Raw genomic sequence first — 115,343 nt, 5'->3', positions numbered from 1 at the left:
GGTGAAACCTAATCGCCTGTTTGTTAATAAACAGGTACAGGATCTTAATACTCTTACAGCATTACCGCTTAAAGATGGCGCTTCCATTAAAAAAACGAAGGATAATGGGCGTGATGTAATAAACATTACTAATAAAAACGGCGACTTAATAAAGGTAATCATTCAAGGTACTGATTATCTGGACTACTATTTGTATCTGACTGAAAACCGTAAAAGCAAAGTCATTGGCTTGTTGGGAAATTATGACGGTAATAAAAACAATGATATTCAGATTCGGAACGGAGAGAACATTCTGATCAATGGCAGTTTGGATTTCAACAAGCTTCATTCCAATTACGCCGATAGCTGGCGCATTGCACAATCAAATTCTCTTTTTTATTATGATGCCGGTAAAACCACCGATTCGTACACGGAGAAAGATTTTCCACGTAGTTTACAAACATTGACCGCAGAGCAAAAAATAAAAGCTGAAGCTACCTGCCGCGCTGCCGGCGTCAGTACAGAGCCTTTTCTGAGTAATTGTATCACGGATGTTGCCATTACCAATAATCCTGAGATGGCAAAATCGGCTGTTTTCGGACAACAAAATGACAGCAGAAATTCGAAACCCATCCCTATTGTGCAGGAAGGGGTTGATGTTAAAACAATTACCTCGGGCAGATACTTTTCTTATCTCTTAAAAACGGATGGTACATTGTGGGCTTGCGGAAGAAGCAGTGATGGGGTATTTGGAGTTGGAAATACCGCGGTAGATACAAAAGGGTATTTTATGAAAATCATGGACGGCGTAAAAGACATAGCGAAAGGTGACCAGAGTTCCCATATGCTCATTCTTAAAAATGACAATACTGTTTGGGCTTTCGGGAGAAATGAATGGGGACAGATCGGCAATGGAGTCTCCAATGCAACGCCTGTTTTTCCGGCCGTTCAGATCATGAAAGATGCTAAGCTATTGGCAGTCACCAGTGTCAGTAGCTATATTGTTAAGACTGACAATTCTTTGTGGGCATTCGGACAGACGTTTGACAATGGCAAATCCATCGCCGGTAACGTTCCTGTAAAGATCATGGATGGAGTGAAAGACATAGCTGCGAATTGGACAAATGTAGTGATTCTGAAAACGGACAATTCGTTATGGAGAGCATCAGGGTTTGTAAAAATCATGGATAATGTAAAATCAATGAATGTAGGTGATTTCTGTACTATGATAATAAAGAATGACAATTCTCTATGGGTGGAGGGCAGTAATGAGGCCGGGCAGATAGGCTTGGGAACTCTAACTAAATCCAATGGCTATACTAAGTTATTGGATGATGTTCAAAGTGTTGCCAACGGATATCAATTCATGTATATTCTGAAAAATGATAAAACGTTATGGTCTGTCGGTAATAACTCTCTGGGCTTGCTTGGTGTACAAACATCTCAAAGAGGCGTCTTGAATAAGGTGTTGGACGATGTCAAGTCCGTATATTGTGGTCCGCTCTCTGTTTTTGTCGCCAAAAGTGATAATATGTTGTGGGCACTGGGAAATTATAGCGATATAGGGTACGGCCTCGAGAATAACATTTACAGGTATAAGTTTGTCCCGATCAATGTGAAATAAAGTTGGCCGAAGAGAGGGGCTATAAGTAGCCTCTCTCTTCGATGTATGAGTGACGTATATAGAAGGAAGGTTACTTTAAAGACGTATCTGAAATCCTTATTTTGTATCAGAGCAGTATGTTTGAGTTAGGGATTGTTGTGTATTTTTGAAAAATATAGATTGATACACACAATTGGTTGGAAATATGAACGAAGAAAAACCCTTACCTGAACTTCAACAAATAACGATTGGGCGTGCGGAAGAGAATACGATTGTGCTGTCGCCTGGAAATATCGGTCGTCGTCATGCTATTTTGACGGTTTGCAGCCCCAATACCTATCTCTTGGAAGACTTGGACAGTAAGCACGGAACCTATGTAAACAAAGATAGAATAAAACGAAAATTTGTTTCGGCTGAAGATGAAATAGTGTTTGCTACTCATTCTTATCTTTTGAAACAACTTTTGGTAATGGTGGGGCTGATGGAGAAAGAAAAAGACAAAGATGACTTTACGGAAGAATTTGAGAAAATGAAAGAATTGTATGAGCAGTACTTAACCTTTAAGTCAAATGAAGTTCATATCCAGAGCGCAATCAAAAAAATGAATGATAAGCTAAGAATGGCAGGTGTCCTTACTGCGCCAACGTTAGCGGGCCTGACGTTCTTGCTTGGCGGGCCTGCCATTATAACGATTATCTCCGGTTGTGGTCTTATAAGTCTTATCCCGACGTTAGGGTCAAAATTTTTAAAGTTAGATGAAAAATTAGAACAACCCCGTCTCTATTTTGCTAACAACTGGAAATGCCCAAAATGTGATGATAAAATTCAGTTTCTCAATAAATCTTGGGACATGTTGGCGCGGCAAAAACGGTGCGGCAAGTGCAACGCCGTTTGGGTAAAATAATTTTTTTCAAAAAAAACGTAAAAGAGCACTTACCTTTTTGAGTTTCGTCGGATTAAGAGTTAAATGAAATCTTTAAAACAAAAATAAACACTAAAATGGCAACTGACGTAAACATCCCGCAAGAAGGAACTGATCTGAATGAAAGTGTACGCAAAGCAAAAGAAGAGACCAACGAAGCGCCCGTAAAAAAGGGCTTTCAACTCAATGATAAACAAAAAGCCGCCGCTATTGTTGGGACCGTGCTTCTGGGCGGAACCGCTTTTGTAGCGATAGATCAATTGGAAGGTACTCCTATTGAACCCAAAGTCCCCCAACTTCCCAACCCGGACAGCTCTGCCGTGTTGAACCAACTGTCGAGCAATAATATGTCAGGCAACGACAGTACGACGGTAAGTGCCCCGCCCCAGGTGGGACAACTACAGGCTGTGCAGGGGGGAACGATCTGTCCGGGTGAAGAGGTCCAAATCGCCCATACGATCAATGATGAAATGCCATTTAGCGAGGCATTTTCAACGGCTCGCGAGGAAGTAGGCCCGGGCGGAATTTTTAACTGGCATGGCAATACGTATAACACATTTATTAAAGATGAATGGACCAAACTTCCGTTGGAAACCAAACAGGAATTTCTCAGCGATATTGGCTTTAAACCGGAAGTGAAAACCGAGACCGAGAGCAAGGAACAAGAGCAAGAGCCGGAAGAACTTGACTATGACAATGTCAAAGTAACCTATATTGACGGAAAACTTACCTATGTGTTTGATACTGATCATGATGGCATGGCAGATGTGATCGTAACAACGGATGAGGAAGACGGACAGACAATAGTGATGCTCGACGAAAAGGGCGACAATGACATAGATACGGGTATTCTGTTTGACAATGCCACGATGGAGCCTATTAAAGTGACTCCTTTTAACGACAACTTCGAAGTTTCAATGGCTGACATTGACGAGATCAATCAGCAAATTGCCTTAGAGGAGGAGTCGACTATACAAGTCGATACAACAGCGATCACCGTTGATTCGATGGCGGTGGACAGCGTCGATGAAACCAATACCGAAGAAGAGATCGCTTTGCAGGAAGAAACGAAGGAATCGGACGATTACAGCCACGATGACAACGTAGACGATATGGTGCAATAATGATTCGGTTAAATCTTAGACCAATGCAAAAATTTAAAAATGAGAGCGTAGCCTGCGAAAAATGCTTAAAACCGGATTTTGTTAAAGCATCGCAATTCGAGTCAGGCTCCTTTAAATGCAAATTCTGCGGCCATGTGAATCAACTTACCATCGCCACGTACGATGAAAATATAATGGGTAGTTTGATCCATTACGGTGCATTGATCAACAGCAATGCACCGGCTGAAAAATACTTGCTACGACCGGGTACTAATGTGATCGGCGTGGGTCAAATGGCTGATATTCAAATCAAACGGGCCGTTCATAATGGTAAATGCTTTGTCAGCCGACGGCATTGCACCCTAACGGTAAGTTTCGACAAACGAAATGGCCAACTTCTGTATTTACTCAGGGATGGAGCCGCTGAACAGGACACAGGCCAATACAAAAACAGCCTTAATTTTACTTTTTATAAAGGCAAAAAGATTGAACCGGAGGAAGAGATCTATCTTCAGGATCAAGACACGATCAATCTGGGTGGAGAAGATTCCTTTCGGGTAGAGCAATACGTTATCCCTGAACAACTATTGGAAAACTACAAAATCATTGCAAAGAAAGAAGACGGAGAAACGACCGAATAATACTACGATGGCAATAACTATTTTTCAACCGCTTTTTTTCTCAGAAGTAGGCCAACGCCAAAACAATGAAGATTATTACCTACCGATAAAGCCCGATACCAAAACCAAGCTGTTCATTGTTTGTGATGGCATGGGTGGTTTGGACAAAGGCGAAGAAGCCAGTCGAATTACGGCCCAATCGGTAGAAACATATTTTGTTGAAAATCCGACGGATAAAATCACCGATGCCTACATTCAAAAAGCCGTAGAATCGGCCTTTATGAATTTGGCGGATTACATGGACGAAAATTCCCTGATCAGTCGCATGGGCAGTACACTTACATTGTTGCATCTGAGCGCCAACGAAGCCACGATTGCTCATATCGGAGATAGTCGTGTATATCATGTTCGTGGGGGTGAAATTCTCTACAGAACCAAAGACCATAAACAGGTATTGGACATGGTTGAAGATGGAATCATTACGGCTGAGCAAGCCATGACTCATCCGTGGCGAAATCGATTGAGTCATTCGATATCTGTGCGAACGATTGTAGCGGAAGAGGAAACCACTCAAAAAGTCGATAAAGCCGTTGTCCACCAAATAACCGATTTACAAAAAAACGATTATTTCTTTTTGTGTACTGATGGAGTTTTGGAGCAGATCACAGACGATATTTTGACAGGGATTTTAGCCAAAGAGCAAGCCAACGAAGTTAAAATCAATAGCTTGCTGGCCCACTGCAAAGACAAGACCAAAGATAATTATACGGCTATGTTGGTACAAGTTTCCGGAGAAGAAGACAAAACATATCAATCGTTGGTGAATGAACAGCCGGAAAATGCCGAAGTGCCTGTTACTGAAAAAAAGAGTTCGTTGTTCCGCCGATGGTTTATGTGGTAGATTTTAATGGCAGCCGGTGTGCATACCGGACATTAACTTATTCATAGACATCTCGAATCTTGTATTGTATAAAAGGGTAGTGAGAAAGTTAAAACAAGTTTTAAAGATTAGAGAAGTAAGGCTGATGAAAACAACTAAATTACTTTTATTCATGAAAAAGTATATTCTGAAAATATCTCTCATTGCTTTGAATTTATTATGGTTTATAAGTCAATCCTTTGCCCAACTCAATGCTGACTTTCTCCGCCACAAGAAATTGGCAGATGATTGTTTTGGTAAGAAAGATTATGAGTGCGCCATAAAACAATACACGATAGCCAATAAAGTAAAACGCGATGATTATTGCTTGCAGCAAATTGAAAAGTGCAAAGAAGAGAATGCTTTCGCGCAGGAAAAGAAGCTAGAAGTAGATAAAAATAAAAAAGACGTTGTCAGGAAAATTGCTGATGATGATTTAAGAGTAAAAGTACGAAATGGTAAATGGGGTATTATAGATAAAACAAACCGAGTCATTATCCCTTTTGTATATGATCATACGCACGGGTTCGAAGATGGCTTGGCAGCAGTGAAAAAAAATGGTAAATGGGGTTTTATTGATAAAATGAACCGGGTTATTATTGCTTTTGAATATGAGTCTGCATTCGGTTTCAATGAAGGATTATCAAAAGTAAAAAAAAATGGAAAATTCGGATTCATAGATAAAACAAATCGAGCCATTGTTCCTTTTGAATATGATGAGTGGATACCTGACTTTAGCGAAGGCTTGGTACGGGTCAGTAAAAATGGCAAGTTCGGATTCATAGATAAAACAAGCCGGGTCATTATTCCTTTTGAATATGAGGCTGCGGAAAGGTTTCAGGAAGGATTGGTAGCAGCGAAAAAAAATGGCAAGTTCGGATTCATAGATAAAACAAATCGAGTCATTATTCCTTTTGAATTTGATGCCGTAATACTATACGGAGGCTTCACAAATGGGAGTGTTCCGGTAAAAAAAAGCGGTCAAATTTTTTACATCAATAAACAGGGCCAATGTATAAAAGACTGCCCATAGAATTAATATGTTATCCCAAAACATCCAAAATTGAGGGTATTGTCATTATTTTTACTCCTTTTATTTAATGATAACCAATGCCGTACAAGTCAAAAATACTGACTGATTAATGACTGACTTATGGAAAACCTAAACATTACAATCATTACCTACGAAGCTTTTAAAGAACGTTATGATGTAAATTTTAAAGCAAAGACAAAAGAAGGGGGCTTGCTGGGAGTAGGTGGTTTTGGAAAAGTTTACAAAGGATATGATAAGCTTCAAAATCAGGAAGTAGCCATTAAACGAGCCCTTACGGATAAAGACCTCTTGCTCGAAGTGGAAATGGGTAAACCTATTCCGACCCGTAAGAATATTGCTCGTTATTTGGATGGATTTCGGGTAGATACCGAAGGCGACGACTATGATGTGGCTATTATGCAATATTATCCTGCCGGTAATCTGGATGAGCTTTTTTTCAGGCATAAAGACCGAGACGCTATTAAAGCACTGCATTTAGACAGTATTCTGAAAGGAGTCTTGGAAGGACTGGCGTTTCTGCATGAAGGATTCAAAAACGATAAAGGAAAAATTGTCTACTATGTGCATCGTGATTTGAAACCCGCTAACATTCTTATTGCCGAATACAATGCGAATTATACGCCGTTATTAACTGATTTTGGAATAGCGAAGACCCTGCTTAAGGGAGATCAGGGTGAGCAACACTCGCAGGGTATTTCGACCACCGTTGGAACGATCTATTACAAGGCTCCCGAGCAGTTTAAAGTAGGGGCTAAATACAACGCCTCGTTGGATTTATGGGCTTTTGGGGTTATGCTGTTTAAGATATTAACCAATGGAAAATTGCCTTTTTATTACCAAAATCAGGAAGAAGCCGATTCGTCTCGCCGGGAGGTGGAGAATCAAATTATGAACAAAGATTTAGAGGAGGTTTTTGCTCAGGTAGCTGACCAACCCGAAAAGTATCAACAGATGTTGCGACTTTGCTTGGTCAGAGACTATAAACAACGGGTTCAATCAGCAAGGGAGTTGATTGATATTGTGGACGAAATAGAATCCAAACTGAAAGCCATTGAAAAATGGTTAGTCCAAGGAGACCATAAAACGGCATTGGCTGCTGCCCGTGAACTCCTCAAGCTCCGTCCTCAGCTCAAAGAAGCCCAAAAGCTGAAAGAGAAGTGTGAGTTATTGATAGAACGCGAGAAAGAGGTTGCGCGAAATCTATCGGAAGCCCGCTCATTTTTGGAAAATGATGAATTGGATTCTGCCAAAAAAGCATTTGAAGCAGTCCTAACGCTTGATCCTGACAACACAGAAGCTAAACATGGGTTGGAAAAATGTGAGGCGTTGCTCAAAAAAGCGAAAGAGATACAGGCTTCGTTAGAGGTTGGTAATAAATTGCTAAAAGCTGAAAGTTTCTCAGATGCTAAGCGCCAATTTGAAAAAGTGGCTGCATTACAACCTGCTAATACCGCTGCTTTGGCCGGTATTAAAGCATGTGAAGAGGCAGAAGCTAAGGCAGAGCCGGAACCGGAATTGCCCACCGATGAAGTAGAGGCGGAAGAACCCACCGATGACGCAACGCCTCCGGTAGCAGTCGTTGCCCCGATTAGTGATCGGTTGCCGGTCTCTCAGAATTATAATAAAATTATTTTGATCGCCATTTTATTGGTTATGGCTACTTCGGGAGGATACTATATTTATTCGGAAAATGCACGAAAAGCCAAAGAGGACGATTTTAAGCGGCAAGAAGCAATAAGGCGCGAAGCAGAACAGAATTTCAGAAAAGCGGATTCGTTGTTTTTAGAAGGAAAGAAACAATTGGACTACCTATCGAAGGAAGAAGTAAATAGACGTTATTTCCGCCCTGCTTTTGAATTATGGCCAACCATTAATTTCAGCATAAGAAAAGCTTTACTTACTAAAGCAGACAGTATCAGAAAATATGAATTCGATAATGATCACCGCACCAGTGACAACTACGTAAAACTTGCCGATACCTACCGATGAAACTCAACCAATTTCTGTTCTTTTTTCTCGCCTTACTATTCTCGCCTTTTGCTCATGCTGATGATTTCGCCAATGTCATGCTACAAGCGGATTTGGCTCTATTCATGAAAGACTATGAACGGGCCAGGAAAGGGTATGAATTGGCCCTGAGTATACGAAAAGACGACGACTGTGAGAAAAAACTGGCGATGTTAAAGGAGAACGAAAAACGGAGAAAGGAGAATAGAAAAGAAAAAGCCCGGCTTCAAAAGGTAAAAAGCCCGGTACTAAACCGAAAACCTTATCAGGGAGCGCTGAAAGGACTCATTGATGATGAGGATGATAAGTTTGATTATACCGGCTGGATTTTGAACGGGCAACCGCACGGAGAAGGAACCGCAACCTATACTGTTTACGATAAAACGAAGGGGTGGGAAAAAGGGAAATGGCTGAATGGACAAAAATATGGCCTCTTTGAAGCAGAAAGTCCGGATGGATTGAAATTAACGGGTGCTTATATTAATGGTAAACCGGAAGGAATTGCGAAAGGCAGCAATGAAAAGGCAGGCATACGATTTGAATTATTTGCAAAATCCGGAAAACCGGATGGGATTCAAAAAGTGTATAGCCCTGAAAAGCAATTTGTTCTGTCTTACAAAGAAGGAAAAATGGCCGGAACTCAATTTTTATACTATACAACTTCAGAAGGACAGGTACGTTTTGAGATTCAATCAGAAGAGGGTGAGTTAAAAGGAAAAACAATCGTTGTTACAAAAAATGGAAAAATGGAAGGGTACACAATAAATATGGTGTTTCAAGGGGAGGTGAAAGTGATTAACCGACAACTAATGAATGGTTATATGATAGGCCGATTGAACGAAGATGGAAACCTGCAAGGGCCGATAAGATACCATTTTACCAATGGCAATAAGTTTGAGGGAGTCTTAGAAGAAGGAAAAGTAAAAGGTAAAGGTGTTTTCGAAGTGCTTAAAGGCCCCAGGATTGAAGCTGATTTTGATGGCAGTATATTTAAAATAACCGGCCCGGCGGTTGTTACATACCCTGACAAAACAGTATATAAGGGAGGATATGATATGGAAAACTTTGTAGCCAAAGGCCACGGCGTGTGGGAGTATCAGGATGGGAGAAAGTTTGAAGGTAATTTCAGGAATGGTTTTTATGATGGCGAAGGTACCCTTACCATTCCTACCGGTACGCATATTGTTAATTGTCCGGATTGTGTCACCTATACCGGCGAGTTCTACAGAGGTTTAAAGTCCGGCAAAGGAAAATGTTATGATGCTAAAGGCACACTACTTTATGCAGGTGAATTTATAAACGATAAACCGAAGGATATATATCCGATGAAACTTAAAAAATGAAACTGCTTCCTATTTTCTTACTTACCTTATTTGTCTCAAAACTTTCAGCGCAAACAACCTATGCCGTCGTCATAGGGATATCTGACTATAAAATCCTGGATTATCGGACGGGCGATCTGCGCTATGCCGATGAGGATGCGAGGCGTTTTGTCGCTTTTTTGAAATCAGACGCCGGAGGGCGTGTGCCTTCCCAAAATATAATATTGTTGACCAATCAGATGGCTTCTCAATCGGCTATTTTTACGGCCATGCGTATTTTTCAAAAAGCCTCTGCTACTGATCGTATCATTTTTTATTTTTCGGGACATGGTGCCGAAAATGCTTTCGTACCCTACGATGTAAAACAAAACAGTTACGCGAGTTTGCTTACGCATGCCGAGATCAAAGCGGCTTTTAAAGAATCAGTTGCGTCTACCAAACTCGTTATTGCAGATGCCTGTTTTTCAGGAAGCATGAAACCTAAGAAAGCAATTCAGCGCTACAAAAAGACCCGCGATAATTCCGAAGGACTAAACGTAGCAATGATCCTTTCTTCTCGCTCTACGCAGCAATCCATTGAAGCTTCACAGGTGAATGGCGGTGTTTTTACCTATTTTCTGCTTACGGGTCTGCGTGGTTATGCTGATTTTAACAAAGACCGGATGGTTACGATCAAAGAGTTGTATACTTACATGGCCCCAAGGTTAAAAAAGAGCACTTCCAATGGTCAGGCGCCCGTGTTTTCGGGTAAGTTTTCGGATAATTTGGTGCTTTCGCTTGTTCGGTAACTTACAATTTTTCAAGCATGGTTTTGGCTTTTTCCTGATAAGGATGCCCGTTGGTCGCTGCGATCTTGGTCAATATCTCCTTTGCCTGTTTTTTGTGCTTACTCTCTAACTTAGCCATTGCTACAAACCAAAGTACTTTTTGTTTATTTCTGATCATATCCGTTGGTGTAGGGTTGGGAGGAAGTTTAAGGGCAAAATCCTTGTAAGAAAGCTCCCGGTCGGTCATGGCTCGGGCATCGGAAGGGATATAATACTGAGCCCGATAAAACCATCCGAAACCAAGCACCAAAACCACCGAGGCCGCTGTCGCCCATTGGGTATAGCTGAAAGGCTTTTTTGGAGTTAGTGGAATAACTTTAACTTCTTTCTCCTCTTGCTCAAGGTAGCGTTGATGCGCAGCATTGATTTGCTCTTTTAGAGCAGATGATTCCGCTGTCAAGCGCTGTTGCTGTTCGAAGTCTGCTTTCAAGGCTTTAAATCCGGAGAATAGCTGTTTTTGAGTTTCAATTTCCTGTTTTAAGGCCGGGTTTTTTGCTATTTCAGCCTCGTATTCTTTCCGTTTATCCTCCGTAAGATACCCTTGCAGATATGCTTCCAAGCGTTCAAATTCTTCAATTGTTAAATCCATCTTTTACAGTTTTTTAGAAATACCGGCAAAAATATCTTTCAATTTTTGAGTACACTCGTATCGTTTTTGCTTAACGGCATTGACTGTCATAGTCAGTTTTTCAGCTATTTCCTGAAGAGATAATCCTTCTATGTAAAACATATGAAGTACCGTTCGGCATTTGCCATCCAACTTATCAAGTGCCTGTTGCAGCGTTTCTTTCGTTTCGTTTTCTTCAATATTTTTTTGTTGATTATTTATTGTATCAACAACCTCAAGATTTGTAGGTAAACTTGTCTTTTTTTGATAGTCTGCGGAGTTAATAAAATTGAGGTAATCTCCTTTGCAATTTCTAAAGATCTCGGTAGTTATTTTAATAGTATCCCGTAGTTGGGATTTCCCTGCTCGAAGATCAAGGACAAAACTGAGTAAACCGGTTTGAAAAGCGTCTTTGGCATCATCTTCTGAGCCTTTGTTTACTGTATAAACCCATTGCCGAAAAGAGCCGTAGATTTCATCATATATGTAGTCAAATCCGCGATTTTGTTGCCTTTGGTCGTTGCTTGTAAGTGCTTCAAACAGTTCGGATTGGCTGGAAAAGGTAATGCGTTTTGCCATTCTAACGTGAGAAATGATAGTTAGGCAAAGATACTTTTTTCCCTGTCAGATTGTTTCTGCCAACTATTCTTTCTTTTAGCTTTGCCCCAACCACATCAGAGTTAATATAAACGATGCTACATCATATCCATTCATGTCATTTATCAGCTTTCCGAGGTGTTGTTGAAATGCGGATTGATGTTGGTTAAAATTATCTTGGTTCATGGCAGCCTGTTTCAGGAGATATACACTTAAAAAGGGACTGCATAAATCGCAATTATTGTCTGTTGTGTCACTTCTTGTAAACGTCAGAAAACCATCTTTTTTCCGAATAGTTAGTTTGGTGTGATATCCGCCGTTGTAGTAGATTGTCAGGATAATTTGATTGTAGTCAATAGTATAGACACATTTTTGGTAAGTGTCAAACGGGTGGGCGGCTCCTGCCAGAAAGCCTATGCCATAATGAAGAAAAAAGTTGTCTATTTTCAATCGATTCGTGGAAGGCTCATTTAATGAAATGTAAGTCCAGTACCACGAAGTATATCCTTGAGTAGACGCCGGCTCTTTCAGGTTTATGTTGGACCAATGACCGGGTATGGGCGGGAATTCAAGCACAAAATCATATTGAGTTTTAGAGGGGATGGTGTACCATGTATCCAAACGGTTATTGTATACTGATCTTATATTCAGCTTGCGGTCGTATAGATTGTCATAATTTTCGATGTACATAGTTGGATGAAAGAAGAATTTTTCTTCCGTGTGAGAATAAACGCTGAGGTATACCAACGTACGATTATCATAGCGTTCTACTTTAGTAACCGTCCATCCGTGGGCGTTGGAGTAGCAGGAGGGGTTATAGGTTGTTTGTGCAAATGAGCAGGTTGTTACTGCAACAAGTAATGCTGAAGCAAAGAGTAGCGTAGTTAGTGTTCTCATCGTCTTAATTGCTTTTTTGATTGGATATTTCTTTATCCGATGAGAAAGCAAAAGGTAAGTGAGAAAGAAGACTTTTTTTGTAATATCCGCTAAAACACCTGTGTAAGCGTGCCGAAGGACATACAGCACAGATAAAGTCAACGCCGCCTTTTGTTGAAGATATTGAAGTATTTGTTAGATTATTTTATGAGATTGGCAACGTTCCCGGCAACGATTGCATAAAAAAAGACAATATTTTGTTTGTTAAGTTCAATAAATAGGGGGATTTTCGACATACAATGTAATGCTGTTCCAATTGCGGCTACTTTTCCGAGTGTTAACAATCTATCCTTTTCTGCTGTGAATTATAAATCTTTATCCGACGAAATGCTGCTCATCTACCTGCGAACCGGAGATGACAAGGCGTTTCGAGAGATTTATCAGCGTTACTGGAAGAGACTGTATAGTATTGCTGTCCGTAAGATTCAGTCGCCGGATGTGGTGGAAGAAATCATACAGGATATTTTTCTCCGATTATGGGAGCGCCGAAATTCCTTACAGGTTGATTGCCTGGAGGCTTATCTTTTGTCTTCGGTCAGGTACGCTGCCATCAACCATATTAAATCGGTAATGATTCGGGAACGCTATGCTGACTATGCCTATGTTCATTTCAGCGAGGCATCTTCCTCGACCGATGAGCAAATGGAGTTGGATGAACTGATGAACGCCGTAGAACAGCAATTAAACGATCTTCCCGAAAAAACACGTCGAATTTTCCGAATGAATCGGTTGGAATACCAATCGGTCAAAGAAATATCAACTACCTTGAAAGTTCCTGAAAGAACGGTTGAGTACCACCTTAGTCAAGCCATCAAATCCCTGCGTATCTACCTGCGCAATTATCTTCTGCCAAGCATTTTTATTGTTTTCTTCTCATAGGATTTTACAAAGAATTTTTAGATTTATTTGCCACGTTCGTTGTATTTTTTGTATAAAAAGTAAAAGCATTTGCGGTTGTTTGCCCCATTGCCTGACTTATACAATGTAAACCACGCAATAAAGCTATGAGCAGAAAGAGTTTCGGTCAACTCTTACAGAAATACCTTCGGGGAGAATGTACTCCGGAAGAAAAAACCTTTGTCGAGCATTGGTATGGGCTGCTGGAAGCTGAAACAGGCGAATCAGGACAAAACATTGATATGGATGAACTGGAGGCTCGCCTCTGGAATCATATTCAGTCTAATATGGAGACTGAAGAGCCGACCTCACCGCAACGAATCCGGCCGTTAAGGTCATTGATTTATCGTTGGGCAGGAATTGCCGCCGCGGTACTTTTGCTCGGAGGTTGGTTTTTTACGCAGCAATTGATGGAGGATACATGGTCTCTGAATTCGTTGGTTACCCCAACGGCTTCGGATTGGATCGAGCGTACAAATACGGATGCCAAGTCACAACTTATCCGTTTGGAAGATGGAAGTGAGGTGCGACTGGAACCTCATAGCTCAATAAAGTATCCCCAACGTTTTTCTTCTGACAAACGGGTTGTATACCTGAGTGGCGATGCCTTTTTCTCTGTTCAAAAGATGCCTTCCCGCCCTTTTTATGTGCATGTAGGAGAGGTCGTAACGAAAGTATTGGGCACCAGTTTTTTCATTCGCACAGAGGCTGCTACCCAGGAAGTTCGGGTGGAAGTAGTAACGGGGCGAGTGGCCGTTTATCAGCAATCCAAAGAAAAGCAGACCGCCACTAACGGTGTGATACTCAATCCGAATCAGGCAGTTACTTACTTTGATGAAGAGAAACACTTTGTAACGGGACTCGTTGAAAAACCGGTGATTCTTCAAACGCCCGAAGTCGATAAACAGGAACTGACTTTTCGGTTTGACGACGCTCCCTTATCAGAAGTGTTGGAACGACTCGAACAGGCGTATGGTATTGCCATCGAAGTTGAAAACGAGCAACAAAATAATTGCCCGTTGACCGCAGATCTGACCGGTCAACCCTTGTATACGCAGTTGGAGATCATCTGTGCGGCGCTGAAATCAAAGTATGAAGTACAGGGAATGACCATTTTGATCAGTGGGAAAGGCTGTAACGAATAAGTATCAATAGTAAACCGATAACCTTCACTAAACCTCAATTCTCATGAAAAGACACCAACCCATTTAATGCCACTTATTTACTGAAAAGACGCCGGTCATGCTACCAACACGAACCGGCGCCAATGAATTGCCAACCTGATCGGGCAGACCGCGAATCGTGTCCCGAGAGGAAGGATTATTTTGTCGATTTTCCATCTAACAAAACCATTAAAGGTATGAAAAAAACAAAACCTTTACTAATAAGCTGCCTGCATCGTCGGCACACAAAAACATTTTTGCGGCTTATGAATCTATCCATTATCCAACTTTTCCTAATGATCGCAGGAGCAGGCATCTCGTTTGCTTTCGACGGTCATTCTCAGGAAATAATGAGTCGGCCCGTTACCCTGAAAGTAGAAGGGCAACGGCTTCGCAATGTATTGACACAAATTGAAAAGCAAACAGCCGTTCGGATTGTTTATAGCTCAAAAGCGATAAAAGCGGATCGACTTGTGAGTGTCAATATCAGTGATAAACCATTAAATGAAGCGCTGATCGAATTGCTGAAACCCATCAAATTGACCTACCGAATGGTAGGCGGGCAGATCGTGCTCGAAAATGAAGAAGAGGAGCAAACCGGGGCACTTGAGCCTGCCGGTTCTTCGATAGATCGTACAATAACGGGTTTAGTGATTGACGAGAAAAATGCGCCTTTGCCGGGCGTGAATGTGGTTGTCAAAGGCTCAAATCGCGGCGCTACCACCGACGCAAAAGGAGCCTTTCAATTGGCCCTGCCGGACGGCAATAATGTTACATTGACGTTTTCCTTCGTGGGGTATCAGAGTCAGGATGTGGCGGTTGGACAGCGAACTTCGATCTCTGTTTCAATGGTTCCTGACGTGAACGCACTGGACGAAGTAGTGGTGATCGGCTATGGCGCGGTCCGTAAAAAAGACCTGACCGGTTCGGTAGTTCAGTTGAAGAGCGAACAATTGAAAGAAGTTCCTACGGCCAACGTGTTGGAAGCGGCGCAGGGTAAAATTGCCGGCGCGGATATTACCCGCAGCAGCGGTCAGGCCGGTGCCGGGGTAAATATCAGGATTCGGGGAAACCGTTCCATTGGTGGCAACAATTCTCCCCTCATTATTGTAGACGGTATTCAATACAGTAACCTCGAAGACATCAATGCCAACGACATCGAAACCATGGATGTGTTGAAAGATGCTTCTTCCATTGCGATCTATGGTTCACGCGGCGCTAACGGGGTAATTCTGATCACCACTAAAAAAGGAAAAACCGGAAAGCCTGATATTTCTTTCAATGCCTATTCGGGTGTTTCGCAAGTGACGATGTATCCTAAAGCAATGGATATCAATGGATTTCGTGACTTGAAACGCGAAGCCTGGCGCGCTGCCGGGATTTGGAAAAGCCCTGCTGATGATCCTTCCATTTTTACAAACGTGGCAGAATATGATGCGTTGCAGAAAGGAATTTGGACTGATTATCAGGACGAATTGATTCATAACGGTTTGCAACAAGACTATCAGGTGGGCGTACGTGCAGGTACGGATCGCCTCAAATCGTATATTTCAGTAGACTATTACAACGAAAAAGGAATTTTGAAACTGGATGAGATCAAACGTTATACCGGTCGTTTGAACGTGGATTATACCCTCAACGATTGGATGAAAGTAGGGTTGCAAAGCCAGATCACCTATTACGATCAAAGTGTTCGCAGAGATCCGCTCAATCAGGCCAATAAGATCAGTCCGCTTGGCTCGTTGTATGACGCCAACGGCAATTTTAACTTCCTCATGTTGGATGGCCAAACGGCTAATCCCTTGGCAGATGAGCAACCGAATGTGTTCACTAATTCTATCCGCACGACGCGGGTGTTGACCAACGGCTATTTGGAATTGACTCCCATCAAAGGATTAACCATCAGAAGTACAGTGGGTGTAAATTTAGGCTCGGCGCGGAACGGGGCTTATTCATCCCCTAAATCCATTGATCGCTCTTTAACGGGCAAATCTTTGGCTACCTATAACGCTTCCAACGGCCGCAGTGTGAACTGGGAAAACGTGTTTACGTACCAGAAAAACGTTGAACAACATGCGATTACACTTACGGGAATTGCCAGTTATGTAGGCAATGCTTCCGACAACGTATCGGCTTCAGGGGTAAATCAGTTATTGCCTTCACAACTGTTTTATTCACTGGGAAGTGCTACCGAAGAGATTAAGATTAATTCAGAATATTCCAAAAACAGTTTGGTTTCGTACGCAGGTCGGTTAAACTATACATTCAGAGATCGTTATTTGTTGACATTGACCGCGCGGAAAGACGGTTCGTCTAAATTGGCACCGGGCAACAAATGGACGTTCTTCCCCTCGGCAGCATTTGCGTGGCGGATCATTGAAGAGAAATTCATGCAAAATATCAAAGGCTTGAGTGACCTGAAATTGCGGGTAAGTTACGGTGTAGCCGGAAACGACCCCTCAGGCCCTTACGCCACCCAAACAACGCTGACCCGTTTGGCTTTTGGCTATGATGAAGTAGCGGCTCCTGCCTATACGTTTTCCCGTAACGTAGGAAATACGGAATTGGGGTGGGAATTGTCAAATACCAAAAACCTTGGACTGGATTTTGGGTTGCTCAACGGTCGTATCAATACCTCCATCGACTATTATGACACGCGCACTTCTGATCTATTGTTAGATAGAGGTTTGCCTCCAACGACCGGTGTAACTACCGTAAAGCAAAATATTGGTAAAACGCGTAACCGAGGCGTGGAGGTCTCATTGGGAAGTACCAATGTCCGTACTTCTGACTTTACGTGGACCAGCAACCTTACATTTTCTAAAAACAAAGAAGAGATCACGGAATTGGTGACCGGCGGCAATGACATCGGTAACGGTTGGTTCATCGGCTACCCTATCAGCGTGTATTACGATTACGAAAAACTGGGCATTTGGCAAACTTCCGAAGCTGACCAAGCTGCGAAACTTTCTCCAACCCAATTGCCGGGCGAGATCAAAGTAAAAGACCAAAACGGAGATGGAAAAATAGACGCGGTCAATGATCGGGTTATTTTGGGAAATCCGCGACCTAAATGGAGCGGTGGATTTGATAACACCATCAAATACAAGGGCTTTGATCTGAATTTCTTCCTGTATGCTCGCGTGGGGCAAATGATCAACTCAGATCGTTATGCTCGTTTTGATGCACAGGCCGTAGGTAACAGCACAGCCGGTTTGGATTATTGGACGCCTGAGAATCCGACCAATGCGTATCCGCGTCCGAACAAAAACGGAGGCTTGAAGTATCTCTCTACGCTGGGCTACCAAAACGGATCGTACGCCCGTATTCGGAACGTGACGTTGGCGTACAACATTCCTGCCAACGTATTGCGGTCAAAAGTGATTCGCAGCATTCGGGTATATGTGACGGGTAAAAACCTGGTAACGTTCACCAAGCTGAACTATGATCCGGAGCGGGGCGGTTCGGAAAACTTCCCGATGACCAAGCTTTACGTGTTCGGCTTGAATGCCAATTTCTAACTCAAAACTTTGACGTATCATGAACTTATATTTTGTTAAAAGAACGGGATTTTTTCTATTGTTCCTGCTCACTTTTGCTTCATGCGAGAATGTTCTGGAAGAATACAACCCCAGCGGCCTGACCGCCGAAACGGTCTATACAACCCCCGAAGGATTTGAAACATTGGTCAATGCCGCTTATACCTATCAACGTTGGTGGTACGGCAAAGAAGAAGGATACAACATTGCCGAAACGGGAACCGATATTTGGACAAGCGGTGCCGGGGAAGTATATCGTGACCTAACCCAATACCTGAACCTTCAGGGCAGCAACGGTGCCTTGACCAGCATTTGGCGCGAATTTTATGCAGCGGTCAATTTGTGCAACGGCGGCATCGCCCGCATTGACAAAGCAGGTTTGTCGGCTACGCTGCGCCCGATTCGGGAAGGAGAGTTGCGATTCCTGCGCGCCTTTTACTACTGGCACATTGTAGAAACGTGGGGAGGTGTACACTTTACGACCGAAGAAACCAACGGCATTGTGTCTACGGCCAATCGTACACCCGTTGAAACCATTTACAATCAGATTTTTGAGGACTTGAAATATGCGGCAACCAATTTGCCCGTGACGCAGCCGCAATACGGAAAGGTGACCAAAGGAGCAGCTCAGGCCTTTTTGGCGCGTATGTATTTGACCAGAGGAATGAACAAAGAAGCCTTGGAAATGGCGCAGGCGGTATTGGCAAGCAACACCTATAAGTTGGAAACCAATTATGCCGATCTCTGGAAAATGAGCAACCTGAAAACCAAAGAAGCGATTTATGTTGTGGATTACTCTGTGAACTTGGCGTTGAACGACTTGGTGAACTCAACCTTCAACCCTTACGGCCACAGCCGGGGCAGTAACAGCGGACATTTGTTGTTTTTGATGAAATACGACGACCGTCCCGGGATGATCCGTGATATTGTTAACGGACGCCCCTTCAACCGCTACATGCCTACGCGTTTCTTACTGGACTTATACAGCGACGACGACAACCGCTACGACGGATCGTTTATGCAGGCTTGGTTGGCCAATTCCACTTCTCGCCCGGCGGGGATGAGTTTGGGTGACACAGCCGTTGTTTGTACTCGAAAAGAAATTCCTGATGCGTTCGAAGCTACGCGCAAATACCAGACTTACGACCGCAGCAAAATATACAATGCCAATGGTACGGTAAAGGATAATCTTCGGTATCCTACGCTTTCAAAATTCATGGACGCTACCCGCGCCAGCCTGAACGAAGCTCAAAGCGCCCGTGATGTGTTTGTGATTCGTTTGGCCGAAGTTTATTTGATTGCTGCCGAAGCGCAGATGAAATTAGGCAACAATCAGGCTGCCGCCGATTACATCAATGTTTTGCGTACCCGCGCCGCCAAAGCCGGAAAGGCTGCCGCGATGCAGGTAAAGGCTGCTGACATGACACTTGATTTTATTTTGGACGAACGCGCCCGCGAATTGGCGGGAGAGCAGATCCGTTGGTTTGATCTGAAACGGACGGGTAAACTACTGGAACGCATTCGTGCGTATGCCCCTGATAATGCGGTGAATTTGCAGGATTACCATGTATTACGTCCTATTCCGCAAACGCAACTGGATGCGGTAACGAATAAGACGGAATTTAAGCAAAACGCCGGGTATCAATAGTCTGCCGAAAATTGAGACTTTCCAAGTTTTTAAAACTTGGAAAGTCTTTTCTAAAAAGTAATCGGTTCGGGAGAATCTCCGAATCGGTTACAATGTTAATTAATGTGCCGGAAAATAGACTAACTACTACCTCGGAGAGGTGCAACCTTTGTAGTAAATCAATACGAAAGACGTTCATGGACTTCGGAGAAGTCCAACTCTACATTAATGAATGTATATGAATAAAAAGCTTATAATCCTGCTGACAGCAGTTGTTATCGTAGCTCAGTTTCCACTTCTTGCGCAAAATACTTCGACGTACAGCTGGGACAACCTGCCTAAAATTGCTCAACCAATTTTTCGGAAAGATACATTTAACATCCTGACTTTCGGGGCAAAACCTGACGGAATTACGTTAAATACGCAAGCTATCAACAAAGCCATTGACGATTGCAGCCGGAAGGGCGGGGGAGTAGTACTTGTTCCAGGTGGATTGTGGCTGACCGGGCCGATTGAATTGAAAAACAACGTCAATCTGCACCTGAAAAAAGCGGCAACACTTTTGTTCACGACCGATAAAAGCCAATATGCGTTGGTAGAAGGTGTGTATGAGGGTAAAGCGGCAGCTCGGAATCAATCGCCGATCTCGGGGAAAAATCTGGAGAACGTGGCCATTACCGGACAGGGAATGGTAGATGGTAATGGCGATGTATGGCGGGCGGTTCATAAATCGCAGTTGACCGAGACGCAATGGAAAGAAAAAATAGCTTCGGGCGGCGTTTTGAAAGACGATGGAAAAACGTGGTATCCAAGTGAACAATTCAAAAAAGCAAGTACCGAAAACCGCAGTATGTTGTTGGTTCCCGGCAAATCGCCACAGGATTTTGCCGATATGAAAGACTTTCTGAGACCAAATTTGTTGGTGTTGACCAATTGTAAAAAAGTATTGTTGGAAGGCGTAACGTTTCAGAATTCACCGGCGTGGTGTCTGCATCCGTTGATGTGTCAGGATCTTACGCTGCGGAATCTGACCGTTAAAAATCCCGAATATGCCCACAATGGCGATGGAATGGACATCGAATCCTGCAAAAACTTCCTGATCGAAGGCTGTACACTTGATGTTGGTGACGACGCCATTTGTATCAAATCGGGCAAAGATGAAGAAGGACGCAAACGTGGAATGCCTACTGAAAATGGCGTTATCCGAAACAATACGGTCTACAACGGTCACGGCGGTTTTGTGGTAGGAAGTGAAATGAGCGGCGGTGCCCGTAATATCTTTGTCTATGACTGTACATTTATGGGTACCGACAAAGGGCTACGTTTTAAATCAGTACGCGGTCGGGGCGGTGTGGTGGAACATATTTATGCGAAAAATATATTCATGAAAGACATTGCGCAGGAAGCGATTTTCTTCGATATGTATTATTTCGTCAAATTCGCTACCGACGGTGAGCGCGATGAACGCCCCGTTGTGAATGAAGGTACTCCCATTTTTCGAAATATGAAGTTTGAGAATATTGTCTGTAGCGGCGCCAAAAAGGGTGTGTTTATTCGTGGTTTACCCGAAATGACGGTTCAAAATATTACCATGAAGAACTTGGTTTTGCAAACGGATAAAGGAATTGAACTGACCGACGCAAGCGGAATCCATCTGGAAAAAGTGCAACTGATCCCGAAAGAAACCAAGCCGGTGATTTTAATTGTGAACAGTCATCACCTGACGTTTGACGGTATTCAATACGGCACCATTGCCGAAGTTTTATTTTCCGTGAGCGGGCAACGCAGCGAGGATATCAACGTGAAAAATACAGACCTGACCAAAGCGCACACTAAGGCAGAATTTGGCCAAGGGGCGTTGGAAAAACAATTGATCCTGTCGGCGGCAAAATGATGGTTAAACCTGTATTTTAGAATTTCTCAATGTTTAAAATCCTTTTCTCTTTTTGTCTGCTGACGTGGGCAGTCGGTGCGTTTGCGCAGTCAAAATCTGCGGCACCGGTCACGTATCCCACTGAGTTTACAGTAGCTCAGGACGGAAGCGGTAATTTTAAAACCATTCAGGAAGCCGTTAACAGTTTTCGCGATCATTCGCAGGTGCGCGTAACGCTCCATGTTAAGAATGGTGTATATGCCGAAAAACTGGTCATTCCTTCGTGGAAACCCAATATTCACATCATCGGCGAAAGCAAAGAAGGGGTTATCATTACCAGCGATGACTTTTCGGGAAAACCTTATTCCAATGGAAAAGATGCGACCGGAAAAGACAAATTCAGTACTTATACGTCATACACCGTGTTGGTCGATGCGCCTGATATTGTTATGGAAAATCTCACGATTCGCAATACCGCCGGGCGTGTCGGGCAAGCCGTGGCATTGCATGTGGAAGGCGATCGTTTTGTGTGTAAAAACTGCGCTCTGTTGGGCAACCAAGACACTCTTTATGCCGCTAAGGAAGGCAGCCGTCAGTATTACGAAAACTGTTTTATTGAAGGAACAACGGATTTTATTTTCGGCAAATCTATCGCTGTTTTTCAATCCTGCACCATTAAAAGCTTATCCGATTCGTTCATCACGGCCGCTGCCACACCGGAGTATCAGTCGTACGGTTTTGTGTTTTTCGATTGTAAACTGGTTGCCGATCCTGCCGCCCGAAAGGTTTACTTGGGACGGCCGTGGCGACCCAACGCCAAGACCCTTTTTATTCGAACCGAAATGGGAAATCATATTTTACCGGCAGGCTGGGACAATTGGGGTAATACCAACAACGAAAAAACGACTTTGTATGCTGAATATAAATCAACGGGGGAAGGCGCTCTTGCCGACAAACGAGTCAGCTGGAGCAAACAACTCAGCGACAAAGAAGCCAGACAATACACAGTGGCAACTATTTTCTCAAACGGTTCGAAAGCCGTTGAATGGATTCCCGGAAAGTAAAATGAAAAAAGCCTTTATCTTCATTTTTGTCGGCGTACTGTTTTCCCGCTCTCTTAAAGCGCAGGAGTTTATTCCGCTTTGGCCGCAGGGGAAGAAACCTAATTACAATGGTAAAAAGGTAACGGACAGTCTCTACAACGAACGTATTTGGCGAGTGGCTACGCCGGGAATGTATGCTTTTCTGGTAGCCAAAGCAGAGAATACGGGAACGGCGATTTTAATTTGCCCGGGCGGTGGGTACGAGCGCCTTTCTCATTTTTACAATGGATTCAATTTTGCCAAATGGTACAATACATTGGGTGTCAATGTGTTTGTGTTGATCAATCGCCTACCGCATCAGGCAGACCTGATAGATAAGCAAATTGGTCCTGTGCAGGATGCGCAGCGAGCCATTCGTTGGATAAGAGCCAATGCTGCCAAATGGAACATTAAATCCGATAAAATCGGCGTGATGGGCATCAGTGCCGGTGGCCATGTAGCGGCCACCTTGGGAACTCATACAAAAGACGAGTCAGCCATCAAAGACTCGTTGGATAAATTCAGTTTTCACCCCGATTTTATGGTCTTGCTTTCACCCGTGATTACGATGGGTAAAGAAGCACATCCGGGCAGCAAAAAAAACTTTTTGGGAGCTGATACCACCAAAGCCAATATAGTCAACTATTCGGCTGAATTGCAGGTTTCTTCCTTTACGCCTCCTGCCTTTATTGTCCATGCCTCCAACGACAAAACCGTAAAAGTGCAAAATAGCGTCTTGTTTTATCAGGCGTTACTTGCGAAGTCAATTGAAGCCAGTCTGCATATTTTTCCTCAGGGCGGGCATGGTATTCGACTCGACAATAATCCCGGCTCTACTGATCTGTGGCTTGAGTTGTTGGAAGCATGGCTCAAAGAAACGGAGTTTGTAAAACCCATTCCTTTTAAATAATGATAGACTTGGGTATATAATTAGTTACTCTGGACTAATTCGCATTATGTTGTTTGACCCCATCCGGGACGGACGGCCGTCCCGGATGGGGTCAAACAACAGGCGAATCATGTAACAAACTTTTGTAATATTCTTTCAATGACTGTTCTGAAAATTGTGGCAAGTATTTTAGCACTTGCAATCCTTCCGATGGCTGGGGAAGCACAGGAAAAAGCGGCCGTTTCAAAAGTCTGGGTTTCCGATTTAGGAAACGGCACGTATAAAAATCCCGTATTGGACGCTGATTACTCTGACCCGGATGCCTGTCGGGTCGGCAATGATTTTTACATGACCGCTTCCAGTTTTGATGCTATTCCGGGGTTACCCATTTTGCATTCCAAAGATCTGGTGAATTGGACGTTGATCGGTCATGCGCTCAAGCGTCAGCCGCCTTTTGAGCATTTTGAAAAAACGCAGCATGGCAATGGTGTGTGGGCACCGGCTATTCGTTACCATAACAATGAATTCTATATTTATTACCCCGACCCCGATTTTGGTATTTACCTGACCAAAGCCAAAAATCCCGCAGGACCTTGGTCAGAACCTGTGTTGGTGGAAGGCGGCAAAGGGTTGATCGATCCGTGTCCGTTGTGGGATGATAACGGGCAGGTCTATTTGGCTCATGGATGGGCTGGTAGCCGGGCAGGAATCAAAAGCATTCTTACAGTAAAAAAGATGAATGCCGACGGTACAAAAGTGACGAATGAAGGAGTAATCGTGTACGACGGGCACGAAACCGACCCCACCATTGAAGGCCCTAAGTTTTATAAACGCAATGGCTATTATTACCTCTTTGCCCCGGCGGGCGGTGTTTCTACGGGTTGGCAATTGGTGTTGCGTTCTAAAAATATTTACGGGCCTTACGAGCGGAAAGTAGTCATGGATCAAGGCAAAAGCCCAATCAATGGCCCACATCAGGGCGCTTGGGTCAATACCTCGACGGGTGAGGATTGGTTTCTGCATTTTCAGGACAAAGGGGCGTATGGACGGGTAGTACACCTGCAACCGATGAAATGGGTAAATGATTGGCCGGTCATCGGCACAGACAGCGATAACGACGGGAAAGGAGAACCCGTGATTACTTACAAAAAACCGAATGTTGGAAAAATGTATCCTATCGCCACTCCGCCCGAATCCGATGAGTTTGATGCTATGCAATTGGGGCTGCAATGGCAATGGCAGGCCAATCCCAAAGGCGTTTGGCATACTACCAGCAATCAGGGATTTTTACGACTCTATTCCTACAAAGTACCGGAGGACACCAAAAACAGTTGGGATGTTCCGAACATTTTACTTCAAAAGTTTCCAACGGAGTCGTTTATGGCTACCACCAAAGTTTTGTTCAAACCAAATACACGTTTGGAGAATGAAAAGGCGGGCCTTATTGTCATGGGATTGAGTTATGCAGGTTTGGCCCTAAAGAGCAGTAAAGACGGTCTTTCGTTGGTGCATGCGGTTTGTAAAAAAGCAGCAGACGGTAAACCGGAAGAGGAAACGGTAATCACCCGCATCACCCCAAATACGCCGATTTATCTCCGTGTTCAGGTAATCAAAGGTGCCAAGTGTCAATTCAGTTATAGCCTTGATGGGCAGAGTTTTACCAAAGCAGGCGCTGAATTTCAGGCAGAACCGGGACGTTGGATTGGCGCTAAAATGGGGATTTACTGCACCCGCACCACCCAGATCAACGATTCCGGCTATGCAGATTTTGACTGGTTTGGCGTAGAGCCTGTATCGACGAATGAAAAATAACTTCTTAGCTTACAATTTGCAAATTAATGACTCAGATATGATCTAAATCACGGTTAACTCGTTTGCGGAATTTGTACAAAATGGCACTTACGTTTGTACTCAACCGGCGTAAGGCCCGTGATCCGTTTAAAATGCCCGAAGAAATTAGAGCGATTGTTGAAACCACATTCAAAACAAACCGCCTCTGTCGTGATGCTGCTGTCTTCTACCAACATTCGTTGGGCATGACTGATCCGAATCTCTATTAAAAAATCGTGAAAGGTCTTCTTCGTCATCATTTTAAAATACCGACAAAAAGAAGTAACGCTCAGGTTGGCCACCGAAGCAATCTCTTCCAGTGTTAAGTCTTTTTTATAATTGATGAGTGTATAATTGTAGACTTTATTGAGTCGTTCTGTTTCTTCTTTACTGAAATTATATAGAGAGTCTTTCGTTGAGATCGGGTGCATTTCGTCGCTTTCGGAAAGTATTTCCAGCATCAATAAAATCACAACTAATCTTCCCAAGCCGGCCGTTTTGGCAGATTTGAGCATTAAAGGGATAAGTTTTTCGCGCGTAGTTCCCGAAATCACCAACCCTGCTTTTGCCTTATCATATAAACTCAGGATCGTACCCGATTCAGGCTTCTTCAGAAAATCTTTCCCCATAAAGTCAGGCAGAAACTGAACAACGACTGCTTCGGCCGTAACGTTGGGGTCCTGCCTGAAATACTGCTCATTACAGCGCCACATATGAGGTAGATTCTCTCCCAATAAAAGCAGTTCTCCGGCATTAAAATTACTGACATTGTCGCCTACAAACCGCACGCCTTCGCCCCTTACTATATAATGAAGTTCCAATTCCGGATGATAGTGCCACACAGTCCCGAAATTAGGAAGTGTGTGGTGGCGCGATAAGTGAGAACTTAGGATATCTCTGGGCACCAAATAAAATTGAGGTTTCATAGTCAGCTAAACTTTTATTTTAGAGTATACCTACCAACAATTTTACAATAATTATATTTTATCACAAAATACAACAAAAATCGGCGCAGATGCTTCAAGAATTCAATTTATATCGTTTTTGAGGCAATAACGGCTATATAAGATCAGCAATTCACGTAGACGGTAATTTTATAAAAATCCCTCAAATAGTGATATGATAAATTTACATACACAGTGGATAATAAATTGAACGGGGTTTTAGAGGGTTTCGGGGAAATTTGCAATCACATAATGGTTCAAGTATTCTAACCGAATGAAACTATGATAAACCCTCTAAAAACATCAAAAATTTTCTGTAACACTGTATTAATAAGGTTGTTGCAAATTGCCTTCATTGTTATAACTCTACCTTCTTCCGGTGCGTTTGCCAATTCTGCTGCGGCCGACCGGATGATTCGCGGGATGGTAAAAGATGCGGCAAATGACGCACCGCTGCCCGGTGTAAATGTGATCATTAAAGGCACGCAACGAGGAACTACCACCGACGCCAGCGGGAAATACGAACTCAGTATTCCCGAGCAGGACGTTCAATTGGTCGTCAGTTTTGTGGGCTATCTGCCGCAAACGATTGATGTCGGCAACAATTCTACGCTTGATATAACCTTACGCGTTGATCAGAAGGTCCTGGACGAAGTGGTCGTAGTGGGCTACGGAACGCAATCCAGACGCTATGTGACGGGTGCCGTGACAAAAGTGGACATGAAGCAAACCGAGAACCTGCCTAATACAAACATTACGCAATCATTGCGGGGGCGTGTGGCTGGTGTACAATTTACCGATAATGGGCGCCCCGGACAAAACGGCAGCATCTTAGTGCGGGGGCCGCGCTCTTTGAGCGGAGGAAATAATCCGCTCATTGTACTGGATGGTATATTTTTTAATGGCAACCTGTCGGATATCAATCCCACCGATATTGAATCCATGGAAGTGTTGAAGGATGCCAGTGCAGCGGCCATTTATGGTTCAAGAGCCGCCAATGGGGTGCTGCTTATTACTTCCAAAAAGGGAACAACCGAAAAACCCACCATTCGACTCAATATGTTCAGCGGCGTTTCTGATTTTAGTTATAAAGTAAAATTGCTCACCCCCGAACGATACCTTCAAAAAATACTTGACTACCGTCAGGTAGCCGGCCTTACTTATGATCCCGCTCAGATCAAATCGTATTTGCAGCCCTCCGAATTAACAAATTATGAAAACGGCAAAACCATTGACCCTTGGGATTTGGTGTCACAAAACGCGCGAATTAATTCATATGATCTGAATATATCGGGCCGCACGAATACAACAAATTACTATGTTTCGGCTTCTTTGACCAACGAAAAAGGGTTGATATTCAATGACAATCAAAAACGTTTGTCGTTTCGGACCAATATTGAAAATAACTTGGCCAAATGGTTGACTGTCGGTTTTAATGCTACTTATATTCGCCGCGATCTTTCCGGAAAAGAAGCAGATTCGCCCTACAGTGTCAGCCCTTACGGAACGGCATTTTACGAAGATGGAGAGCCTACGCAATGGCTCGTGCCCGAAGATCAGATTTCTAACAATCCCATCAGAAGTGCTTTATTGACCTCTAATGAAGAAATTTATAATAACCTGTTTGCCAACTTCTATGCCCTTTTCAGTATTCCTCAAATTGAGGGATTAGCGTATCGAATCAACTATTCGCCCAATTACAGATGGCAGCACAATTATAATTTTTTCAGACAGGACAAACATTTTGCCGGAAATACCACCACGGCAAGCAAATTTAACCGGGAAGATTTTGACTGGGTGCTTGAAAATATCCTTACCTATAATCACCGATTCAATGCAAATCACGCGCTTGATGCTACGTTATTATACGGCAGAAATCATTTGGGATTTGAATCTACTACATCCAATGCGTCTCAACTTTCTTCGGATGCCTTAGGGTGGAACAATCTGGGATTGGGAGGGATTTTGACCAATACTTCTTCGGCGGGTATATCGGATGGTGTGTCTTCGATGCTGCGACTGAATTACAGATTAAAAGATAAATACCTGCTTACGCTCACCGCTCGTCGGGATGGGAGTTCGGTTTTTGCGGCCAATAATAAATACGCCACATTCCCCTCCGGCGCACTCTCTTGGATTGTTTCCGAAGAAAAATTTATGGAAACGGTTCCCTTCGTTGACATGCTTAAGCTAAGGGTGTCTTACGGAGCGGTTGGTAATCAGGCCATTAGTCCTTACCAATCGTTGAGTTTATCGGCTACTACTCGTTATGTATTTGGCGATGGTGGGGCTTCTTCTCTGGGGGTATATCCGGCATCTATGGCCAACTCGGATCTGAAATGGGAAACGACCTATACCGCTAATGCTGCCGTTGATTTTGAGCTTTTTAAAGGTCGTTTGGGCGGGACTTTCGAAGTGTACAATATGAATACCAAGAATTTGCTCGTCGAACGTTCATTACCTACCATGACCGGTTACAATTCGGTTTGGACAAATTTGGGTGCTACCAACAACAAAGGGTTTGAAATTACACTTAATTCAACCAACCTTAGAAAAGGTAAATTTGAATGGAACACTAACATTGTTCTTTCAACGAACAAAAATAAGATCGTGCACCTATACCAATCCGATACCAATGGTGACGGAGTGGAAGACGACGATCTTGGTAATAAATGGTTTATCGGCCAGCCGATGAATGTTGCCTATGACTATGTTTTTGATGGTATTTATCAACAGGGAGATGAGATTCCCTCCGGTTTTAAACCGGGATACGTGCGCCTGAAAGACCTGAATGGAGACGGAAAAGTAACCGCCGCCAACGACCGAACGATCATCGGACAGATGGGACAACCCAAAGTCAGATGGGGAATAACGAATACTTTCAGTTATAACAATTTCTCCCTCTCTATCTTCATTAATGCCATGCAAGGGTGGATTTCTACCTTAAATGAACTTGATATTGAATACTTCCTGTCCGGTTCGGGCAATTATCCTAACCGTCCGGTTAACCGCCTTGATGCCGGTTGGTGGACTCCGGAGAATAAATCTACCACACGTCCGTCTTTAGGGTATCCCAATCCTTACTTGCACAATTATTACCTAAGCCGAAATTTCATACGGATTCAGGATGTGTCTTTGGGATACGATGTGCCGAAAGCCGTTTTAAATAAGGCAAAACTGGCCAATGCAAGGGTGTTTGCCAGTGCCAAAAACCTGGCAACGTTTACTGATTGGTTGGGCACTGACCCCGAAAGCGGTGGAACGGCAAAAGGATTCCCTATGCCCAGAAGTTTGACACTCGGATTGAATATTGGATTTTAAACCATCGAAAGCGATAAAAACAGTATGAAAAATATAGTAAATTCTACCCTCAAAACGTACAAAGTATCTTTGCTACTGATCATCTCTTTGTGCGGTGCTTTCACCTCTTGCGAGGATAACTTTTTGGATGAAAAACCCTTGGCCTCCCTAAGTTCAGAAATTGTACTGACTTCAAAAACGGGCTTTGAGAGTTACATCACGGCTTTACACATGTCGGCGCGGGAAGAACTCGGGAAATTCGACTCATTCGGGTGGTACATCAATCAGCAAATGGGTACCGATATTGCGTGCAGTGGTGAAAATGCAGCGGCTAATTTTCGCAACTACGATACCTATCTAAACCCGGCCACATTGTGCGTTCAGCGCTATTGGGATTGGGCTTATTCGGATATGCTTTTGAAAGCCAACACGATCATTGTCTACGCCAATAAACCCGAATTGAGTAAGATTTGGGCCAACGAGGCGGAGAAAAATGCTATCATTGCCGAAGCCTGTTTTTTCAGAGCCTATACGCATAATTTTTTGGCAAATCTATACGGTGGCGTTCCTGTCGTGGATACGATCTACTCAGGTCCGAAAACTGATTTTGTGCGAAATACCCGCGCTGAAGTGTATGAATCAGCCAGAAAAGACTTGGAATTTGCCTCTAAATGGTTGCCGGCTACCGTTGCGAAAGCCAACGAAGGACGAGTGGTGAAAGCGGCTGCTGACCATTTATTGTCAGAGGTTTATATCAGTTTAAAACAATACGACAAAGCCGTGGCCAGTGCTTCGTTGGTCATTGACTCCGGCCTCTACAAGCTGATGACCACGCGTTTTGGAGCTGAAAAAGACCTGCCCGGTGATGTCTATTCGGATCTGTTTAAGGATGGAAATCAAAACCGAAGTTCAGGAAACCTGGAATCCATTTTTAATTGGCAGTTTGAAGATCAGACGCCCGGAGGGCAAGGCGGCAACAGCGGCAACTATTTGCTTCGCGCTTGGGCACCATTTTATATCAATGTAAAAGATCCCGATGGCAAGCCCGGTATGGTGATCGTCGATAGTTTAGGCCGGGGAGTGGGTTGGGTACGACCCACAAACTATTTCCTGTATAATCTTTGGGGCAATAACTGGTCAAATGACATCCGTAATTCAGTGCATAACATTCGCCGCGATCATTATTACACCAACCCGGCGTCTGCTTATTTCCGAAAAATGGTTGCCAAAAGCCATTACGCAAATTTGGACACTTTTCAGATGCTTTACCCAACACTTAGAAAAGTAGAAGGGAAAGTGGGAAAATCAGGTAATAATACCACCGGTCGTACCTTTAAAGATGTGATGGTGTTTCGTTTGGCCGAAACCTATTTGCTTCGTGCTGAGGCCTATATGTACAAAAACGATTTGGTGAAAGCGGCCGCAGATATCAATAAAGTACGCGAACGGGCGCAGGCAAAACCCGTTGTACCGGCCCAAGTTGATCTGGATTACATTTTGGACGAAAGAGCACGGGAATTGATTACGGAAGAACCTCGCCACCGAACCTTGGTACGTACCGGAAAACTGGTGGAAAGAGTACGAAAATACAATATGCGTGCGGATACCAGAGCGACCATTCAGGATAAACATGCTTTCTGGCCCATTCCACAAACCGCCATTGACGCCAATTTCAGCAAGAAATTAGAACAAAATCCGGGATATTAATTACGTAAAGGGATATGATAAAAAAGACGATTTTTCTCCATAACAACCATTGGACTTTCGGTATCCTTGCATTGGTGTTTTCATTTTTGGGAACACAGACCGCACAGACACAACAAAACAAAACCGGTGATCCGGCGTTAGTTCCACCCAAAATCAATACTTCGCCGCTTCCTCTTTATGACTATGACAAGTTAGATTATGGAATGACGATTGGTATTGAACGTACACCCAAAGGACGTATTTGGGCCTGTTGGGTAGCGGGCGGAGATAACGATGATGCTTTTTTTGTGCTTAATTCCAGCGATGACGACGGGAAAAACTGGTCCAAACCACGAATGGTGATCGACCCGCATGATCCTTCGTTGAAAGAAAAAAGAAGAACCGTTGTGGGATGCCTTTGGCTTGATCCGGGCGGCAAGCTTTGGCTGTTCTTTGACCAATCCATGACCATGTTTGACGGCCGTGACGGTAATTGGTACACCACCTGCCAAAACCCGGACGCGGCCAATCCTGTATGGTCTGCGCCGGTCAGGTTTTCCGATGGATGTACGCTGAACAAACCCATTGTGTTAAAAGATGGTACGTGGCTTTTGCCGGTATCATTGTGGGATAGAACAAAGATCAAAGAAGCGTACAAAGAAGCATTTCATGAACTGGATGAGCTACGAATGGCTAACGTCTATACTTCTAATGATCAGGGTAAGACGTGGACCCGTCGGGGAGGGGTGCGCTATCCACAGGCTCAGTTTGATGAGCACCATGTCGTTGAACGTAAAGACGGGACGCTTTGGATGACCGCTCGCACGGTTGGCGGTATGTGGGAAAGCGTTTCTAACGATCAAGGCAAAACGTGGTCGGAGCCGCAAAAATACATGGAACATATTGGCTCCCGACACGTGATGCGTCGTTTGCAATCGGGAAATATACTCTTTGTGCGTCATGGAGCGATCAATGAAAAAACCAAATTTCGATCGAAGCTTACGGCGTATATCTCCGAAGACGAAGGCAAAACCTGGAAGGGTGGACTGATGCTGGACGAGCGTCGCGGACTTTCCTATCCCGATGGTTTTCAAGCGCCTGACGGCACCATTTATGTTTCCTACGATCATAATCGGGATTTTGACGGTGAAATTTTAATGGCCCGTTTTACCGAAAAAGACATTCTGGACGGAAAATTTGGCGGAAAAAAATCAAAGGCAAAGATTCTGATCAGCAGACCGTTGGGGCTTGATAAACTCATTGCTCCTTCCGAAATAAGCAAATAAATATGACCCCATATAAACTTTTGGCTTTCCTTTCGGGGGTGTGCTTTCTTGTGGCCTTATACTTGGTTTTTTCGGGAAACGTGGTGTCATCGGGCCCTTTTTTTATCAGCTTTTTTCTTTTACTGGGAATCAGTTTCAGAGGGGTTGAGGCACTCAAAGGCTTTACGTATACTGTCATGATTCTTGCCGCTGTGACTACGGCGCTGTTTTATCCGCACTATTTTCAGGAATGGAATGGCTTTAAATTTACCGGATTGATCACGCCGCTGATTCAATTGATCATGTTTGGCATGGGAACATCCATGAGTTTTGAGGATTTTGTCGGCGTGGTTAAAATGCCCAAAGGAGTTTTCATCGGCGTAACCAGTCATTTTATCATTATGCCTTTGCTCGGATTTACCCTTGCGAGTTTGAGTCCTTTAGAACCTGAAATTGCGGCGGGAATTATCCTTATCGGTTGCTCGCCCAATGGAATGGCGTCCAATGTTATCTCCTATTTGGCCAAAGCCAATTTGGCGCTCTCTGTCACCATTACGGCCATTTCTACCATGCTTTCCCCTTTCATTACTCCTTTGTTAATGAAACTTCTGGCCGGAGCGTTGGTCGAAATTGACGTCTTGCATATGATGTGGGATATTATGAAAATGGTCATTTTACCCATTGGTGCGGGACTGCTTTTTAATCATTTTTTCAGTGGAAAAATGAAATGGCTCGACGAAGCCATGCCGCTGGTTTCCATGTTCGGCATTGGGTTTTCCATTGTCGTCATCACGGCGGCGGGCAGAGACAGCCTTCTGACCATTGGCCCTGTTTTATTGGTCTTGGTGTTGATACACAACCTGTCAGGCTATTTTCTGGGGTATTGGTCGGCGCGATTATGGAAGATGAATGAGCGTGATTGCCGTACGATTGCCATTGAAGTAGGTATGCAGAACGGCGGCTTGGCTTCCGGAATAGCCAAAGAAATGGGCAAAATTGCAACCATTGGCCTTGCGCCGGCCATATTCGGGCCATTAATGAACGTGACCGGTTCACTTTTGGCCTCGTGGTGGCACAAGAAAACTCCAAACAACCCATGATGACAAATCGACAAAGTATTTACTACTGGAAGTGTGATCGTCCTTCGGCCTTTTTTGCGCTGAAAGATCAGGAAGAAACCATGGAATCATCCATGGTAGAGGCATTGCTGCGGCCTGTGTTGGTAAAGCATTTTGGCAGCAACGTCATTGCAATTCAGCCGGGCAACGGACAGGGGAATCATTTGACCTATGTAGTCGAATACAATGCTGTAAAGCGATTTATCAGATTGGAAAATGGGCCTGAAGGGGATGATTTTATGGAGATCGAGGCGCGGGTATTAACAGAAATAAAGGCATTAGGAATTCCTTCTCCGGCGGTGTACGCTGTAGATGCCACCCGCAAAGAAGTACCCTTTGCCTATCAGGTGCTTGAATACCTGAACTATCCTGATTTGAATAAACTGTATAAAGAAGGTAGCCTGAACCTGCCGCTGGTAGCTTGGAAAATCGGTCAAAATGTAGCCAAATGGCAGGCGATCAAATCGGAAGGGTTCGGCCCTTTTGACCCTTCTCTGTTAAGAAAAGAAGGACGGCTTATGGGGCTTCATCAAAATTATCGGGATTATTTTCTCTTAAACTGGAAAAAACACCTTGATTTTCTGGTCTTAAAAAAATTTCTGACAGCTTCTGAATCAGCCGAAATTCAACAATTGGTCACAAAAAACGATGCGTATTTGGAAATTGGACAGGGTTGCTTGGTGCATAAAGACTTGGCGTTGTGGAATATTTTAGGAGAATCGGAAGAAATAAAAGCGTTCATTGATTGGGACGATACCATTTCCGGCGACCCGACAGATGATTTATCTTTAATTGCCTGTTTTCATTCGGGCGAAGTTGTTAATGCAGTTTTGGAAGGATATAAAACGGTGAAAGAGTTGCCGGCTGATTTTCTGCCGCGCTTCTGGTTGCACTTGCTCCGAAACATGATCGTAAAAGCAGTAATCCGTGTAGGAGCTGACTATTTTGATCGCCAATCTGACTTCTTTCTCATTGGTTCGGGCTCTACCGGGGCATCCTTGAAAACGTTTACACGGCAACGGATAAAAACCGCATGCCTTGGTTTGGAGAACAAAAGACAACTGAAAGATCTATGATTAACAATTCGGATTCCGGACCACTTGGCACAGGAACTTGGCTGTCTATCGGTTCGCCTATCATTGCCGAACTGGCTTCTGAGTGTGGCTTTGATTGGCTGTTGTTGGATATGGAGCACGGTTGCATGACGGAGGCAACAGTGTTGGCAAATTTGCAGGCCGCCAAACGGGAAGGAATCAAACTCATTGTGCGCGTTGGAAGTTTGGATACGGCGCTGATCGCCAGAGTATTGGATTGGGGCGCTTCGGGCATTATGTTACCGCACGTATCTACTGCCGAGCAGGCAGAAGCGTGTGTAAAAGCAATGAATTATCCACCCAAAGGTACACGCGGCTATTCGAGTTCGTCGCGGGTATTCAACTATGGCCTTAACGTTCAACAAAATCAACTGCTTTTTATTCCTCAAATAGAAGACTGCGAAGGCGTTCAAAACGCTGAAAATATTGCCGCCGTAGACGGTGTAAATGTTCTTTTTATCGGCCCGGCTGATCTTAAATTAGACCTTTCAACGCGCCCCTCACACGAATCCATTTCGTATGAAAAAGCAATTCAGCAAGTAAGTGCAGCAGCAAAAAAATACCAAAAACAGGCCGGTATTTTGGTAAGAAACCCTGACGATTTACCCAAATTGAAAGAATATGGATTTACTTGTCTGGCCATAGGCTCTGACCTTGGATTTATCAGAGAGGGCTTTATAACAGTAAAAAAGTTGGAGTGAGTTAAAGTATATATTAAAAGTGTTGTTGAACCAAAAAGGCAACTCTCACATGGGAGTTGCTTTTTTGGTTTTGCTCAGAACTAATCTTGATTTCTGACCAAAGAATCGCTACTGACCGATATAAGCCAATGACCAACAGAACTGATTGAGCAAGTACGTTAAAGAATGACAAATGTGCAGACAGAAGTTTCTCCAAAGCCAAAAAATCAGTTGAAAATTTGAAAAAGCCAATTTGTTTATAAAATAATGTTATAATTTGCCGGTCGAAATTCTTTTTCAGGCATTTACAAAACCCGATTTTACGTTGGCAACTTTCATGGTCTCGGACGAACTGCTCTGGAAAAACCTCCGGGAAGGTCATGAGCTTTCCTTTTCAGAATTGTTTGAGCGCTATTATCGCCTGTTGGTAAACTACGGTAATTCGTTGATGTCGCATTCCGAACGGGTACAGGATTGTGTTCAGGATGTTTTTGTGGATATTTGGCTGTACCGCCATTCACTTCAGGAAACTGTGGTAGTCAAAGCGTATTTGCTGTCGAGTGTTCGTAAACGCATTGCCCGCCTGCACGAGCGCGATGCTGTTTTCAGAAAAACAACCTCGTTGGAGCATGTTGAATTTTCCATGGACTTTTCCATCGAAGACCAACTCATCGCCGACGAAGAAACCGCCATCAAAGTAAATCAGCTCAATCATTTGATCAACTCATTGCCGCCGCGCCAAAAAGAAGCGCTTTATCTTCGCTATCATCACGGACTCAGTATTGAGCAGATCGCCGAGATGCTCAACATTAATTATCAGTCAGTTACCAATCTGCTTCATCGCGCTATCGTACACCTTCGCAAAGAATGGAAGGGTGATCTGGCGCTGTTTTTTTTACTGTTTTCGGAAATAATCTAAATTTTTCAAAAAAAAGTTAAACGAACTGAGTATCGTTCCAAAAAGCTGTCCTCTCTGCTTCTGAAACCCCTTTTCAGATGCAGCAACGTAATCAATATACTAAAGTTGAAGATTTTCTGGCCGACGAATCGTTCAAAAAATGGCTGTTGGAACGCATAGACAAGGATGGTTGGGAAGAATGGACGTTGGAAAACCCGCAACGGGCAAAACTCGTGGAAGAGGCAAGAGTATGGCTATTGGCCATGCGTGTACCTGATTCTCACATTTCGCCTTCCCAAACGCAGGCCGCTCTGCAAATGACATGGGAGAAAATTAAGCAGCGAGATGAAGTAAGCGAAAAACCTTCCATTGAATTTTGGAATACCGGTTGGTGGCGCAGCATTGCGGCCGTTTTGTTGATTGGTATCGTGAGTTGGTGGTTCTATCAGAGACAGGCTACGATCCGGCACCATGTTACCTATGCTGAACTGGTAAAACAGAATCCTGATGGATTGATCGAACAGGCTAACAATACGGATAAACCGCAGCTCATCACGCTTTCCGATGGCAGTTCGGTCTTGCTGCAACCCAGGAGCAAGTTGAGCTACCCAAAAAGCTTTGCCGGCAATGAACGCACCGTTTATCTCTCCGGAGAAGGTTTCTTTGAGATCAGCAAAAATCCTGAAAAACCCTTTTTTGTCTTTGCCAATGAGATCGTAACCAAAGTGGTTGGTACGAGTTTCAGGGTAAAAGCCTACGCCGATCAGCCTAATGTAGAGGTGGTTGTCAGAACCGGAAAAGTAAATGTAAGTTCCAATGAACGGATTGCTGGTTCGAAGAAAGAGGGCGTAATGTTACTGCCAAACCAAGGGATAAGATTTGAGCGCCAAGAACTCACTTTCGAAAAAACTATTGATATAACTCAGGAAGATCCTATTGTTCAGTCTCTTACCGCTATTGAAAAGGTAAGTTTTGAATTTTCAGATGTTCCTGTTTCCCAAATTTTTAAAACCATTGAGCAGGCGTATTTGGTAGAAATTGATTTCCCGCACGCGAAGTTGAAAGACTGCTATCTTACTACTTCGTTGAGCGATCAACCTTTGCCCGAGAAGCTCAAGATCATTTGTGAAAGTCTTGGAAATAATACCCGTTATGAAATGCACGGAAATCAAATCATTATTCAGTCGGATGGCTGTAATTAACCTTAAACCTATCGCCTATGCTCCAAAATAAGTGTTGATATACTCATAAAAAAAGCGTCGAAATGCTGCTACATATTCGACGCTGAGAATGTCCCCGATGATCCGAAATCAATATGCCCTCTGCTAAGGGCAGGGGAAGTGTTTTGCCAATACCCGCATAATCAGTACTAACTAAAACAAGTCAAAAATATGAAAAAAACGTTGACCTACAAACGATTACTCTATCGAATCGTGAAAACGTCCTTCCTTCAATTCTTTCTGTTAATTGTCTTTACAAGTGTCACAATGGCCACTCCACTGAAAGGCCAGGAGATACTTGAACGAAAGATAAGCATCAGCGTTTCAGACGAGACGTTGGATAATGTGCTTCTGCAACTCGAAAAAGCAGCACAGGTAAAATTTTCCTTCAATTCAAGGGCGTTGCAACTGAATCGGATCGTGAGCCTCAACGCCAACAATGAATCTTTGTCAAGTGTACTCACCCGCTTATTAAAACCTCTGAAAATAAAATACATACAGGTGAGCAACCGAATAGTGCTGCGAAAGGAGGACGCTTCATCGGTTGGTTTTTTAGACGAAGAAATTCCCGTTAAAATATTGGAAAGTCTCCCGGTGGATATACCCATCACCGGTACCGTCACCGATGAAAGTGGCGCAGGGTTGCCCGGGGTGAGTATTTTGATAAAAGGCACCCAACGCGGTTCCACCACTGACCCCAACGGTAACTATAAAATCGACGTACCCGACGGCAATGCGCTATTGGTCTTTTCTTTTGTGGGGTATTTGTCACAGGAAGTATCGGTAGGCAATCAAAGTCAGCTAAACATTAGCCTTAAGGTAGATACCAAAACCTTGGATGAAGTAGTGGTAACGGCTTTCGGGATCAAGCGCGAGCAAAAAGCGTTGGGCTATGCTTCACAGAAAGTAGGCGGCGAGCAACTGTCTTCCGTTGGAAATGCCAACATCCAAAATTCGTTGCAGGGCAAGGCCGCCGGCGTTCAGGTGCGCCTCAGCAGCAGCATGCCCGGAAGGCCGGCATTGATCAACATTCGGGGTTCGCGTTCCATTACGGGTTCCAATGAACCGCTCTTTGTGATTGACGGTTTGCCCGTGGCGTCAGGCAGCCGCAGTATTGATTTCAATCCTGCCGATGTAGAGTCGATGGATATTTTGAAAGGTCCGGCGGCGGCGGCGCTGTATGGCGTTCGGGCGTCAAATGGAGTTATAGTGATCACGACCAAAAGCGGCAAAAACGCCAACCGAAAGCCTTCCATTACCTTCGATTCCCAGTTTGCACAGGATAAAGTGAGTTTTTTGCCTAAGTTACAATACGAATATGCGCAGGGCAATAATGATATTTTTGACCAAAATGCTTTGTTTGCTTTCGGCCCCAAAATCAGTTCTTTAGGTACTTATACGAATCTTTTGGGTGAGCAGGAACAGGCCGCTTCGTACCGAAATATGGACGATTTTTACGGTGCCGGATTCACGTTCAACAACAATTTAGAGATCGCGCAGGGCGGAAGTTTCGGCAATTATGCCATTGGCGTGGGGCGTACCGACCAAAAAGGAGTCATTGCCACTACAGGAATGCAGCGCACTACAGTGAAGTTCAACGGACTCATGACGCCGTTTAAAAAATTCAAGATCGGCCTTTCCTTAAATTATGCCGACATCAACGTGGACGATTTTCCGGACGAAGCCGGCAACGTTGCCTTTTTTCGGACGGTTTACGAAACACCTCCTTCCTATAATTTAAAAGGAAAGCCCTATGCTTCTCCCACAAACCCTTACCAGCAGATTTTGTTTCGGGCGGCGCAAAACAATCCTTATTGGATCATCAAAAATAATTATCGCAACAACACTACAAATCGTACCTACGGAAACCTGTTTTTGGAATACCAATTAGTCAAAGGCCTGAAAGCTACTTATCGGGTAGGTTTAGATAATTTCAACACGAAAGTTGAACGATACGATGAGCTGGGAACGGGCCCAACGGGTCGTACCACGCCGCCAAGCGGAGGAAGCTTTGTGTTACAAAATCAGCGGGAAACGCAATTGAACTCCAACTTCTTTTTGAGTTATGACAGCAACCTAACGCCGAATTTGGTATTGAACGCCATCGTTGGAAATGAGTTGTTTGATATTCGCCGCACCGGCAGTTCGATCACGAGTTCCAATTTTGTAACGGGTGAATGGCCGAGCATCGCCAACGGAACAACCATTGTATCAAGCAATAACAACAATGCGCAGCGAGTGGTTGGATTTTACGGGAACGTAAACGTGGGTTACAAAGAAATGCTGTACCTCAACCTGTCGGCGCGGAAAGACTACGCATCCAATTTACCTTCCGGGAATCGCTCTTTCCTTTATCCTTCGGCAGGCTTGAGTTTTGTACTGACGGAAGCAGTTCCTTCGCTGCAAACTGTTTTTACTTTTGCCAAACTTCGGGCCAACTATGCCGAAGTAGGCCAACTGGGGCAGTTATTTGTCAACGGGGTAGGTTATTCGGCGGCTAATCCCGGGTATCAGTTTCCACTCAATGGCGTTGCCGGATTTTTGCCGAGCAGCACAAGCATCAGCCCTACGCTTCGTCCGGAAAATACACGCAGTATAGAATTGGGTACCGAACTCAGGTTCCTGAAAAACCGCATCAGCGTTGACTATACCTATTTTAGAAGCCTTTCTGACGGGCAAATTTTTGGAATTCCGTTGGCTCCTTCTACCGGTTTCAGCAGCCAGGTCAACAATGCCGGGAAGTTGCTTTCCAGAGGCCACGAAATAATGCTGCGTCTGACACCTTTGAAGAATGCGCAGTTTAACTGGGATTTCAATGTCAATTTCTCCAAATACAAAACGACCGTTGAAGAACTGCCCGCCGGCTTAACGCGCATTGTATTGTCGGATGCCAGCGGAGCCATTCAATTGGTGGCAGAAAAAGGACAAACCTATCCTTCCTTTTTCGGACGTCCTTACCAACGTGACCCTGCTTCGGGTCAAACAGTAATGAGTTCAACGACAGGAATTCCGTTGCAGGACCCTGTACAACAAATCCTTGGCACACCTAACCCTGACTTTGAACTCAATTTTATCAATTCACTCCGTTACAAATCGCTTTCCCTTGGGTTTCAGGTAGATTGGCGCAAAGGAGGTTTATTTTTCTCCCAACTTCAGGCCGAATCTCGTACCAGAGGGTTGTCTGCCGAAACCCTTGATCGTAACGATAAGCAAGTGCTGCCCGGCAAAAAAGGCAAATTTGTGAATGGGGCGTTGGTGGTTGAAGGAGAAAACGATATTGCGATCGTAAAACAAAATCCTTACTGGGCGGCGGTCAACGCGATTCCGGAATCCAACCTCGACGATGCGTCGTTTGTGCGCCTGCGCGAAGTCAGCCTCAGCTATGATTTTCCGGTGACGATGATGAAAAAGATCGGTTTTGCGGGAGCGAGTGTCTTTCTGACAGGACGTAATCTTTTTCTTATTACTAAAACGTTTGTTGACCCCGAGCTTAACATGACCAGCACTTTGTCGGGCGTAAGTACGGGTAATTCGGTCGGTATTGAATGGTATCAGCAACCCCAAACCCGCAGCCTGGGCGGCGGAATTCGGTTAAAGTTTTAGCAAATCAGTTCACAAACAAATTGACATTCACCAATGAAAAAAATCATATATCTATGGGTTCTGGCCGCGTTTCTCTTTGTGGGATGCTCAGAACAGACGTTAAACGAGATTGACACCAATCCAAACATCATTACCAATGCGCCGCTCAATACCATTTTGCCCGCCGCCGAAATGACGGTCGTGCAACGGATCGTAGGCAACAGTTCGATCACAAGTGGCTATATAGCAGAGCATACCAACTATACAGGGGTCAACACGGCAACCAAACAGCAGGTAGGAGGAGGCACTCCGTGGACGAGCGGCTTTCAGGCGATTCGCTATTTCAACGACATACGTACCAAAGCGGAAGCGCAGCAGCGCGTGGGCTATGCCGCCATTGCCGATATTATGACAGCCTATACGCTTTCATTATTGGTGGATTGGTTTGGCGATATTCCTTACAAACAGGCCGCGCAGGAAGGCGTTGTCCAACCTGCTTTTGACAAAGCGCAGGACATTTATACCGAAATTCAAAAACTTCTGGATGCGGGAATTCAAAAATGCGATCAGGCATCGACTGCTGCGAGCCGTCCTGCCAACGACGACCTGATCTTTAAGGGCGATATGACATTGTGGAAAAAAACGGCTTGGGGATTGAAAGCCCGAATGTACAATCGCCTCAGTAATGTCAATGCGCAGGAAACGGCGCAACAGGCACTTACGGCAATTGGCAATTCATTTGCCGCCAACGAAAATTTCACGGTAACGGGTTATCAGTCAAACCCCGAAAATGCCAACCCTATTTCCAACAGCTTTATGACCGCATCTACCATCGTCATCGCCGATGGAATCGTAACGGCAATGAAGTCATTTTTGGAACCAAATGAGGATGTCTTGGCTGACCCCAGAGCGCCGATCTGGTTTACAAAGATCGGCGGAAAGGTGGTGACACCGCCCACCAGCCGCGCCAATACGGATGTGACACTCAACGGCACATTGTACTCCAAACCTTTGTACCTGCAAAACCGCACTTCGCCGCTGCCATTGCTTACCTATACTGAATTAAAGTTTATCGAAGCCGAAGCGCAGTTACGTTTAGGTGACCGCGCCAAAGCCAACGTTGCGTATGAAGCAGCGCTACGTTCTTCACTGGCGCAATCGGCCATCTTTAACGCCGCCGCCGCACTGACCACTGCTCAGATCAATGCCTATTTGGCGCGCCCTAAAGTAATGCCCGGTGCCGATAAATTGACGTTGAAAGACATTATTACGCAGAAGTACATTTACTTTTTTATCTTCCAAAGTCAGGAAGCGTATAACGATGTTCGGCGTACGGCGCTGATTACGCTAAACGACCCTGACGGTACCGCAAAGCGCATTCCGTATCCCGTTGATGAGATCGCACGCAACGCAAATGCACCGCAGTCTTCCGATCAAAATACGGTGTATAATGAAGCGGCTCGTTTGTTTTGGGCTAAACTTTAAAACGTTTCATTATGCGTAAGTTATTCATTATCTGTTTGTTGTTAAGCATATCGCAACTTTATGCACAGCAGACCAATGTGGATGTGGTGATCTACGGTGCCACACCTTCCGGCATATTTGCGGCGATCAATGCCGCCCGCGAAGGGCACAGCGTTGCGTTGGTGGAAGAATACAAACACATTGGCGGACTCATGACGGGCGGCTTATCTTTTACCGATTTTCGCTCATTGGAATCGCTCAGTGGTACATTCAATGAGTATCGAAACAGGGTGTTGACCTATTATAAAAATAAGTACGGTCAAAATGCCAAACAGATAGCCGATTCGTATCAGGGGGTGGATGCTGAACCGCACGTTACGCTCATGATCTTTAAGCAATTACTGGCCGAGCAACCGTCCATCCGAATTTTTACACAACACCGCATTGTGAAAGCGACGGTAGCTAAAAACAGTCAGAGAATTTCAAAGATACAGTCGGTAACCTTTACAGATCTGACCAACGGGCAAGCCGTAATAATGACCGGAAAAGTGTTCATTGACGCTACGTACGAAGGGGATCTGGCCGTAGCGGCAGGCGCAGAGTACCGCATCGGAAGAGAGTCCAGAAATGAGTATTGTGAACGTTATGCCGGCCATATTTTCTATAAAGCCGGGCAGATTTTGGCGGAAGGAACGGGCGAAGGTGATCAAAAAATACAAGCCTATAATTTCAGGGTCATTATGACCGATTCGGCCGCCAATCGACGCATGATCGAAAAACCGGCTAATTACGACCGCAATGAGTTTTTGCCCATTGCTAACGTTTTTGCCAATGGAAAGGTACAAAAGATATTTACCGAAACGCCCGATGGGATATTAAGAGTACAGCCTTTGGTGAATCGAAAAGCGGATATTAACGACATCAAAAATGCGCCCGTTCGCATGTCGTCATTGGGTAAAAATTACGACTATCCCAACGGCAGTCCCGAAGTAAGAAAACGCATTATTGAGCAGCATCGTGAGCATATCTTGGGCATGATCTATTTCCTGCAAAACGATGAAAGCATTCCGTTGGCTGCCAGAAAGGAAGCTTTGGAATGGGGCTTGGCGAAAGACGAATTTGCTGATAATGACCTGTTTCCGTACCGTTTGTACATTCGTGAAGCGCGCCGGATCATGGGCGATGTGGTTTTTACCGAACGCAACGTCGATCAGGCAACCAACTCCATTCGTTCTGTACTGAATCCGAATGCCATTGCCATTTGTGATTACTCGCTCAATTGCCACGGCGTTTCGGCGCCCGGGCCGATCTATGCCGATATGACGGAAGGAGATTTTAATTACACACCGCAACCGTTTCAGATTCCTTACGGAGTGATGCTGCCCAAGAAATTCGATAACTTATTGGTATCCGTGGCGATCTCTTCCAGTCATGTCGGATTTTGCGGCATTCGACTGGAGCCTACTTGGTCGGCGTTGGGGCAGGCCGCCGGTTTGGCGGCGCATTTGAGTTTGAAAAAAGGAATATCCGTCACGAAAGTAAATGTTGCGGAATTACAGTCCGGTTTGATCAAAAAAGGCGCAAAAATCATTTATGTAAGCGATGTAGAAGCCGAATCGCCGTATTTTGAAGCGGTACAATATTATGGTTCAAAAGGTTTTTTTCATGATCTCTACGCCCCCGAAGATGTCAATTTGATTCCATTGAAAGTCTTGAAATTACAATACCGAAATGCGTCTTTGTATCACAACATAGACCCTGAAAAGTCGTTGGATCCGGCGCTGGCGGCTCGTTGGATAAAGAAACTGCCTTTGAAAGACCAAGCACCAACAACGCAGTTTTACCAAAGCAAAAGCTGGAAAAGAGGCGAGTTCTTGAATGCATTATACGCGAAGAATAAATCGTAAACTGATATGTTGAAAAGAAGAGATTTTCTAAAAACGGGAGCTTTGGCTGCATTGTCTCCCTTGCCAACCGAAGCCGATGAATTGGCCGGACAGAATGAAAAAACGGTACAGGAACCTAAACGCGAATTGCCCGTTGTGAAAGAAACCGATGTGGTGGTATGCGGTGGTGGGCCGGCCGGTTTTGCCGCCGCATTGAGTGCGGCTCGAAACGGCGCTAAAACGACCCTGATCGAAGTCCACGGTTGTTTGGGCGGGGTTTGGACGTCAAGCTTGTTGAGCAATATCATTGATTCAAACGGCAAACCGGGCATCATGAAAGAACTCATAGATCGCCTCAACGCCACCGACGCGCAGTACACCGCTACCAAATACGACGCCGAATTGATGAAATGGACACTCGAAGAAATGTGTAAAGAAGCAGGCGTGGAAGTTCGTTTACACACGCGGGTAACGGCCGCTTACCGGGACAAGTCCAATAAAATAGAATACATTGCCACCGAGAGCTTTTCGGGCCGGGAAGCGTGGAAGGCCAAAGTGTTCATTGATACTACCGGCAATGGTGAGCTGGCCGCGCGGGCAGGTTGTCAATTTGATGTTGGCGAACCTGAAACGGGCAAAGTGCAACCTATGTCGTTGATGGTAATATTGAGCGGATTGAACGAAGCTGACTTGGTAACGGCAGGCTACATCAAAGGCCCCGGCAAAGACGGCTCGCCCACGGAGCCCGGAAATAAAAAGCTACACGCCGAAATCCTCAAAGCGGGTATAGACGCCAGTTATACCATGCCGAGTTTTTTTTCTATTCGTCCCGATATGGTGGCGTTGATGGTCAATCATCAGTACGGCGTTTCGGCATTGGATGCCGGCGCGGTGACGAAGGCTACGCTTGAGGCGCGCAACGAAGTCAATCGAATTGTGGATGCGCTGCGAAAAATGGGCGGGATGTGGTCAAAATTGCGAATCGTCACTACCGCCGCTCAAATTGGGATTCGGGAAGGAAGGCGAATTCATGGACTTTATACGCTCACCAAAGAAGACCTTATCAATGGCGCCAAATTTGATGACGGCGTTTGCACCGTCAATTTCGTGGTAGATATTCATGCGTTGGCCCGAGGCGAAGGCGGCGGATACAGCAGCGGAGGAGTTAAAATGAAACCCTATCAGATTCCGTTACGGTCGTTGATCGCCAAAGATGTAAACAATTTAATGATGGCGGGACGATGTATCAGCGGCGACTTTTACGCCCACGCCAGTTATCGTGTAACGGGCAATGCCGTCCCGATGGGCGAAGCTGCCGGTAAAGTAGCTGCCAAAGCTGCATTGACCAATCGATTGCCTAAAGATATATCTTGGGACAAGGCATAATTGATTTCTCTGAATTTTGAGTAACCGAAATTCAGAGAAATCCCAATGTTGTAAATGGTAGTGAGCATTCGGTAAAGTAAGCATACATTTTTTGAAATTTTAATAGGCGTTAAAATGTAGCCAACGCAACTTATTGTGATTATTAGGCATCTTGAAAGCAATTCCGTATCTTTTGTCAGAAGGTGCGACAAAGAAATATATCTTCTCATTTTCAACGGATGCCTGAAAAACAGATGAAAACTTTTTGGATTATTTTGTTCGGAATGATAATTAGCCTGAATTGCAATGGGCAGAATAATTTATTAAAAAATCCCCTTCCGGATCTTCCGAATAGTGAGCCGAAGCAAGCGGGAATGAATCCGGATACCATTAATCATTTACTGCATTTAATTAAAACAACTCCGCCTAATGATTTTCGAGGCATGGTAGTTATCAAAAATAACCGACTGGTTTTGGAAGAATATTTCAATACTTATTGGCGAGAAACTATCCACGATATACGTTCGGCGGGAAAAAGCGTCACGTCTTTGCTCTTGGGCATTGCAATTGACAAGGGACTGGTCAAGGATGTTGAACAGAGCATATATGCTGCCCTGCCTGCTTCGAAAATTGGTACACCGCTGACAAGTGAACATGCAGAAATTAAGATCAGGCATTTGCTGACCATGTCGTCGGGATTACATGCCGATGCCAACGACAGTCATGCGCCGGGGAATACGGAAAATTGGCTTACCAAAGACGATTGGGTACATTTTGCGGCTTCTTTGCCGGTGATATTTACCCCCGGAGAAAAATATGTTTATAACGATGTCTGTCCGATGTTGATCGGGGCTATTATTGAACAGGCTTCCGGTAAAAAATTGGCTGATTTTGCCCGAGAGAACCTTTTTGCGCCACTGGGTATCCGTGAATATTATTGGTATACAGCTTCCAACGGAAGTACCGGGCCAATGGGAAATTTGTATCTGTCAACGCTGGATTTTGCCAAAATTGGCCAATTGGTGCTCAATAAAGGCCGTTGGCAGGGAAAACAGATCATCAGTGCTCGTTGGATAGATGAAATAGCCCAAAAAAGAGTTGACCTTACCGGCAAAGACCCTTTCGCAGCAGCTTATGGATATTTTTGGTACAGCGCTTCAAAAGTCGTGAATAACAAAAAGTTTGACTACTTCTATGCTTCGGGAAACGGCGGCAACCTTTTATTGATCGTGCCCGCCGAGAATTTGGTGGTAAGCCTGACATCAAGTGCTTACGGGCAAGGGTACGGCCATCAAAGGTCATTTAATATCTTTTACTATCTATTAAGCGCTGTTTCGGAAAAATAGTGTTGCTGCTCAAAACTCTTCACATCTAAAAATTCACCTTTCGGCAATGACTGAGGCAGTTATACCTCAATGTTAGGCTGAATTTTTATTGGTATACTTTTTTATAATTCTTCCCCTAAATCGGGCGACTCCGGTACGAGACGCGCTATGTAATTCATTTTTTTAAAACAGCCGGCAAATTAAAATGTCATTAAGATAACGATATTCGTTATGACGATATTTGTTTAAACAAATGTTGATAGTACTTTTGCTGCGTCTTAACGGGAAAATTTAATGGGAAAGGAATTTCGTAATCAATACCATCGACTCATTGCCAATTTGCACCAAACAGATGGGTATATCTTCAATTACTTCGGACAGAAACTGGCTCCGTTCGCTCTGTCAGTACAGCAATACGTGGTTTTGCGTCGATTATCGGAAGTATACCCTAAAAGCCTGACGGCCGGGGAACTGAAAGAGAAAATGACAGATATCAACTCTGATATTACGCGTCTGACGGATCGGTTGGTTTCGAAAAACTTAATTGTGCGCGAGGTTGATCCCGAAAATCGTCGTCGGGTAAATCTGCGATTGACCGAAGAATCGAACCGATTTGTGCAAAAAGCCGCCGAAGAGTTCAGTGACTTTGAGTCCATCGTCAGCCACCTGACCGATGAAGAAGTACAAATAATGAATACACTCTTGGAAAAAATTAGAAACAGGGAATAATGAAAAAGTATGTGATTGTAGCCGGTCTGTGTCTACTGAGTTCGGGTGGATTGATTGCCCAGTCTGCGTCCACAGTTTTGCCGCTTTCCAAAGCAGTTGAACTGGCTTTGCAGAACAACAGGGGCATTAAATTGGCTGAAACTCAGACCTTGGCAGCCGAGGCGCGAGTGCAGGAAGTGAAGGATCGCAGTTTGCCGCATGCCAATGCATCGCTGGCCTATTCACGTTATCAACTCACCGGTCCGTTCGCAATGGGGCAGGGAAGTGATGGAAAAGCGTTGTTTGAGATTCCGGCAGGAGCGTTCAATGCTACCATCGGAGGGATTACGGTCTCTCAGGAAGTATTTGCGGGTTATGCCGAAAAATCGGCGAAGAAGTCTGCCGAGTTGTTGGTGCAGGCAAGCCGCTTGGATGCCAAACGGAATCGCTCGGAATTGGTCTACACCGTGACGGATGCGTATTACAACATTGTCAAGCTGATTCGTTCAACGGCTGTGATCGAACAGAATATTCGACAGTTTGACGAAAAAGAACGCGATGCCCGCAATTTGGAAAAAGAAGGTATTGTGACGGGCAACGAGGTACTGAAAATTCAGTTGCAAAAAAATAACCTGCACCTGAGTCAGTTACAGGTGGATAAAGCCCGCCAAACGGCGCTCTACAATTTCAGTCTGCTCATCGGATTGCCGGAACAGCAAAGTATCATGGTTGATACTACCTTGACAAATCCTGTAGTAACCCTTGAGCCTTTGACCAATTTTATTACTCAGGCGGTGCAGGCGCGGCCTGAAGTAGAGGCAAATACATTGCGAATGCAATCTGCCGAAGAAATGCTGCGGAATGCCAAAAGCGGTAAATATCCGCACATAGGTGTTTCAACGGGGTATAATTACATCAACCCCACGGCGCGCCTGATTCCCCAATCACAATCATTTATAAGTGCCTGGAATATAGGCGCAAACATAACCTACAACATTGGTTCGCTTTACAATTTGAAAGGTAAACTCAGCAGTGCTAAAACGGTCATTGATCAAACAAATCTGCAAGGCCAACAGCAAACCGATCAGATTCGGTCGGAAGTGGTAACGGCTTACAATAATTACCAATTGGCACTGGAGCAACAAAAGGTGATCAGTACCGCTGTAGGGCAGGCGCAGGAGAATTACCGCCTTTCGGAATCAAGATTTCGTAATGGCTTGGTAGGCTCTACCGATCTGTTGGAAGCCAATAACTTTTTGCTACAGGCGCAACTCAATGTGATCAATGCCGCGATAGATGCTCAACTCGCTTACCAACGCCTGCTGAAGGCTACCGGCAATAACTTTAATTAATCTCGTTTTGCAAGACAATAAACCAATGAACAGGAAAATAGTATTTCGTATAGGTGGTCTCCTTATTTTGGCCATTGCTCTCTTTTTCGGCTACCGCGAATTTCGTTATCTGCAAGGCCATGAAACTACTGACGATGCCCAAATTGACGGCGATGTCAATCCCGTTATTCCCAAAGCCGGCGGGTATGTAAAGGCCATTCGTTTTCAGGATAATCAATTTGTAAACGAAGGAGATACGCTCATTGTATTGGACGATGCAGATTATCGCATTCGGGTCAACCAAGCGGAAGCGGCGTTAGAAAGTGCCTTGGCTACCGCGGGCGTAACGCGTTCAAACATCGGCGTTGCCTCGGCTACGGTTGAAAGTTCGCAGGCAAGTGTGCTGACCGCTCGCAATCAGGTAGCTACGGCGCAGGCAAATGTTACGGCGGCACAGGTTAGACTTCGTAAAGCAAGCTTAGATTTTGACCGTTACAGTCGATTGTTGGCCGAAAAAACCGTTCCGCAACAACAATTTGACGCTGTTCAGGCCGAGCGAGATGCCGCCCAAGCACAATTGCAGGCTGCCCAGGCACAATTGCAAACCGCTCAGGCGCAGGTAAATGCCGCCGGTACGCAAACGGGCGTGACCAACTCTCAGCGCCGGGTAACAGAAGGACAAATATCGGTCGTACAGGCCACCGTTAAACAACGCCAGTCAGAACTGGATATGGCCAAATTGCAATTGTCTTACACCGTGGTGCGGGCACCGATTTCGGGAGTAGTGTCGAAACGGGCCGTGCAGGTAGGCCAATTGGTGCAGCCCGGGCAGGCATTGTGTTCTGTGGTAGGTAACACTTCATTGTGGGTAACGGCCAATTTTAAGGAAACACAATTGGCAAAGATGCACAGCGGACAACCGGTAGCCATCAAGGTTGATGCCTTTGAAGGCGAAAAAGTAACGGGCCATGTGGGTTCGTTTGCGGGCGCTACCGGCGCAAAGTTCTCGCTTTTGCCACCTGACAATGCCACAGGAAACTACGTGAAGGTAGTTCAGCGGATTCCGGTACGCATTGATCTGGATAAAAGCGATTCGTTGTATACACGTTTGCGGCCGGGCATGAGCGTAACGGTAGCAGTAGATCTACAGAAATAAGGGTAGGAGTTGAGTGAAGTCCGTTGCTTTTAAATTGAACCGATTATGAATTTAGGTTTTGACAAATGGATCGTTGTGCTTACAGTAACAACGGCCGCCCTGTTGCAAACCATTGACTCTTCCATTGTGAACGTAACCCTCAATCAGATGATGGGAAACCTTGGGGCGTCGTTGGGAGATATCAGTTGGGTTGTCACGGGTTATGCCGCTGCCAGCGCCGTCATGATTACCATGTCAGGGTGGCTGAGTGCCAAATTGGGACGGCGAAATTACTTTGCGGCTTCCATCATTTTGTTTACCATCGCTTCTATCTTTTGCGGTACTTCTACCAATGTATGGGAGTTGGTCTTTTTCCGGGTCGTGCAGGGAATTGGCGGCGGCGGATTACTTACCACTGCCCAATCCATTCTGATTCAGACCTTTCCCAAAGAAGATCTGGGGATTGCCAATGCCATTTTCGGGATGGGCGTTATCATCGGCCCTTCCATTGGGCCAACGTTGGGAGGCTATATTACCGATAATCTTTCCTGGAACTGGGTGTTTTACATCAATATTCCCTTCGGAATTGTGGCAACGGCTATGACCTATCTCTTTATTAAAGAACCTGATGAGAAAGTGGAGGCGGGCAAAATGGACTGGCTCGCATTGATACTTTTAACGATGGGAATCGGCGGTTTGCAGATCATTCTGGAAAAAGGAGAAGAGAAAGATTGGTTTGACTCAGGTTTTATTATTGGTATGTCGTTGGCCGCCGCAGTAGGACTAATTGGTTTCTTATGGCGCGAATTGACCGTTAAACTTCCCATTCTTGACCTAAGCCTCATGCGGCAGCGTCGGTTTGCCGTGGGAACACTTTTCAATTTTATTTTGGGTTTTGGCTTGTTTGCTTCGGTGTTTATCATTCCGGTTTTCTGTCAAACTATTTTAGGATTCACAGCCAGCCAGACCGGTTTGCTGCTGATGCCGGGCTCAATTGTGACCGGATTGATGATGCCGGTAGTGGGTGGGTTAATGCGGAAAAACTTTATTTCACCTATCTGGTACGCAGCCATTGGGTTTCTGCTGTTTTTCGGATTCACCTATGATCTGTCAACCATTGGGCCGGATGCCGGGCCGGATTATTTCTTTTGGCCGCTCATTATTAGAGGAATTGGAATGGGTATGATCTTTATTCCGCTCACTACCATTACCTTGGCTGATTTGAAAAATATCGAAATTCCGCAAGGTTCTGCCCTCACGAACATGGTGCGTCAGTTGGGAGGAACGTTTGGCACCGCCATCATGACTACTTATATTTCAACCCGCTCGATCATGCATTTGTCGCGGTTGAGTGATAATGTATCCATCTACAATGGGCAGGCCGTTGAACGGATTCGTCAGTTTACCAATCTGTTTTTGTCGAAAGGCGATGCGTTGGCCGTGGCTACCCGCAAAGCGTACGGACTGATTCAGGGAGGAATTGTAAAACAGGCAATGGTCATGACCTATGCTGACTCTTTCCTGATCATCGGTGTGTTCTTTCTGATCTGTGTGCCGCTACTGCTTTTATTTGTTGGTAAGAAAATTCAAGCTCCTGCTCACGTTGAAATGAATCTGGACTGAAAAATAAAAAATCTGAAATTATTTTATTGTTACGCCGCAGACGATGGTTTCTTTAAATCATCATCTGCGGCGTAATGTTGTTTATTGGTAGTACCTTAAGCAATCAAGTAAAAATTTTCAGTTAATTGAAATTGTTTCAAACAATTGAATATCAGTCAAATAAAGTCCTCCCTACAGGGGAGGATTTAGGTGGGGTTACTTAATGAAAAGAAGTTTGAATCTCACGACTTCTTTACTCAAATTAGCCCTCGGCTTCTCAAAACCAACCTTCTGCTATTTACACCCTGACCGATATTTCGTGCGATTCATCCCGTAAAAAGGATGATTTAACACTTTTTTATTCTTTGATGCAACATTCGCTTATACATTTGCATCATTGAATTGCGTTAATCGTTAAACAAGGTTTGCAACTGATCTAAGCAAACGCTGAATGTCCGAAAGTAATAAATAGTTTGTTCGAAATCGGACAGTTGTTAAAAAAGAAAAAAATAATAAAATGTTGATTTTCAAATAGTTATTATTTTTTAATTGATTGGCACAGCATTTGAATTAAATACTTTGAAGATTATTTGTAACCTTTTGCAGTAGCGCAAGTATTCACTAACAGCCATCTAAAAACATTTTCTTACAGTCATGAAAACAATTTTTTCACTTACCTGCTTCATCCACAATCCAAGTTCATAAGGTAGTTTACCATTCATCCGTTCAATGTACCTCTCATGTACTTTGTATTGCATAGTACCAGATAAAACAAGCAACTTTGTATCGTCATTTAGGAAAACAAATAGTAACAGCCATTAAGAAACAGTAACAGTAAGTACAGCCATAACAAAGTTAAAGAGTAGAAGTAGCATACAGCCAATAATCATAAAGAAGTACCGAGTAAGCAGTTTACAGCCAACAGAAAACAATAAATTTTAACAACAGCCAATTTTTTAAACAAACCGGTGCGGCGATCCGCAACACAGCCAACACAAATCATGAAAACGTTCATCACCACCCTCGCCTGCGCTTTAGCGCTTACTTCATCAGTAGCTTTTGCCGCTGATCCAACCGAAGACAAAAAAGCCAAACCTTTGCAAGTAGGCGTATTTACCACCAAAGAAGCCAAAATTCAGATGGCAGTTCGTAAAGGTTCCGACCAAAAAGCAGTTATTACGTTGCGTGACGCTAAAAATAATGTCGTTCACGAAGAAATTATGACCAAGAAAGCGCAAAAATTTGATTGCCGCTTTGATGTAAGCGATCTTACCGATGGAGAATATACCTTGGAAGTAGCGTCAGGTAACGAAAAAATTCAGAAACATGTAAGTATCAAGTCGGCCAAACAGGAAGTTGCCGGTTTACGCAGCGTTCAATTAAACTAATAAGTCTCTAACAGCCATCCAACAAAAATCATGAAATCGTTAGCCATTCTCTTTGTAAGTGCCTTAACATTAGGATCAACCGCAGTAAATGCCAATCCGGGAAACACTACAACTGCCGGAAACAAAAAAACAGAAAACCGTACCGCCATCACGTTTGAAACGAGCGCTTATATTACCAAAGACGCCTCCATTCGGTTGGCAGTGAAGAAAAACGCTCCCGAAAGAGTATACATTACACTCCGCGATGCCGGTAACACCATTCTTTACAGCGAGACAATCAATAAAAATGAGATGTCATACGCGGCCAAGATCAACGTAAAAGACCTCACAGACGGTGCCTATAAATTGGAAATTGCAACAGGCAAAGACCGCGTGGTAAAACGCCTGAATCTGTCTTCTTCCAAAATAGAAACGGAACGTTCGATTACAGTAAATTAATTTCTCTTTTTTATATCAAATAACAACAGCCAATTTTTAAAAATCAAAAATCATGAAAACGATCATCACATCCCTTGTTTGCGCTTTGGCGCTTAGTACTACGGTAGCTTTTGCTCACCCAACTGACGAAAAATCAAAAGACAACCGCCCTGTGCCGACTTTTGAAGCAAGCACTTATGTTTCTGCTGATGCGAGCCTTCGCGTAGCGATCAAGAAAAATAGCCCCGAGCGAGTTTATGTTACGTTGCGCAATGCCGAAGGAGTGGTACTTTTCAGCGAAACCATCGGTAAGAAAGAAATGACATATGCCGCAAAATTCGACGTGAAAGATTTGACCGACGGAGCGTATCAGTTGGAAATTACTTCAGGTAAAGAGCACGTTGTAAAAAAATTGAACCTGACTTCTCAGAAAGTGGAAACCCAACGTGTGGTAACCGTTTTGTAATATTTAGTTATTAACAATCATTTCTTGCGAGAGGCGATGCATTTGCATCGCCTTTTTTGTTGGCCTCATTCCGCTCTGTTGTTGCTTCGTCGGAATTTGATTCAGGATAATTGAAAAATGCAGTTGCTTTGTCATTGAAGTTAGTAGGAATTTTTGTGGACATAGAGTGCCCCGGAGTACTGCACAGAGTTTCACAGAGTCCAATAATTTCTTTTGCTCTGATAATAAATAACTTAACCTCTGTGGTACTCAGTGAAACCTCTGAGAAACTCTGTGTAAAAAAATTATCGCAAAAATTGCCAAAGAACCGAATCGCCCAACATTTAATTCCTCAGCCTTATTTAAAAAAGATAAATCATTTACTTGCGTTTTCAATGAATGTTATCCCAATCGAGCCTCCCATGAAAATTAAGGTGAACCGTATCGAAGTGATTACGTGGTCAAGCAGCGCATTGCTCATTTTATTGATGAATACCAATTTAAAAACGGGCGAAATTCGGTGGAATTGGGTGATCGTAATTACGCTTTCATCCTTTTTGATCGGAACGATACAAAGCACTTTAATGCCGCGCCTGATGCAACATGCGGCTGATTGGACCGTCCAAAAAATGTTGGGCCTCTATGCGCTTTCCATTATTATTACGGCAGTAATAATAGGGAGCGCAGTAATGTTTATCATGCAAACCATTGAAGGAGTGCGCTATTCTGCGGGTTCGTATCTTTCAAGTGGTATGATCTATTCCCTAATGACCTTTGCCTTTACATCGGTTTATATGATTCGGACAATTGTAGATCGTTGGCGTACTTCTTTATTGAAAGAACAACAACTCAATCAAGCTTTATTGAAGGCCGAATACGATACACTTAAAAATCAGGTAAATCCTCACTTTCTGTTCAATTCATTGAATATTTTGAGCGCCCTGATTCCCGAAGACCCTGAAAATGCCGTCAATTTGGTCGAACGCCTTTCGAAAGTTTTTCGATACAATCTTCAAAACAATGATCGCATCACGGTAGATCTGGGAACCGAACTGAAAATTGTGGAGGCATATTTATTCATTCATAAAATGCGGTTTGGTGATAATCTCTCGTATCATATCAACGTACCTAAAGACGAATGGCCGCGCCAGATCGTGACCCAAGGATTGTTGACATTGGTCGAAAATGCCGTAAAGCACAATGAATGTTCTTCCGAAAAACCGCTGAAAGTAGAAGTGTACGTTTCAAGTGATGGCGTAGTGGTTCGCAATAATTTTCAACCTAAAAACAAACAATTCCTCGAATCAACGGGTATTGGGCTAAAAAACCTGAAAAGTCGTTATGCACTGCTTACGGCTCAAAAAGTGGAGGTGGCAGAAAATGCTCAAACGTTTGAGGTAAAAATTCCTTTTGTTTAAAGGAAATAAGCAGTTACTCAAATTTAGGCCGCATAAGGTTGTTTGACCCCATCCGGGGTCATAGGTCTGTAGAAACCGGCATATTATCTATTAACCTATGACCCCGGATGGGGTCAAACAACGCACGAATAATTTAAAGCAGTTTTGAATAAGCACTTAAACAAGAATTAATCCACAAAATGAAAATCCTGATCCTTGAAGATGAACCTCTGGCCGCCAAGCGTATCGAATCGTTGGTAAAATCGTTGGAGCCTGACGCTGAAATTTTGGCCAAGCTCGAAAGCGTACGAAGTGCCGTAAAATGGTTCAACGAAAATCCGCAGCCTGATTTGATATTGATGGATATCCAACTGGCGGATGGGCTTTCTTTTGAGATTTTTCAACAAGCCGACGTTTCAGCTCCCATTATTTTCACGACAGCCTATGATGAATACGCCATTCGCGCTTTTAAGGTAAACAGTGTAGATTATTTGCTGAAGCCCATAGAAAAAGAGGAACTGGAAGCGGCGCTTGAAAAATTTAAATCCCAAAAAGCCACAATGCCGCAGGATCGGATCGGAAAAGCGCTGGATGCTTTGTTAAGCCAAAAAACCGAATGGAAAACCCGATTTTTGCTGAAAGCCGGCGCTCGTTTTGATATCGTGGAAATCAATGATGTAGCTTACCTGTATGCGGAAGACAAAGTGGTGTTTTTGGTGACAAAAGAGCAAAAGAAATATTACGTAGACGAGACGCTTGATGAATTGGAGCAAAAACTAAACCCTACGCATTTTTTTCGGATCAATCGAAAGTATTTGACGCAATTGTCTGCCATTGAGCGCATTGAGCCACATTTTAACGGACGCCTAAAAATAAAACTTCGCCACCGTGAAGACGATGATGTATACGTAAGTCGCGAAAAAGCCGAAGTATTTAAAAAATGGCTTGATCTGTAAAGGCTAGTTCATCAGCCGGGTTTTTGCCCACCAACTGATTTCCTGCTGCGGAAAAGTAGTATCCCACACAAACCGACTCATGTCGGCGGCGCTGGAGGTTTTGTGCGAGATTTCAACCACACGCATCACATCAATATGGTGCAGCGAAGCGTCAAAATCGGGAGCAAGTGTCATTTGAATGTCTCTGAAAGGCACGTAGATTTCCAATTTTGCGCAGATGTATTGATCTTTTTCCACATCATACGCTACGGCCCGTCCGTCGGGCAAAAGCAGCATCAATGGGCAATGAAAAAGCTGCTCGTAAAGAGAATTAAAATAGTGCCAACCAAAAAACAAATACACTTTTCGTTGAAAGCCGAGTCCTACGCTTTGAAGTGACTGTTCAAGCGCAAACGTCCGATTCTTAATATGGTCGGCCCAATTGGGTTGTTTGTGCGGATCAATGTGGCGCAACCAACGCTTCGTATTCCAGTCATAAATCTCTGCTTTGCCGAGTCGAAGCTTATAATCGTAGATCGAAGGACGCTCGTGAACATAGCCCGGATAGTACCATTGGCGGTCGGTCGATTTGGCATATTCTATTTCGAGCAACATGGTATATATTCCGAGGCTGTACGAAGAATATCCGGGGTCAAAAAGTCCCAATAAACTCATAAGACTGTTCTCTCCCTGATCAAAATAACTGACCGCCACGAGCCTGTCATCGTCGTAAACGGCCACTTCATACGTCTCAAAACGTGGCGTTAAAACCAAAAATTCTTCCAAAGAATTACTCAAAAAACTTCTGAAGCGTCGTTGGTGCTGATGGAAAAGTTCTTCTTTTTCGCGGGTGATCGTCGCTCTGCGAATTTCATGCCGAAATAGCTTCTCATTGCGATGTAACAACTTCCTGAGGCGCTTGGAATGCTCATGTTCCGACAGTTTGATGCGGATATTGATGGGCGCACAAATGTCATTGTCAAAGCACGTAACCTTGGCCCGAAACAGCATATTTACCGTCCGGAACCAGCCTGAAGCCAAATAACGGTCCAGTCGCTTAGGAGAGAGTTGGTGGGGTAAATAATACTGTAGGATAGGGTCGTTCATGCACTAAAAATAGATGAAATTTGAATAAAGAAAAAGGCGGTAAAAAAATTAATTTTTACCGCCTTTTTAGTACAAAAATCACGCCACAGATTATCCCAATCTATTGATGCAATTTAGGTCTTCAAAGGCAAGCGTAAGGCGTTGTACCATGCTTTCCTCTCCTTTGCGAAGCCACACGCGTGGGTCATAATATTTTTTGTTCGGAGAGTCAGGACCTTCCGGACTGCCAAGTTGCGATTGCAGATAGCCTTCTTTGTCTTTGTAATATTTCAGGATACCTTCCCACGTTGACCACTGCATATCGGTATCAATGTTCATCTTAATGGCACCGTATTGAATGGCTTCGCGAATTTCTTCACGCGTACTGCCCGAACCCCCGTGAAATACGAAGTTTACAGGGAGTGGGCCTGTGCTGTATTTTTCCTGAATGTAATCCTGAGAGTTTTTCAGAATGATAGGTTGCAATTTAACGTTGCCCGGTTTATATACACCGTGAACGTTGCCAAAAGCCGCTGCAATCGTAAAACGGTCAGAGATCTTGCTTAATTCTTCATAGGCGTAAGCTACTTCAGCAGGTTGGGTGTACAATTTTGAACTATCTACATCAGAGTTGTCCACTCCGTCTTCTTCACCGCCTGTTACGCCCAGTTCGATTTCGAGGGTCATGCCTATTTTGGCCATGCGCTCAAAATACTTAGAGCAGATCTCAATGTTTTCTTCGATCGGCTCTTCCGACAGGTCCAGCATGTGCGAGCTGTATAAAGGCTTGCCGTATTGGTCAAAATATTTCTCGCCGGCATCCAGCAAACCGTCGATCCAGGGTAGCAGTTTTTTTGCGCAGTGATCGGTGTGCAGAATAACGGGAACTCCGTACAGCTCAGCCATTTGGTGTACGTGCATAGCGCCTGAGATCGAGCCTGCAATGGCCGCCTGTTGGTTGGCGTTTGAAAGGCTTTTGCCGGCATAAAAAATACCGCCTCCGTTGGAGAACTGAATGATAACGGGAGAGTTAACTTTCTTGGCAGTTTCCAATACCGCATTGACGGAGTTGGTACCTACAACATTGACAGCAGGAAGTGCGTAATCGTTTTCGTTGGCGTGACGAAAAATTTCGCTTACGCCTTCGCCCGTTACTACTCCTGATTTAAAGCGGGTTATGATTTCGCTCATGGTAAATAGTCTTTTTTGGGAAAAAATTTTAGTTAAACAAAGATATGTTTCAACTTAGGTGGGTTGAAGGTGCAAAGTAGCAAAATTTTGAGGAATTTTTATAAAACAACTATACTTGCTGCGGGTTCTCTTCTCCGATAGATCATAACGCTGTCAACTATTTTTACGAGTTGATAATGTTGAGAAATATATCTTTTCAGTATCGGAAAATAATAGTGACGGTAAGTAGTATCGCACTGAGAAGACAGGTGTTTGACAGCAATATCCACAAAAAGGGAAGGCTTATTTTTTTCCATGTCTGTTACGACCTGTTGGAGTCGGTAGGGTTGATGCGGCCCCGGCAAATACGCATTAAATGTATGCGCGGTCCGAATTCCCTGCGGCATGCCGGTACTTATAAAAAAACGATCAGCCCATCCCCAAAGTACTAACTTATTTCCCTGCTCATGGTATTTTTTCAGCACGCTCGTAATTTCAGTTTCCGGTCGACGGTGCGGAATGGATTCGAATGAGACAAGGTTACCGACACTTTGAAAAATGGCGAACAAAGCTAACCAGCGCAAACCGAAAACGGGATTAGTGGAAATACACTCGACCACTACAAATACCAAAAACAATAAAGGAATAATCAGAAACAAGAGATAGTGTACAAAGAAATTGCCCGATTGCAGAACGGCATATATTGCTGAAAGTAAATACAGAAAGCTAAAACATACTAACCTGAAGGGCACGATTCTGTTCTTTTGCGAAACCATGAATAAACTCATCAACCCGCCAACGACCAATGTGAATTGCCCGATGAAATAAAGGACAACATGCTTACTGTAAAAAACAAAGTGGAGCACACGGCCCAAGTTAAAGCGTTCGGCAAGGGGTAATTTGGAAAAAGTGGTTGTGTAAGAATAGAAGAAGATATTCCAAAAATAATCTTGCCAAAAAGAGTTGATGTCGTGATGAGAATAATAGAAGATATTTACCAGCAGGGTGGGAAATATACCTCCTGCAATTAACAGAGCGATAGTAAGGCGTTGTTTTTGGAAGATCAAAAGCTCTAACGCAAAGCCCGCAGTGACCAACCCCAAAGGAATAGCCTGAAATTTGGCAAAAGGCAGCAGCCCTAGAACGAAACCTAAGATAAATACTTCCCACCAAGTGGAACGCCCTGTCTTTTCGAATTTACAGTAAAGCCATAGGCCGATGGTCAATAAAAAAATGCATACGTGCTCCGAATTGTAGGAAACAAAAGCAGGATTCCAGGTAGTACTGAGATAGATGACCAAGGGAAATATATACCACAGTGCCTTCCGGGGTTTGGTATATAAACAGAATGTTTTAAATAAGAAAAGGAGACTTCCCGCCCAGAATAAAACTCCGACCAGTTTGGCAACAAGATAACTTTGTTCAAAGCCAAAAAAATGAACAATAACCAATGGCAATACAGTCAACGGCCGGCTGTCACTGTAGTTAAAAAGTGTCCACCATTTTTGGGAAGACTGTAGCACCGTCAGCGCGGAAGCGATCCAAGTGCTTTCGTCTTCGTCGTATTCACCATCACTGATAATGAGCCATCTTCCGATGATCAGGCAGGCCATCAGGCCATAAAATATCCAATCAGCCCGATGAGATTTGGCAAAGTGAATCATAACGATACATATTCTATTGGGGTAGTATGACTGCCCTGAGGCAACTTCAAAAGAATACGTGATTCATTCTGTCTACTAATTTTTGCTGCTCCTGATCACGTCAGGAGAGAGATTGATTGAATGACATTTTGGTGATCTATTCAATCAATCTCTCATATATTAGTTGTCGGAATATGAAGCGTAACTACTTATGAGGAAACCTCAGGTAGTTGCAATATACTTTATTTTTTCAAATCGGTATAAAATTTGAAGAATAATGGGATAGTTTCTATCCCTTTGTAGAAGTTAAAAAGGCCATAACTTTCGTTGGGCGAATGGAGAGCGTCGATGTCCAGACCAAATCCCATCAAAATGGATTTCACGCCCAACTCCTGCTCAAACAATGCCACAATGGGAATGCTTCCGCCGCCGCGTGTTGGCACAGGCTGCTTGCCACCCCATGCTTCTTTCATGGCCAACTCGGCAGCTTTGTATTCTATTGAATCCACGGGAGTGACATATGGCAGTCCGCCGTGGTGAGGTTTTACCACTACTTTTACCGAAGGCGGCGCAATGGAAAGGAAATGTTTGGTGAAAATATCGAGAATCTCGTCGTTGTTTTGATCCGGTACGAGGCGCATACTGATTTTGGCATATGCTTTGGAAGGCAATACCGTTTTGGCTCCTTCGCCCGTATAGCCGCCCCAAATTCCGTTTACATCCAGCGTAGGACGAATACCGGTGCGCTCAATGGTGGTATAACCTTTTTCACCTTCGATCTCGTCAATGGCCAAGTCAAGCTTGTATTCGTTAAGGTCAAATGGCGCTTCGTTGATGGAGGTACGTTCGTCAGTACTGAGTTCCTGTACTTTATTATAAAAGCCGGGGATCGTGATGTGATTGTTTTCGTCTTTTAAGGAAGCGATCATTTCACACAAGACATTGATCGGATTGGCTACCGCCCCGCCGTACACGCCGGAATGCAGATCACGATTGGCGCCCGTTACTTCTACTTCCAGGTACGTGAGTCCGCGCAAGCCGACTTCGATGGAAGGAACATCGTTGGCAATGATGCTTGTATCTGAGATCAGGATTACATCCGCTTTGAGTTTTTCTTTGTTTTCACGCACAAAGGCTCCCAAATGGTCAGAGCCTACTTCTTCTTCGCCTTCGATCATGATCTTGACGTTGCAAGTCAGAGAGTCTGTTGCTACCATGGTTTCGAGGGCTTTGATGTGCATATAGAATTGCCCTTTATCATCGCACGAACCGCGAGCGTAAATGCGCTCGTTGCGGATGGTTGGTTCAAAGGGCGGGGTTTCCCATAATTCATACGGGTCGGCGGGTTGTACATCATAGTGGCCGTATACCAAGACAGTAGGTAGCGACGGGTCGATGATTTTTTCTCCATACACGACCGGATGGCCGGGCGTTTCGTGAATTTCGGCCAAATCAGCCCCGGCTTTCAGGATGGCTTCCTTTACGGCTTCGGCGCAACGGCGCATGTCACCTTTGAACTTAGGATCTGCGCTGACGGATGGAATACGAAGCAAGTCAAACAACTCACTCAGAAATCTATCTTTGTTTTGTTCGATGTATGTTTTCATTTTGTTTGGATATAGATAAAAAGACCGTTCTTCTTTTGTTGAATCCGTTTGCCCCAAAGTTAGCGGGGTAAACGGATTTTAACGATTTATTTTGAGCAAAAAATAACCAATATGGATGGATATACCCGCCTGAACCACGAACTTCAACAACTGCAATCTCAAATAGTTGAAAAGCAATGGGTACATAAACGCATGAATGAGATCAGCGACGAAATCATTCGCCAAAAAGAGCAGATAGCCCATTTACAGCAACAACGCAACAAAGAGCAGAGCGATGTAAAAAACCTGGAGAGCCTGTCGCTGACGGGTTTGTTTTATTCAATACTGGGAAACAAAGACCGACAGTTGGAAAAAGAACGCCAAGAAGCCTTGATGGCGCAGTTGAAGTACGATGAAGCCCAACAATCGTTGGCATTGAAAGAAGCCGATCTTCAAACGATACAAAACCGAGTACAACAAATTGAGAATGCAGAAAAAGAGCTGAACGCTACCTTGGAAACCAAGCTTTCTCTTTTGCTGCTTGCCCCTACTGCCGGCGCTCGCAAATTAAAACAGCAGCATGAGCGTTGGCAAACACTAAAAACAGAAAAGAAGGAAATTGAGGAAGCGCTCGAAGCGACCAAAGTGTATCTTCATCTGTTGGAAACGCTCATCAAACAACTTCGAAATGCGAAAGATTGGGGTACTTGGGATCTGCTTGGAGGCGGCATGATAAGCAGTTATGTAAAGCAACAACGATTGAATGAAGTTCGCAAAACGGTGAGTTCACTCCGCCATTATGAATCAGCGTTTCGCCGTGAATTGGCTGATGTGAAACAGTCGGCTGCGTTAGAGATAGAAACCGGCGGTTTTGAAGAATTTCTTGATGTATTTTTTGATAATCTGATCACTGATTGGATCGTACAGCAACGAATTAACCGCTCTTTAGCCGGCGCTCAAAAAGCTTACGAGCAAGTAGGAAATGTGTTATCAGCGTTAGAAGCGCAATACCACCGGATCAGCGTAGAAATAGAAAACGGCGAAGCCGCATTCCGAAAGGAAATTATGGAAGCAAAGTGAGTTTGGTAAAGAAGCAAGAGTAAGAACGAGTATTGGGTAAAAACGTTTAAATTGCTTTCGATTGTTTAAACCTGTGATGAACCATAAACTTTTTACTTCTATGATAACTGCCAATCGTTATCCGGTAAGGGCTTTTCGTGCCTTTTGTCTGCTCTTATTCTTAGCCTCCTGCTTTTTTGCGCACTCTCAAAATTTAAAAGATTCCCCGTGGCACGTAGTAGCCACCGATATTAATCCTGCCAAATACTTCGGCGTGACAGTGGCCAACGGGATGGTGGGGCTGGTATCATCACCTCAACCGATGCAGGTGCAGGATGTAGTGCTGAATGGGGTCTATGATTATTACCAACGCGGGCGCGTATCCAACATCCTCAAATCATTCAATCATGTGAATATGTACCTCGACGTGGACCGACGACGCATTAGCCGTAACGATATTCAAAATTACGCCCAAACGCTTGATATGAAGCGCGCGGCACTTGTTACGACCTTTGATATAGGTGAGAAACTGAGCGTCAGACACACGGTGGTTTCGTTGCGCCATTTGCCTTTTACGGCGTTGGTAGAAGTAGAATTTACGGCCAAAAAAGACGTTGAGATCATTCCGGCAAGTGTGATCGAGGCGCCCGCTCATCTTAATGATATTCGCAATCTGTATGCCGAAATTGACCGTCCTCATGTAACTATACCGTTGCTGAGTTCTGTAGCTAAAAGCCCCACGGGACGTGTAGAAGTGGCCGCTTCCAACAGTTTTATCTTTGATGAGCCGCATGGTCAGGAGCCGCGCCTGATTCATGAAGATTGGGATAACAACATGCACCTGCTGAAGTTTTACAAAAACTTAAAAGCAGGGCAAAAATACCGCGTTTGTGTGGTAGGATCGGCCGTGTCGAGTGTTCATAATGAGTTTCCGTTGAATGAAGCCGAACGCCTGACCATTTTTGCCAAACTCGAGGGCCGCGACCGATTGCTGAAATACCACGAAGCAGAATGGGAGAAATTGTGGAAGAGCGACATCCTCATTGAAGGCGATGTAACGGCGCAACGAGATGTTCGTTTTGCGTTGTACCATTTGTATTCTTTCGTGCGTGAAGGCAGTGGTTTGAGCCTGTCGCCGATGGGTTTGTCGGGGCTTGGGTATAATGGGCACGTATTTTGGGATACGGAATTGTGGATGTATCCGCCTTTGTTGATCTTACAACCCGAAATTGCCCGTTCTATTTTGGATTATCGCTTCAATCGCCTCGAAATGGCTCGACGAAATGCGTTTGAGCATGGCTATAAAGGGGCCATGTTTCCGTGGGAATCAGCCGCGAGTGGGGGAGAAGATACGCCCGTTTGGGCGCTGACAGGGCCGTTTCAACATCATATAACGGGTTGTATCGGTTGGGCTGCGTGGAAATATTATCAGGTAACCAAAGATAAAGTATGGCTGCGCGAAAAAGGATATCCATTGTTGAAAGAAGTGGCCGAGTTTTGGTGCAGTCGTGTGGAGCGCAACGGCCCGGGCAAATATGACATCAAAAATGTGATCGGAGCCAATGAATGGCAGGAAAATATTGACAACAATGCCTTCACCAACGGCATGGCAAAAACGGTGTTGGCATTTGCCTCGCAAGCCGCTACGGAACTTGGTCTGCCGTCAAATCCTGACTGGAAAAACGTCGCGGATAATATCCCAATTCTAAAATTCCCAGACGGCACCACCAAAGAAAATGCTATTTATGACGGAGTACCTATTAAGCAGGCCGACGTAAACCTGTTGGCCTACCCGCTCAAAATTGTGGCCGATGAGGCTGCTATTCGCAAAGACCTGACGTATTATGAGCCTCGCTATTCGCCGGAAGGCCCTGCGATGGGGGTTGCTATCTTGGCAACGTTGTGGGCGCGTTTGGGCGACCCCGAAAAGGCACATACTTATTTTGTGAAAGGCTATAAACCCAACGAAGTACCTCCGTTTGGGGTGATCTCAGAAACTGCCGGCGGAACCAATCCTTATTTTGCCACGGGAGCGGGAGGTATGCTGCAGAGTATTGTCTCAGGATTTGGCGGGTTGGATGTAACGGATGCAGGCGTTATTCAACTGAAAACTAAGCTGCCGAAACAATGGAAAAGCCTGAAAATAACGGGCGTAGGGGTAGAGAAGAAGACGTTTGAAGTGAAGTAATCATTCTGAGACTTTCCAAGTTTAAAAAACTTGGAAAGTCTGCTTTGTGAAATGTTCCGTCTCTATATGAATGGTTGTTATTGACAATCAAACGTAAATTCGTACACATGTTGGGCAAATTCTGTCCAACGAAGCTTTTCGCCGATTTTCTTTACCAAAGTTGGACAACTTGCGTACATCACTTTGATCTCATTATCGTAATCTTTCTTTTTGAGCTTTTTGGCCGGAAATTCACCTACCTGCACATAGTACGATTTGTCGTCGCCGCCGGCCGTGGTCATTCCTCCAAAGCCTATACGCATGGTTTCGGCCGCAAAAGGGTCATGAAATACTTTGACCTTACTGTTAAAACCGGGATTAAGCAATTGCATCAATAATAGTTCCTGATCGCTTTTGATAGCAACTTTGGCTTTCTCAAAATACGCATAGCCTTTCTTAATGATTTCGTTGTCAATGTATTTGGCATCCCATTTTTTAACTTTATTACCTACGTCCATATTGGTGGAAAGTCGTGAGTAACCGCTTGGCATTAAATACATAGATTTGATCTGTTCGGGTTTGAGCTTGATTTTTTTACCACCGGCATCTTTGATCACTACTTCTTCAATGAGTCCTTTTCGGCGGTCCAGGTCTTCAAGCATTCCTTCTAATTGAGTCCCGTTTTCGAGGGTGATATACGATATTTCTTTTCCGGAGAATCGATCATACGCAGGAATAAAATCTTGGGCAAACGTTGTACTGCAAACTGTTAAACACAAGGTAAATAATAATTGGGCTGTAATCTTTTTCATCTTTATTTTATTTTTTGCAAAAGTAGAATAAAGACAGTCTATTGAAAATAAGTTAGTTGATGAATGATTTATCGGAAAGGCACCTCTTTGAAAAGTTGTATTCAGATTATTTCAATCCACCATTGAGATAATAATGAACATTTTTGAGAAACAACCGGAACGGTAACCGGTAAAGCAATTGTTTCTCTTGCGTAAACACACTTTCCGGATTCATTTGAGAAGGACGGCTGTTGTGTGAATTAATGTTAGAACGGAAAATTGCAGCTAGTGCCGCTCTGCACTTGATTAGTATGAACAGCCTGAAGAAAGTTATGAATTTTGTAACGAAATGATACCAATCCTATCTGTATCGGAAGCTATCGGTCAAATGAATGAATACGGACGTGCGCGCGTCCCGTTTTTATTTATTGTTGATTTTTTAGCTAAAAATCCCGTTGTTTTACGCTTGGATGAAGTAAAAGCAAGCGAATTATTATATGATTTTAATGGCCTGACCAATGCTCATAAGCCTGTTGAATGGGGTCAAGCCTGCACTCAGTTCGACAAAATTCCCCTCCCATTTGACCAATATTTTCCAAAATTCGACTTTGTACTTCGGCAGTTAAAACGGGGAAATTCGTTTTTGGTGAATCTGTCGGTGTGTACTGCGATAACGACGAATTTGGATTTGAAAACGATCTTTGATCGCAGTAATGCTAAGTATCGTTTGTGGTGGCGTGACCGATTTGTGTGCTTTTCGCCCGAGACTTTTGTGCAGGTACGGGGCAAACGAATTGCGTCTTTCCCGATGAAAGGAACCATTGATGCCGATCTGCCTTTGGCGAAAGAACGCATATTGGCCGATGTTAAAGAAGCCGCTGAGCATGCCACGATTGTGGATTTGATTCGTAACGATTTAAGTATGGTAGCCGAAAAAGTATGGGTAGAGCGTTATCGTTTTTTAGATAAAATCGAAACCAATCAGAAGGCACTGTTGCAGGTAAGCTCCGAAATTGCCGGAACAATGCCCGACAACTGGCGTGAAACCTTAGGCGATTGGTTATTTAAATTACTGCCCGCCGGCTCCATCAGCGGTGCTCCCAAACCAAGTACTCTTGACATAATTCACCGTGCAGAAGGCTATGAACGAGGATATTATACAGGAGTGGCAGGCGTTTTTGACGGTGACAGTCTGGACAGTGGCGTATTGATACGGTTCATAGAAAAAATGAATGACCAACTTGTTTTTAAAAGCGGTGGCGGTATCACCGCCCGCAGTGAAGCATACGCTGAATATCAGGAAGTAATTGATAAAGTTTATTTACCCGTTGCGCATGAACTCTCCCCTTTGTATTGAAACAATTCGCCTGGCTGATGGACAACTATCAAATCTTCCCTATCATAACGAACGCCTTAATCGGACGCGGTTTGCATGCTTTGGGGAAACCATGGCGTGGGATTTGAATGAACTGATCAAGGTACCGTCTGAGGTAACGGGAGGTATTTATAAGTGTCGATTCACGTATGGAAAAGTTGTCGAAAAAATAGAATTTGAGCCTTACCAACCTCGAATAATTAAAACATTGCGGATGGTAGAAGATACTACGGTTTTGTACGAATTTAAATTCCAGGACCGTTCATCGCTTCAACGTCTTTTTGAAAAGAGAGAAAATGCCGATGACGTACTGATCGTGAAAAATGGATTAATTACTGATTCTTCTTATGCCAATGTGGTGTTCTGGGATGGAAGTCAGTGGTTTACGCCCAATTCTCCTTTGCTCAAAGGCACCAAGCGGGCACAATTATTGGAAGAAGGAATTATTACAGAACAAAAGATACGGGTCCGGGATATCTCCAACTTTACGCATGTCCGTTTGATCAATGCCATGCTGGATTTTGGATCAACTCCTCTGATTGAAGTTAGTCAAATTAGTAGCTAACTTATTTTCAGTAACAAAAAAGAATCGGTTCAACGTGAACATAGTATGCTCACATTGAACCGATTCGCTGTTTTAGAAGAATTTAATTACTTAGCTTTTATTTTTTTGACCGTGTACGGAACACATATTTCTGTTGGGCAGAAACAGTTTTCTATCACTACCGCAGGGCAACAGGTTTTGGTAGGGCATTGACCGGCGGCTACCTCTACGGTATAGTTTCCGGGCGTGCTGACTTCTAATGTTTGGTTCGTTGCACCCGTGATCTTCACCCCATCTTTAAACCATTGATAAGTTGGATAACCCAAAGGGGCCGAGATAATGATGGTATCTTTGCGAGCCGTGCAGATTGCCATAGGCACGCTGACACACGTAATATCGTAATCATCTTCTGATTTAATAAAATTGTTGGGTTCTGAATCCACATCAATTCCTACAGCTTTTACAATTTCGGCTTCATTACAGATAGACCCGCCTGCAAAGCCGTTATTGTTGTTGATTTTAGCCTTAATGGTCAGCGTATCAGATTCGCCCGGCCCCAGTTTGAATGGCCCCCATAGGTGGGTTGTAGGATGGTAAGTTCCATTACTTGTATGAAAACTCACCAAAGTTAAATTATTAACCAATGTATCGGCCACGATGACACTGTCGGCAATGGCAGTCAGGGCAGTGGCGGTATTTCGTACAACAACTTCAAAGGTCACTTCATCACCTATTTCGTGTACACAATTGCCGACAACGCGTTTAGTGATTTCCATGTCAATTTTCTCAGCAGGAATATCCTTGATTACCAAGCCAATATCAAAGGTGAAGTTGTTTTGGGAGTTATCGCCGGTAGCCACTTTTACGATCACTTGCGTTGAGTCATTATTGAATTCTGCATCCGAATCCCGAAGAAAGTTCTGTGCATAGCCCGTCACCTGCTGAGGTGAAACCGTTAAGGTATCCTTAAGTTTGATGTTGTGGACATTGGCAGGAATTGGGTTTAAAGCCGAATTCGAAATCTCCTGATTAAGGTCAATGCGCACTTCGTAAGTGTGATTTCTCTTTAAGCCTCCCGGTACATTATTATCATTAAAATAATACTGTCCGCCGTTGGAGGTTGTATCACGGGCTACTTCCACCCCGCCATTCTGCATATCATGCAATGTGATGATGACATTGTTCAAAAGCCCTTCATTTGCTTCCTGAATACCGTCTTTATCAACGTCATACCACAAAATATTACCGATTTCCAATGGACCGGGCTCACAAATCCCTGCCAAATCACCTACACCGCCCGATTTACCCAATGAGCCGGGGCTGAGTGAATAAACGGAGAAACTGCGATTGCGCTTGCCGGTTTTAGTGTCGTAGGCGATGAAACCGGTCGAAAGATACACGCCGTGTACGGGGTCCATGGCCGAGACCAACACTTCCTGAACACCCGTTATTTTAAACAATCCGCCATTGGTGATTTCGGCGTGCCCTACTGTATGAAGGCTATTGATCCAGTAATCTTCGCAGAAAAACTCACCTCCGCCGGGGCCTGAGTTAGTGTTCGGACCACAGCCCTGCAGATCACCTGATTTACCGTTATTTTCCAACGTATATGTTCCGTCGGAATTACGTTGTGCTCTGACCAGATCTCCGCTCATGAACCCATAATAATTCAGGGTATCATTAACGGCAATACCGGGTTGATTTTGCCCTGTTTGGAGTCCAAGACGATCCATGAAAGAAATAATTAATGAGCCATCATCATCAAATTCCAAGTCTGATAAAATGGCCTGCGGGTGTACCGCAAAGGCATTGTCGGGGTCAGGCGCGCCTAATGGATAATTACATTGTTTTGGAAAGACGTTGGTCCAAGGTTGCCAAGTGTTGACAGTATCGCATCCTTGAGTGTTATCAATGGGGCCGCGAGGATAATCAAGACCCATCTCAAAGATACTTGTAAACGCATGGCTTTTTGGGTTAAATTCATAGATCGCCGCTTTCATATCGCTTTTCTTTTGCGATGTCTCTGCCGTACATACTACACCTACATATAGTTTACCGCGAAAATATTTCAGCGCCCAGGGAGCAAAATCATTGTTTGAACAATTGGGGTGTGGTATTTCATAAGACTTGGTTTGGGCTTCTGTGATGTTGGCAGGAGCTATCAAAGGTTTCTTAACGCTGAAACTATAGAGTTTTCTGTCATATAAGTTAACTAAAAATAATGTGTCCTGATAGGCGGATAACTGAGAACCGCCCAGCCCCACCTTAGCTGCTGTATGAAACGCAAGCGAATCACGACTGCGAGCCAATTTATCGGCAGGAAGAATATTCAGGCCGGTGATCGGATCAATGTGCGGATCCGGGCCGGTGTCAATGCCAATGGTCTTTACGTCTAAAAAATTAGAGACGACCTTCGTATCAAGATTAATGGAATAATACCCGCCCGTACCCAGCGGACCAAGGCCTACGTGTCGGCGAGTAACTGCCCCAATGAGCAAGGTATTGGATGAGCGTTGATAAGAAGATATCCAAGTAGCCCCGATCTTGTGTGCGTTGGCCAGTTTCTCCATGGGAGGTCCTGACGCAGTACCACCTTCTCCGTTGGCGGTATACTCAAACAATACCAGTGCCGGGTCATCTCCTGCGCTGCCGGGTTTGAGCGGATCACCCATGGCATAGCAGGCAGTTACGATTTTTACATTACCACCCGAACGACAAAATTCGTCATCGTTGAAAATACCTAAGTTTACGTTTGCAGCAGGAGCTTGGACGAATTGGACTTCGGTACCGTTTTGAGGACCCGCTGAACTGACAAAAAATGTTTCCGGCAAATTAAAGAACTCCAAACGGGCTAAAGACCCGGCCGGTACCTGTTGTGCAGAAAAGGCGTAATGACCTGCGGTGTCGGTTTGAGTAATAAAAGGCTGAGAACTGCCATTGACAAAGATACGGACCCCAATGTTAGTAACGCCTGCTTCTTGGGGAGCAACGGAGGTCTGAATTCCATTAGCATCAAAATCGTAAAACACTGTTCCGCTTACTTGAGCAAAAGAAGGAATACTCAGGATCAAACTTAACAGTAGAAGAATTACATAACGTTTTAAAGGGTGGCTTTTAAGGCAGACCCATCGTAAAAGTAAGCTCATGGTATTATCGAACTTTAGAAAATGCAAAAAATTCTTTATGGTATATAAATCCGTGGATATAATAACTGTAAATACAGGCAACTAAAAGATGTTTGATTATGGTAAAATAGTAACCGGTACAAGTGTATGCCGGTATTTTAAAGTAAATATTACCGGTTTTGGCTAAAAATATCTCTCTTGCCTTTTTTTAAAAATAAACTTATTAGGTAAAAAAATAAGTTTTATTCGACATAATATCAGATTGTCAAATACCCTGCCATTGTATTAAATTGATCTGAAAATAGGGAAGTAGACTAATTTGAATTAGGCATAAGTGGCTGAAAATGAGCTAATAGCTAATTTTTGTATTGAAAAAAATCACCAAAATTTATTTTTGATTTTTTGGCGAATGATAGCCAATTCGCAAACTGACGAGAAGGATAAAATTGAAGAACGGCATTCTCAAAAATAGTGCCAATAATTTTGTACTATTTTAAACTATAAGTTCATTTAAGATTTAAATAAATACCCTTATTTGATATTATTGATGAAATGGTATATTATTTACAATATATATCATTTTGTGCTTACTCTTTGAGGAGTGTTGTACTAACGATTATCAGGGTAACAGGGAATTTCAGAATTTGGGTTTCATTTTTTCGACAGGCAAACAGCTGTTGCTGATAGGGGTGAGACCTATAGTTTTAAAAGAGAAGGAAAGGAGGGTTTTTAGAAAGACGGGATAATCAGTCAGAGAAGGAGCGCATTTTTTGAACGACAGAGACATCGTTTGGTAGATATCATTTATTCTCGGGCGTCTAATTTTGACGGACTGATTTTGAAAGAGCCTAATCAATCGCGCTTAATATTCTGAGCCGTTTGGATTTTGGAAGTGATTGCGGATTCTTTAAAATGTCACTCAGCAAGCGCTTGATAAGTGCAAGGTATTTACTTGCTTTAGGTTGGTCGATTGTAAAAAAAGCAGCCAATTCTTCTTGGAGAATTTCGCCTTTTAAATAAATAAGACCGAAAAGCAGAGCATCCCTGCTATCGGCAAAAATGTTATTACGGCGCAGAGAAGTTTGTCGAAGCCGAGGCATACCTTCCAGTGTAAATTGAGAAAAGTAGTTTTTCCAGTCGTTATTAAAAAAAGAATGCAGTGTCTCAAATTCCTGTTTTTTTAAACCGGTGAGTTGACGAAGAGCTGTTTCATCATATTCAAGATATTGATAACGCTGTATGATAAAAGGAGTCATATTTTTAAAAAACGGGGCATAGGGATCGGAAGACTGTTGTACATAATCATTTATGTCAAATATCTTGCCATGCTAAAAAATATGTAATGAAAGCATTATCTTGCGCTTTCAACTTTGGTCTCAAAACAGCGTGTTAACTGCAGAAAACGACGATTTTGGTTTAGAAGAAGTAACTCTCTTTGCGGATTTAATTTTACCCGTCCCGGTTAGGCAATTGTTTACTTATCGCGTTCCTCGGGTTTTCAACTCTGCTATCAAAAATGGTGCCAGAGTTGTGGTGCCTTTTGGGAAAAACCGTGTCGTAACGGGTGTAGTGGCCCATATTCACACTACGCCACCCTCGCGTTACCAAGCTAAATACATTGGAGAATTGTTGGATGATGAGCCTTTAGTGACCCCTTACCAGATCGCGCTTTTTAATTGGATCGCTGATTATTATTTATGCAGTGTGGGCGAGGTACTGAATGTAGCTTTACCATCGGGTCTGAAGATCACGAGTCAATCCAAAATTCAATATAATCCCGACTTCGATTATTTTGATCTGCTGACCGAAGAAGAAGCCGCTCTTTTGGAAGAAATCAAAAAATACCAATCACTGACCTACGAAGAGGTAGGAAAACGCGTGGGCGATCAGAACATCAATCACGTGATCAAATCACTGATCGGAAAGCGAGCCGTTATTCTCTACGAAGAAGTACGTGAAAAATACAAACCTAAAATTCAAAAGAAAGTAAAGCTGACGGGCAGGTACGAAACTCGCGAAAATCTGATGGAGTTGATCAGCCAACTCGACAAAACACCCAAGCAACAGGAAATAGTGTTGCAGTATATGAGTCAGATTCCGCTTCAAAATGATCCGTATGCCAATCGCCTTGGATTGGAGAAAAGCTATTTTAAGCAGAATGAAGACATTTCTGATTCTGCACTCAGTACATTGATCAAAAAAGGTGTTTTTGAAGAATTTGAGGTAACTGTCTCTCGATTTGCAGAAGTGAAACCCGATTTTACGGCAGGCATTAATATCAAGCTCACCACGTCGCAGCAGCGCGCATTTGATGAGATCATCAGCTTATTTCAGGAAAAAGATACAGTATTATTGCATGGAGTAACCGGCAGCGGTAAAACCGAAGTATATATTCATTTGGCGCAACAAGTACTGGAAAGCGGCTCTCAGGTACTGTTTTTATTGCCCGAAATTGCCCTTACGACGCAAATTGTGGTCCGTTTAAAAAAGGTATTTGGGGAAAAACTGGGCATTTATCACTCCAAATTTTCGGATAACGAACGTGTGGAAGTTTGGAAAGGAGTTGTTTCAGGGCAATATCAGTTGGTGGTCGGTGTGCGTTCGGCCATTTTTTTACCCTTTGATGCGCTCGGATTGATCATTGTTGATGAAGAACACGAAAGTTCCTATAAACAATATGATCCGGCACCCCGCTACCACGCTCGTGATGTTTCGATTGTAGCGGCACAGCACCAACAGGCCAAAGTACTGTTAGGCTCGGCCACACCGGCGCTTGAGTCCTATTATCAGGCGCTCAATGGACGTTACGGATTAGTGCGCTTGACAGAACGCTTTGGCAAAGCCAGCATGCCCGAATTTGTGTTGATCGATACCAAGCAGGAACGGAAGACCAAAAAAATGAAGCACGAGTTTTCGTCCGTTTTGGTGGATGAACTGCGGGAAACTCTAAACCGAAATGAGCAAAGCATCATTTTTCAAAACCGTCGCGGTTATTCTGCTTATTTACAGTGTGAAGAATGCGGTTGGATCGGCGAATGTGAAAACTGTGCTGTGAGCTTAACATACCATCAAAAGGATGCTGAACTCCGCTGTCATTATTGCGGTCATAAAGAAGAAGTGCCGCGATTGTGTCCCGGGTGTGGGTCAACCAAAGTGCGGACGGTGGGTTTTGGAACGGAAAAGTTGGAAGATCAGCTCAAGATTTTCTTTCCTACTGCCCGCGTAGCGCGGATGGATCTGGACACGACCCGCGCCAAGAATGCCTATAAAGAGATGATCGAAGACATTGAGCAGGGCAACGTGGATATTTTGGTGGGCACCCAAATGATCAGCAAAGGGCTTGATTTTGAAAATGTAAGTATGGTGGGTGTGTTTGACGCCGACCGAATGATTCACTTTCCCGATTTAAGGTCGACCGAAAGAGCTTTTCAGTTGATTACCCAAGTAAGCGGTCGGGCCGGACGCCGCGCCGACCGAAAAGGGCGGGTATTAATTCAGACCGGGAATACAAATCAGAAGATTTTACAAAAAATTATTATGAACGATTATGAAGGAATGTATACGGAAGAAATTGCCGAGCGAGAGCAATTTAAATACCCTCCGTTTACCCGACTTATAAAATTGACAGTCAAGCATTTAGAGCAGAGCGTTGCTCAGCAGGCAGCCCAAAAATTGACCCAGCTTTTAATGGATAAAATGGGGGAAGACAGGGTGCTTGGACCACAGCCGCCATTGGTTGAACGTATTCGAAATCGGTTTTTGTTTGACATTCTTATAAAACTCGAGCGTGAAAAAGTTAATTTTAAGGCCGCAAAGACTTTTATCCTCGAAAAAGTGACAGATATCTTGACTGATAAAACCTTAAAAGGGGCGGATGTTACCATTGACGTAGATTGCCTCTAATTGTACCCATCAAAAAACCAAGCCAAAAATGATCAATAAAAAGACCAAAATTGTAGCTACTGTAGGCCCGGCTTCAGAGACTTCTGAACTTCTGTATTCGCTTGTCAAAGCAGGAGTAAACGTATTCCGACTGAACTTTTCGCACGGCTCTCACGCCGACCACTTGGAGCGTATTCAGAAGATCCGCCAAAACAATGCCGACTACGGCCTCAGCGTTGGAATTTTGCAGGATTTACAAGGCCCTAAAATTCGTATCGGCAACGTCGAAAATAAAGACGGTGTAAAAATTGTAGCAGGCCAAAAATTAGTATTTACCAACGATGATATTATAGGTACTTCGGAGCGGGTGAGTACACCTTACAAAGGAATGTACCAGGATGTCAAATTGGGTGAGCGCATCCTGATGGATGACGGTAAATTGGAAGTAAAAGTAGTAGGCATTGAAGGTACCGATGTAGTAACGGAAGTAGTTTATGACGGTATTCTGAAATCTAAAAAAGGAGTTAATCTTCCTAACACAAAAGTTTCGATGCCCTCAGTTACCGAGAAAGATTACGAAGACCTTGAATTTGGATTGGAGAATGATGTAGATTGGATAGCATTGTCTTTTGTGCGTTATGCGTCTGATATTCAGGAAGTAAAAGATTATATCAAAGCAAAAGGTAAAGCTATTCGAGTAGTGGCTAAAATTGAAAAGCCTGAAGCTATTGAGAATATTGACGCCATTATTGAAGCTACGGATGCGATCATGGTGGCGCGGGGTGACTTGGGCGTTGAATTGCCGGCGGAAGAGGTTCCGATGATCCAGAAAATGATCGTGGAGAAATGTAACCGTGCCGCAAAACCCGTTATCGTAGCCACACAGATGCTTGAAAGCATGATCGATGCGCCCCGACCAACTCGCGCGGAAATCAATGATATCGCCAACTCAGTATTGGACGGTGCCGATGCCGTAATGCTTAGCGCTGAAACTGCTTCGGGCAAATACCCCATTGAGGCCGTTACCAGCATGGCGCAGACGATCCGTCAGGTGGAACAAACGGAAGCTAAGAAGAAAGCCGGTGCTACAGAGATCTATTTCAAATACCACGCCGCTGTCAACGACAATCCGGGGCCAAATTTATTGAACGATAACGTCGTAATGAGTGCTTGCCGTCTCGCCCGCGATACTCACGCTAAGGCCATTATCGGCGTAACGCGCTCGGGTTATACAGGTATTCGTTTATCGCACCACCGTCCTGAGGCTGATTTGTACGTCTTTACCCCAAGTCGCTCGTTAATGTGCGCTCTTTCGTTGTATTGGGGAGTTAAGAGTGTATATTACGATCGGGAGGATCTCTCGACCGATGATCTGATTGAAGATATTAAACGAGTCCTTGTGGAAAAAGAAGCCTTACATACGGGAGATATTTTTGTAAACACGCTCAGTATGCCGGTCAGTAAGCATCGCAAAACCAATGCGGTAAAGTTGAGTATTGTAGACTAGCGATACGTCAGCTGTCGGTAGAGTTTTTAAAGCCCTTTCTCTAACCGAGAAGGGGCTTTTTCGTAATTACTAAATATTGGAACGAGTGTATTTCCATTTAAAGTAAAGAATGACAAACGAAAGAACCAGCGTAGTGGCATTAGCCGCTACAACCGGAAATGAGTGAGTCATAATGCCATAGCCGAGCCAGAGGGCTACACCGGCGGTAAAGAGTAAAAACATGGCAAGCGAAACATCTTTGGCAGATTTGGTACGATATATCTGTAAAACTTGCGGAATAAAGGCAAGCGTGGTCAAAGCACCCGCTAAATAGCCCATTATCTCTAACATTGCTGTGAATAGTTTATTGTTATTGATTGTATAGCGGAAAAGTTATATAAAAAGTTTCATAATATGTTATAGTTATTTGTATAGTACAATAAGTGATTGTAAGGGTACCAAAAACTGATTTATCGGCTGATGGAAGTATTGAGAACAACGAATAGAAATAAGTAACAATTTTTATTGCGTTCAGAAGCAACAGAGGCCTATTTGGGTTGGGAAAATGCAAAAAGTTGAAATTTTGTTTGGAAATTAAGAATGGACCGGTTTTATTTGTAACGCAAATACGCAATTAGCGTAATTTCGCTATTAGAAAAATTTTGCTTTAAAATGTCCGTTAAAATACTCGTGGTCGTGGTCTTCATTATTAGCACCCAAATGGTGTGAGTGAAACCCGATTGCCATCATCGAAGCCTCACTCACACCGAAAAATGAGTGAGGCTTTTTTGTAACAAAACCTCCTATATGTCAGAACAACTTAACAAATTCAGCCGCACACTTACACAGGAAGTGACCAATCCCGCCGCCAAAGCCATGCTTTATGGCGTAGGGTTGACCAAAGAAGACATGCAAAAAGCCCAGATCGGCATTGCCAGTACGGGTTATGAAGGAAACACCTGCAACATGCACCTTAACGGCCTTTCGGTACATGTAAAGAAAGGGATACAGGAAAATGGAATGGTAGGCCTTATTTTTCACACCATTGGCGTATCTGACGGAATGACCAACGGTAACGACGGCATGAGCTATTCGCTGCCAAGTCGTGATCTGATCGCTGATTCGATTGAGAACGTAGTAGGTGCCCAATGGTACGATGGAGTGATCGCGGTAGTAGGTTGTGATAAAAATATGCCCGGCGCCATGATGGCCATCGCGCGCTTAAACCGCCCTGCGATGCTGGTGTACGGCGGAACGATTCGGACGGGAGAATATAAAGGACAGAAACTGGATATTATTTCGGCATTTGAAGCCTTAGGTAAAAAGTTTGCCGGAACCATCTCGGACGAAGATTACGAAGGTGTGATCCAAAATGCCATTCCGGGAGCAGGTGCCTGTGGAGGGATGTATACAGCCAATACAATGGCCAGTTCGATGGAAGCAATGGGCTTAACACTCCCCAATTCATCAACTTATCCGGCTACGCACGAAGGTAAGAAAGCAGAGTGTATCGCCATCGGTGCCGCCATGAAGCAGTTGTTGGAAAAGAACATTTGTCCCCGCGATATTATGACACGCAAAGCATTTGAAAACGCAATGACGGTCGTAATGGCATTGGGTGGTTCTACCAATGCGGTGTTGCATTATCTGGCCATTGCCCGCGCGGCAGAAGTGGATTTTACGCTAAAAGATATTCAGGCGATTTCGGACCGCACGCCGTTGATTGCTGACCTTAAACCTTCCGGTAAATATTATATGGAAGACGTGCTGGCCATTGGCGGAGTTCCTGCTATCATGAAATACCTCTATGAAAATGGACTTTTGCACGGTGATTGTTTGACAGTAACGGGCAAAACCATTGCTGAAAATTTAGCCGATGCGCCTGATTTGAATTTTGATACTCAAAAAATCATTTTTCCACTTTCCACTCCTCTCAAACCAACCGGCCACTTACAAATCATGTATGGCAACTTGGCAGCGGAAGGTGCTGTAGCCAAGATTACCGGAAAAGAAGGAGAGCTTTTTGAAGGAACGGCTAAAGTGTGCGAGCGCGAAGAAGAAGTAATTGAATATATCTCAAAAGGAGAAATCAAAGCAGGACACGTAATCGTAATTCGTAACGAAGGCCCGAAAGGCGGTCCCGGGATGCCCGAAATGCTCAAGCCGACATCGGCCGTAATGGGAGCGGGGCTTGGGGATAAAATTGCGATGATCACGGATGGTCGTTTCTCCGGCGGTACGCACGGTTTTGTGGTAGGCCACATCACGCCGGAAGCCTATATGGGCGGTACGATCGGCCTTGTGAAAGATGGAGATAAGATCACAATTGATGCCGTAAATAATATACTGCAACTGCATGTATCGGACGAAGAATTGGCCGAGCGTCGCAAGGAGTGGAAACAACCTGAGCCGCCGTTCAAAAAAGGAACATTAGGCAAATATATCCGCAATGTGAAGTCGGCAAGTGAAGGCTGCGTCACGGATGAAGCATAGGGCTTTACAATAATTGAACTATTAAGTAAAAGAAACCTTTTTGAAACAAAAACTTGATAGGTTATGAATGCACATAAAGAATTAGTCAAGCCTCAGAATGGGATGCTGATGATTCCTGTACCGGAGGATATGAAAGAGGGAAGTTTGTTTGAGGTTTTCATCGCAGTTGCAAAACACAAGAAAAAAACGCGTCAGGAAACATCTTCAAGCAAGCATGATTTGTCCAAATTAGCAGGTATTCTAAAAGACATATCTCAAGAGGAAAAAGATAAAATGGACAAATTTTTTACAGGTATAAGAAACGAATGGGTACGGGATATTTAATTGATACGTCTGCTTTCGGTAATTTCTTAAGGGCAAATCTTTCACAGGAAGGAATAGAGCTTATGAAAGAAATACTCCAAAACAGCAGTCCTCAAATTTCAGTAATTACCCGTATCGAATTGATGAGCTGGATTCCTCCAACTGTTCCGGCAAAGGTCGCAGTAAAAGATTTTGTCAATTCGGCTGAAATTTTTGACTTGACAGAGACTATCATTATTGAGACAATCAGAATAAGAAAACTACCGGATGCCGTAATAGCGGCTACGGCAATAGTCCATAATTTGACATTACTATCTACTAATGATAGTGATTTTTTGAAAGTCCCTAAATTGAAATATAAGTCATTGAATACATAAAATCCAACCCGAAAACGGAGGATTCTATAACTATGATAGCTGCCCAGGAAGCTGAAACTCAAGCATCGGGATTTGTAAATCCCGACGAGCATTATAACAACAAATTAAATCCATAATCGTCATGGACAACCAATTAACCATGATTGCACAACAAGAAACTGCGTTGGTAGAAGCTACTTTGATGCAGGAAATACAGCCAATGACAACAACGGATGTCATCCCCGAAGGCCCCCGAATTTTATCGGGAGCACAGGCGCTCATGGAATCGTTGATCGCCGAAGGAACAGAAGTGATCTTCGGTTATCCGGGCGGTGCCATTATGCCGACGTACGATGCCCTTTTCGATTACATGGATCGTTTGGACCACATTTTGGTACGCCACGAACAGGGCGCAGGACACGCTGCCCAAGGATATGCACGTACCAGCGGAAAAACGGGCGTTTGTCTGGTAACTTCCGGTCCGGGAGGTACCAATTTGGTCACACCGATCGCCGATGCTATCATTGATTGTACGCCTTTGGTTTGTATTATCGGACAGGTAAAGTCAACTTTATTAGGTACAGATGCTTTTCAGGAAACCGACATCATTGGTGTAACCACTCCTGTGTGTAAGTGGAATTACCAAATCACGGATCCGAATGAAGTACCGGAAGTAATGGCGAAGGCATTTTATATTGCCACTTCGGGAAAACCCGGCCCGGTGGTGATCGATTTTACGCGTGATGCGCAAGTCGGTCAGATGGCGAAGCCGTATGAATATAAAAAAATAGAAGGCCTAAGCAGTTACAAGCCTCGCACTGTTCCCAAAAACGAGCATGTGGAAAAAGCTGCTCAATTAATCAATAATGCCAAAAAACCATACATCTTATTTGGTCATGGCGTTTTGATTTCGGGAGCGATGGAAGAGCTCAAAGCTTTTGCCGAAAAAACCGACATTCCCTGCGCAAGTACGTTATTAGGTTTATCGGCTATGCCGATTGATCACCCGAATTATGTGGGTTGGCTGGGAATGCACGGCAACTACGGCCCCAATGTAATGACCGATCAAGCCGATGTTATTATTGCCATCGGGATGCGCTTCGACGACCGCGTGACCGGTGATGCCTCTAAGTATATTCGTCAGGCGAAAGTGGTGCATATTGAAATTGACCCGTCGGAAATTGACAAGATCATCAAAACCGAAGCTCCCGTAGTGGGAGATGTTAAGGAAGCACTGAAAAAATTGTTGCCTTTGGTAAAAGTTGGCAATCACTCTGCCTGGCGTAATGAATTTAAGAAATTTGACGTCATTGAAAATCAAAAAGTAACCCAACGGGAGTTGAAGGGCGAAGGTGAGCTCAAGATGGCGGAAGTGGTCAATATGCTTTCCCAAAAGACCAATGGAGAAGCCTGTATTGTTGCGGATGTCGGTCAGCATCAAATGATTGCGGCTCGTTATTATCAATTCAAAAACCCGCATTCTTACATTGCATCGGGTGGTTTGGGAACGATGGGCTTTGCTATTCCGGCCGCGTTTGGTGCCAAGAAAGGTGCTCCTGATCGGGAAGTGGTAGCCTTTATCGGTGATGGATGTTTTCAGATGACCATTCAGGAATTGGGAACCATTGCGCAGAGCGGATTAGCAGTGAAGTTGATCATTCTCAACAACAACTATTTGGGAATGGTGAGGCAGTGGCAACAATTGTTTTTCGATAAGCGCTATTCGTTTGTCGAGCTAAAAAATCCTGATTTTGTGACCATTGCCAAAGGTTTTGGAATTGCCGGCCACACTTGTTCTGACCGCGATAATTTGAGCGACTCGTTGGATACATTACTTAAGTCGGATAAGCCTTATTTGTTGGAAGTAATTGTGGAAAAAGAAGAAAACGTATTCCCAATGGTGCCTGCGGGTGCTTCAGTAGCTGATATAAGACTTGACTGATATGACGACTTACACCATCTGTATATTCACCGAAAATACCTTCGGGCTGTTAAATAAAATCACGATCATTTTCACGCGTCGACGGGTCAATATTGAAAGCTTGACAGTGTCTGAAACAGAACGCAAAGGCGTGTCGCGCTATACGATTACCATCAAGCACGATAAACGCGAAGACGTTGAAAAACTCGTACGCCAAATTCGTAAAGTAGTGGAAGTACTGGCCGTATTCGGTTACCTGGACGATGAAATTGTCTACAACGAGATTGCGCTTTTTAAGATCGCCACGCCAATAGGCACACGACCCATTGACATTGAAACCATCAACAAGGTGCATAAAGCGTGGGTGGTCTATTGGGGGCTTGATTATGTAGTCATCGAAAAGGCCGGTAATGAAACGGAAATCATGGATTTTTTCCGCTATATCAAGCCTTACGGAATATTGGAATTTGTGAAATCAGGCCGTGTGGCCGTTGGCAAAACGCCTCAAGGCTTGGTAGAATACCTTCCTCAGGAAGTGCATGGGGAGTATTATGCTTAAAAAAATTACCTTTGTCAGAGAGTTGGCGCTGTCAAATGGATATCGTCAAGCGGGTATGAAAAACTAAAACTTTGACCGGGTAATGTTTTAATGGAACATCAACAATCGCTTACAACACCTTTCAGGTGGCTTGAGAGTAAATTACAACCGTTCTTTGACAATCGATTTTGGCAATTAAGAGTATTGATTTCAGCACTTGTGATCTCAACGAGCACGCTGCTGGTCTTTAACTTTATTTTGGTAGATAAAGGCCTGCGGAGTTTGTATTATGAAATGCTGCAACCCGGCTCAATAGGTGGGCTTTTTTGGGACGACATTCTGAAGCAAGGTGCTGACCCATTTACGCCTCAAGACTATGAAGCCGGATCGCATGAAGCAAATCAAGCGTTTCGTTTGGCCATTCCACTCATTGCGAATGCTTTACATCTAAATATTGCAGGATTATATCTGTTACATATTTTAGTTGGGTTAGTTTTCCTGTGGTTTGTGATGCTGACCGTCTACCGAATTTTGAACGATAAGATGCTGACCTTTTATTTTATGACCGGATTTACGGCCATTTATGCAGGGGCAAATTTTTACATCAATTTTCTCGGCCATTGCGACGCATTCCCCTTCTGTTTTATGGTGTTGGCGTTTTACTTTCGAAACCCCCTGTTGGTGCTTCTGTTTACGCAATTGGCCTATTGGTGCGATGAAAGAGCCATTATCAATTCTTCTTATTTAGGATTATGGTATGTGCTGCCACTGATTAAGCAAGTAATTGATAAACGTAAGCTTACATTGAAGGATATTCCCTGGCCGGCTGTTGCATTGATTCTGAGTGCAGGTTTGTATTTGCTTGTTCGTCAATGGCTTACAAATACGTATGGGTTGAAGGTAGGACATGACAATGACTTGTCGCGACGAACGGGAATGTGGAGTTTAAGTATTATCGGCGATAAATTTACGCGTGGTTTAGAAGGTTTTTGGCTCATTGTCTTTGCCGGAATGACGGTGCTCGCTATGCGGAAAGACTGGTGGACGTTGGTATTATTAGGCGGATGTATACTGATTACCTGTGCAATTGGAGTGATGGTAGCTGATGGAACCCGCTCACTGTCTTTTGGTTTTTATATGTTCTTTTTTATGCTGACCATTTTACGGGAACATATTCCGACTAAGCAGTTACATTATTTATTGATCGTCAGTACCCTCATTTCGTTAATGTTACCGATGTCGTTTCCGTAAACCACTATGAATCAAGCGTATTATAAACATTATTATCATTTAGAGCGCGAACATTGGTGGTTTGTGGTTAGAAACCGGATCATTCTGAATCATCTGAAGAAAACCTTGCCAAAGCAGCGACCACTTAGAATTCTGAATGTGGGCGTAGCTACCGGCTATTCGTCGCAGTTGTTGGAAGAATTTGGCAGTGTAAAATCGGTTGAATACGACCGCGAATGTTATGAATTCACAAAAGCCAACGTGCCCATTGATCTGATCGAAGGTTCTATTCTGGAATTACCGTTTGAGGATAATACCTACGATCTCGTCTGTGCTTTCGACGTAATAGAACACGTCAAAGAACATCAACGGGCCGTCGATGAAATGCAGCGAGTGTGTAAATCCGATGGATTTGTGTGTGTTACGGTTCCTGCATTTATGTTTTTATGGAACCAACATGATGAGGTCAATCACCACGAACGGCGTTATAAAATGGATGAACTGGAAAGTTTATTTGAGAAAAGTGGGAAAATTGTATTCAGCAGTTATTTCAACTTTTGGCTGTTCTTTCCAATTGCTTTTTTTCGGTTGCTTTCAAAATTAGTACCGCTGCATCGGCAGAATGTCGAAGAAGCAGGATCGGATTTTACGGTACTGAACGGCCCTGTTTTTCAAAAAGTGTTCGGCGGTATTTTTAAGACCGAAGATTGGATGATTCAACAACGGATAAAATTATTTGTGGGCGTGTCGGCCCTGCTTACGTGGCAAAAGACAAAATGAGTTAAAACAACAATTAATTAAATAAACAAAACAAGTCAATGGCACAAATCAATTTCGGCGGGAGCGTAGAAGAAGTAGTAACCCGCGAAGAATTTCCTCTAGAAAAAGCACGTGAAGTATTAGCAAATGAAACCATTGCCGTCATTGGTTACGGTGTTCAAGGGCCCGGACAGAGCCTAAATATGCGTGATAATGGTTTTAACGTAATCGTTGGACAGCGTAAAGGAAAAACATACGATAAAGCAGTAGCTGACGGTTGGGTACCGGGCGAAACGCTTTTTGAAATTGAAGAAGCACTTGAAAAAGGAACGATCATTTGTTTCTTATTGTCAGATGCTGCCCAAATTGAATTATGGCCAACCGTAAAGAAAGCACTTGTTCCCGGCAAGTCGCTGTATTTCTCACACGGTTTTGGTGTAACGTATAAAGAACAAACAGGAATCGTTCCTCCGGCCGATGTTGATGTATTTTTGGTAGCTCCTAAAGGTTCAGGAACGTCATTACGTCGTTTGTTTGTCGAAGGAAAAGGGCTTAACTCATCTTTTGCCGTGTACCAGGATGCCTCCGGCAATGCGCGTACAAAATGTATCGCTATGGGTATCGGTGTAGGTTCAGGCTATTTGTTTGAAACTGATTTCTACCGTGAAGTTACGTCTGACCTTACCGGTGAGCGTGGAACGTTGATGGGTGCTATCCAGGGAATTTTCGCTGCTCAGTACGAAGTATTGCGTGAAAATGGCCACTCACCATCAGAAGCTTTCAACGAAACTGTTGAAGAATTGACACAATCATTGATGCCGCTTGTGGCTGAAAACGGAATGGATTGGATGTATGCCAACTGCTCAACCACTGCTCAACGCGGTGCGCTTGACTGGTGGAAACCGTTCAAAGAAGCAACCAAGCCTGTATTCCAGAAATTATACAATTCGGTAAAATCAGGTGAGCAAGCTACCATTTCCATCACTCGTAACTCACAACCTGACTACCGTGAAAAACTCGAAGTTGAATTGGCCGAACTTCGTGAATCAGAAATGTGGATAGCAGGTGCGGCTGTTCGCAGTTTGCGTCCGGAGCGCAACTAAGATAAATTAATTAAGTCGTTATTAAGGTCTTGCAGTTTCTTATTGTGAGACCTTAATTTTTATATTAAATAGCTTTAGAATCAGTAATTTATGGATGATGAGTTGTTGGAAAATATAATTGTTCCTAAAGATAAATTAACTCGATATCTCTTAATCCACAAAGACAAAAATGATAAGTCAAAATTCTTGGAGCAAGCAGGTTATACGATAGAGAATTGGGAAATATTAGAATCAGATTTGCGTTTACTTTTTAGAAGTGGAATGATTATATTTGAAGAAGCAAATGAATATGGTCGAAGCTATAGTGTAATTGGTTCATTGACTGGCCCAAATGGGCAGATTTTAAAAGTAAAGACGATCTGGATGTATGAAATGAGAAATGGGCAGACAAAATTTATAACGCTCTTCCCGGATAAAAAATAGAAAAGATGAAATTTGAATTGTATTCACAGGCCGCCCTTACGATAGATATCCCAAAATACGGACTTCAAAAGGGTGACGTTGTAACATTGGTTGAATTTTTAGAAGGCGATGAGAATTTGCCTAATGCTTATATGTGCGAAGTTTTCAATGCTATTGGTGATACAATCGCCGTTTGTACTGTCAAAGAGGATCAATTAGCACAACTTTCCAAAAATGAGATTCTTCATATACGCTCTTTGGAAGCGGCATAAGGTAGGGAATTCTCTTCGTTTAAAAATATAGAAAATCCCTCGAGTTATGTAAATTCGAGGGATTTTTGCAATTACACTAACCGTTATTATCCATGAGTCTCGCCTCCGAAAAAAATAAACAAAAAGCGGCCGATTGGCCTACTTTCGACAACATATTACAAGCAGCCGAACGTATTCGGAAAGTGGCAAAGCACACTGATCTGGAGCTTAATCTCAACTTTTCGGAACGTTATGAAGCCAATATTTATTTCAAACGGGAAGATTTGCAAGTGGTACGTTCTTACAAAATTCGGGGCGCTTACAACAAAATGGCGAGTTTGTCGTCAGAGGCACTAGAAAAAGGCGTTGTGTGTGCCTCGGCCGGGAATCATGCGCAGGGCGTAGCCTATGCCTGCAATAAAATGCAGGTGCACGGGACGATCTTCATGCCCAGTACGACGCCTGCACAGAAGGTAAAGCAAGTGAAACTTTTCGGTAAAGACCAAATAGAGGTTGTACTTCACGGTGATACGTATGATGATGCTTTTCATGCCGCCAAACATTTTTGTGAATCCAATGAAGCAACGTTCATTCATCCCTTTGACGACGTGCAGGTGATGGAAGGTCAGGGAACGGTCGGCTTGGAAATTTTCCGCGATGCTGATTTTAAAATAGATTATTTGCTGTTTGCCATCGGTGGAGGTGGGTTGGCGTCGGGTGTTACGACGGTGTTCAAACAATTGAGCCCTGCCACGAAATTGATTGGTGTAGAGCCACTTGGCTCTCCGACAATGTACACTGCTATCAAAGAAGATCACGTAGTGACGCTCGAAAACATTGATAAATTTGTGGATGGAGCCGCCGTGAAACGAGCGGGAGAACATACCTTTGAAGTGTGTCGCAAAAACCTGGATTCTATTTTGTTGGTTCCCGAAGGGAAAGTGTGTTCTACCATTTTGCAACTGTACAATGAAGAAGCCATTGTGGTAGAGCCTGCCGGCGCACTCACCGTCGCTGCATTGGACCAAATCAAAGATGAGATCAAAGGAAAAGATGTGGTGCTATTAATTGGTGGTGGCAACAACGACATTACCCGTACCGAAGAAATAAAAGAGCGAAGTTTGCTTTACGAAGGGCTTAAACATTATTTTATCATTCGTTTCCCGCAACGTTCGGGGGCGTTCAAGGAATTCCTGAACTATGTCTTGGGACCTAATGATGACATTGCCCATTTTGAATATTCCAAAAAAACAGCCCGCGAGCGTGGGCCTGCGCTGGTAGGAATTGAACTGCGCCACAAAGAGGATTTTGAACCCCTTTTGGCTCGCATGAATGAACGAAATATTCAGTTTGAATACATTAATAACAAGCCCGATCTATTTGAGTTTTTGATATGAAAAACTATTTATTGATATGAAAACGCATCATTTTCCGATACTCATCGAACAGGATGAAGACAGTATCTATATAGTCACTTGCCCTACTTTTAAAGGATGTCATTCCTATGGAAAAACCATAGACGAAGCTATTGAAAATATTCGCGAGGTGATTGAAATGTGTATGGAGGAACAACAAATAGATGATTCAAACAACTTTGTTGGTTTCAGAGAAATAGAAATACAGCAAAAAGCAAGTGCTTAATGGCTCAATTAGTTATTTCAGGCAAAGAACTAATCCGACTTTTAGAAAAGTTAGGATTTGAGGTGATTAGGATTAATGGTTCTCACCATCGAATTAAACATCCCGATGGTCGCGTTACTACCGTACCTGTGATAAGATTAGAGATAATGATAACTATGATAAATCCCAATTCAATTTATATGAACAAAATTGGGTAAATCTGCCAGTTATAAGTAATGAAATTCAAACTGCATGTACAGAGCGTCCAAAAGAAATATAGTTAAAAAAGCTCTCTATTGGAAGAGACGTATAAAATCTTCTCTAAATCAAGTTAAGAAAATGGAAGCAGGACAATTAGATTCAATAACAGTAAATGAATTTCTTAATGAACTTTGATTTTAGAAAATACCATGTCAGGGCCATCAATGCCCAAAGCGAAGCCGAAAAAGCGGCCATTAACCAAGAGCTAAAAGACTTATACGACGCACTTTCAGAAGAAGAAAAGAAAGTGTTCAATGAAGAATTGCAGAAATTTTTAATGACGCAATACAAGACGATTGGGGATGATTATCAAGCCTTGAAAAAAGGAGGCGCGTTTAATTAAATCCCATGCTTCGCGTCCCTTCTTCCATCAGCGCCCAACAGTTTCAATCCCTGAAAATTCAGGATATGACGTTTGTGGCGTATCGGAGCGACGTGTATCCGGAGCGAAATGAAATTTTCTTTGAAGAATATGCTGTTGTGGTGGTCTTGGAAGGTGAGAAAAAGTTTATCTCGCCCAATCAGGATCTACACGTTCGAAAAGGAGATATTCTTTTTTTTCAGCGGGGCTGTTATTCCATGAATGAATCCATCGGGAGCGATTATCGGAGTCTTGTTTTTTTCTTTTACGAAAAATTGCTCAAAGAATTTGTGAGTCAAAATCAGACCCTGTTTGCGCAGGAGGATTTAGAACATCCACAACCTATTTTAGTACTTCAATCCTCGTCTACTTTTGAGAAGTTCATTGAGTCGCTGTTGCCCTATTTTCACTCCCAAACGCCTTATTTAAATCAGCTGTTACGACTCAAATTTCAGGAATTGCTATTGCATTTAATGGAAATAGACACTTCCAATCAACTCAAGTCCATTCTGTTCAGTATTTATCAGGGACAAAAAACAGATTTAGAGTATTTATTGAATAATTATTACTTAAAGCCGTTGACAATAAGCGAATTGGCGCACCTGTCAGGGCGGAGTTTGTCGGCTTTTAAGCGGGAATTTGAGATGCAGTTTCACACTTCTCCCGCCAATTGGATCAAACAAAAACGCTTGGAGCAAGCCGCTTTTTTACTGAAAAATGCCAACAAAAACGTATCGGAAGTAAGTATGGAAATTGGCTACGAGAGTGTTTCCCATTTTATCAAAGCCTACAAAGAAAAATACGGTTTTACGCCAAAAAAACACGATTGAACCAAAATCGCTATTGTTTGGGCGTGGGGCGTTATGACGAATTGCAAAGATTCCTGCAATTTTGTATTCTAAAATCTCCGAGAACATTAATCTCTAATTGATATGTCAAACCAACCATCAACTCTTTTCGACAAAGTGTGGGATGCCCACGTTGTCCGTAAGATTGAAGACGGCCCTGATGTGTTCTTCATCGACCGTCACTTTATTCATGAAGTAACCAGCCCTGTCGCTTTTTTAGGTCTTGAAAGTCGCGGTATCGGTGTTTTATTTCCCGAACGTACGTTCGCAACCGCCGACCACAATACACCGACCATCAACCAACATTTACCCGTAGAAGACCCGCTTTCGGCCAATCAGTTGAAAGCCCTCGAAACCAACACCGCGAAATACGGTATTTCGCACTGGGGTTTGGGTCACGCCAAAAACGGTATTGTGCACGTAGTGGGGCCTGAAAACGGAATCACGCTTCCCGGTATGACCATCGTTTGCGGTGATTCACACACATCTACACATGGTGCCTTCGGGGCGATTGCTTTTGGGATCGGTACGTCGGAAGTGGAAATGGTACTGGCCTCGCAGTGTATCATGCAGCCAAAACCTAAGAAAATGCGTATTACCATCAACGGTAAATTGGGTAAAGGTGTATTGCCGAAAGACGCTGTTTTGTACATTATTTCGCAGATTTCGGCCAGTGGTGCTACAGGATATTTTGTAGAATACGCCGGCGAAGTGTTTGAAAATATGAGTATGGAAGGCCGCATGACGGTTTGTAACATGTCTATCGAAATGGGTGCGCGGGGTGGTATGATCGCTCCTGACGAGACGGCATTTGCGTACCTCAAAGGTCGTGAGCAAACGCCTAAAGGCGAAGCATGGGACAAAGCATTGGCTTACTGGAAAACCCTCAAAACCGACGAAGGCGCGACGTTTGACTTGGAATATACCTACGATGCCGCTGACATTGAACCCCAAATCACCTATGGCACAAACCCCGGTTTGGGGACAGGGATTTCTCAACATATTCCTAAAGCTGAAGACGTATTAGATGGCGGTGCTTCCTACGCTAAATCATTGGCTTACATGGGTTTTGCCGAAGATGACAGCATCATTGGGAAACCAATTGATTTTGTTTTCCTGGGTAGCTGTACCAATGGTCGTATCGAAGATTTTCGGGCGTTTGCTTCTATTGTGAAAGGCCGTAAAAAGGCAGATAATGTAACGGCTTGGTTAGTACCGGGCTCACATATTGTTGAATCTCAGATCAAAGAAGAAGGGATTTTAGATATTCTGAACGAAGCGGGTTTTCAATTACGTCAACCGGGATGTTCTGCCTGTTTGGCAATGAACGATGACAAGATCCCTGCGGGCAAATATGCGGTAAGTACTTCAAACCGTAATTTCGAAGGCCGTCAGGGACCGGGGGCGCGCACGTTGTTGGCCAGCCCATTTGTGGCTGCTGCCGCCGCCGTAACAGGTAAAGTAACTGACCCACGGGAGTTTTTGTAGTTTTCTCATCATTCCAAATTAATTACACCGAGAGCCTCAGAGAACATTTGAGAGCCACAGAGAAATGGAGGTAAATGAGATAACTCGCCGCATAATTGGCTGTGCTATTGAAGTTCATAAAGCGCTTGGTCCGGGATTATTGGAATCCGCCTATGAAGAATGCTTGGTTTATGAATTGCAAAGAGCAGGATTACAGGTGTTAAGACAAAAGCCTGTTCCAATTATCTACAAAGAAATCCATTTAGAACAAGGTTACAGAATTGATTTATTAATTGAGGGTTTAGTAGTAGTTGAACTTAAAAGTGTGGAATTGCTTAATCCTGTTCATGAAGCCCAAATTCTCACTTACATGAAATTTGCAGAGAAGAAAATAGGCTTACTCATTAACTTTAATGTACTGATTTTAAAAGAAGGAGTTAGAAGGTTTATCAGATGATTTTATCTCTGTGGCTCTCTCAAAAAAACTCTGCTGTTCTCTGTGTAATACTTAACAACGAAACAACATGGCATACGATAAATTCACTATATTAAAAAGTTCGGCGGTACCTCTTCCTTTGGAAAACGTGGATACTGACCAGATCATCCCCGCTCGCTTCCTGAAAGCTACTGAGCGTAAAGGCTTTGGCGATAACCTGTTCCGCGATTGGCGCTATAATCCCGATAATTCACCCAAAGCGGATTTTGTCTTGAACAATCCTCTTTACTCGGGAAAAATCCTTGTAGGCGGTCGTAACTTCGGGAGCGGCTCGAGCCGTGAGCACGCTGCATGGGCCATTTACGATTATGGATTTCGCTGTGTGGTATCAAGCTTTTTTGCTGATATTTTTAAGAACAATTCCATCAACGTCGGAATTTTACCCGTAACGGTAACACCTGAATTTTTGGACAAGATTTTCTTGGCGATTGAAAAAGATCCTAAAACAGAATTGGAAGTTAGTTTGTCTGACCAAACCATTACCATTTTGGCAACGGGTGACCGGGAATCTTTTGATATCAATGGATACAAAAAGCACAACCTATTAAATGGTTTCGATGATATTGATTATCTGCGGGCAATGAAAGAGGAAATCGGAGCTTTTGAATCCGCTCTTCTCTTTTAATTTTTATGCGATACATTGAAATAATGGATACGACACTCCGTGACGGTGAACAAACCAGCGGAGTGTCTTTTTCGGCTTCTGAAAAACTGGCTTTAGCACAATTACTGCTCACCGAAGTCAAAGCGGATCGCATCGAAGTGGCTTCCGCACGCGTGTCGGAAGGAGAATTGAGAGCGGTACAGAAAATTACGAATTGGGCCAAAGAAAACGGGTATTTGGACAAAGTAGAAGTGCTGACGTTTGTAGACGGTGAAGCATCTATCAATTGGATGCTTGAGTCGGGCGCAACGGTCATGAATTTACTGACCAAAGGTTCGCTGAATCATTTGGTACATCAGCTCAAAAAAACACCCGAAGCGCATTTTGCCGACATTCAGAAAGTGGTTGCATTGGCGCAGTCGAAAGGGATTTCGTGCAACGTGTATTTGGAAGATTGGAGCAACGGGATGCGCAATTCTCCCGAATACGTGTTTCAATTTCTTGATTTCCTGACAACTCAGCCCATTCGCCGAGTGCTTTTGCCGGATACATTGGGCGTGCTTACGCCTGCGGAATCCTACACATTTGTGAAATCAATTGTAGAACGGTATCCCGATCAACACTTTGATTTTCACGCTCATAACGACTATGATCTGGGCATTGCCAACGTCATGGAAGCAGTGCGTGCAGGAGCGCATGGACTGCATTTGACGGTAAATGGCATGGGTGAACGCGCCGGAAATGCGCCGCTATCAAGCGCGATTGCGGCCTTGAAGGACTTTATGCCTGAGGTAACAACGGGTGTTGTGGAAGAGTCTTTGTATTCGATCAGCAAAATCGTTGAAACCTTCTCAGGGCTTCGCATTCCTGCCAATAAACCGATAGTTGGGGATAATGTATTTACCCAAACGGCCGGTATTCACGCCGACGGTGACAAGAAAAACAACCTGTATTTCAATGAGTTGATGCCGGAACGCTTTGGACGTAAACGTTCATATGCATTGGGAAAAACGTCAGGAAAAGCCAATATCGAAAACAATCTTCGGGAATTGGGCATCAAGCTGGCCGACGAAGACCTCAAAAAAGTAACGCAGCGTATCATCGAACTCGGCGACCGCAAGGAAGTAGTGACGCAGGAAGACCTCCCTTATATTATTTCTGACGTACTGGATACCAATGCCATTGAGTACAAGATCGAAGTACTGAATTATGTCTTGACTCACTCCAAAGACCTCAAGCCTTCGGCAACGCTGAAAGTAAAGATCGAAGACGAGACGTTTGAAGAAAACGCGCAGGGCGACGGGCAATACGATGCCTTCATGAATGCATTGAAGAAAATTTATGAGGTTAAAGGAAAAACCCTTCCCTTGTTGACGGACTACGCCGTGCGTATTCCAACGGGAGGCAAGACCGATGCTCTTTGTGAAACCATCATTACCTGGAATTGGAATAATAAAGAATTCAAAACCAGAGGTTTAGACTCTGACCAAACCGTGTCTGCCATTAAGGCTACTCAGAAAATGTTGAATTTGATTTCTATTTAACATTTAACCACGGAGGTCACAGAGTTATGGCACGGAGTTATACTGAGTTTGATAACCTTACAAGTAACATTTTAAAGTGTGCTTATGATGTACATACTAAATTAGGCCCGGGCTTATTAGAAAGTGCGTACAAAGAATGTTTGTCTTACAAATTACAAACATTAGGGTTGTTTGTCGAAAAAGAGAAGGCAATGCCTCTGGTTTTTGAAGAAATAAAGCTTGATTGCGGTTATCGAATTGATATTTTGGTTGAAAAATCTATTGTCTTGGAATTGAAGTCAGTAGAAGCTTTAAATGATGTCCATACAGCGCAAGTATTGACTTATATGCGTTTAGGCGAGTTCAAAATTGGGTACTTGATGAATTTCAATGTGAGCAGCCTGCGCAATGGCATCAAAAGATATGTATTATAAAACTCTGTGGAACTCGGTGCCAAACTCCGTGGAACTCAGTGGTTAAAAACTCAAAACTCACAAATGGCAAAAAAACACATCCTAATCGTTCCCGGTGATGGTATCGGGCAAGAAGTTACCACTGTTGGTAAACAAGTTTTAGATCGTATCGCCGAAAAATTCGGACACGAATTCACCTACGACGAAGCCCTCATCGGTCACGTTGCCATTGAAGCAACGGGCGACCCGCTTCCTGAAGAAACGCTCACAAAAATGCGTGCTTCCGATGCCATTTTGTTTGGCGCTGTAGGTCATCCCAAATACGACAACGACCCTTCCGCAAAAGTGCGTCCGGAACAGGGCTTGTTGAGAATGCGTAAAGAATTGGGCCTGTATGCTAACCTTCGCCCTATCAAATTGTTTGATGAATTGTTGGAAGCTTCCAGCATCAAGCCTGAGATCTTAAAAGGCTGTGATATTCTCTTCTTCCGTGAATTGACGGGTGATGTTTATTTCGGTAAACGTGAGCGCCTTGACGACGGAAATACGGCCTATGACACTATGATCTACAGCAAATACGAAGTGGAGCGCATTGCCCGTAAAGCATTTGATGCAGCCATGACAAGAGGTAAAAAACTCATGTCGGTAGACAAGGCTAATGTACTGGAAAGCAGTCGTTTGTGGCGAGAAGTGGTACAGGCAGTAGCCAAGGAATATCCCGAAGTTCAGGTAAGTCATCAGTTTGTGGATTCGGCAGCGATGTTGCTTATCAAAAATCCAAGAGACTTTGACGTAGTAGTAACGGGTAATCTATTTGGTGATATTTTGACCGACGAAGCCAGTCAAATTGCCGGTTCAATGGGCATGTTGGCCTCGGCTTCGGTAGGCGACAGTACGGGCGTTTATGAGCCTATTCACGGTTCAGCGCACGACATCACGGGCAAAGGTGTTGCCAATCCGTTGGCTTCTGTGCTTTCTGCGGCGTTGTTGTTAGATATTTCATTTGGTTTGAAAGAAGAATCAGAGGCAATTATTGCCGCCGTAGATGCCGTTCTGAAAGCAGGTTTCCGCACAAGGGACATCGCCAACAGCGAAACTCCCGCCGACAAAATTCTGGGTACTGACGCTATGGGTGCTGAATTGTTGAAAAACCTTTAGTAAAATAATGAGAAGTGAAAATGTAAAACTTGGAACCATTATTTTGTGATTCACTAAGTTTTTGCCGTTTTTGCGGTGTATAATCACTTTCAAACATGAACCATTGGTTGAAAAATACCTTTTCAAAGCCCCATATCGCCATCGTCTGGACGTTGGTGATTTTGGGGCTTTGCACACTTCCGAGTAAGCAAATGCCCCAAGAATTAGGGTGGGATAAATTGCACCATTTTGGGGCTTTCGGTATTTTGGGTGCTCTTTGGTATTGGGTCAAACCTCGACCCGGTTGGGTGATAATCGGAGGGATTTCTTATGGTTTTTTTATTGAAGTATGGCAACACGTATTACCGATTGGGCGCACGTTTGACCTCTACGATGCCGTTGCCGACGCCATTGGAGTAATAGTATCCATTCCGATTGCATATTGGTTTAAGAAGACGTTTTTTTAGATCATCAATCGTGCTCTGAAATTTACAAAATCATGCCGAATCCTTTTTTAGAAACCCAACGCCTTTATATTCGCCTTTTCCGGGAAAGTGATGTCAATGATTTGTTTCGAACAGAAGGCGATCCGAAGGTAATGGCATTTATTCGAAAACCCGCCGCAGATCCTTCTCAGAGTTTGGGCCGAATCCGACAGGAAATCATTTATGCAACTGCCAATCAAGGATTGGGACTTTTTGCCTGTTTTGAAAAAGCAACGGATACGTATATTGGACTCGTTAAAATCAAGCACATCGAAGATACTGAAGCCATTGAAGTCGGGTACGCCTTTTTACCTGAAGCTTGGGGAAAAGGCTACGCTACCGAGATAACTAAAAGAGCCATAGAGTATCTCCAACGTAATTTTGAAGGAAGAAAGATCGTTGCTTTCATTCAGGATGGGAATACCGGTTCTAAGCACGTTTTGGAAAAAGTGGGAATGACTCAGGTTGAAACCAAGTATGAAAACCACAAAGAGGCACTGGTATTTGAATTAATACAATAAAGTGTCCATTACATTTCCCCCTCTACTCCCAAGCCGAATAACGCAAAATCATACTTCACAGGGTCATTGGGGTCAAGTTGCTTTAGATTTTCAGTCAATTCGAGGGCGGTCATCCAATCGGTAGTTGGGCGTTGAATGAGGCCGAGTTTGCGCCCTACGCGGTCTACATGTACATCGCAGGGGCAGATGAGTTGAGAAGGTTTTATGGTGGTCCAGATTCCGAAGTCCACGCCTTTATCGTCTTGCCGAACCATCCACCGCAAAAACATATTCAATCGCTTACACGATGATTTTCGGACAGGTGTAGCAATGTGCTTGCGGGTGCGTTCGGGAAAGTCTTCTAAGCTGAAAAACAATTCGTGAAAAGCAGCTAATCCCTTTTCTACATGCGGAGCATCAGGGGATAACGCCTGTGCAAAGGCATTCTCCAACGAATCGTGCTGTTGGTAGTACTCTTTAAAGAAATGAAGAAAATAGAGTGTATCCGTGGCGTTGAAAGTGCGGTGTTTGAAATTCAGAAAGCGTTTTAGATCAGAGTCTTCATGATTTTTGATGAAGTCATACGGCGCACCATCCATCAATTGAATCAACTCGTTACATTTATTGATGATAGTTTTGCGCTGCCCCCAAGCCAACACAGCGGCCCAAAAACCCATGATCTCAATGTCTTGACGACGGGAAAATTGATGCGGAATACTGATCGGGTCATGGGAAATAAAATCAGGGCGGTTGTATTGAGTTACTTTTTGTTCCAGCAACTCAGCTACATAATTATTCATCAAGCGCGTTTACCTCCATTTAAGAGCCAAACCAACCCTTGAGAAAGCCCGGAAAACAATCGAACTATCCCCGTAAATACCAAGGCAAACAGCGAGATAATCGGATAAAAAATGGTAAATCCCACACTCCAGATACGGTATCCGAGAGTGGTCTTAAGTTGTTCGCGTTCCTGGCGACGAGAGAGCATTGGACAAATGAGTTGAAATGGAATGATAAGGCTTATTACTGAAACAGAAAGTATGCAAAGCCTTGTTGTTTAACCACAAAGGTCGCGTTTTGGTTCGAGAAATAAAAGTCTCAATCGGATGTAATACGTTTGGGTACGCGCTTGGTTAAATAGAAAAGTTGGATAGTACCCCCTTCGGTAATGGTAAATGGGCGATTCCAAAAACGGACGCCTGCACCCGGTAAATAAGTAGCATTTGGATGGCCGATGTTAGAAAGAATAAATGCATATCTGGCGATGAACCGAGCTTCCAAACGCCTGAAAAGCAAAAAATTGATACCCGTACAAAAATCAATGTTTATCCCCAGACCCGATTCGTTCGGAAGTTTAACTTGATAACTTGGGAAATATTTCCCTTGTATGTCTATTGCAGAGGAGACTTTTGCAGATGTCAATGTAAGATTACAGCCCCAAAGAACACTTTCGTTACCTTTTCTGATTCTGCCACGGTATTCACGACCTATTTTTGCATAATAGCCTGTTATATGCTGAGCTAACCGATCTACTGCTTGATGGTTTATTGCAGCATATCCTAATCCAACATTCAATAATGTGCGTGGTTTTTTCGTCGTAAATGAAGCATAAACCTCAAAAATAGCAGGATTACTGAACCCGTATTCTTCCTGAGAAATAAATAGAAAAGGCAGATTTTTAAATCCATCTATTCCTACTGCATACAGCGCATGCTTTCGATCCTGTGCCTGTACAGGAAATAATAAAGTGAGAAAACAAATAGTAATAAGACCTTTCATGATCAATAAATTTCTAAAACGATTCCACCACCGCCCTGGGGGCGTTTTCCTATTTCCTGTTTACTATAATAGCTTAAATAATTAATATAAACTCTTTGAAAGGTAGAGTGCACGCTGTCTTTAAGAGGCGGTTCTAAATCTAAGATATACCCGCAATTCTCACTTACATTATAGATGCGCTTGGCATAGGGTACAGTTAACGTATCAATGCGATTGGGTTGCTCCAAAATGTACGTAGTATGGTCATCGTTGAGATTAAGAGGCAAAAAAATGTCTCCGTATATTTCCTGTGATGTTGATGTTATACCTTCTTTTGGAATTTCTTTTACAGAGCCTATGGCTCGAATTTTTGTAAAAACAGGTTTTTTTGAGGCATAGAATTGAATAGCCAGCGTCGGTTCAGCTGTTATGCCGCATTCTTCGGAGCAACCGGTTAAAAGTAAAGACAGTAGAATAAGAACTGCATATTTCATAACGCAAAGGTTTTTGTCAAAAATTACGAAATGGTCTTGTAAAATACTACTTTACAGAATGAATTTTATAAATGAGAAAAACAATGTTCGAGCATAAAAACCAAAAAGTCCTATCACGCCCAAAGTTTCATCGTCGTGTCCTCATGTATGCCTCGGTGGCATTTGGAATGATCGGCGTTTCCTGGATAATCGGCGCATTAGGGTATCGTTATTTGACGGAGCCTCACCTGAGTTGGGTAGATTCATTTTACAATGCCGCCATGATTTTAGGGGGCATGGGCCCCGTTGATATTTTGCAGTCAGATACTGCCAAAATTTTCGCGTCGTTTTATGCGTTATTCAGTGGCATTACTTTTTTATCAGCAACGTCTGTATTGTTTGCCCCTTTCATCCACCGCTTTTTACACATCTTACACGTAGATAATGCTGACCGCTGATATTCTCAAAATATACCTTCGTCGCCTCACCAATCTCAGTACGCGTAATCGTTCGCTGTTATTGACAAATCTGCCGGCCGAGCAGTTTTTGGATTGGCAGGAACTGGATTTTTTAGACGGTCATTCGGCATTTGATGTATTGAAAGACGTGCTTTCTCAAAAAAAGACGGTAAAACTATGTCAGCGGTTGGATAGCCGTTCGGAAAAGGTCAACGAAATCAGCAAACGATTGACAAAATTGACGCGTACTGAGCGCTTTATTGAAGAAGAGCGAGGGTCGGAAGATTTGTACGTAGCGTATCCTTTTGTGCGCGGTAAGCTTATGGATGGCACCGTGATACACGCACCCTTGGCCTTTTTTCCGGTGACTTTGCAACAACTTCCCAATAACTCCAAAGCTCCCGAAAGTTTAGACCCGCAGGGCGACTCCGTTCCGGGAAGTTCAAAATCGCTTAATGGTCCCGTTTCGGGAAATTCGGAAGGTGCTTGGAAGTTGTACCGCCGCGAAGAACCTGCGGCGCTCAATCGCAGTTTTTTGTTGGCTTATGGTCACTTCAATCAGGTCAAAATTTCGGAAGAATTGCTCGAAAAAAGCCTTGATGAACTGAGCAAAGAGCCGCTTGCTTTTCGTACCGAATTGTATGAATTACTCAAAAACAGTTCGTTGGACATCAATTTTAATCAAGATCTTTTTCAGGATACCCTTCAATTTTTTGATGGACAATCCAAGCCTGATCTTGATCTGCTTGAACGCAACGGCGAGCTTAAACTGTACCCTGAAGCAGTTCTGGGGATTTTTCCGCAAACGGGCAGTTATTTAGGACCCGATTATGAAGTGTTGATCGACGAAGAAGACAATGAGCAGGAAGAGGAAAGCGAACCTTTTTTCTTTCCGGTTTCAACACCCACTTCTTATTCCTTTAAAGAAGAACAGACGTTTACTGCCTTCCCGCAGGATGCCACGCAGGAAGCGGCCCTAAAGCGGGTGAAGCAGGGTGAGTCGCTGGTGGTGCAAGGGCCTCCCGGTACGGGAAAATCACAATTGATCTCCAACCTCATGGCCGATTTTGCCGCTCGCGGTATGCGCGTATTATTGGTATGTCAAAAACGGGTGGCGCTGGACGTGGTACATCAGCGATTAGCGCAAGTGGGCATGTCGCCTTTTCTGGCTTTGGTGCATGATTTCAAAAACGACCGTGCGGCGTTGTATGGTCAGTTGACCACGCAGATCGAAAACGTGGAAGCATATCAAAAGCAAAATTACAGCTTGGATTCTATCGTGCTTGAGCGGCAATTTTTGCAAACAAGCCGTAGCATTGAACAGATCAGCAATGAATTGGAGGCTTTCAAGAAAGCGCTTTTTAATTCGCTTGATTGCGGAATTTCACCCAAAGAACTCTACCTGACAAGTGACCCTACCGCTCCGCACATTGCGATGCCGTATTTCAAAGCGTTTCGGTTTGATGAAAAATTAGACGTATTCCTGCAAAAATTACGGCGCTATGAATCGTATCAGGCCAAATTGGGCGCAACGCATCCGTGGCATAACCGCGTAGGTTTTTCTCAGATTTCATTTCAGGAAATTCCTCAAATTGACGCAACGATTGAGGAAGTGTTGAGTTGGAACGAAAACCTGAAAACCAAAACTCAACGTTGGGTAGGCGAGGCGTTTACCGTTGAAAGAGCCTTGCAAACGGCGAAACAAAAAGATAAGCTACAACAATGGTCTCAGCCTTTGGAGGACGAAAACGTTTGGGCATTGTTCAGGAAATGGGAAGCAGAATTTATCACAAAAGAAAAAATAAAATGGTTTAAGAATGCGACGGGAGAAATGGCCGAATTGCAGTCTAAGAGATTGTTGGGACCGGAAGTGCCTTCAAGTCAGTTGTCTTCTTTTTCAACTCGTTTGCAAAACCTTATTACAGCGCGTGGATCATTGCTAAAATGGCCTTTTTATGGCGATAAAGCGTATTTTCGCCCCCTTGTTGCCACATACGGCTTAGGTCTTGATTTGGGAGATCTGTACAAACTCAATGATTTTCTGTCAAATAGACTGCGTTGGGAACAGTTGCTGAAAGAAATAGGGGAGAAGTTGGAAATTCCGATACTCACCGAACAATTTGGACAATCAGAAAACAATTATCAGGATTTCTTAACGGCTTATGCCACTGCACAGGAAGCATTTCAAGGCTTGGAAACTAACTTCGGATTTGTGCGGAAATTGGTAAAAAATTCGGCTACATTTTCAGAATTCAGTAAGAAAACCAAAGCGCTGATTACCCTTTGTGAACAAACGGCTCAGAAATACGGCGAATGGCAAAAATACCTGACCAAAATGCAGATCAGTCTATTGCTTGAAAATCCTACATCCAAAGATGAACTCCAACAGATACTTCACCGCGATTTTGATCTGTTAACGGAAGCCGATACGCTCAAAGGCAGTTTCTCCGCCATTGAAGCTGAAATTTGTCAAGGGCTTGAGATATTGCCTTCTCACGGAAACACGGGGTTAGTGGAGCATTTTCAGAATTCACTTCGATTGGCTTGGTTGGCGCAACTGGAAGAGTTGTATCCCATATTACGGTCTGTTTCTTCGTTGAAAATCAGTCAATTGGAGCAGGAGTTACAAGACGCGATCCTTCAAAAACAATCGTTGAGTCGGGAAATTCTGTTGATGCAATTGCGGGAGCAAACGGGTAAAAATGTAGAATTTAATCGATTGCAAAACCGCGTCACCTACCGTGAGCTGCAGCATCAGGTAACCAAAAAACGCAAAATTTGGCCGGTACGTAAGCTTATGGAGCAACACGCCGAAGAGGTATTTCGATTGGTTCCCTGTTGGTTGGCTTCTCCTGAGACAGTTTCAGCGGTGTTTCCGTTGACCAAAGGGCTGTTTGATCTGGTGATTTTTGATGAAGCTTCGCAATGTTATGCGGAGTATGGCATTCCGGCCATTTACCGCGCCAAGCAAACGGTCGTAGTGGGAGACAGTAAACAGCTTACGCCGTATGATTTGTACCGTGTTCGTTATGAAGGAGAGAATGAAGACGAACGCCCCGCATTGGAGGCCGAATCTTTGCTTGATCTGGCCAAACAATTTCTGCCTGAAACCTTACTCCAAGGCCATTATCGAAGCCGTTCGTTGGATTTGATCGATTTTTCCAATCAACATTTTTACAAGAATAAACTGCAATTATTGCCTCATTTTGATGATGTAAATCGACAGGAACCGGCCATTCAGTTTATCAAAGTTGATGGCATTTGGGAAGGCAATCGTAATCAGATCGAAGCCGAAAAAGTAGTGGAACTTTTACAGGAATTACAGCAAACCTATCCAAACCATTCCATTGGTATAGTCACCTTTAACCTTCCGCAACAGCAGTTAATTGAGAATCTTATTCTTCAACCGTCGGGGATAAAAGGCGCAGCAAATTCGCATTCACTGTTCATCAAAAATATCGAAAATGTGCAGGGAGATGAGCGAGATATTATTGTCTTTTCGGTAGGGTATGCGCCTGATGTTCAGGGTAAACTGCGTGCACAATTCGGTAGTTTGAACGGCTTGGGTGGTGAAAATCGACTGAATGTAGCCGTCACCCGCGCCCGCGAAAAAGTGTATGTTGTGACCAGTATCCTGCCCGAGGAATTGAAAGTGGAAGATACGTTGCACGAAGGGCCTAAGTTGCTGAAAGCCTATCTTCAATATGCCTTGAATGTGTCGGAAGGGAATTATGCGCCTCAACCTTTTGTGTCGGATAAATACCGTTCCGAATGGTTGCTCAAAAACCAATTGATGAAAAATGGAAAATGGAAAACGAAAGATCAAACGGAAGAAGGAGGTTCACCTACTTCTTTGCATTTTACGCTTCCTTTCGCCGACCTGACCGTCAAAAACGATGAGCACTATGAAAGCGTTATTCTGACCGATGATGAACTCTATCAACAGGCTGTTTCAGCCAAAGAATCGCACGCCTATCTGCCGTTACAGCTACGCGCCAAGGGTTGGTCGTTTGAGCGGGTGTGGAGCCGCGAGTGGTGGAGAAAACGGTAAATTTCTTTAATTTTGGAAAAAAATAGTCAAGTATGATTTTCTCGCTGCATTTTCCGCCAAAATTGCGATTCTCGGATGAGGAGCTGGTGGCTTTTTGCCTTGCCAATCCTGACTTAAATCTTGAACGCGACGAAAAAGGAGAAATACAGCTCATGTCACCTGCTCACGGACTTACAAGTGCTAATAACAGTGAGATTATTGGCGAAGTTATAATTTGGAATAGAAGAACAAAGGCAGGTAAAGTATTTGATTCAAGCGGTGGATTTTTCCTGCCTGATACTTCCATGCGAGCGCCCGATGTAGCGTGGGTACGTAAAGAGCGTTGGGATGCACTGAGTAAAAAGGAAAAACACTCATTTCCTTATTTAGCTCCTGATTTTATCATTGAATTGGAATCAGATACTGATAATCTCAACAAGCTAAAATCCAAAATGAAGAAATGGGTCGCCAATGGAGTGCGGCTTGCGTGGTTGATCTCAATGTCTCAAAAGAAAACGTATGTTTACCGAGCCAACGGTGAAGTAAAAAAAGTCTCTTTCGACCAAAAATTAGAAGGCGAAGACATCTTGCCGGGATTTGAAGTAATACTCGCAGATATTTTTGAAATTTAATTTCCAACGTTTCATCAGGCACTTGCGTCTTTGGGTGTATAAACCTAAAAACTCTAACGCGTGCCATGAAGAAAATACTTTTACTTTCTCTTTTTTCGGTTGCCTTTTTACAATGGTCATGCACTGATCAATGCACCGAAACCCGCAAATACAAACGCTATACAGCCGTTACGGTTTCTTTGGCAGAAATACGTCAGGGAGTACGCACCGAGACCGCCCGCGATCTGATCAATCCCGGAAAAATCTATGCAAAGGGTAATTACCTTTTGATCAATGAATTGAAAGAAGGTTTGCACGTTGTGGATAACTCCAACCCTTCTTCCCCCAAGGTTGTTTCGTTCATCAAAATCCCGGGCAATGGTGATATGGCCGTCCGTGGCAACATTTTGTATGCCGACAGCTATTCCGATCTGGTGGCCTTTGATATTTCAAACCCATTGGATGTGAAAGAGGTAGGTCGTCAAAAGGAAGTGTTTCCAACGGGCCAATTTGATGGCGCGTGGTGGGCTTTAAACAAGACAACGGGGGCGATCAATGATCAGCGCGCCGACATTGTTACCGAAACCATAAAGGTGAATTGTGAAGACGGAAGTAGTGTTTTTCGGGGCGGAGTGGTTTTTGATGCCGCATTTTTAAATTCAGCTTTCGCAGGCAGCAGCGCTAATCCATCTGCTCAGGGCCAAGCAGGCTCAATGGCACGTTTTGCATTGTATGACAAGTATCTGTATACTGTCAGTCAAAGCGATATGCAACTCTTTGACATCAGCGTTCCGCAAAAACCGGCATTAAGTACAAAGATCAATCTTGGTTGGGGAATTGAGACCATTTTCCCATACCGTGATAAATTGTTTATCGGCTCCACGACAGGAATGTTTATTTACGATAACAGCAACCCCGAAAAACCGGAACAACTTTCTAACTTCCAACATGCTATGTCGTGCGATCCTGTCGCTGTAACCGACAACCGTGCGTATGTAACTTTACGTTCCGGGACAACCTGTAACCGTGGATTGAATCAATTGGATGTGGTTGACATTACAGATTTGCGCAGTCCGCGTTTGCTCAAATCATATCCTATGCAGAATCCCCACGGTTTAGGTGTTGATTACCCCAATGTTTATATATGTGAAGGAACGCATGGTCTAAAGACATTAAATGTGTCTAATGACTTTGATGTAAAACAACTTCAACACCTAACGGGTATGGACGCCTACGACGTCATTCCGCTTGCCAATAAAACGTTGTTGATGATCGGCAAAGATGGGTTGTATCAATTTGATGTCTCAAATCCTGCCGCTTTACGTCAATTGAGCAAAATTCCTGTAAAACGTGTAGAAATATAAGCCCACCCTAAATTTATTTTGTCATGCTGAAAGGATCTAAATTTCATCACTGCCATTGGCTGGGGTTGGTCATCTTATTTATTATAGTGGTAAGCGGCTCTAAAAGTCGCTTACACGCTCAAAGCTCACCTTTTAAACCTCATTATGTTAATATGACAGAGGTAGGAGGTTTGTTTGGTCGAGTGGTTTATGATATCCCGTGGAGTGTGCCTCTAAGCCAAAAAGTGGAAAATCGTTTAAGTTTAACGATACAGACATTTAACGGCGTTCAGCTGAAACCCCGTCTTGCGGTTGGAGCCACGGTTGGGGTGGATTGGTACAATACTGCATTAATCACGCCTGTTTCGGCAGGAGTACGTTATGATTTGGTCAGTTCCCCCAAAAATGTACACTTATATGGCACCTTGGATGCAGGTTATGGCTTTAACTGGCTTCAAGTGGACGCAACCGGCTATGATACCAAAGGAGGAGTGATGCTCAATCCGGGCTTAGGACTGAAATTTGGGTTTAAATCCGGAAGCGCAATGCTGTTGTCGCTTACTTACAAACGTCAGCAAGTAAAAGTAAACAAGCCACTGGGTTGGAGTGAACTGGAAAAATGGGAAGACCGCGTCTACAACCGAATGGCGTTGCGGTTAGGATTTATGTTCTGAGTGAATTTTTCATAATCCGTCCCATCTAACTGTTACACTATTTCGTGTAACAGTAGCAGACATTTGAGGCGGGTCGTAATTCAAAGAAGTAACCTCAATAATTCCCCCTCCAAGGTTTTTAATCGTTTCACCTTTGACTAAATATTTTTTTAATTTTTTAGCAATATATTGAGCAAATTGTTCATTCCCCTGAAGCATCAATCCCAACCTGTTACTAATCAAGAAATAATATCCTTTATACTGGTAAAGAAAAAAAGGCTTAATATAGTCTGTTATCATTTCAGCAGTAGCTATAGCATCAAAATGATAGAAAATAGTATCTTTAACGCCTGTTATAGATAAATGTACTACTTTTTTTTCCGGTACTTTTTCGATATACTGATTAATTAATGATAAAGAAATACTATCTCTAATCGTTACTTCCCGTGAGAAATATGCCATTTTTGTGTTCTTTTGAGCAAATCCCTCCGGAAGAAAAAAATAAAAAGAAAAGATAAAAAAAATAATTGTTTTCATAGTGAATTTTATTTTAATAATATGTAAGAAGCTTAAAGGTACCTGATTGGGGTATGAAATCCCCAATCAGGCAAAAATAATTACTGACAGCCTCTGTTTGAAAGAAACTCTGATTCAGATTGAGAATTTAAAAATTCCGGAGAAAGTTGATCAAGAAAAGGGTTAGTAATCTTATACTCCCTAAATGATATTGATCTATTGTTATTAAAAACAACATAGCGTTTATAGTCAGGATATTTATTGGCGGATTCCATATCTTTTGGAGAGAGATCCCCGCCGCGTGGATGTGAATGGAAAAAGGTATTTATATATATTATTTCTATTTGGCCTTTAATTCGGCAACGATATCCTAGTTTTTTTACTGTGCTATTAGCGTCCTGAAATACCTGAAATCTATGGAAAAAACTGCCTACAGTACCCCAAGAATTTGGTTCTACAATAAGCCCGGCATTCGTTAACATTCCTCCTACCTCTCTTTCGCCATTGGAATTTCTTGCTTTGTCAATTAAATATCGATATCCATCACATGGGTTTCTGTAAAGTCGAAAATCATTTTCTTCGTTAAAACTTTCTTCGCCAACTACTTTCATTTCAAATACGTCAAATGTTGGTTGTCCTGTTTCGCTATTAAGAATTGTGGTTGAACCTAAGATACTTGTTCCATGTATCCCGTCCATTCCTCCATTTAGCCCTCCGGTTCCTAACCCTACTGATCCAATTGGATTATTAGGATTGAAAATGGGTGTATACGGGCTTGGATTACTTGGCGTAGATGGGCCACTCCCACAACCTCTGAACTTCCAGCAACAACCTTGCCCTATTTCAGGTAAATAATCACCGTTATCGGCACCTCCTAATTGGCCTGTACATTGATCTCCACATACAACTTCATATAGTTCCCATGTGCAACCGGTAGAACGGGCGTTTTTAGGCGTGCTTTCAAAAGATATGTTCCCTATAATATTACCGTTTTGTAATTGCCAAACAGATTGAAGGGTATTAGAGATAGGATCAAAAAAGTGTAAATTTCCCGTATAAAACTTGAAATTATTGTTTTGGCTGCTCTCAGTTTTAATAATAGATGCCTTGGGATTTCCCTTTGCATCAGTGTAAAATAAGATACGTTGGGTACTCACCGGCGACTTGGTAAAGCGCCCATCTTTTTTCATCAATACTTGCTCATTATTATTTGTTGGTAATAGTGGTACTGTCAACAAAGGCACTCCGCCAAAATCAGTTTCTTCGGCCAGCTCCCAGAGAATACGCTCTTGGGCATGAAGTTGAGGAGTCATTGTAACAACCCATTTTTTTGCAGCTTCCAATGATACTTTATTGGAAAAATAAGTAGTGGTTTCAAGAGGAACATCAACCCGGTCCCGGCATCCAAAGAAGATTATCAAAAACAATACTGCAAAAAAGCTTTGAAGTAGCTTTGCACGTTTCATCATTGTAATAAATTTTGAGGGTGAAAAATGAATATTTTGACGATTCAAAGTTCACGCTACAACGGCCTCATTTATCACAAGTAAAAGGTGTGTTTTAAAGCTGTGAGTAGTATTTTACTCTGTAAAATTGTATCGGGCTATGTGTGACAATTTTGATTAACTGCGTCAGAAGGAGTAAGAAGAGACTTATGAGCCATAAATCATGAAAAAAATATCGAAGAATATACGTGCTATTAGATTATTGCGTAACTTGAAGCAAGAAAACATAGCAGAAGATTTAGGTATGTCACAGCAAAATTACAGTAAAATAGAGCGCGGAGATCAGGATATAAAGTTCTCAAAGCTGGAAGCAATCGCCAATGTACTGGGGGTTGAAATTGAGGATATTTTATCATTCGACGATAAAATCATCTTCAATATCCATAATAATACCAATAGCAATAATGGCGTGATTATTAATCAAAGTAGAATGAAGGAAGAAGAAAATATTACTAATCAAATAAAGGAGCTGAAAGCTAAGATAAGTGTATTGGAAAACAAGCTTGAAAAACTTTGATTATTTCAATTCCAACTGCTCACACGCTTTTTCAGCCGCCGATTGTTCCGCTTTTTTCTTGGAATATCCGCTGCCTTGCGCAAATACATCACCATTTAAAATTACCTGTGAAATGAATTCACGGAAGTGACGACTGCCTTTTTCTTCTACGATCATAAAACGAACTTCCTTCCCTTCTCGTTGTGCCCATTCAATAAGGCGACTTTTGAAGTTGGCGTTGTTGTTGATGAGCGCGTCGAGGTCGTAGTGGGTGAGGAGTTCTTTGGTGATAAACTTCCGCGTAAAACGAAAGCCTTTGTCCAGATAAACAGCTCCTACAAGCGCTTCAAGCGCATCTCCGTACATTGAAGAATTGGGAGGCATACCTTTGCGGTTGCCGTCAAATTCGATCAGACGGTCGAGGCCTATTTTACGGGCTATGCCGTTGAGGGTTTCGCGGTTTACGATGCGTGAACGGATCTCGGTAAGAAAACCTTCGTCTTTGTAAGGGAATTTTTTGAAGAGGTATTCGGCAATGACCATGCCCAATACGGAGTCACCCAGAAATTCCAGACGCTCATTTGATTCTCTGAAACCTTTGATGTTCGTTTCCTTAGAAGCTGAAGTATGGCGAAAAGCAAGCTGATAAACCTCCATATTTGAAGGTTTTTCGCCGATGATAAGTTCTACGGCCTTTCTGAATTTCTTTTCAGGGGACATATTCCCCGGTTTAAAGAAATCAATGATGGGATTTAATACCGTAGCCAAAAGCAGCTAAGAGGTTTACATTTTACGAAAAATGACACAGGTGTTGTGCCCGCCAAAACCAAAAGTATTACTTAAGGCAATATTGACAGTGCGCGACTGAGGCTTGTTGAATGTCAGATTTAACCGAGGATTGATGTCCGGATCATCGGTAAAGTGATTAATCGTTGGCGGAATCAGTTGATGTTGAATCGCCAGAATGGAGGCTACCGCTTCTACCGCTCCTGCACCGCCCAATAAGTGTCCGATCATGGACTTCGTTGAACTAATGTTTAATTTGTAAGCATGCTCACCAAACAATCGTTCAATCGCTTTGATCTCCTGTGGATCTCCAATCGGTGTTGAAGTTCCGTGTGTATTGATATAATCAATGTCTTCGGGCGAAATTTCTGCGTCTTCCAGTGCATTTTTCATACACATATAAGCACCGATTCCGTCCGGATGAGGAGCCGTAATGTGATAGGCATCAGAAGACATTCCACCGCCGATCACTTCGGCGTAGATTTTGGCACCGCGTGCCAAAGCGTGTTCGTATTCTTCCAATATCAATCCTGCTCCCCCTTCACCAAGTACAAATCCATCCCGTTCTTTATCGTAAGGACGAGATGCCGTTGAGTAATCATCATTGCGCTCAGACAACGCTTTCAGAGAGTTAAATCCTCCTACTCCCGCCTGTGTAACGGCCGCTTCCGAACCTCCTGTTAAGCAGAAATCAATTTTGCCCAATCGAATGTAATTGAAGGCATCGATCATTGCATTGTTGGAAGAAGCACAGGCCGAAACCGTTACGTACGTAGGACCGCGAAAGCCCATGCGCATGGAAAGGATTCCGGAAGCGCTGTCGGCAATCATTTTAGGGATAAAGAAGGGGTTGAAACGAGGAGTGCCGTCGCCGTTTCCGAACGACAAAACTTCTTCTTCAAATGTTTTCAAACCGCCAATGCCTGAACCCCAAATGATGCCCGCACGGTCCAGATTTACTTTCTCGAGGTCGAGTCCGCTGTCTCTAACGGCCTCTTCGCCTACCACTACAGCAAATTGTGTAAAAAGATCCATTTTACGCGCTTCCTGACGCGGAATAAATTGCGCCATATCAAGCCCTTTGACTTCGCAGGCGAAGCGGGTCTTAAACTTAGTCGCATCAAATCGGGTAATTGGACCGGCTCCGCTGGTGCCACTGAACAACCCTTCTTTATATTCCGATAGCGTGTTCCCGATGGGTGTCAAAGCACCCATGCCCGTCACCACCACTCGTTTTAGAATCATAAAATGGATCTCTAAATTACAAAAATATGCTTACTTGACGTTTTCTTCGAGGTATTTGATAGCCTGACCTACTGTGCCGATGTGCTCAGCCTGGTCATCAGGAATTGAAACATTGAATTCTTTTTCGAATTCCATGATCAATTCTACGGTATCAAGTGAATCAGCACCGAGGTCGTTGGTGAAGCTGGCTTCTTCGGTCACTTCTGACTCATCTACCCCTAGTTTATCAACGATAATTTTCTTTACTTTTTCTGCAATCTCTGACATTTTTGTGAGAAGTTTGGTTCAAAATCGCTGCAAAGTAATGTATTTCAGAGGAGATTGTCAAATATAAAATTTCTTCCTTTTTATCATTTCTTCCACAACGTCGGGTACCATATAGCGAATGGAGCGATTATTTTTGAGGCAATCCCGAATATAAGTTGCCGAGATATCTAAAAGGGGAGACGGTATGAATTTGACGGCGGGGTGTTCGGCAAATTCATGTGCGGAAGCATGGGGTCTTGGATACACATACAGCCCGTAATAATTTAGGATGGCTTCGTAGTTTTTCCAGTTTTTGAACTGGCCTAAATTATCTTCTCCAATAATCAATTTGAAGGTATGCTGCGGAAATTTTTCCTGTAGTTTGGTCAGAGTATCAATGGTATAGCTGGGTTTGGGCATTGAAAATTCGACATCATTGACCTTTAATTTACTATTGTCGGCAATGGATTTTTCAACCATGTCATACCGATCAAATTCATGCAGTAAACTTTTATTTTTTTTGAACGGATTTTGGGGCGAAACAATAAACCAAACTTGCTCAAGGTCGGTGGCCGTTGCCATGGTGTTGGCAATAATAAGATGCCCTGTATGAATAGGGTTGAATGAGCCGAAGAATAGTCCTATTTTCATTTTTTAGTGTAAAAGGAAGAAGAGCAGGAACAATAGATTTTTACGGGCGAAAATTAACAATCACTGCGTCGTGCACGTTCTATTTCCTATTTTTGTTCCGTCAAAAATACTTAATAAACGACAATGTTAGAAAAAATCAAAGCCTTGTCCAAAGGCTACGCAGCAGATGCGGTGGCTAATCGGCGGCATTTACATACGCATCCTGAATTATCGTTTCAGGAATTTAACACAGCTCAATTTGTGGCAACCCGACTGAAAGAGATTGGATTAACTCCTCAGGAGGGCGTGGCCAACACAGGAGTGGTAGCCCTCATCGAAGGCCGAAATCCGGAAAGTAAGGTAGTGGCGTTACGGGCTGATATGGATGCTTTGCCTATCATTGAAGCCAATGATGTACCTTATAAATCACAAAACCCCGGCGTAATGCATGCCTGCGGGCATGATGTGCACACGTCTTCATTGTTGAATACGGCGCGTATTTTACACGAAATACGGAATGAATTTGAAGGTTCGGTAAAACTTATTTTTCAGCCGGGTGAAGAAAAAATTCCCGGTGGGGCGTCGTTGATGATCAAAGAAGGAGTGCTATTGAATCCGGCACCGGCGAGTATTTTGGGACAACACGTGGCGCCCAATATTCCCGTCGGAAAAATCGGATTTCGGGAAGGAATGTACATGGCAAGTACCGACGAATTATATTTGACTGTAAAAGGAAAAGGAGGTCACGGCGCTATGCCCGACACGCTCATTGACCCCATTCTGATTGCTTCGCATATCATTGTGGGTTTGCAGCAGATCATCAGTCGTAACCGTAAGCCGGCGGCTCCGTCGGTATTATCGTTTGGGAAAGTCATTGCCAACGGCGCTACCAATGTGATTCCCAATGAAGTATACATCGAAGGCACCTTCCGCTGCATGGACGAAGAATGGCGTGAAGAAGGCTGGAAACGCATCATAAAAATGGCGCAGGGAATAGCTGAGGCGATGGGTGGAAGTTGCGAAGTAGAAGTCAGAAAAGGGTATCCGTTCTTAAAAAATCACCCCGAATTGACGCGCCGTACTAAAGCCGCCGCAATAGATTATATGGGTGCTGAAAATGTCATTGACTTGGATCTATGGCTGGCAGGAGAGGACTTCGCGTTTTATTCACAAGTGACCGATGCCTGTTTTTATCGCCTCGGAACGCGCAACGAAGCGCGCGGAATTATATCCGGAGTACATACGCCGACATTTGACGTCGACGAAGCTGCGCTTGAAATCGGCCCCGGTTTGATGGCGTGGTTGGCACTGGAAGAATTGAAAATAAGTTAGAGCAACCATGAAAAAACGAATTGTTTTCCTGCTTTTTATTTGCCTTGGAAAACTATACGCCCAAGATCAACCTGTCAAACAGCCCACGCCGTTTGCGGTTTCAACGCAGCCGTTTGCGTTTGAAGGTCGTCAAATGATCGTAGGGCAGGCCATTGGAGGTTTGGAGAAAGAATATCGTTTACTGGATGATGGCGGTATTTTTCGACGCATGAATACTTCGAAAGAATTTGAAGTCTTGGGGGAACAAAGCGCAAAAAATATTGAGATGGCTTTTAAGTCATTACAGGATGTAAAGTTTGATACAATCCATTTTCAGCATCCCGGCCGAACATCCTATTTTATCATTTATAAAAAAGGCAAAAAAGAACACAAAGTGGTTTGGGGAGATACCAAACATCCTGCACCGGAAAGCGCGGTTCGGGTCTATAAAGCTTTTATGGGAATGATACCCAAAGAAATGCGCCTTTGACCAATTGCGCATTAACACTAAAATACAAAATAGTTCTCATTCACTAAACACCACGTTAATTTAACTTACGTATGCGTCTACACAATAAAGTTGCCCTTATCACGGGCGGAAGCGGCGGCATCGGTCGCGAAACAGCACTTTTATTTGCCCGCGAAGGGGCTGCCGTAGTGGTAGCCGATGTAAATGATACCGCCGGACAGGAAACCGCTCAATTAGTTTTAGACCAAGGCGGCAAAGCAGTCTATGTTCGAGCGGATGTTTCAAAAGCCGCCGATTGCGAAAACATGGTGGCAGTTGCCGAGCAAACTTTTGGGCAATTAAATATCGTTTTCAACAACGCAGGCATCATGCACAGCGACGATGATAACGCCGTTACGACCGAAGAATCCGTATGGGATCTCACCATGAACATCAACGTAAAAGGCGTATTTTTTGGCTGTAAATACGCCATTCCTGCCTTAAAACGTGCCGGTGGCGGAAGCATTATCAATACCGCGTCGTTTGTGGCATTGCTAGGAGCCGCTACTCCACAAATCGCCTATACAGCCAGTAAAGGAGCCGTTTTGTCCATGAGTCGTGAATTAGCGGTGATTCATGCCCGTGAAAATATTCGTGTCAATGCTTTGTGCCCCGGCCCGCTTCGTACGGAATTATTGATGAAGTTTTTAAGCACTGAAGAAAAGAAGCAACGTCGTCTTGTACACATTCCAATGGGGCGATTTGGCGAAGCAAAAGAAATGGCCTACGCCGCTCTTTTTCTGGCGTCAGACGAATCATCCTACGTAACAGGAACTGACTTTTTGGTCGATGGCGGTATTACGGCCGCGTACGTAACTCCTGAATAGTTTTAAAGTTTTTGGTTTTTATATCTGTATTGACCGGATTGGATAAAGATTCACTCAGATTCAATGAAAAAGGCAGCATCGCTCAAAACGATAGCTGCCTTTTTTTAAGTAAAAGCATTGACTAACACTTACTTTTACATTTTTCGGTTTATTATTTTTCAGTTTATAATTAACCCTTACTTCGTACCTTTCAAAATCTTCTCATAGCGTGGCATATCTTTAAACAGATCCAACGCCGATTTCACTTCGGGATCAGTACGGAACACAAACTCACGCTCGCCTTTTTGAAGGTATACATGCGACACGATCTCGCGTTCCAACATTTGCTTAATGTCCTTTTTGAAGGAAACCAAATCCGTGTCTTTGCTGTGCGTCAATTTGGTTTTCAGGGCTTTGAACTGCTCCTGAATAGCATCAAAATATTTTTCTTTCTTGGCCGATGCTTCCAATTCTCCAAGATCTCTTTCTACCTGAGTGGTATAATCGTACTCTTTATCTTTCAGCCAAGTGACAAAGCTCTGATATTCTGCATCGCTCAATTCAAATTCTTTGGCAGGTTTGATGGTTGGGTGTTCGGCGCGATATTTGAGCGCATAGTCAAAGAAAAGACCTTTGCTGCCAAGACTGTTTATGATGGAAGTACGGCTCACAACGTCCGTAGGCACATCCGGCTCAACGCCACCGCCATCGTATACCACCCGGCCATTGCGAGTTTTGAACGCTACTTTTAGCGAATCAGGAATTTTTCCTACGCTGCCATCGGCATTGCGGTGGCTGTAATCAATCGCCTGAATGCAACGGCCACTTGGAATGTAATATTTGGCGACGGTTACTTTCAATTTGGTATTGTACGACAGATCACGTGTGGTTTGTACCAATCCTTTGCCGTAGGTACGTTGTCCGATCAATACACCGCGATCATAATCCTGAATCACGCCCGATACGATTTCGGAAGCGGAAGCACTGCGACCATTGACCAACACCACCAACGGAATTTCAGTATCAACAGGTGCCATTGGTGCGGTGTAGGTTTTATTCCATTCCGTTACTTTGCCACGGTTCGAAACCACTTCAGCATCTTTGGGAATGAATAAATTGCAGATCAATACTGCTTGATCAAGCAGTCCACCCGGATTTTCGCGCACGTCCAGTACCAACTTTTTCATTCCTTTGCCTTTTAATTCCACCAATGCTGTTTTGACTTCGCGGGCGGCCGTTTGGTTAAAATCTTTGAGGTCTATATAACCAACTTCGTCCGACAGCATGCCGTAATAAGGCACATTACCTGTTTTTACAAATTCCCGCGTTACGTTCATTTCAACCAGTGAAGGGCTGCCTACGCGACGTACGGCCAGTTTTACGGTCGAATTAGCCTGTCCTTTCATCAATTTGTCGGGATTAGCATCTTTGCGAGTTGTTAAATCAACACCGTCGATCTTTACGATCTCATCGCCAATATGAACGCCCGCTTTTTCGGCAGGTGAACCTTCTATGATGGAGTATACAATATTTTTGCCTTTGTTATTCGTAATAATGGCACCAATGCCGGTATACTGACCGGTAGTCATGGTACGATAATCTTCAATTTCGTCTTCGGCGTAAAAGTTGGTGTAAGGGTCAAGGTTTTTGAGCATGGATTCAATGCTCATTTTGGTTAGCCGATTGGGGTTGATCTCATCCACATAATAGCGATTCAGCTCTTTGAACAAGGTAGCGTAAATGTCCAGATTACGGGCGATCTCAAAAAAACGCTCGTCGGGACGGAAGGCAAAGAAGCCTATGCCAATCATACAAACGGCGGCTAAGGTAATTTTGCGAAGGTGTTTCATGGGTGCGATGAATCGGATGAAAAGTTTGTGGAGTGCAGTAACAAAAACCTATGTCGTAAAGTAACGAAAAACAACGACGAATTTATGCATTTCTACCAAAAAAAGGAGCGATGTTATTTGGCGCATCGCTCTTTTTTTTGGTAGGAGAACGGTTTGGGGCTTGGCGAAGTGGGGCATTTGAAAAACGTCAGCTTGGAATATGCATAAATGCCAAATAGAATTACTAATGTTCAGTTTAGCACTTCTGCCCCATTTTTCCAAACCCATGTTAGCGGTTCGGGCTTCTTGTCTTTTATTTGTCTTATTGCTGTCAAAATTCTTAGTCAGCATAAGTGTCTTCAAAAACCAGGCTATTAATAAAATCTTCAAAATTGTTCGCAACATGAATGTCTTCGCCACACTCTATGTCAATCCACCTTACTGATGGAATTTCACCTTGTCGGTAATCGAGTGTTATCCACCAATGTCCATCACCGGTTAGTAAAACTTGCTTTTCAGGAAGACCCCACTCCTCGATCATGTATTGTGTGTCAAGAATATTATGTGCTGTTT

Annotated in this window: 101 protein-coding genes (2 of these 101 running past the window's edge); 77 read left to right on the top strand and 24 right to left on the bottom strand. The window is 43.6% G+C overall.

Going from position 1 to position 115,343, the window contains the following annotated elements; translation table 11 throughout:
- The 9 genes from ACQY73_RS13945 to ACQY73_RS13905 all read left to right on the top strand — a co-directional run.
- Positions 1 to 1,603: the 3' portion of a VWD domain-containing protein gene (locus ACQY73_RS13945; protein WP_428667055.1), read on the top strand. The gene continues 1,133 nt to the left of window position 1, outside the view; the window shows 1,603 of its 2,736 coding nt (coding positions 1,134-2,736); the start codon falls outside the window, past its left edge; it ends in the stop codon at positions 1,601 to 1,603.
- A gap of 184 nt (positions 1,604 to 1,787) precedes the next feature.
- Complete coding sequence (locus tag ACQY73_RS13940; RefSeq protein ID WP_428667053.1) at positions 1,788 to 2,486, top strand: FHA domain-containing protein; 699 nt, start codon at positions 1,788 to 1,790, stop codon at positions 2,484 to 2,486.
- A gap of 95 nt (positions 2,487 to 2,581) precedes the next feature.
- A complete protein-coding gene (locus tag ACQY73_RS13935) occupies positions 2,582 to 3,628 on the top strand; it encodes a hypothetical protein (RefSeq protein WP_428667051.1) in 1,047 nt (348 codons plus the stop codon).
- Positions 3,629 to 3,651: 23 nt separating this feature from the next.
- Positions 3,652 to 4,248 carry an FHA domain-containing protein gene (locus ACQY73_RS13930; protein ID WP_428667049.1) on the top strand — a complete coding sequence of 199 codons (597 nt, stop codon included), beginning with the start codon at positions 3,652 to 3,654 and terminating at the stop codon, positions 4,246 to 4,248.
- A gap of 7 nt (positions 4,249 to 4,255) precedes the next feature.
- Positions 4,256 to 5,128, top strand: coding sequence for a PP2C family protein-serine/threonine phosphatase (locus ACQY73_RS13925; protein WP_428667047.1), 873 nt, complete (start codon positions 4,256 to 4,258; stop codon positions 5,126 to 5,128).
- Between the two features lie 151 nt (positions 5,129 to 5,279).
- The gene (locus tag ACQY73_RS13920) at positions 5,280 to 6,179 is read left to right on the top strand and encodes a WG repeat-containing protein (protein ID WP_428667045.1); all 900 of its coding nucleotides are present in this window, start codon (positions 5,280 to 5,282) and stop codon (positions 6,177 to 6,179) included.
- A 120-nt stretch (positions 6,180 to 6,299) separates the two neighbouring features.
- On the top strand, positions 6,300 to 8,189 hold the full coding sequence (locus ACQY73_RS13915) for a protein kinase domain-containing protein (protein WP_428667043.1): 1,890 nt from the start codon (positions 6,300 to 6,302) through the stop codon (positions 8,187 to 8,189).
- Entirely contained in the window at positions 8,186 to 9,550 is a 1,365-nt protein-coding gene (locus ACQY73_RS13910; RefSeq protein WP_428667041.1) for a hypothetical protein, read from the top strand. Before ACQY73_RS13915 ends, ACQY73_RS13910 begins: the two co-directional genes overlap by 4 nt.
- Positions 9,547 to 10,317 carry a caspase family protein gene (locus ACQY73_RS13905; protein ID WP_428667039.1) on the top strand — a complete coding sequence of 257 codons (771 nt, stop codon included), beginning with the start codon at positions 9,547 to 9,549 and terminating at the stop codon, positions 10,315 to 10,317. Before ACQY73_RS13910 ends, ACQY73_RS13905 begins: the two co-directional genes overlap by 4 nt.
- Before the next feature lies 1 nt (position 10,318).
- Here ACQY73_RS13905 and ACQY73_RS13900 read toward each other — a convergent pair whose 3' ends face one another.
- The 3 genes from ACQY73_RS13900 to ACQY73_RS13890 form a co-directional block, all read right to left on the bottom strand.
- Entirely contained in the window at positions 10,319 to 10,945 is a 627-nt protein-coding gene (locus ACQY73_RS13900; RefSeq protein ID WP_428667037.1) for a hypothetical protein, read from the bottom strand.
- Positions 10,946 to 10,948: 3 nt separating this feature from the next.
- Positions 10,949 to 11,542, bottom strand: coding sequence for an RNA polymerase sigma factor (locus ACQY73_RS13895; RefSeq protein WP_428667035.1), 594 nt, complete (start codon positions 11,540 to 11,542; stop codon positions 10,949 to 10,951).
- A gap of 75 nt (positions 11,543 to 11,617) precedes the next feature.
- Positions 11,618 to 12,457, bottom strand: coding sequence for a hypothetical protein (locus tag ACQY73_RS13890; protein WP_428667033.1), 840 nt, complete (start codon positions 12,455 to 12,457; stop codon positions 11,618 to 11,620).
- 339 nt (positions 12,458 to 12,796) lie between these two features.
- On the opposite strand from ACQY73_RS13890, the gene ACQY73_RS13885 reads away from it, so the two are divergent.
- From ACQY73_RS13885 to ACQY73_RS13850, 8 genes are all read left to right on the top strand, one after another.
- A complete protein-coding gene (locus ACQY73_RS13885) occupies positions 12,797 to 13,375 on the top strand; it encodes an RNA polymerase sigma-70 factor (RefSeq protein ID WP_428667031.1) in 579 nt (192 codons plus the stop codon).
- Between the two features lie 125 nt (positions 13,376 to 13,500).
- Positions 13,501 to 14,538: a FecR family protein gene (locus tag ACQY73_RS13880; protein WP_428667029.1), complete on the top strand. Its 1,038-nt coding sequence runs from the start codon at positions 13,501 to 13,503 to the stop codon at positions 14,536 to 14,538.
- A gap of 284 nt (positions 14,539 to 14,822) precedes the next feature.
- Positions 14,823 to 18,077 carry a TonB-dependent receptor gene (locus ACQY73_RS13875; RefSeq protein WP_428667027.1) on the top strand — a complete coding sequence of 1,085 codons (3,255 nt, stop codon included), beginning with the start codon at positions 14,823 to 14,825 and terminating at the stop codon, positions 18,075 to 18,077.
- A 19-nt stretch (positions 18,078 to 18,096) separates the two neighbouring features.
- The gene (locus ACQY73_RS13870) at positions 18,097 to 19,743 is read left to right on the top strand and encodes a RagB/SusD family nutrient uptake outer membrane protein (RefSeq protein WP_428667024.1); all 1,647 of its coding nucleotides are present in this window, start codon (positions 18,097 to 18,099) and stop codon (positions 19,741 to 19,743) included.
- Between the two features lie 217 nt (positions 19,744 to 19,960).
- Entirely contained in the window at positions 19,961 to 21,616 is a 1,656-nt protein-coding gene (locus tag ACQY73_RS13865; protein ID WP_428667021.1) for a glycoside hydrolase family 28 protein, read from the top strand.
- Positions 21,617 to 21,645: 29 nt separating this feature from the next.
- Entirely contained in the window at positions 21,646 to 22,659 is a 1,014-nt protein-coding gene (locus ACQY73_RS13860) for a pectinesterase family protein (RefSeq protein ID WP_428667018.1), read from the top strand.
- Between the two features lies 1 nt (position 22,660).
- Positions 22,661 to 23,587, top strand: coding sequence for an alpha/beta hydrolase (locus tag ACQY73_RS13855; RefSeq protein ID WP_428667015.1), 927 nt, complete (start codon positions 22,661 to 22,663; stop codon positions 23,585 to 23,587).
- Between the two features lie 138 nt (positions 23,588 to 23,725).
- Positions 23,726 to 25,378, top strand: coding sequence for a glycoside hydrolase family 43 protein (locus ACQY73_RS13850; protein ID WP_428667012.1), 1,653 nt, complete (start codon positions 23,726 to 23,728; stop codon positions 25,376 to 25,378).
- Positions 25,379 to 25,431: 53 nt separating this feature from the next.
- On the opposite strand, the gene ACQY73_RS13845 is transcribed toward ACQY73_RS13850, so the two are convergent.
- Entirely contained in the window at positions 25,432 to 26,322 is an 891-nt protein-coding gene (locus ACQY73_RS13845; protein ID WP_428667009.1) for an AraC family transcriptional regulator, read from the bottom strand.
- 300 nt (positions 26,323 to 26,622) lie between these two features.
- Here ACQY73_RS13845 and ACQY73_RS13840 point away from each other — a divergent pair, with 300 nt between their 5' ends.
- The 22 genes from ACQY73_RS13840 to ACQY73_RS13735 all read left to right on the top strand — a co-directional run bounded on the left by ACQY73_RS13840 (position 26,623) and on the right by ACQY73_RS13735 (position 56,602).
- A complete protein-coding gene (locus ACQY73_RS13840; RefSeq protein WP_428667005.1) occupies positions 26,623 to 29,661 on the top strand; it encodes a SusC/RagA family TonB-linked outer membrane protein in 3,039 nt (1,012 codons plus the stop codon).
- 24 nt (positions 29,662 to 29,685) lie between these two features.
- Positions 29,686 to 31,347 (top strand): RagB/SusD family nutrient uptake outer membrane protein, encoded by a 1,662-nt coding sequence (locus tag ACQY73_RS13835; RefSeq protein WP_428667002.1) that lies wholly within the window; start codon positions 29,686 to 29,688, stop codon positions 31,345 to 31,347.
- A 14-nt stretch (positions 31,348 to 31,361) separates the two neighbouring features.
- Positions 31,362 to 32,612: a sialidase family protein gene (locus tag ACQY73_RS13830; protein ID WP_428666999.1), complete on the top strand. Its 1,251-nt coding sequence runs from the start codon at positions 31,362 to 31,364 to the stop codon at positions 32,610 to 32,612.
- Between the two features lie 2 nt (positions 32,613 to 32,614).
- Positions 32,615 to 33,691, top strand: a complete 1,077-nt coding sequence (locus tag ACQY73_RS13825) for a bile acid:sodium symporter family protein (protein WP_428666996.1) — start codon at positions 32,615 to 32,617, stop codon at positions 33,689 to 33,691.
- Positions 33,688 to 34,785: a phosphotransferase family protein gene (locus ACQY73_RS13820; RefSeq protein ID WP_428666993.1), complete on the top strand. Its 1,098-nt coding sequence runs from the start codon at positions 33,688 to 33,690 to the stop codon at positions 34,783 to 34,785. The genes ACQY73_RS13825 and ACQY73_RS13820 overlap by 4 nt, the downstream gene beginning before the upstream one ends.
- Positions 34,782 to 35,504, top strand: a complete 723-nt coding sequence (locus tag ACQY73_RS13815; RefSeq protein WP_428666990.1) for an HpcH/HpaI aldolase family protein — start codon at positions 34,782 to 34,784, stop codon at positions 35,502 to 35,504. Before ACQY73_RS13820 ends, ACQY73_RS13815 begins: the two co-directional genes overlap by 4 nt.
- A gap of 256 nt (positions 35,505 to 35,760) precedes the next feature.
- On the top strand, positions 35,761 to 36,402 hold the full coding sequence (locus ACQY73_RS13810) for an RNA polymerase sigma factor (RefSeq protein WP_428666987.1): 642 nt from the start codon (positions 35,761 to 35,763) through the stop codon (positions 36,400 to 36,402).
- A gap of 77 nt (positions 36,403 to 36,479) precedes the next feature.
- Positions 36,480 to 37,583 carry a FecR family protein gene (locus ACQY73_RS13805; protein ID WP_428666984.1) on the top strand — a complete coding sequence of 368 codons (1,104 nt, stop codon included), beginning with the start codon at positions 36,480 to 36,482 and terminating at the stop codon, positions 37,581 to 37,583.
- A gap of 189 nt (positions 37,584 to 37,772) precedes the next feature.
- On the top strand, positions 37,773 to 41,204 hold the full coding sequence (locus ACQY73_RS13800) for a SusC/RagA family TonB-linked outer membrane protein (RefSeq protein ID WP_428666981.1): 3,432 nt from the start codon (positions 37,773 to 37,775) through the stop codon (positions 41,202 to 41,204).
- A 33-nt stretch (positions 41,205 to 41,237) separates the two neighbouring features.
- Positions 41,238 to 42,668 (top strand): SusD/RagB family nutrient-binding outer membrane lipoprotein, encoded by a 1,431-nt coding sequence (locus ACQY73_RS13795; RefSeq protein WP_428666978.1) that lies wholly within the window; start codon positions 41,238 to 41,240, stop codon positions 42,666 to 42,668.
- Positions 42,669 to 42,679: 11 nt separating this feature from the next.
- Positions 42,680 to 44,554 carry an FAD-dependent oxidoreductase gene (locus ACQY73_RS13790; protein WP_428666975.1) on the top strand — a complete coding sequence of 625 codons (1,875 nt, stop codon included), beginning with the start codon at positions 42,680 to 42,682 and terminating at the stop codon, positions 44,552 to 44,554.
- 6 nt (positions 44,555 to 44,560) lie between these two features.
- Positions 44,561 to 45,919, top strand: coding sequence for an FAD-dependent oxidoreductase (locus ACQY73_RS13785; RefSeq protein WP_428666972.1), 1,359 nt, complete (start codon positions 44,561 to 44,563; stop codon positions 45,917 to 45,919).
- Positions 45,920 to 46,152: 233 nt separating this feature from the next.
- Positions 46,153 to 47,244 carry a serine hydrolase domain-containing protein gene (locus ACQY73_RS13780; protein WP_428666969.1) on the top strand — a complete coding sequence of 364 codons (1,092 nt, stop codon included), beginning with the start codon at positions 46,153 to 46,155 and terminating at the stop codon, positions 47,242 to 47,244.
- Between the two features lie 273 nt (positions 47,245 to 47,517).
- The gene (locus ACQY73_RS13775; RefSeq protein ID WP_428666966.1) at positions 47,518 to 47,952 is read left to right on the top strand and encodes a MarR family winged helix-turn-helix transcriptional regulator; all 435 of its coding nucleotides are present in this window, start codon (positions 47,518 to 47,520) and stop codon (positions 47,950 to 47,952) included.
- Positions 47,952 to 49,283, top strand: coding sequence for a TolC family protein (locus ACQY73_RS13770; RefSeq protein ID WP_428666963.1), 1,332 nt, complete (start codon positions 47,952 to 47,954; stop codon positions 49,281 to 49,283). The genes ACQY73_RS13775 and ACQY73_RS13770 overlap by 1 nt, the downstream gene beginning before the upstream one ends.
- A 25-nt stretch (positions 49,284 to 49,308) precedes the next feature.
- Positions 49,309 to 50,418: an HlyD family secretion protein gene (locus tag ACQY73_RS13765; protein ID WP_428666960.1), complete on the top strand. Its 1,110-nt coding sequence runs from the start codon at positions 49,309 to 49,311 to the stop codon at positions 50,416 to 50,418.
- Between the two features lie 45 nt (positions 50,419 to 50,463).
- Positions 50,464 to 52,020, top strand: coding sequence for a DHA2 family efflux MFS transporter permease subunit (locus tag ACQY73_RS13760; RefSeq protein ID WP_428666957.1), 1,557 nt, complete (start codon positions 50,464 to 50,466; stop codon positions 52,018 to 52,020).
- A gap of 980 nt (positions 52,021 to 53,000) precedes the next feature.
- The gene (locus tag ACQY73_RS13755) at positions 53,001 to 53,387 is read left to right on the top strand and encodes a hypothetical protein (RefSeq protein ID WP_428666955.1); all 387 of its coding nucleotides are present in this window, start codon (positions 53,001 to 53,003) and stop codon (positions 53,385 to 53,387) included.
- Positions 53,388 to 53,417: 30 nt separating this feature from the next.
- A complete protein-coding gene (locus tag ACQY73_RS13750) occupies positions 53,418 to 53,825 on the top strand; it encodes a DUF3244 domain-containing protein (protein WP_428666952.1) in 408 nt (135 codons plus the stop codon).
- A 52-nt stretch (positions 53,826 to 53,877) separates the two neighbouring features.
- Entirely contained in the window at positions 53,878 to 54,270 is a 393-nt protein-coding gene (locus ACQY73_RS13745; RefSeq protein WP_428666949.1) for a DUF3244 domain-containing protein, read from the top strand.
- A 401-nt stretch (positions 54,271 to 54,671) separates the two neighbouring features.
- On the top strand, positions 54,672 to 55,667 hold the full coding sequence (locus ACQY73_RS13740) for a sensor histidine kinase (RefSeq protein WP_428666946.1): 996 nt from the start codon (positions 54,672 to 54,674) through the stop codon (positions 55,665 to 55,667).
- 179 nt (positions 55,668 to 55,846) lie between these two features.
- A complete protein-coding gene (locus ACQY73_RS13735) occupies positions 55,847 to 56,602 on the top strand; it encodes a LytR/AlgR family response regulator transcription factor (protein WP_428666943.1) in 756 nt (251 codons plus the stop codon).
- Between the two features lie 3 nt (positions 56,603 to 56,605).
- Here the strand turns inward: ACQY73_RS13735 and ACQY73_RS13730 are convergent, their stop codons facing one another.
- From ACQY73_RS13730 to ACQY73_RS13715, 4 genes are all read right to left on the bottom strand, one after another.
- Entirely contained in the window at positions 56,606 to 57,688 is a 1,083-nt protein-coding gene (locus ACQY73_RS13730; RefSeq protein ID WP_428666940.1) for a GNAT family N-acetyltransferase, read from the bottom strand.
- 90 nt (positions 57,689 to 57,778) lie between these two features.
- Positions 57,779 to 58,858, bottom strand: coding sequence for a class II fructose-bisphosphate aldolase (gene fbaA / locus ACQY73_RS13725; protein ID WP_428666937.1), 1,080 nt, complete (start codon positions 58,856 to 58,858; stop codon positions 57,779 to 57,781).
- Positions 58,859 to 58,956: 98 nt separating this feature from the next.
- Positions 58,957 to 60,501: an ArnT family glycosyltransferase gene (locus ACQY73_RS13720; RefSeq protein WP_428666934.1), complete on the bottom strand. Its 1,545-nt coding sequence runs from the start codon at positions 60,499 to 60,501 to the stop codon at positions 58,957 to 58,959.
- Positions 60,502 to 60,722: 221 nt separating this feature from the next.
- Complete coding sequence (locus tag ACQY73_RS13715; protein ID WP_428666931.1) at positions 60,723 to 62,087, bottom strand: dipeptidase; 1,365 nt, start codon at positions 62,085 to 62,087, stop codon at positions 60,723 to 60,725.
- 111 nt (positions 62,088 to 62,198) lie between these two features.
- Between ACQY73_RS13715 and ACQY73_RS13710 the strand changes: the two genes are divergently transcribed.
- Both ACQY73_RS13710 and ACQY73_RS13705 read left to right on the top strand, forming a co-directional pair.
- Positions 62,199 to 63,146 carry a hypothetical protein gene (locus tag ACQY73_RS13710; RefSeq protein ID WP_428666928.1) on the top strand — a complete coding sequence of 316 codons (948 nt, stop codon included), beginning with the start codon at positions 62,199 to 62,201 and terminating at the stop codon, positions 63,144 to 63,146.
- Between the two features lie 100 nt (positions 63,147 to 63,246).
- Positions 63,247 to 65,313 (top strand): glycoside hydrolase family 65 protein, encoded by a 2,067-nt coding sequence (locus ACQY73_RS13705; protein WP_428666926.1) that lies wholly within the window; start codon positions 63,247 to 63,249, stop codon positions 65,311 to 65,313.
- Between the two features lie 77 nt (positions 65,314 to 65,390).
- Here ACQY73_RS13705 and ACQY73_RS13700 read toward each other — a convergent pair whose 3' ends face one another.
- Positions 65,391 to 66,104 carry a hypothetical protein gene (locus ACQY73_RS13700; protein ID WP_428666924.1) on the bottom strand — a complete coding sequence of 238 codons (714 nt, stop codon included), beginning with the start codon at positions 66,102 to 66,104 and terminating at the stop codon, positions 65,391 to 65,393.
- 328 nt (positions 66,105 to 66,432) lie between these two features.
- On the opposite strand from ACQY73_RS13700, the gene ACQY73_RS13695 reads away from it, so the two are divergent.
- Together ACQY73_RS13695 and ACQY73_RS13690 are read left to right on the top strand one after the other, a co-directional pair.
- Entirely contained in the window at positions 66,433 to 67,440 is a 1,008-nt protein-coding gene (locus ACQY73_RS13695) for an aminodeoxychorismate synthase component I (protein WP_428666921.1), read from the top strand.
- On the top strand, positions 67,418 to 68,023 hold the full coding sequence (locus tag ACQY73_RS13690) for an aminotransferase class IV family protein (protein ID WP_428666918.1): 606 nt from the start codon (positions 67,418 to 67,420) through the stop codon (positions 68,021 to 68,023). The genes ACQY73_RS13695 and ACQY73_RS13690 overlap by 23 nt, the downstream gene beginning before the upstream one ends.
- 86 nt (positions 68,024 to 68,109) lie before the next feature.
- Here the strand turns inward: ACQY73_RS13690 and ACQY73_RS13685 are convergent, their stop codons facing one another.
- Both ACQY73_RS13685 and ACQY73_RS13680 read right to left on the bottom strand, forming a co-directional pair.
- The gene (locus tag ACQY73_RS13685) at positions 68,110 to 71,148 is read right to left on the bottom strand and encodes an SdrD B-like domain-containing protein (RefSeq protein WP_428666915.1); all 3,039 of its coding nucleotides are present in this window, start codon (positions 71,146 to 71,148) and stop codon (positions 68,110 to 68,112) included.
- An 827-nt stretch (positions 71,149 to 71,975) separates the two neighbouring features.
- Complete coding sequence (locus ACQY73_RS13680; protein ID WP_428666913.1) at positions 71,976 to 72,383, bottom strand: hypothetical protein; 408 nt, start codon at positions 72,381 to 72,383, stop codon at positions 71,976 to 71,978.
- A gap of 130 nt (positions 72,384 to 72,513) precedes the next feature.
- On the opposite strand from ACQY73_RS13680, the gene priA reads away from it, so the two are divergent.
- Both priA and pyk read left to right on the top strand, forming a co-directional pair.
- Positions 72,514 to 75,030, top strand: a complete 2,517-nt coding sequence (priA, locus tag ACQY73_RS13675) for a replication restart helicase PriA (RefSeq protein WP_428666910.1) — start codon at positions 72,514 to 72,516, stop codon at positions 75,028 to 75,030.
- Between the two features lie 28 nt (positions 75,031 to 75,058).
- Positions 75,059 to 76,516, top strand: a complete 1,458-nt coding sequence (pyk, locus tag ACQY73_RS13670) for a pyruvate kinase (RefSeq protein WP_428666907.1) — start codon at positions 75,059 to 75,061, stop codon at positions 76,514 to 76,516.
- 69 nt (positions 76,517 to 76,585) lie between these two features.
- On the opposite strand, the gene ACQY73_RS13665 is transcribed toward pyk, so the two are convergent.
- Positions 76,586 to 76,846: a SemiSWEET transporter gene (locus tag ACQY73_RS13665; protein ID WP_428666904.1), complete on the bottom strand. Its 261-nt coding sequence runs from the start codon at positions 76,844 to 76,846 to the stop codon at positions 76,586 to 76,588.
- Between the two features lie 456 nt (positions 76,847 to 77,302).
- On the opposite strand from ACQY73_RS13665, the gene ilvD reads away from it, so the two are divergent.
- From ilvD to ACQY73_RS13550, 23 genes are all read left to right on the top strand, one after another.
- Complete coding sequence (ilvD, locus tag ACQY73_RS13660) at positions 77,303 to 78,988, top strand: dihydroxy-acid dehydratase (RefSeq protein ID WP_428666901.1); 1,686 nt, start codon at positions 77,303 to 77,305, stop codon at positions 78,986 to 78,988.
- Positions 78,989 to 79,051: 63 nt separating this feature from the next.
- Complete coding sequence (locus tag ACQY73_RS13655) at positions 79,052 to 79,312, top strand: hypothetical protein (RefSeq protein ID WP_428666898.1); 261 nt, start codon at positions 79,052 to 79,054, stop codon at positions 79,310 to 79,312.
- Entirely contained in the window at positions 79,294 to 79,668 is a 375-nt protein-coding gene (locus ACQY73_RS13650; protein WP_428666895.1) for a type II toxin-antitoxin system VapC family toxin, read from the top strand. Before ACQY73_RS13655 ends, ACQY73_RS13650 begins: the two co-directional genes overlap by 19 nt.
- 199 nt (positions 79,669 to 79,867) lie before the next feature.
- Positions 79,868 to 81,589 (top strand): biosynthetic-type acetolactate synthase large subunit, encoded by a 1,722-nt coding sequence (gene ilvB / locus ACQY73_RS13645; RefSeq protein WP_428668463.1) that lies wholly within the window; start codon positions 79,868 to 79,870, stop codon positions 81,587 to 81,589.
- A gap of 1 nt (position 81,590) precedes the next feature.
- Complete coding sequence (gene ilvN / locus ACQY73_RS13640) at positions 81,591 to 82,127, top strand: acetolactate synthase small subunit (protein WP_428666892.1); 537 nt, start codon at positions 81,591 to 81,593, stop codon at positions 82,125 to 82,127.
- 90 nt (positions 82,128 to 82,217) lie between these two features.
- The gene (locus ACQY73_RS13635) at positions 82,218 to 83,357 is read left to right on the top strand and encodes a hypothetical protein (RefSeq protein ID WP_428666889.1); all 1,140 of its coding nucleotides are present in this window, start codon (positions 82,218 to 82,220) and stop codon (positions 83,355 to 83,357) included.
- 6 nt (positions 83,358 to 83,363) lie between these two features.
- Positions 83,364 to 84,116 (top strand): class I SAM-dependent methyltransferase, encoded by a 753-nt coding sequence (locus tag ACQY73_RS13630; RefSeq protein ID WP_428666886.1) that lies wholly within the window; start codon positions 83,364 to 83,366, stop codon positions 84,114 to 84,116.
- Positions 84,117 to 84,154: 38 nt separating this feature from the next.
- Complete coding sequence (ilvC, locus tag ACQY73_RS13625) at positions 84,155 to 85,198, top strand: ketol-acid reductoisomerase (protein ID WP_428666883.1); 1,044 nt, start codon at positions 84,155 to 84,157, stop codon at positions 85,196 to 85,198.
- Between the two features lie 90 nt (positions 85,199 to 85,288).
- Positions 85,289 to 85,621, top strand: coding sequence for a DUF6883 domain-containing protein (locus ACQY73_RS13620; RefSeq protein WP_428666880.1), 333 nt, complete (start codon positions 85,289 to 85,291; stop codon positions 85,619 to 85,621).
- 5 nt (positions 85,622 to 85,626) lie between these two features.
- Positions 85,627 to 85,872 (top strand): DUF4926 domain-containing protein, encoded by a 246-nt coding sequence (locus ACQY73_RS13615; RefSeq protein WP_428666877.1) that lies wholly within the window; start codon positions 85,627 to 85,629, stop codon positions 85,870 to 85,872.
- 92 nt (positions 85,873 to 85,964) lie between these two features.
- On the top strand, positions 85,965 to 87,248 hold the full coding sequence (ilvA, locus tag ACQY73_RS13610; RefSeq protein WP_428666874.1) for a threonine ammonia-lyase IlvA: 1,284 nt from the start codon (positions 85,965 to 85,967) through the stop codon (positions 87,246 to 87,248).
- A gap of 16 nt (positions 87,249 to 87,264) precedes the next feature.
- A complete protein-coding gene (locus ACQY73_RS13605; RefSeq protein ID WP_428666871.1) occupies positions 87,265 to 87,492 on the top strand; it encodes a type II toxin-antitoxin system HicB family antitoxin in 228 nt (75 codons plus the stop codon).
- On the top strand, positions 87,492 to 87,689 hold the full coding sequence (locus ACQY73_RS13600) for a type II toxin-antitoxin system HicA family toxin (RefSeq protein WP_428666868.1): 198 nt from the start codon (positions 87,492 to 87,494) through the stop codon (positions 87,687 to 87,689). Before ACQY73_RS13605 ends, ACQY73_RS13600 begins: the two co-directional genes overlap by 1 nt.
- 167 nt (positions 87,690 to 87,856) lie before the next feature.
- Positions 87,857 to 88,075 carry a hypothetical protein gene (locus tag ACQY73_RS13595; RefSeq protein WP_428666866.1) on the top strand — a complete coding sequence of 73 codons (219 nt, stop codon included), beginning with the start codon at positions 87,857 to 87,859 and terminating at the stop codon, positions 88,073 to 88,075.
- Positions 88,076 to 88,080: 5 nt separating this feature from the next.
- On the top strand, positions 88,081 to 88,923 hold the full coding sequence (locus tag ACQY73_RS13590) for a helix-turn-helix transcriptional regulator (protein ID WP_428666864.1): 843 nt from the start codon (positions 88,081 to 88,083) through the stop codon (positions 88,921 to 88,923).
- 102 nt (positions 88,924 to 89,025) lie between these two features.
- Positions 89,026 to 90,429: a 3-isopropylmalate dehydratase large subunit gene (leuC, locus tag ACQY73_RS13585; RefSeq protein WP_428666861.1), complete on the top strand. Its 1,404-nt coding sequence runs from the start codon at positions 89,026 to 89,028 to the stop codon at positions 90,427 to 90,429.
- Between the two features lie 64 nt (positions 90,430 to 90,493).
- Positions 90,494 to 90,865 (top strand): GxxExxY protein, encoded by a 372-nt coding sequence (locus ACQY73_RS13580; RefSeq protein ID WP_428666858.1) that lies wholly within the window; start codon positions 90,494 to 90,496, stop codon positions 90,863 to 90,865.
- A 67-nt stretch (positions 90,866 to 90,932) separates the two neighbouring features.
- Positions 90,933 to 91,529 carry a 3-isopropylmalate dehydratase small subunit gene (gene leuD / locus ACQY73_RS13575; protein ID WP_428666856.1) on the top strand — a complete coding sequence of 199 codons (597 nt, stop codon included), beginning with the start codon at positions 90,933 to 90,935 and terminating at the stop codon, positions 91,527 to 91,529.
- A gap of 23 nt (positions 91,530 to 91,552) precedes the next feature.
- Entirely contained in the window at positions 91,553 to 93,052 is a 1,500-nt protein-coding gene (locus tag ACQY73_RS13570) for an alpha-isopropylmalate synthase regulatory domain-containing protein (protein ID WP_428666854.1), read from the top strand.
- A 26-nt stretch (positions 93,053 to 93,078) separates the two neighbouring features.
- Positions 93,079 to 93,465 (top strand): GxxExxY protein, encoded by a 387-nt coding sequence (locus ACQY73_RS13565; RefSeq protein WP_428666851.1) that lies wholly within the window; start codon positions 93,079 to 93,081, stop codon positions 93,463 to 93,465.
- Between the two features lie 63 nt (positions 93,466 to 93,528).
- Positions 93,529 to 94,602 carry a 3-isopropylmalate dehydrogenase gene (gene leuB, locus ACQY73_RS13560; RefSeq protein WP_428666848.1) on the top strand — a complete coding sequence of 358 codons (1,074 nt, stop codon included), beginning with the start codon at positions 93,529 to 93,531 and terminating at the stop codon, positions 94,600 to 94,602.
- Between the two features lie 95 nt (positions 94,603 to 94,697).
- Positions 94,698 to 95,048: a VanZ family protein gene (locus ACQY73_RS13555; RefSeq protein WP_428666845.1), complete on the top strand. Its 351-nt coding sequence runs from the start codon at positions 94,698 to 94,700 to the stop codon at positions 95,046 to 95,048.
- A 32-nt stretch (positions 95,049 to 95,080) separates the two neighbouring features.
- The gene (locus ACQY73_RS13550; RefSeq protein ID WP_428666841.1) at positions 95,081 to 95,587 is read left to right on the top strand and encodes a GNAT family N-acetyltransferase; all 507 of its coding nucleotides are present in this window, start codon (positions 95,081 to 95,083) and stop codon (positions 95,585 to 95,587) included.
- A gap of 8 nt (positions 95,588 to 95,595) precedes the next feature.
- Here the strand turns inward: ACQY73_RS13550 and ACQY73_RS13545 are convergent, their stop codons facing one another.
- The 4 genes from ACQY73_RS13545 to ACQY73_RS13530 all read right to left on the bottom strand — a co-directional run bounded on the left by ACQY73_RS13545 (position 95,596) and on the right by ACQY73_RS13530 (position 97,818).
- A complete protein-coding gene (locus tag ACQY73_RS13545; RefSeq protein ID WP_428666838.1) occupies positions 95,596 to 96,366 on the bottom strand; it encodes a TIGR02757 family protein in 771 nt (256 codons plus the stop codon).
- Positions 96,366 to 96,554 (bottom strand): hypothetical protein, encoded by a 189-nt coding sequence (locus tag ACQY73_RS13540; protein ID WP_428666835.1) that lies wholly within the window; start codon positions 96,552 to 96,554, stop codon positions 96,366 to 96,368. The genes ACQY73_RS13545 and ACQY73_RS13540 overlap by 1 nt, the downstream gene beginning before the upstream one ends.
- A 110-nt stretch (positions 96,555 to 96,664) precedes the next feature.
- On the bottom strand, positions 96,665 to 97,345 hold the full coding sequence (locus tag ACQY73_RS13535; protein WP_428666833.1) for a hypothetical protein: 681 nt from the start codon (positions 97,343 to 97,345) through the stop codon (positions 96,665 to 96,667).
- A 2-nt stretch (positions 97,346 to 97,347) separates the two neighbouring features.
- Positions 97,348 to 97,818 (bottom strand): hypothetical protein, encoded by a 471-nt coding sequence (locus ACQY73_RS13530; protein WP_428666830.1) that lies wholly within the window; start codon positions 97,816 to 97,818, stop codon positions 97,348 to 97,350.
- 83 nt (positions 97,819 to 97,901) lie between these two features.
- On the opposite strand from ACQY73_RS13530, the gene ACQY73_RS13525 reads away from it, so the two are divergent.
- The 5 genes from ACQY73_RS13525 to ACQY73_RS13505 all read left to right on the top strand — a co-directional run bounded on the left by ACQY73_RS13525 (position 97,902) and on the right by ACQY73_RS13505 (position 104,913).
- The gene (locus ACQY73_RS13525) at positions 97,902 to 98,255 is read left to right on the top strand and encodes a hypothetical protein (protein WP_428666827.1); all 354 of its coding nucleotides are present in this window, start codon (positions 97,902 to 97,904) and stop codon (positions 98,253 to 98,255) included.
- On the top strand, positions 98,242 to 102,306 hold the full coding sequence (locus ACQY73_RS13520; protein WP_428666824.1) for an AAA domain-containing protein: 4,065 nt from the start codon (positions 98,242 to 98,244) through the stop codon (positions 102,304 to 102,306). The genes ACQY73_RS13525 and ACQY73_RS13520 overlap by 14 nt, the downstream gene beginning before the upstream one ends.
- 32 nt (positions 102,307 to 102,338) lie before the next feature.
- On the top strand, positions 102,339 to 102,917 hold the full coding sequence (locus tag ACQY73_RS13515; RefSeq protein ID WP_428666821.1) for a Uma2 family endonuclease: 579 nt from the start codon (positions 102,339 to 102,341) through the stop codon (positions 102,915 to 102,917).
- A gap of 65 nt (positions 102,918 to 102,982) precedes the next feature.
- Positions 102,983 to 104,260, top strand: coding sequence for an LVIVD repeat-containing protein (locus ACQY73_RS13510; RefSeq protein ID WP_428666818.1), 1,278 nt, complete (start codon positions 102,983 to 102,985; stop codon positions 104,258 to 104,260).
- Between the two features lie 23 nt (positions 104,261 to 104,283).
- The gene (locus ACQY73_RS13505; protein ID WP_428666815.1) at positions 104,284 to 104,913 is read left to right on the top strand and encodes a hypothetical protein; all 630 of its coding nucleotides are present in this window, start codon (positions 104,284 to 104,286) and stop codon (positions 104,911 to 104,913) included.
- A gap of 9 nt (positions 104,914 to 104,922) precedes the next feature.
- Here the strand turns inward: ACQY73_RS13505 and ACQY73_RS13500 are convergent, their stop codons facing one another.
- Together ACQY73_RS13500 and ACQY73_RS13495 are read right to left on the bottom strand one after the other, a co-directional pair.
- Positions 104,923 to 105,429, bottom strand: coding sequence for a hypothetical protein (locus ACQY73_RS13500; protein WP_428666813.1), 507 nt, complete (start codon positions 105,427 to 105,429; stop codon positions 104,923 to 104,925).
- Positions 105,430 to 105,509: 80 nt separating this feature from the next.
- Positions 105,510 to 106,877 carry a hypothetical protein gene (locus tag ACQY73_RS13495; RefSeq protein WP_428666811.1) on the bottom strand — a complete coding sequence of 456 codons (1,368 nt, stop codon included), beginning with the start codon at positions 106,875 to 106,877 and terminating at the stop codon, positions 105,510 to 105,512.
- Positions 106,878 to 107,076: 199 nt separating this feature from the next.
- Here ACQY73_RS13495 and ACQY73_RS13490 point away from each other — a divergent pair, with 199 nt between their 5' ends.
- The gene (locus tag ACQY73_RS13490; RefSeq protein ID WP_428666808.1) at positions 107,077 to 107,430 is read left to right on the top strand and encodes a helix-turn-helix domain-containing protein; all 354 of its coding nucleotides are present in this window, start codon (positions 107,077 to 107,079) and stop codon (positions 107,428 to 107,430) included.
- Here ACQY73_RS13490 and rnc read toward each other — a convergent pair whose 3' ends face one another.
- The 4 genes from rnc to nadD all read right to left on the bottom strand — a co-directional run bounded on the left by rnc (position 107,431) and on the right by nadD (position 110,337).
- Positions 107,431 to 108,129 carry a ribonuclease III gene (gene rnc / locus ACQY73_RS13485; protein ID WP_166560872.1) on the bottom strand — a complete coding sequence of 233 codons (699 nt, stop codon included), beginning with the start codon at positions 108,127 to 108,129 and terminating at the stop codon, positions 107,431 to 107,433.
- A 63-nt stretch (positions 108,130 to 108,192) separates the two neighbouring features.
- Positions 108,193 to 109,440 carry a beta-ketoacyl-ACP synthase II gene (gene fabF, locus ACQY73_RS13480; RefSeq protein ID WP_428666805.1) on the bottom strand — a complete coding sequence of 416 codons (1,248 nt, stop codon included), beginning with the start codon at positions 109,438 to 109,440 and terminating at the stop codon, positions 108,193 to 108,195.
- Positions 109,441 to 109,470: 30 nt separating this feature from the next.
- Positions 109,471 to 109,707, bottom strand: coding sequence for an acyl carrier protein (locus tag ACQY73_RS13475; RefSeq protein WP_013926487.1), 237 nt, complete (start codon positions 109,705 to 109,707; stop codon positions 109,471 to 109,473).
- A 57-nt stretch (positions 109,708 to 109,764) separates the two neighbouring features.
- Complete coding sequence (nadD, locus tag ACQY73_RS13470; RefSeq protein WP_428666802.1) at positions 109,765 to 110,337, bottom strand: nicotinate (nicotinamide) nucleotide adenylyltransferase; 573 nt, start codon at positions 110,335 to 110,337, stop codon at positions 109,765 to 109,767.
- A 123-nt stretch (positions 110,338 to 110,460) separates the two neighbouring features.
- On the opposite strand from nadD, the gene ACQY73_RS13465 reads away from it, so the two are divergent.
- From ACQY73_RS13465 to ACQY73_RS13455, 3 genes are all read left to right on the top strand, one after another.
- Positions 110,461 to 111,648 carry a M20 metallopeptidase family protein gene (locus ACQY73_RS13465; protein ID WP_428666799.1) on the top strand — a complete coding sequence of 396 codons (1,188 nt, stop codon included), beginning with the start codon at positions 110,461 to 110,463 and terminating at the stop codon, positions 111,646 to 111,648.
- 7 nt (positions 111,649 to 111,655) lie between these two features.
- A complete protein-coding gene (locus ACQY73_RS13460; RefSeq protein WP_428666796.1) occupies positions 111,656 to 112,117 on the top strand; it encodes a hypothetical protein in 462 nt (153 codons plus the stop codon).
- A gap of 71 nt (positions 112,118 to 112,188) precedes the next feature.
- Complete coding sequence (locus tag ACQY73_RS13455) at positions 112,189 to 112,962, top strand: glucose 1-dehydrogenase (protein ID WP_428666793.1); 774 nt, start codon at positions 112,189 to 112,191, stop codon at positions 112,960 to 112,962.
- 176 nt (positions 112,963 to 113,138) lie between these two features.
- On the opposite strand, the gene ACQY73_RS13450 is transcribed toward ACQY73_RS13455, so the two are convergent.
- Positions 113,139 to 114,791, bottom strand: a complete 1,653-nt coding sequence (locus ACQY73_RS13450) for a S41 family peptidase (protein WP_428666791.1) — start codon at positions 114,789 to 114,791, stop codon at positions 113,139 to 113,141.
- Positions 114,792 to 115,110: 319 nt separating this feature from the next.
- Positions 115,111 to 115,343 carry the 3' portion of an SMI1/KNR4 family protein gene (locus ACQY73_RS13445; protein ID WP_428666788.1) on the bottom strand. Its footprint extends 250 nt past the window's final position, so 233 of the gene's 483 nt are visible here — the last part of the coding sequence; the start codon falls outside the window, past its right edge; it ends in the stop codon at positions 115,111 to 115,113.

This window comes from Runella sp., assembly GCF_965279615.1.
Taxonomy (GTDB): Bacteria; Bacteroidota; Bacteroidia; order Cytophagales; family Spirosomataceae; genus Runella.
The sequence above is the reverse complement of the archived record's forward strand: the minus strand, read 5'-3'. Positions and strand labels throughout refer to the sequence as shown.

What these genes read in the sequence shown, in the direction of transcription:
- ACQY73_RS13940 (WP_428667053.1), top strand. Translation starts at nt 1,788, where the DNA reads ATGAACGAAGAAAAACCCTTACCTGAACTTCAACAAATAACGATTGGG.
- ACQY73_RS13935 (WP_428667051.1), top strand. Translation starts at nt 2,582, where the DNA reads ATGGCAACTGACGTAAACATCCCGCAAGAAGGAACTGATCTGAATGAA.
- ACQY73_RS13930 (WP_428667049.1), top strand. Translation starts at nt 3,652, where the DNA reads ATGCAAAAATTTAAAAATGAGAGCGTAGCCTGCGAAAAATGCTTAAAA.
- ACQY73_RS13925 (WP_428667047.1), top strand. Translation starts at nt 4,256, where the DNA reads ATGGCAATAACTATTTTTCAACCGCTTTTTTTCTCAGAAGTAGGCCAA.
- ACQY73_RS13920 (WP_428667045.1), top strand. Translation starts at nt 5,280, where the DNA reads ATGAAAAAGTATATTCTGAAAATATCTCTCATTGCTTTGAATTTATTA.
- ACQY73_RS13915 (WP_428667043.1), top strand. Translation starts at nt 6,300, where the DNA reads ATGGAAAACCTAAACATTACAATCATTACCTACGAAGCTTTTAAAGAA.
- ACQY73_RS13910 (WP_428667041.1), top strand. Translation starts at nt 8,186, where the DNA reads ATGAAACTCAACCAATTTCTGTTCTTTTTTCTCGCCTTACTATTCTCG.
- ACQY73_RS13905 (WP_428667039.1), top strand. Translation starts at nt 9,547, where the DNA reads ATGAAACTGCTTCCTATTTTCTTACTTACCTTATTTGTCTCAAAACTT.
- ACQY73_RS13900 (WP_428667037.1), bottom strand. Translation starts at nt 10,945, where the DNA reads ATGGATTTAACAATTGAAGAATTTGAACGCTTGGAAGCATATCTGCAA.
- ACQY73_RS13895 (WP_428667035.1), bottom strand. Translation starts at nt 11,542, where the DNA reads ATGGCAAAACGCATTACCTTTTCCAGCCAATCCGAACTGTTTGAAGCA.
- ACQY73_RS13890 (WP_428667033.1), bottom strand. Translation starts at nt 12,457, where the DNA reads ATGAGAACACTAACTACGCTACTCTTTGCTTCAGCATTACTTGTTGCA.
- ACQY73_RS13880 (WP_428667029.1), top strand. Translation starts at nt 13,501, where the DNA reads ATGAGCAGAAAGAGTTTCGGTCAACTCTTACAGAAATACCTTCGGGGA.
- ACQY73_RS13875 (WP_428667027.1), top strand. Translation starts at nt 14,823, where the DNA reads ATGAATCTATCCATTATCCAACTTTTCCTAATGATCGCAGGAGCAGGC.
- ACQY73_RS13870 (WP_428667024.1), top strand. Translation starts at nt 18,097, where the DNA reads ATGAACTTATATTTTGTTAAAAGAACGGGATTTTTTCTATTGTTCCTG.
- ACQY73_RS13865 (WP_428667021.1), top strand. Translation starts at nt 19,961, where the DNA reads ATGAATAAAAAGCTTATAATCCTGCTGACAGCAGTTGTTATCGTAGCT.
- ACQY73_RS13860 (WP_428667018.1), top strand. Translation starts at nt 21,646, where the DNA reads ATGTTTAAAATCCTTTTCTCTTTTTGTCTGCTGACGTGGGCAGTCGGT.
- ACQY73_RS13855 (WP_428667015.1), top strand. Translation starts at nt 22,661, where the DNA reads ATGAAAAAAGCCTTTATCTTCATTTTTGTCGGCGTACTGTTTTCCCGC.
- ACQY73_RS13850 (WP_428667012.1), top strand. Translation starts at nt 23,726, where the DNA reads ATGACTGTTCTGAAAATTGTGGCAAGTATTTTAGCACTTGCAATCCTT.
- ACQY73_RS13845 (WP_428667009.1), bottom strand. Translation starts at nt 26,322, where the DNA reads ATGAAACCTCAATTTTATTTGGTGCCCAGAGATATCCTAAGTTCTCAC.
- ACQY73_RS13840 (WP_428667005.1), top strand. Translation starts at nt 26,623, where the DNA reads ATGATAAACCCTCTAAAAACATCAAAAATTTTCTGTAACACTGTATTA.
- ACQY73_RS13835 (WP_428667002.1), top strand. Translation starts at nt 29,686, where the DNA reads ATGAAAAATATAGTAAATTCTACCCTCAAAACGTACAAAGTATCTTTG.
- ACQY73_RS13830 (WP_428666999.1), top strand. Translation starts at nt 31,362, where the DNA reads ATGATAAAAAAGACGATTTTTCTCCATAACAACCATTGGACTTTCGGT.
- ACQY73_RS13825 (WP_428666996.1), top strand. Translation starts at nt 32,615, where the DNA reads ATGACCCCATATAAACTTTTGGCTTTCCTTTCGGGGGTGTGCTTTCTT.
- ACQY73_RS13820 (WP_428666993.1), top strand. Translation starts at nt 33,688, where the DNA reads ATGATGACAAATCGACAAAGTATTTACTACTGGAAGTGTGATCGTCCT.
- ACQY73_RS13815 (WP_428666990.1), top strand. Translation starts at nt 34,782, where the DNA reads ATGATTAACAATTCGGATTCCGGACCACTTGGCACAGGAACTTGGCTG.
- ACQY73_RS13805 (WP_428666984.1), top strand. Translation starts at nt 36,480, where the DNA reads ATGCAGCAACGTAATCAATATACTAAAGTTGAAGATTTTCTGGCCGAC.
- ACQY73_RS13800 (WP_428666981.1), top strand. Translation starts at nt 37,773, where the DNA reads ATGAAAAAAACGTTGACCTACAAACGATTACTCTATCGAATCGTGAAA.
- ACQY73_RS13795 (WP_428666978.1), top strand. Translation starts at nt 41,238, where the DNA reads ATGAAAAAAATCATATATCTATGGGTTCTGGCCGCGTTTCTCTTTGTG.
- ACQY73_RS13790 (WP_428666975.1), top strand. Translation starts at nt 42,680, where the DNA reads ATGCGTAAGTTATTCATTATCTGTTTGTTGTTAAGCATATCGCAACTT.
- ACQY73_RS13785 (WP_428666972.1), top strand. Translation starts at nt 44,561, where the DNA reads ATGTTGAAAAGAAGAGATTTTCTAAAAACGGGAGCTTTGGCTGCATTG.
- ACQY73_RS13780 (WP_428666969.1), top strand. Translation starts at nt 46,153, where the DNA reads ATGAAAACTTTTTGGATTATTTTGTTCGGAATGATAATTAGCCTGAAT.
- ACQY73_RS13775 (WP_428666966.1), top strand. Translation starts at nt 47,518, where the DNA reads ATGGGAAAGGAATTTCGTAATCAATACCATCGACTCATTGCCAATTTG.
- ACQY73_RS13770 (WP_428666963.1), top strand. Translation starts at nt 47,952, where the DNA reads ATGAAAAAGTATGTGATTGTAGCCGGTCTGTGTCTACTGAGTTCGGGT.
- ACQY73_RS13765 (WP_428666960.1), top strand. Translation starts at nt 49,309, where the DNA reads ATGAACAGGAAAATAGTATTTCGTATAGGTGGTCTCCTTATTTTGGCC.
- ACQY73_RS13760 (WP_428666957.1), top strand. Translation starts at nt 50,464, where the DNA reads ATGAATTTAGGTTTTGACAAATGGATCGTTGTGCTTACAGTAACAACG.
- ACQY73_RS13755 (WP_428666955.1), top strand. Translation starts at nt 53,001, where the DNA reads ATGAAAACGTTCATCACCACCCTCGCCTGCGCTTTAGCGCTTACTTCA.
- ACQY73_RS13750 (WP_428666952.1), top strand. Translation starts at nt 53,418, where the DNA reads ATGAAATCGTTAGCCATTCTCTTTGTAAGTGCCTTAACATTAGGATCA.
- ACQY73_RS13745 (WP_428666949.1), top strand. Translation starts at nt 53,878, where the DNA reads ATGAAAACGATCATCACATCCCTTGTTTGCGCTTTGGCGCTTAGTACT.
- ACQY73_RS13740 (WP_428666946.1), top strand. Translation starts at nt 54,672, where the DNA reads ATGAAAATTAAGGTGAACCGTATCGAAGTGATTACGTGGTCAAGCAGC.
- ACQY73_RS13735 (WP_428666943.1), top strand. Translation starts at nt 55,847, where the DNA reads ATGAAAATCCTGATCCTTGAAGATGAACCTCTGGCCGCCAAGCGTATC.
- ACQY73_RS13730 (WP_428666940.1), bottom strand. Translation starts at nt 57,688, where the DNA reads ATGAACGACCCTATCCTACAGTATTATTTACCCCACCAACTCTCTCCT.
- fbaA (WP_428666937.1), bottom strand. Translation starts at nt 58,858, where the DNA reads ATGAGCGAAATCATAACCCGCTTTAAATCAGGAGTAGTAACGGGCGAA.
- ACQY73_RS13720 (WP_428666934.1), bottom strand. Translation starts at nt 60,501, where the DNA reads ATGATTCACTTTGCCAAATCTCATCGGGCTGATTGGATATTTTATGGC.
- ACQY73_RS13715 (WP_428666931.1), bottom strand. Translation starts at nt 62,087, where the DNA reads ATGAAAACATACATCGAACAAAACAAAGATAGATTTCTGAGTGAGTTG.
- ACQY73_RS13710 (WP_428666928.1), top strand. Translation starts at nt 62,199, where the DNA reads ATGGATGGATATACCCGCCTGAACCACGAACTTCAACAACTGCAATCT.
- ACQY73_RS13705 (WP_428666926.1), top strand. Translation starts at nt 63,247, where the DNA reads ATGATAACTGCCAATCGTTATCCGGTAAGGGCTTTTCGTGCCTTTTGT.
- ACQY73_RS13700 (WP_428666924.1), bottom strand. Translation starts at nt 66,104, where the DNA reads ATGAAAAAGATTACAGCCCAATTATTATTTACCTTGTGTTTAACAGTT.
- ACQY73_RS13695 (WP_428666921.1), top strand. Translation starts at nt 66,433, where the DNA reads ATGATACCAATCCTATCTGTATCGGAAGCTATCGGTCAAATGAATGAA.
- ACQY73_RS13690 (WP_428666918.1), top strand. Translation starts at nt 67,418, where the DNA reads ATGAACTCTCCCCTTTGTATTGAAACAATTCGCCTGGCTGATGGACAA.
- ACQY73_RS13685 (WP_428666915.1), bottom strand. Translation starts at nt 71,148, where the DNA reads ATGAGCTTACTTTTACGATGGGTCTGCCTTAAAAGCCACCCTTTAAAA.
- ACQY73_RS13680 (WP_428666913.1), bottom strand. Translation starts at nt 72,383, where the DNA reads ATGACTCCTTTTATCATACAGCGTTATCAATATCTTGAATATGATGAA.
- pyk (WP_428666907.1), top strand. Translation starts at nt 75,059, where the DNA reads ATGATCAATAAAAAGACCAAAATTGTAGCTACTGTAGGCCCGGCTTCA.
- ACQY73_RS13665 (WP_428666904.1), bottom strand. Translation starts at nt 76,846, where the DNA reads ATGTTAGAGATAATGGGCTATTTAGCGGGTGCTTTGACCACGCTTGCC.
- ilvD (WP_428666901.1), top strand. Translation starts at nt 77,303, where the DNA reads ATGTCAGAACAACTTAACAAATTCAGCCGCACACTTACACAGGAAGTG.
- ACQY73_RS13655 (WP_428666898.1), top strand. Translation starts at nt 79,052, where the DNA reads ATGAATGCACATAAAGAATTAGTCAAGCCTCAGAATGGGATGCTGATG.
- ACQY73_RS13650 (WP_428666895.1), top strand. Translation starts at nt 79,294, where the DNA reads ATGGGTACGGGATATTTAATTGATACGTCTGCTTTCGGTAATTTCTTA.
- ilvB (WP_428668463.1), top strand. Translation starts at nt 79,868, where the DNA reads ATGACAACAACGGATGTCATCCCCGAAGGCCCCCGAATTTTATCGGGA.
- ilvN (WP_428666892.1), top strand. Translation starts at nt 81,591, where the DNA reads ATGACGACTTACACCATCTGTATATTCACCGAAAATACCTTCGGGCTG.
- ACQY73_RS13635 (WP_428666889.1), top strand. Translation starts at nt 82,218, where the DNA reads ATGGAACATCAACAATCGCTTACAACACCTTTCAGGTGGCTTGAGAGT.
- ACQY73_RS13630 (WP_428666886.1), top strand. Translation starts at nt 83,364, where the DNA reads ATGAATCAAGCGTATTATAAACATTATTATCATTTAGAGCGCGAACAT.
- ilvC (WP_428666883.1), top strand. Translation starts at nt 84,155, where the DNA reads ATGGCACAAATCAATTTCGGCGGGAGCGTAGAAGAAGTAGTAACCCGC.
- ACQY73_RS13620 (WP_428666880.1), top strand. Translation starts at nt 85,289, where the DNA reads ATGGATGATGAGTTGTTGGAAAATATAATTGTTCCTAAAGATAAATTA.
- ACQY73_RS13615 (WP_428666877.1), top strand. Translation starts at nt 85,627, where the DNA reads ATGAAATTTGAATTGTATTCACAGGCCGCCCTTACGATAGATATCCCA.
- ilvA (WP_428666874.1), top strand. Translation starts at nt 85,965, where the DNA reads ATGAGTCTCGCCTCCGAAAAAAATAAACAAAAAGCGGCCGATTGGCCT.
- ACQY73_RS13605 (WP_428666871.1), top strand. Translation starts at nt 87,265, where the DNA reads ATGAAAACGCATCATTTTCCGATACTCATCGAACAGGATGAAGACAGT.
- ACQY73_RS13600 (WP_428666868.1), top strand. Translation starts at nt 87,492, where the DNA reads ATGGCTCAATTAGTTATTTCAGGCAAAGAACTAATCCGACTTTTAGAA.
- ACQY73_RS13595 (WP_428666866.1), top strand. Translation starts at nt 87,857, where the DNA reads ATGAACTTTGATTTTAGAAAATACCATGTCAGGGCCATCAATGCCCAA.
- ACQY73_RS13590 (WP_428666864.1), top strand. Translation starts at nt 88,081, where the DNA reads ATGCTTCGCGTCCCTTCTTCCATCAGCGCCCAACAGTTTCAATCCCTG.
- leuC (WP_428666861.1), top strand. Translation starts at nt 89,026, where the DNA reads ATGTCAAACCAACCATCAACTCTTTTCGACAAAGTGTGGGATGCCCAC.
- ACQY73_RS13580 (WP_428666858.1), top strand. Translation starts at nt 90,494, where the DNA reads ATGGAGGTAAATGAGATAACTCGCCGCATAATTGGCTGTGCTATTGAA.
- leuD (WP_428666856.1), top strand. Translation starts at nt 90,933, where the DNA reads ATGGCATACGATAAATTCACTATATTAAAAAGTTCGGCGGTACCTCTT.
- ACQY73_RS13570 (WP_428666854.1), top strand. Translation starts at nt 91,553, where the DNA reads ATGGATACGACACTCCGTGACGGTGAACAAACCAGCGGAGTGTCTTTT.
- ACQY73_RS13565 (WP_428666851.1), top strand. Translation starts at nt 93,079, where the DNA reads ATGGCACGGAGTTATACTGAGTTTGATAACCTTACAAGTAACATTTTA.
- leuB (WP_428666848.1), top strand. Translation starts at nt 93,529, where the DNA reads ATGGCAAAAAAACACATCCTAATCGTTCCCGGTGATGGTATCGGGCAA.
- ACQY73_RS13555 (WP_428666845.1), top strand. Translation starts at nt 94,698, where the DNA reads ATGAACCATTGGTTGAAAAATACCTTTTCAAAGCCCCATATCGCCATC.
- ACQY73_RS13550 (WP_428666841.1), top strand. Translation starts at nt 95,081, where the DNA reads ATGCCGAATCCTTTTTTAGAAACCCAACGCCTTTATATTCGCCTTTTC.
- ACQY73_RS13545 (WP_428666838.1), bottom strand. Translation starts at nt 96,366, where the DNA reads ATGAATAATTATGTAGCTGAGTTGCTGGAACAAAAAGTAACTCAATAC.
- ACQY73_RS13540 (WP_428666835.1), bottom strand. Translation starts at nt 96,554, where the DNA reads ATGCTCTCTCGTCGCCAGGAACGCGAACAACTTAAGACCACTCTCGGA.
- ACQY73_RS13535 (WP_428666833.1), bottom strand. Translation starts at nt 97,345, where the DNA reads ATGAAAGGTCTTATTACTATTTGTTTTCTCACTTTATTATTTCCTGTA.
- ACQY73_RS13530 (WP_428666830.1), bottom strand. Translation starts at nt 97,818, where the DNA reads ATGAAATATGCAGTTCTTATTCTACTGTCTTTACTTTTAACCGGTTGC.
- ACQY73_RS13525 (WP_428666827.1), top strand. Translation starts at nt 97,902, where the DNA reads ATGTTCGAGCATAAAAACCAAAAAGTCCTATCACGCCCAAAGTTTCAT.
- ACQY73_RS13520 (WP_428666824.1), top strand. Translation starts at nt 98,242, where the DNA reads ATGCTGACCGCTGATATTCTCAAAATATACCTTCGTCGCCTCACCAAT.
- ACQY73_RS13515 (WP_428666821.1), top strand. Translation starts at nt 102,339, where the DNA reads ATGATTTTCTCGCTGCATTTTCCGCCAAAATTGCGATTCTCGGATGAG.
- ACQY73_RS13510 (WP_428666818.1), top strand. Translation starts at nt 102,983, where the DNA reads ATGAAGAAAATACTTTTACTTTCTCTTTTTTCGGTTGCCTTTTTACAA.
- ACQY73_RS13505 (WP_428666815.1), top strand. Translation starts at nt 104,284, where the DNA reads ATGCTGAAAGGATCTAAATTTCATCACTGCCATTGGCTGGGGTTGGTC.
- ACQY73_RS13500 (WP_428666813.1), bottom strand. Translation starts at nt 105,429, where the DNA reads ATGAAAACAATTATTTTTTTTATCTTTTCTTTTTATTTTTTTCTTCCG.
- ACQY73_RS13495 (WP_428666811.1), bottom strand. Translation starts at nt 106,877, where the DNA reads ATGATGAAACGTGCAAAGCTACTTCAAAGCTTTTTTGCAGTATTGTTT.
- ACQY73_RS13490 (WP_428666808.1), top strand. Translation starts at nt 107,077, where the DNA reads ATGAAAAAAATATCGAAGAATATACGTGCTATTAGATTATTGCGTAAC.
- rnc (WP_166560872.1), bottom strand. Translation starts at nt 108,129, where the DNA reads ATGTCCCCTGAAAAGAAATTCAGAAAGGCCGTAGAACTTATCATCGGC.
- fabF (WP_428666805.1), bottom strand. Translation starts at nt 109,440, where the DNA reads ATGATTCTAAAACGAGTGGTGGTGACGGGCATGGGTGCTTTGACACCC.
- ACQY73_RS13475 (WP_013926487.1), bottom strand. Translation starts at nt 109,707, where the DNA reads ATGTCAGAGATTGCAGAAAAAGTAAAGAAAATTATCGTTGATAAACTA.
- nadD (WP_428666802.1), bottom strand. Translation starts at nt 110,337, where the DNA reads ATGAAAATAGGACTATTCTTCGGCTCATTCAACCCTATTCATACAGGG.
- ACQY73_RS13465 (WP_428666799.1), top strand. Translation starts at nt 110,461, where the DNA reads ATGTTAGAAAAAATCAAAGCCTTGTCCAAAGGCTACGCAGCAGATGCG.
- ACQY73_RS13460 (WP_428666796.1), top strand. Translation starts at nt 111,656, where the DNA reads ATGAAAAAACGAATTGTTTTCCTGCTTTTTATTTGCCTTGGAAAACTA.
- ACQY73_RS13455 (WP_428666793.1), top strand. Translation starts at nt 112,189, where the DNA reads ATGCGTCTACACAATAAAGTTGCCCTTATCACGGGCGGAAGCGGCGGC.
- ACQY73_RS13450 (WP_428666791.1), bottom strand. Translation starts at nt 114,791, where the DNA reads ATGAAACACCTTCGCAAAATTACCTTAGCCGCCGTTTGTATGATTGGC.